General features: G+C 31.1%; 73 protein-coding genes, 1 other RNA gene, 1 pseudogene, 1 riboswitch and 3 other annotated features. Of the genes and pseudogenes, 69 read left to right on the top strand and 6 right to left on the bottom strand.

Annotation, left to right across the window (positions count from 1 at the left end; all coding sequences use genetic code 11):
• The 3 genes from tpx to HMPREF2647_RS02155 all read left to right on the top strand — a co-directional run.
• Positions 1-414: thiol peroxidase (tpx, locus tag HMPREF2647_RS02165; RefSeq protein WP_070859457.1), on the top strand; the 414-nt coding region annotated here is incomplete at its 5' end.
• A gap of 123 nt (positions 415-537) precedes the next feature.
• On the top strand, positions 538-1,485 hold the full coding sequence (locus tag HMPREF2647_RS02160; RefSeq protein WP_019835454.1) for a class I SAM-dependent methyltransferase: 948 nt from the start codon (positions 538-540) through the stop codon (positions 1,483-1,485).
• 82 nt (positions 1,486-1,567) lie between these two features.
• Positions 1,568-2,764 (top strand): acetate kinase, encoded by a 1,197-nt coding sequence (locus tag HMPREF2647_RS02155; protein ID WP_019835453.1) that lies wholly within the window; start codon positions 1,568-1,570, stop codon positions 2,762-2,764.
• Between the two features lie 181 nt (positions 2,765-2,945).
• On the opposite strand, the gene HMPREF2647_RS02150 is transcribed toward HMPREF2647_RS02155, so the two are convergent.
• Positions 2,946-3,443 carry a universal stress protein gene (locus tag HMPREF2647_RS02150; RefSeq protein WP_048761525.1) on the bottom strand — a complete coding sequence of 166 codons (498 nt, stop codon included), beginning with the start codon at positions 3,441-3,443 and terminating at the stop codon, positions 2,946-2,948.
• 152 nt (positions 3,444-3,595) lie between these two features.
• Between HMPREF2647_RS02150 and ald the strand changes: the two genes are divergently transcribed.
• Positions 3,596-4,714, top strand: coding sequence for an alanine dehydrogenase (gene ald, locus HMPREF2647_RS02145; protein ID WP_049379582.1), 1,119 nt, complete (start codon positions 3,596-3,598; stop codon positions 4,712-4,714).
• Between the two features lie 88 nt (positions 4,715-4,802).
• Here ald and HMPREF2647_RS02140 read toward each other — a convergent pair whose 3' ends face one another.
• Complete coding sequence (locus tag HMPREF2647_RS02140; protein WP_048679560.1) at positions 4,803-5,858, bottom strand: M24 family metallopeptidase; 1,056 nt, start codon at positions 5,856-5,858, stop codon at positions 4,803-4,805.
• Positions 5,859-5,987: 129 nt separating this feature from the next.
• Between HMPREF2647_RS02140 and HMPREF2647_RS02135 the strand changes: the two genes are divergently transcribed.
• Entirely contained in the window at positions 5,988-6,677 is a 690-nt protein-coding gene (locus HMPREF2647_RS02135; protein ID WP_048679563.1) for a metal-dependent hydrolase, read from the top strand.
• 58 nt (positions 6,678-6,735) lie between these two features.
• Here HMPREF2647_RS02135 and HMPREF2647_RS02130 read toward each other — a convergent pair whose 3' ends face one another.
• Positions 6,736-7,149 (bottom strand): universal stress protein, encoded by a 414-nt coding sequence (locus tag HMPREF2647_RS02130; protein ID WP_048679566.1) that lies wholly within the window; start codon positions 7,147-7,149, stop codon positions 6,736-6,738.
• 216 nt (positions 7,150-7,365) lie between these two features.
• Here HMPREF2647_RS02130 and HMPREF2647_RS02125 point away from each other — a divergent pair, with 216 nt between their 5' ends.
• The 8 genes and pseudogenes from HMPREF2647_RS02125 (at position 7,366) to pyk (ending at position 18,169) form a co-directional block, all read left to right on the top strand.
• Entirely contained in the window at positions 7,366-8,664 is a 1,299-nt protein-coding gene (locus tag HMPREF2647_RS02125; protein ID WP_048761531.1) for a DRTGG domain-containing protein, read from the top strand.
• A 30-nt stretch (positions 8,665-8,694) separates the two neighbouring features.
• Positions 8,695-9,633: a DHH family phosphoesterase gene (locus HMPREF2647_RS02120; protein ID WP_048761533.1), complete on the top strand. Its 939-nt coding sequence runs from the start codon at positions 8,695-8,697 to the stop codon at positions 9,631-9,633.
• A 20-nt stretch (positions 9,634-9,653) separates the two neighbouring features.
• Positions 9,654-12,857 carry a DNA polymerase III subunit alpha gene (locus HMPREF2647_RS02115; protein WP_070859455.1) on the top strand — a complete coding sequence of 1,068 codons (3,204 nt, stop codon included), beginning with the start codon at positions 9,654-9,656 and terminating at the stop codon, positions 12,855-12,857.
• A 251-nt stretch (positions 12,858-13,108) separates the two neighbouring features.
• A pseudogene (locus HMPREF2647_RS11420) lies at positions 13,109-13,338 on the top strand (NAD-dependent malic enzyme); the annotation flags it as partial.
• Between the two features lie 108 nt (positions 13,339-13,446).
• Complete coding sequence (accD, locus tag HMPREF2647_RS02110; RefSeq protein WP_070859453.1) at positions 13,447-14,313, top strand: acetyl-CoA carboxylase, carboxyltransferase subunit beta; 867 nt, start codon at positions 13,447-13,449, stop codon at positions 14,311-14,313.
• A complete protein-coding gene (locus tag HMPREF2647_RS02105) occupies positions 14,306-15,250 on the top strand; it encodes an acetyl-CoA carboxylase carboxyltransferase subunit alpha (protein ID WP_070859451.1) in 945 nt (314 codons plus the stop codon). Before accD ends, HMPREF2647_RS02105 begins: the two co-directional genes overlap by 8 nt.
• Before the next feature lie 172 nt (positions 15,251-15,422).
• The gene (gene pfkA, locus HMPREF2647_RS02100) at positions 15,423-16,391 is read left to right on the top strand and encodes a 6-phosphofructokinase (RefSeq protein WP_002448931.1); all 969 of its coding nucleotides are present in this window, start codon (positions 15,423-15,425) and stop codon (positions 16,389-16,391) included.
• A gap of 17 nt (positions 16,392-16,408) precedes the next feature.
• Positions 16,409-18,169, top strand: coding sequence for a pyruvate kinase (gene pyk / locus HMPREF2647_RS02095; protein WP_017176127.1), 1,761 nt, complete (start codon positions 16,409-16,411; stop codon positions 18,167-18,169).
• A gap of 306 nt (positions 18,170-18,475) precedes the next feature.
• On the opposite strand, the gene HMPREF2647_RS02090 is transcribed toward pyk, so the two are convergent.
• Positions 18,476-19,828 carry an amino acid permease gene (locus HMPREF2647_RS02090; RefSeq protein WP_017176128.1) on the bottom strand — a complete coding sequence of 451 codons (1,353 nt, stop codon included), beginning with the start codon at positions 19,826-19,828 and terminating at the stop codon, positions 18,476-18,478.
• A 349-nt stretch (positions 19,829-20,177) separates the two neighbouring features.
• Between HMPREF2647_RS02090 and HMPREF2647_RS02085 the strand changes: the two genes are divergently transcribed.
• The 28 genes from HMPREF2647_RS02085 to HMPREF2647_RS01950 all read left to right on the top strand — a co-directional run bounded on the left by HMPREF2647_RS02085 (position 20,178) and on the right by HMPREF2647_RS01950 (position 52,110).
• On the top strand, positions 20,178-21,296 hold the full coding sequence (locus tag HMPREF2647_RS02085; protein ID WP_070859449.1) for a citrate synthase: 1,119 nt from the start codon (positions 20,178-20,180) through the stop codon (positions 21,294-21,296).
• Positions 21,297-21,331: 35 nt separating this feature from the next.
• Positions 21,332-22,603, top strand: a complete 1,272-nt coding sequence (gene icd / locus HMPREF2647_RS02080; RefSeq protein ID WP_017176130.1) for an NADP-dependent isocitrate dehydrogenase — start codon at positions 21,332-21,334, stop codon at positions 22,601-22,603.
• 224 nt (positions 22,604-22,827) lie between these two features.
• Entirely contained in the window at positions 22,828-23,538 is a 711-nt protein-coding gene (locus HMPREF2647_RS02075) for a response regulator transcription factor (RefSeq protein WP_017176131.1), read from the top strand.
• Positions 23,538-25,235 (top strand): two-component system histidine kinase PnpS, encoded by a 1,698-nt coding sequence (gene pnpS, locus HMPREF2647_RS02070; protein ID WP_070859447.1) that lies wholly within the window; start codon positions 23,538-23,540, stop codon positions 25,233-25,235. The genes HMPREF2647_RS02075 and pnpS overlap by 1 nt, the downstream gene beginning before the upstream one ends.
• A gap of 180 nt (positions 25,236-25,415) precedes the next feature.
• Positions 25,416-28,052: a DNA polymerase I gene (gene polA / locus HMPREF2647_RS02065; protein WP_070443226.1), complete on the top strand. Its 2,637-nt coding sequence runs from the start codon at positions 25,416-25,418 to the stop codon at positions 28,050-28,052.
• Between the two features lie 15 nt (positions 28,053-28,067).
• Positions 28,068-28,940, top strand: a complete 873-nt coding sequence (gene mutM, locus HMPREF2647_RS02060) for a bifunctional DNA-formamidopyrimidine glycosylase/DNA-(apurinic or apyrimidinic site) lyase (RefSeq protein WP_017176134.1) — start codon at positions 28,068-28,070, stop codon at positions 28,938-28,940.
• Positions 28,941-28,961: 21 nt separating this feature from the next.
• Positions 28,962-29,564, top strand: coding sequence for a dephospho-CoA kinase (coaE, locus tag HMPREF2647_RS02055; protein WP_017176135.1), 603 nt, complete (start codon positions 28,962-28,964; stop codon positions 29,562-29,564).
• 193 nt (positions 29,565-29,757) lie between these two features.
• Positions 29,758-30,783: a type I glyceraldehyde-3-phosphate dehydrogenase gene (gene gap / locus HMPREF2647_RS02050; protein WP_017176136.1), complete on the top strand. Its 1,026-nt coding sequence runs from the start codon at positions 29,758-29,760 to the stop codon at positions 30,781-30,783.
• Positions 30,784-31,070: 287 nt separating this feature from the next.
• Positions 31,071-31,541 (top strand): transcriptional regulator NrdR, encoded by a 471-nt coding sequence (gene nrdR, locus HMPREF2647_RS02045; protein WP_017176137.1) that lies wholly within the window; start codon positions 31,071-31,073, stop codon positions 31,539-31,541.
• Positions 31,542-32,912: a replication initiation and membrane attachment family protein gene (locus HMPREF2647_RS02040; RefSeq protein ID WP_017176138.1), complete on the top strand. Its 1,371-nt coding sequence runs from the start codon at positions 31,542-31,544 to the stop codon at positions 32,910-32,912. It abuts the gene before it with no gap.
• Positions 32,913-33,833 (top strand): primosomal protein DnaI, encoded by a 921-nt coding sequence (gene dnaI / locus HMPREF2647_RS02035; RefSeq protein ID WP_049434657.1) that lies wholly within the window; start codon positions 32,913-32,915, stop codon positions 33,831-33,833.
• A 310-nt stretch (positions 33,834-34,143) separates the two neighbouring features.
• On the top strand, positions 34,144-36,081 hold the full coding sequence (gene thrS / locus HMPREF2647_RS02030) for a threonine--tRNA ligase (RefSeq protein ID WP_049419698.1): 1,938 nt from the start codon (positions 34,144-34,146) through the stop codon (positions 36,079-36,081).
• A 48-nt stretch (positions 36,082-36,129) separates the two neighbouring features.
• Positions 36,130-36,305, top strand: a riboswitch (Lysine riboswitch).
• A gap of 152 nt (positions 36,306-36,457) precedes the next feature.
• Positions 36,458-37,951, top strand: coding sequence for an amino acid permease (locus HMPREF2647_RS02025; protein WP_002448996.1), 1,494 nt, complete (start codon positions 36,458-36,460; stop codon positions 37,949-37,951).
• Between the two features lie 62 nt (positions 37,952-38,013).
• Positions 38,014-38,141: a sequence feature (ribosomal protein L20 leader region), on the top strand.
• 23 nt (positions 38,142-38,164) lie between these two features.
• Positions 38,165-38,692, top strand: coding sequence for a translation initiation factor IF-3 (gene infC, locus HMPREF2647_RS02020; RefSeq protein WP_029376817.1), 528 nt, complete (start codon positions 38,165-38,167; stop codon positions 38,690-38,692).
• Between the two features lie 27 nt (positions 38,693-38,719).
• The gene (gene rpmI / locus HMPREF2647_RS02015) at positions 38,720-38,920 is read left to right on the top strand and encodes a 50S ribosomal protein L35 (RefSeq protein WP_002448990.1); all 201 of its coding nucleotides are present in this window, start codon (positions 38,720-38,722) and stop codon (positions 38,918-38,920) included.
• 53 nt (positions 38,921-38,973) lie between these two features.
• Complete coding sequence (gene rplT / locus HMPREF2647_RS02010; protein WP_002448983.1) at positions 38,974-39,330, top strand: 50S ribosomal protein L20; 357 nt, start codon at positions 38,974-38,976, stop codon at positions 39,328-39,330.
• 181 nt (positions 39,331-39,511) lie between these two features.
• Positions 39,512-40,123: an NUDIX domain-containing protein gene (locus tag HMPREF2647_RS02005; RefSeq protein ID WP_017176142.1), complete on the top strand. Its 612-nt coding sequence runs from the start codon at positions 39,512-39,514 to the stop codon at positions 40,121-40,123.
• 12 nt (positions 40,124-40,135) lie between these two features.
• Positions 40,136-41,053 carry a hypothetical protein gene (locus tag HMPREF2647_RS02000; protein ID WP_049434659.1) on the top strand — a complete coding sequence of 306 codons (918 nt, stop codon included), beginning with the start codon at positions 40,136-40,138 and terminating at the stop codon, positions 41,051-41,053.
• 154 nt (positions 41,054-41,207) lie between these two features.
• A complete protein-coding gene (gene tig, locus HMPREF2647_RS01995) occupies positions 41,208-42,524 on the top strand; it encodes a trigger factor (protein WP_049434660.1) in 1,317 nt (438 codons plus the stop codon).
• 156 nt (positions 42,525-42,680) lie between these two features.
• Complete coding sequence (gene clpX, locus HMPREF2647_RS01990; RefSeq protein WP_002448985.1) at positions 42,681-43,943, top strand: ATP-dependent Clp protease ATP-binding subunit ClpX; 1,263 nt, start codon at positions 42,681-42,683, stop codon at positions 43,941-43,943.
• Between the two features lie 151 nt (positions 43,944-44,094).
• Positions 44,095-44,685, top strand: a complete 591-nt coding sequence (yihA, locus tag HMPREF2647_RS01985; RefSeq protein ID WP_002448982.1) for a ribosome biogenesis GTP-binding protein YihA/YsxC — start codon at positions 44,095-44,097, stop codon at positions 44,683-44,685.
• A gap of 136 nt (positions 44,686-44,821) precedes the next feature.
• Entirely contained in the window at positions 44,822-46,159 is a 1,338-nt protein-coding gene (gene hemA, locus HMPREF2647_RS01980; RefSeq protein ID WP_070859445.1) for a glutamyl-tRNA reductase, read from the top strand.
• Between the two features lie 21 nt (positions 46,160-46,180).
• Complete coding sequence (gene ccsA, locus HMPREF2647_RS01975; RefSeq protein ID WP_002448932.1) at positions 46,181-46,993, top strand: cytochrome c biogenesis protein CcsA; 813 nt, start codon at positions 46,181-46,183, stop codon at positions 46,991-46,993.
• A 28-nt stretch (positions 46,994-47,021) separates the two neighbouring features.
• Positions 47,022-47,954 carry a hydroxymethylbilane synthase gene (gene hemC, locus HMPREF2647_RS01970; RefSeq protein ID WP_070859443.1) on the top strand — a complete coding sequence of 311 codons (933 nt, stop codon included), beginning with the start codon at positions 47,022-47,024 and terminating at the stop codon, positions 47,952-47,954.
• A gap of 31 nt (positions 47,955-47,985) precedes the next feature.
• Positions 47,986-48,657 carry a uroporphyrinogen-III synthase gene (locus tag HMPREF2647_RS01965; protein WP_002448958.1) on the top strand — a complete coding sequence of 224 codons (672 nt, stop codon included), beginning with the start codon at positions 47,986-47,988 and terminating at the stop codon, positions 48,655-48,657.
• Positions 48,657-49,631, top strand: coding sequence for a porphobilinogen synthase (gene hemB, locus HMPREF2647_RS01960; RefSeq protein WP_002448944.1), 975 nt, complete (start codon positions 48,657-48,659; stop codon positions 49,629-49,631). The genes HMPREF2647_RS01965 and hemB overlap by 1 nt, the downstream gene beginning before the upstream one ends.
• A 21-nt stretch (positions 49,632-49,652) precedes the next feature.
• Positions 49,653-50,936, top strand: coding sequence for a glutamate-1-semialdehyde 2,1-aminomutase (gene hemL / locus HMPREF2647_RS01955; protein ID WP_049414967.1), 1,284 nt, complete (start codon positions 49,653-49,655; stop codon positions 50,934-50,936).
• A 103-nt stretch (positions 50,937-51,039) separates the two neighbouring features.
• On the top strand, positions 51,040-52,110 hold the full coding sequence (locus HMPREF2647_RS01950) for an AbrB family transcriptional regulator (RefSeq protein ID WP_002449008.1): 1,071 nt from the start codon (positions 51,040-51,042) through the stop codon (positions 52,108-52,110).
• Between the two features lie 48 nt (positions 52,111-52,158).
• Here HMPREF2647_RS01950 and HMPREF2647_RS01945 read toward each other — a convergent pair whose 3' ends face one another.
• Positions 52,159-52,716, bottom strand: coding sequence for a DNA-3-methyladenine glycosylase I (locus HMPREF2647_RS01945; RefSeq protein WP_002448956.1), 558 nt, complete (start codon positions 52,714-52,716; stop codon positions 52,159-52,161).
• A gap of 58 nt (positions 52,717-52,774) precedes the next feature.
• Positions 52,775-53,001 (top strand) — a binding site (T-box leader).
• Positions 53,002-53,040: 39 nt separating this feature from the next.
• Here HMPREF2647_RS01945 and HMPREF2647_RS01940 point away from each other — a divergent pair.
• The 5 genes from HMPREF2647_RS01940 (at position 53,041) to HMPREF2647_RS01925 (ending at position 58,950) form a co-directional block, all read left to right on the top strand.
• On the top strand, positions 53,041-55,671 hold the full coding sequence (locus tag HMPREF2647_RS01940) for a valine--tRNA ligase (protein ID WP_002449015.1): 2,631 nt from the start codon (positions 53,041-53,043) through the stop codon (positions 55,669-55,671).
• A gap of 11 nt (positions 55,672-55,682) precedes the next feature.
• Positions 55,683-56,951, top strand: coding sequence for a bifunctional folylpolyglutamate synthase/dihydrofolate synthase (locus HMPREF2647_RS01935; RefSeq protein ID WP_017176149.1), 1,269 nt, complete (start codon positions 55,683-55,685; stop codon positions 56,949-56,951).
• A 249-nt stretch (positions 56,952-57,200) separates the two neighbouring features.
• Positions 57,201-57,890: a prepilin peptidase gene (locus HMPREF2647_RS10950; protein ID WP_049381996.1), complete on the top strand. Its 690-nt coding sequence runs from the start codon at positions 57,201-57,203 to the stop codon at positions 57,888-57,890.
• A gap of 23 nt (positions 57,891-57,913) precedes the next feature.
• Positions 57,914-58,591 carry a RadC family protein gene (gene radC, locus HMPREF2647_RS01930; RefSeq protein ID WP_017176150.1) on the top strand — a complete coding sequence of 226 codons (678 nt, stop codon included), beginning with the start codon at positions 57,914-57,916 and terminating at the stop codon, positions 58,589-58,591.
• Positions 58,592-58,668: 77 nt separating this feature from the next.
• On the top strand, positions 58,669-58,950 hold the full coding sequence (locus tag HMPREF2647_RS01925; RefSeq protein WP_017176151.1) for a hypothetical protein: 282 nt from the start codon (positions 58,669-58,671) through the stop codon (positions 58,948-58,950).
• 90 nt (positions 58,951-59,040) lie between these two features.
• Here the strand turns inward: HMPREF2647_RS01925 and HMPREF2647_RS01920 are convergent, their stop codons facing one another.
• Entirely contained in the window at positions 59,041-59,220 is a 180-nt protein-coding gene (locus tag HMPREF2647_RS01920) for a hypothetical protein (protein WP_002455241.1), read from the bottom strand.
• A 167-nt stretch (positions 59,221-59,387) separates the two neighbouring features.
• On the opposite strand from HMPREF2647_RS01920, the gene HMPREF2647_RS01915 reads away from it, so the two are divergent.
• The 23 genes from HMPREF2647_RS01915 to ssrS all read left to right on the top strand — a co-directional run bounded on the left by HMPREF2647_RS01915 (position 59,388) and on the right by ssrS (position 81,746).
• The gene (locus tag HMPREF2647_RS01915) at positions 59,388-59,858 is read left to right on the top strand and encodes a DUF4930 family protein (protein WP_017176152.1); all 471 of its coding nucleotides are present in this window, start codon (positions 59,388-59,390) and stop codon (positions 59,856-59,858) included.
• A gap of 80 nt (positions 59,859-59,938) precedes the next feature.
• Positions 59,939-60,067 carry a hypothetical protein gene (locus HMPREF2647_RS11415; protein ID WP_017176153.1) on the top strand — a complete coding sequence of 43 codons (129 nt, stop codon included), beginning with the start codon at positions 59,939-59,941 and terminating at the stop codon, positions 60,065-60,067.
• A 168-nt stretch (positions 60,068-60,235) separates the two neighbouring features.
• A complete protein-coding gene (gene mreC / locus HMPREF2647_RS01910; protein ID WP_017176154.1) occupies positions 60,236-61,069 on the top strand; it encodes a rod shape-determining protein MreC in 834 nt (277 codons plus the stop codon).
• Positions 61,069-61,569 carry a rod shape-determining protein MreD gene (gene mreD, locus HMPREF2647_RS01905; protein ID WP_017176155.1) on the top strand — a complete coding sequence of 167 codons (501 nt, stop codon included), beginning with the start codon at positions 61,069-61,071 and terminating at the stop codon, positions 61,567-61,569. Before mreC ends, mreD begins: the two co-directional genes overlap by 1 nt.
• 54 nt (positions 61,570-61,623) lie before the next feature.
• Positions 61,624-61,707 (top strand) — a sequence feature (ribosomal protein L21 leader region).
• Positions 61,708-61,720: 13 nt separating this feature from the next.
• On the top strand, positions 61,721-62,029 hold the full coding sequence (gene rplU / locus HMPREF2647_RS01900) for a 50S ribosomal protein L21 (RefSeq protein ID WP_002448968.1): 309 nt from the start codon (positions 61,721-61,723) through the stop codon (positions 62,027-62,029).
• 2 nt (positions 62,030-62,031) lie between these two features.
• Positions 62,032-62,352, top strand: coding sequence for a ribosomal-processing cysteine protease Prp (locus tag HMPREF2647_RS01895; RefSeq protein ID WP_017176156.1), 321 nt, complete (start codon positions 62,032-62,034; stop codon positions 62,350-62,352).
• Between the two features lie 11 nt (positions 62,353-62,363).
• Positions 62,364-62,648 carry a 50S ribosomal protein L27 gene (gene rpmA / locus HMPREF2647_RS01890; RefSeq protein ID WP_002449010.1) on the top strand — a complete coding sequence of 95 codons (285 nt, stop codon included), beginning with the start codon at positions 62,364-62,366 and terminating at the stop codon, positions 62,646-62,648.
• A gap of 143 nt (positions 62,649-62,791) precedes the next feature.
• On the top strand, positions 62,792-64,084 hold the full coding sequence (gene obgE / locus HMPREF2647_RS01885) for a GTPase ObgE (RefSeq protein WP_019835431.1): 1,293 nt from the start codon (positions 62,792-62,794) through the stop codon (positions 64,082-64,084).
• Between the two features lie 12 nt (positions 64,085-64,096).
• Complete coding sequence (locus HMPREF2647_RS01880; protein WP_017176158.1) at positions 64,097-64,552, top strand: ACT domain-containing protein; 456 nt, start codon at positions 64,097-64,099, stop codon at positions 64,550-64,552.
• Between the two features lie 11 nt (positions 64,553-64,563).
• Entirely contained in the window at positions 64,564-65,169 is a 606-nt protein-coding gene (ruvA, locus tag HMPREF2647_RS01875; protein WP_019835430.1) for a Holliday junction branch migration protein RuvA, read from the top strand.
• Between the two features lie 29 nt (positions 65,170-65,198).
• The gene (gene ruvB / locus HMPREF2647_RS01870) at positions 65,199-66,194 is read left to right on the top strand and encodes a Holliday junction branch migration DNA helicase RuvB (protein ID WP_017176160.1); all 996 of its coding nucleotides are present in this window, start codon (positions 65,199-65,201) and stop codon (positions 66,192-66,194) included.
• Positions 66,195-66,203: 9 nt separating this feature from the next.
• Positions 66,204-67,229 carry a tRNA preQ1(34) S-adenosylmethionine ribosyltransferase-isomerase QueA gene (gene queA, locus HMPREF2647_RS01865; protein ID WP_049413805.1) on the top strand — a complete coding sequence of 342 codons (1,026 nt, stop codon included), beginning with the start codon at positions 66,204-66,206 and terminating at the stop codon, positions 67,227-67,229.
• Between the two features lie 19 nt (positions 67,230-67,248).
• The gene (gene tgt, locus HMPREF2647_RS01860; RefSeq protein WP_017176162.1) at positions 67,249-68,388 is read left to right on the top strand and encodes a tRNA guanosine(34) transglycosylase Tgt; all 1,140 of its coding nucleotides are present in this window, start codon (positions 67,249-67,251) and stop codon (positions 68,386-68,388) included.
• 16 nt (positions 68,389-68,404) lie between these two features.
• Positions 68,405-68,665 (top strand): preprotein translocase subunit YajC, encoded by a 261-nt coding sequence (gene yajC, locus HMPREF2647_RS01855; protein ID WP_002448938.1) that lies wholly within the window; start codon positions 68,405-68,407, stop codon positions 68,663-68,665.
• 195 nt (positions 68,666-68,860) lie between these two features.
• A complete protein-coding gene (gene secDF / locus HMPREF2647_RS01850) occupies positions 68,861-71,146 on the top strand; it encodes a protein translocase subunit SecDF (protein WP_017176163.1) in 2,286 nt (761 codons plus the stop codon).
• Between the two features lie 125 nt (positions 71,147-71,271).
• Positions 71,272-73,545 (top strand): single-stranded-DNA-specific exonuclease RecJ, encoded by a 2,274-nt coding sequence (gene recJ, locus HMPREF2647_RS01845; RefSeq protein WP_070859441.1) that lies wholly within the window; start codon positions 71,272-71,274, stop codon positions 73,543-73,545.
• Between the two features lie 21 nt (positions 73,546-73,566).
• The gene (locus HMPREF2647_RS01840) at positions 73,567-74,085 is read left to right on the top strand and encodes an adenine phosphoribosyltransferase (protein WP_019835427.1); all 519 of its coding nucleotides are present in this window, start codon (positions 73,567-73,569) and stop codon (positions 74,083-74,085) included.
• 333 nt (positions 74,086-74,418) lie between these two features.
• Positions 74,419-76,608, top strand: coding sequence for a RelA/SpoT family protein (locus HMPREF2647_RS01835; RefSeq protein ID WP_049379568.1), 2,190 nt, complete (start codon positions 74,419-74,421; stop codon positions 76,606-76,608).
• Positions 76,609-76,623: 15 nt separating this feature from the next.
• The gene (gene dtd, locus HMPREF2647_RS01830) at positions 76,624-77,076 is read left to right on the top strand and encodes a D-aminoacyl-tRNA deacylase (protein ID WP_019835426.1); all 453 of its coding nucleotides are present in this window, start codon (positions 76,624-76,626) and stop codon (positions 77,074-77,076) included.
• Positions 77,073-77,948, top strand: coding sequence for an N-acetylmuramoyl-L-alanine amidase family protein (locus HMPREF2647_RS01825; protein ID WP_017176168.1), 876 nt, complete (start codon positions 77,073-77,075; stop codon positions 77,946-77,948). The genes dtd and HMPREF2647_RS01825 overlap by 4 nt, the downstream gene beginning before the upstream one ends.
• A gap of 351 nt (positions 77,949-78,299) precedes the next feature.
• Positions 78,300-79,577 (top strand): histidine--tRNA ligase, encoded by a 1,278-nt coding sequence (gene hisS, locus HMPREF2647_RS01820; RefSeq protein WP_019835425.1) that lies wholly within the window; start codon positions 78,300-78,302, stop codon positions 79,575-79,577.
• Entirely contained in the window at positions 79,577-81,343 is a 1,767-nt protein-coding gene (gene aspS / locus HMPREF2647_RS01815; protein WP_070436596.1) for an aspartate--tRNA ligase, read from the top strand. The genes hisS and aspS overlap by 1 nt, the downstream gene beginning before the upstream one ends.
• 212 nt (positions 81,344-81,555) lie before the next feature.
• A non-coding RNA gene (gene ssrS, locus HMPREF2647_RS01810) (6S RNA) lies at positions 81,556-81,746 on the top strand.
• Positions 81,747-81,781 lie beyond the last annotated feature (35 nt).

Below are 81,781 nucleotides of genomic sequence, written 5' to 3'. Positions count from 1 at the left end.
AAAGTTTTGGATAATAGTTTAAATGAAGTTACTTTAGATAATTTTAAAGGGCAAAAGAAATTGATTAGTGTTGTTCCTTCTATTGATACTGGCGTATGTGATCAACAAACTCGCAAATTTAATGAAGAAGCTTCTCAAGAAAATGGTGTAGTACTTACAATTTCAGCGGATTTACCTTTCGCTCAAAAAAGATGGTGTGCATCAAATGGTCTAGAAAATGTAATTACGTTAAGTGACCATAAAGATTTATCATTTGGTGAGCATTATGGTGTTGTTATGAAAGAAATGAGATTATTAGCGCGTTCTGTTTTCGTATTAGATGAAAACAATCATGTAGTTTATAAAGAGTTAGTTCAAGAAGGTACTGATTTTCCAAATTTCGAGGCTGCTTTAGAAGCTTATCGTAATATTTAAGTCACTATTAAATGATTAAATTAAAGATATAATACTAATATTGTCCATATGTATTTTAAAATGAATGATTTCGTTTTAAGACATTTGCATTATGGACATTTTTTTATTGGAAAGGAATTGAATATGGCAGAAGAACAAACTATTATGGAAAGATTATTCCGAACTTTAGATGATAAAGCTAAGTCGTTAAATGAAGAAAATGGTCAAAGCTTTATAGAAAATTTAGGTTTAGCAATGGAAGATGTATATCGTAATCAACGTACTCTATTAGAACAAGCAACGCTTCAAGATCGTCGAAAAGCATTTCAATTTGCTTACTTAAGCTTATTACAAGAAGAAAATATTCAGGCAAATCATCAAATTACACCAGATTCTATTGGCTTAATTTTAGGTTTTTTAGTACAAAAATTTATAGAAAATAATAAAGAATTACAGATTGTTGATATTGCAAGTGGAGCTGGTCATTTAAGCGCTACAGTGAATGAAGTATTAAAAGATAGCGAAGTTATGCATCACTTAATTGAAGTAGATCCTGTTTTATCGAGAGTTAGTGTGCATCTAGCGAATTTTTTAGAAATACCGTTTGATGTGTATCCTCAAGATGCGATTATGCCATTACCATTGGAGGAAGCTGATGTGGTTGTTGGAGATTTTCCTATTGGATATTATCCTTTAGATGAACGTAGTAAAGAAATGAAACTTGGATTTGAAGAAGGCCATAGTTATTCACACTTTTTACTCATCGAACAAGCCGTCTATGCTTTAAAACAAAGTGGCTATGCTTTTTTAGTAGTACCTAGTAATATTTTTGAAGATGAACATGTGAAACAGTTACAAAATTTTATTACTACAGAAACTGAAATGCAAGCATTTTTAAACCTTCCTAAAACATTGTTTAAAAATGAAAATGCACGTAAATCAATTTTAATACTACAAAAGAAAAAAGCAAATGAAACTAAGCCTGTAGAAGTGTTATTAGCTAATATTCCGGATTTTAAAAATCCTAATCAATTCCATGGTTTTATTAACGAATTAAATGAGTGGATGGACGCAAATCATTCACAAAAATAAACTGTGATATTCTTGAATTACTTCTGTATTAGTGGTTAAATAGATATGGATATTTAATATATAAATTGGAGGACAATGAATCATGTCTAAATTAGTTTTAGCGATTAATGCGGGAAGTTCTTCTTTAAAGTTCCAACTTATCAGAATGCCTGAAGAAGAATTAGTTACAAAGGGCTTAATTGAGCGTATTGGTATTAAAGATTCAATATTTACTATTGAAGTAAATGGTGAAAAAGTAAAAAGAGTTAAAGATATTAAAGATCATGAAGAGGCAATTAATATCATGTTAGATAGCTTCAAAAAACATGGTATTATTAATGATATTAATGATATTGCTGGTACAGGGCATCGTGTTGTTCATGGTGGAGAATTATTCCCTAAATCTGCTTTAGTCACTGATGAAGTAGAAGAAAAAATTGAGTCATTAAGTGAATTAGCGCCATTACATAATCCTGCAAACTTAATGGGAGTTCGTGCCTTTAGAAAGTTATTACCTAATATTCCACATGTTGTAGTTTTTGATACTTCATTCCATCAAACTATGCCAGAAAGTTCTTATTTGTATAGTTTACCATATAACTATTACGAAGATTTTGGTATTCGTAAATACGGTTTCCATGGTACAAGCCATAAATATGTATCACGTCGTGCGGCTGATATTTTAGAAAAACCTATTGAAGAATTACGTATTATTTCTTGTCATATTGGTAATGGTGCGTCAATTGCTGCAATTGATGGTGGGAAATCTATCGATACATCAATGGGCTTCACTCCATTAGCAGGTGTAACAATGGGTACACGTTCAGGAGATATTGATCCAGCTTTAATTCCATTTATTATGGAAAAAACAGGTAAAACTGCTGATGAAGTTTTAACAGTTTTAAACAAAGAATCTGGATTATTAGGTATCTCTGGTACTTCAAGTGATTTACGTGATTTATTAGGTGAAGCTGCCAATGGCGATGAACGAGCTGAACTTGCTTTAGATATTTTTGCTTCTAGAATTCACAAATACATTGGTTCTTATGCTGCTAGAATGCATGGCGTTGATGTTATTGTCTTCACAGCAGGTGTCGGTGAAAATTCATCACCAATACGTGCTAAAATTTTAGAAGGCTTAGAGTTTATGGGTGTTTATTGGGATCCTAAGAAAAATGAATCTACTCACGGTGAAGAAGCTTTCATAAATTACCCACACTCTCCAGTTAAAGTAATTGTTGTTCCAACTAATGAAGAAGTCATGATTGCAAGAGACACAGTAAAATTCGGTGAATTATAAGATATATTAAAAAAACGATGAGATTAAACTTATCTCATCGTTTTTTAGAATATAACAGGGGAATAGAACAAAAGTCATGTTGAATTTGTTGTCCCACTCTAATGTTGTATCTCTAACATATTAAAGAGGTCTGAGACATAAGGAATTGTCTCAGACCTCTTTATTTACATACATTACTTTATTAAGAAAATTGTTTTCTAAATTCAGGAGTTGCAACTTCAGGTTGGAAATCTTCTGGAATTTCTTCAGTACGCACGACAAGTACATCACATGGTGCATGACGAACGATTGCTTCTGAAACAGAACCAACGATAAATCGTTCTACTGCATTTAATCCTGAAGTACCACACATTATTAAATCGACACCTAATTCATTTGCTAACTTTTTAGGTATAATCGCTTTAGGTGATCCAAATTCTAAACGAGTTTCTACATTTGTAACACCTGCACGTGAAGCAACTTCCTTATAGCCTTTTAAAAGTTCATCAGAAAAACCTTTAGATTTTTCCGTGAATTGAGCATCGTACACTTCATAAGAAGAGTAAGTTCTTGAATCGATAATATTAACAATAGTTAATTGAGCATCATTACGTTTAGCAACGTCTACAGCTTTGTTGAAAGCCCATTCTGCTTCATGTGAACCATCAACTGCGATTAAAATGTTTTTATAAGTTAACATCTTAAGTCCCCCTTAACTTTTCTTAATTCAATTTTAACATAAATTTCTGAATATTTAATATTTATAATTCAACAATTATGTGGACATTGTGTATCTTTGGTGATTGCGCTTTCATTACTTTAGCGTTACCATAAGAAGTGGAGGTGGATGGAATGAAAATCGGTATTCCAAAAGAAATAAAAAATAATGAGAATAGAGTAGGTTTATCACCAAGTGGTATACATGCATTAGTTGAACAAGGACATACAGTACTTGTTGAAACAAACGCAGGTTCTGGTTCATATTTTGAAGACGAAGATTATAAACAGGCTGGTGCAGAAATAGTTAATGATGCAAAAACAACTTGGGATGTAGACATGGTGATTAAAGTAAAAGAACCATTAGAAGAAGAATATAAATATTTCAGAGAAGGTCTTATCTTATTCACATACTTACATCTTGCTAATGAAGAAAAACTTACTCAAGCATTAGTTGATAATAAAGTAGTAAGTATTGCCTACGAAACAGTTCAATTACCAGATCGTTCTTTACCTTTATTAACACCAATGAGTGAAGTTGCAGGACGTATGTCAGCTCAAATTGGTGCAGAATTCTTACAAAAAATTAACGGTGGAATGGGTATTTTACTTGGTGGCGTGCCAGGTGTACCAAAAGGCAAAGTTACTATTATTGGTGGCGGTCAAGCAGGTACAAATGCTGCTAAAATTGCTTTAGGATTAGGTGCAGATGTAACTATTTTAGATGTAAATCCTAAACGTTTAGCGGAATTAGAAGATTTGTTTGACGGTCGTGTTAATACAATAATGTCTAATCCACTTAATATTGAAAATGCAGTTAAAGAAAGTGACTTAGTTATTGGTGCAGTATTAATTCCTGGAGCGAAAGCGCCAAGTTTAGTTACTGAAGATATGATTAAACAAATGAAAGACGGTTCAGTAGTAGTCGACATTGCTATTGACCAAGGTGGGATCTTTGAAACTACTGATAAAATCACGACACATGATGATCCAACTTATGTTAAACATGGTGTTGTACATTATGCAGTAGCGAATATGCCTGGTGCAGTTCCACGTACGTCTACTATTGCTCTTAATAATGCGACTTTACCTTATGCACAGTTACTTGCTAATAAAGGTTATAAAGAGGCATTTAAAGCAAATCAACCTCTGTCATTAGGTTTAAATACGTATAAAGGTTATGTAACTAATAAAGGTGTTGCAGAAGCTTTTGATTTAACTTATACATCTATTGAAGATGCATTAAAAGAATAATCTAAATTAATTCAATAAAAAGCGGAATAGCATTCGTTATGAGTGCCTATTCCGCTTTTTTGATATAAAAGAGAGATTTAATTTTAAATTATTTATTATAATGTGTAAGTACTTCAAACCCAGTATCAGTGACTAAAATATCATCTTCAATTCTGACGCCAGCGACATCAGGCACATAAATGCCAGGTTCAATTGTAATCACCATACCTGCTTCAAGTAAATTTGTATTTGTACTTGATACATCTTGATATTCATGTTCTTCTAAACCGAGTCCATGTCCTAATCGATGAGGGAAGAAATCACCGTAACCCGCTTCTGAAATAATGTCTCTAGCAATTTTATCAATATTTTGTAAAGGGACACCTGGTTTAATTGCTTCAATAGCACTTTGTTCAGCTTTTAATACAATATCATAAATCGTTCTTGCTTCTTTACTTGGTTCACCAAATTTTACAGTTCTTGTCATATCACTACAATAATGATTATAGACTACACCTAAATCAAATAATACATATTCATTCTTAACTAATGTTCGATCTCCAGGTGTACCATGTGGAGATGCAGCATGGTCACCAAATAGTACCATTGTATCGAAACTCATTTCACTGACGCCATATTTTTTAATTTCATTTTCAATATGATTTACAACTTCTCTTTCAGTTACGCCTTCAGATAAAAATGAAACACCAATATCTATACATTTATCTGCAAGTTCAGCAGCTTTTTTTATATTTTTAACTTCATTTTCATCTTTAATATTTCTTAGCTTTTTAATAGTTAAATCGATATCTTCATACACTTTAATGTTAAAGTTATTCGTAAGTTCTCGTTGACGTTTAACAGTGAGATGTTCACTTTCAATTAGTAATTTATCAAATGTATGGGGTGCTAAATCGAAAGGACTCTCAGTATCTAAATAGCCAACAATATTTCCATTAAAAGGTGAATGCTTAACTTCTTCAACTTCCATTTTAGGACAATATAATGTGCATTCACCATTTGAAGTTATAAGTAACGCAAACAATCTTTCATGAGGTTCACTTCTATAACCTGTGAAGTAGAATATATTAAGTGGAGTAGTAATCCATGCTGCATCAGCATTTTTATCTTTTAATGTTGCAATAATTTCGTCTGTTTTAATCATAATACGTATCCTCCTATAGTTTAATCAATTTAATTTTACGTCTAAATAGAAATGAATTCAAAGTGTTTCAAGTTATAAATATAATTATCAGGGTATAATAATAATATTAAAATATAGGAGGTTCTATATATGAAACTTTCATTTCATGGACAGTCAACGATTTATTTTGAAAGTAATGACAAAAAAGTAATTGTTGATCCATTTATTTCTGGTAATGATAAAAGTGATTTAGATGAGCAGACATTAGATGTGGATTATATTATTTTAACGCATGGACATGGTGATCATTTTGGTGATGTAGTTGAATTAGCTAATCGCAATCATGCTACAGTGATTGGTTCTGCAGAAGTACAAGGCTATTTAACAACGTATCATGGAATTGAACACGCACATGGTATGAATATTGGCGGTAAATATCAATTTGATTTCGGTACAGTAAAATTTGTTCAAGCCTTCCACAGTTCAAGTTATACTAATGAAGATGGAATACCTGTTTATTTGGGTATGCCAATGGGCGTTATCATTGAAGCAGAAGGTAAAACAATTTACCATGCAGGAGATACTGGTTTATTTAGCGATATGAAATTAATTGCTGAACGTCATCCAGTAGATGTATGTTTTATTCCTATTGGTGATAATTTTACTATGGGTATTGAAGATGCAAGTTATGCAATAAATGAATTCATTAAACCTAAAATTTCAGTGCCTATTCATTACAATACATTCCCATTAATTGAACAAGATCCACAGAAATTTAAAGAAGCAGTATCTCAAGGAGAAGTACAAATTTTACAACCTGGTGATGAAGTGACATTTTAATGATATATAGAAAAGACGGTAAATATAGCATTTACCGTCTTTTTTTATAAGATTAAAATTATTTAACTATTAAAACAGGGATAGTAGCACGTTTAGCAACTTTATGACTAACACTACCTAAAACAAATTTCTTTTGTTGTTCAGCTTTACGGTTACTTAATACGACAATGTCATATTTACCACTATTTGCATGTTTCACCAATTCATCTTTTGGATTTCCACGAACGATAATTTGATCATAATTGATACCATAATCATCTAAAGTATGACGTGTGTGTTCAAGTCCTTGATCACGACGATGTGTCAATTTTTCGATGTGAGTCCCTCCTTTAATAGAGGCTTGGATGTCTTGTTCACCAATCGCATTCATGATTGTAACAACGGTACCTGGGCCAGCTAATTTTGAAATTTCTTTCAATGCTTTGTCATTTTTTAATTGAGTATCTACACCTAGTAATATGTTTTTATACATAGGTCATCCCTCCTTATATTTAATTATATAATTAGTGATTTAATATTTCCATCAAATTTATATTTTTATTATTTAAATTAACTTCATTTTTATACATTAAAAACAAAATGATACCGATATGTTAGTTTTTGATACTTTTGTCACATTCAAATCGATTTTTATAAATAAAAAAGTTATAATATATTAGACATTGTCTAAAAATGAAGAGGGTTGAAAATGACTAAACATGAACAAATTGTATCTTATATAGAATCATTAAATATAGGACAAAAAATTTCAGTTAGAAAAATAGCCAAAGTAATGAATGTTTCTGAAGGGACTGCTTATAGAGCAATTAAAGATGCTAGTCAACTTGGCTTTGTAACCACCATCGATAGAGTGGGTACAGTTCGGATAGATAAAAAGAGTCGCGAACAAATTGAACATCTTACTTTTCAAGAAATTGTGAATATTATTGAAGGTGACATCATAAGTGGGAAAAATGGTTTAAATAAAACTGTTAGTAAATTTGCAATTGGAGCTATGGAACTAAAAGATGTAGTAAAGTATATTGGAAATCAAACGTTATTGATTGTAGGTAACCGTCCTGAAGTTCAGATGGAAGCATTAAAAAGAGGAAGCGGTATACTTATTACCGGTGGATTTAGTACAGCTCAAAATATTATTGATTATGCAAATAAACAAGAGTTACCTATTATTTCTTCAAATTATGATACATTTTTAGTAGCTAATATCATTAATAGAGCCATGTATAATCAAATGATAAGAAAAGAGATACTTATTGTTGAAGATATCGTAAAACCTATCAATGATATGACGGTAGTGTTTGATGAAATGGGTTTAGAAGACTATATTTCTCGTGCAAAAGTCACAGGACATTCTCGTTTTCCAGTAGTAAATAAAGATTGGAAACTTGTGGGAATTGTAACGAGTAAAGAAATTATTCATATGAACGAAGATGATAAGATTAATAAAGTCATGACAAGACGACCTATCAATGTTGAATTAACAACTACAGTAGCGAGTTGTGCTCATATAATGATTTGGGATGGAATTGAAATTTTACCTGTCACAACAAGAAATAAAAAAGCAATAGGTGTTATTACACGAAATGATGTGTTAAAAGCAATGCAATTAATTGGAAGACAACCTCAAATTGGAGAAACCATTATCGATCAAATTGCCAAACATATCTCAATAAATCATAATGAGACTTCAGTTAAAATTTCACCAGTTTTAACCAACCAATATGGTACGTTGAGTAAAGCAATATGTGTCGCAATTATTGAAGAAACAATTAAACATGAATTGCGTAAGTATAAAAAAGTAGATGTTATGATTGAAAGCTTGAATATCATTTATATTAAAAATGTCGCAATTGAAAGTACGCTTGATGTAAAGTATAACATGTTAGATGTAGGAAGAAATTTTGCTAAATTAGAGGTCACTATGACTTGTAAAAATGAGAAAGTTGCAAATGCAATGATTATATGTCAAATGTTTGAAGGTGTTTAAAATAGTTTTTGAAATTAAAGGAGAAAAGAAATGGTAGAAATTTTTAATAAAATAATGAATGAAATTGATAAATATGAAACTGTTATTATTCATAGACACGTTCGTCCTGATCCAGATGCATATGGTTCACAGTTAGGCTTAAAATATTATTTGCAACGTAAATTTCCAGAAAAGTCTATTTATGCAGTTGGGCAACCAGAATCTTCTTTAGCATTTATAGGGGATTTAGACAGAGTTAGAGATGATATGTATCAAAACGCTCTAGTGATTGTTTGTGACACAGCAAATGCACCTCGTATCGATGATCAAAGATTTAATCAAGGCAAAGATTTAATTAAAATTGATCACCATCCTGCTACTGATCAATATGGCAGAATAAATTATGTAGATACTAATGCAAGTTCAACAAGCGAAATCATTTTTGATTTTATTACACATTTTAATGATATTAATATTATCGATGAATCTGTCGCACGTGTTCTATATTTAGGAATTGTCGGAGACACAGGTCGTTTTTTATTTAGTAATACCACACCACATACTATGAAGGTTGCTAGTCGTTTGCTAGAATTTCCATTTAATCATAATGAGATATTAAATCAATTGGGTGAGAAAGATCCAAAACTTATGCCATTCCAAGGATATATTTTACAAAATTTCCAATTAAGTGAAGATCATCAATATTGCCAAATAAAGATTACTAAAGACGTCCTAAACCAATTTCAAATTGCACCTAACGAAGCATCTCAGTTTGTTAATACCGTAGCGGATATCAAAGGTCTAAAAATATGGATGTTTGGTGTTGATGAAGGTGATCAAATTAGATGTCGATTACGTTCTAAAGGAATTACTATTAATGATATAGCTAATCAATTTGGCGGTGGAGGACATCCAAATGCATCTGGAGTCTCTGTTGAAAATTGGGAACAATTTGAGACTTTAGGTGAAGCCTTACGCCAAAAACTATAAATTACGAAAGGAAGTCATATATGTTTGTACATTTGAATATTCATTCAACATATGATTTATTATATTCAAGTTTAAAAATTAACGATGTTGTATCAAAGGCAAAAGAAAATAGATATCAAGCACTTGCAATTACTGATACGAACGTATTATATGGCTTCCCTAAGTTTTATGACGCATGTGTTAAAGAGGGAATTAAGCCAATATTTGGAATGACTGTAATGGTTTCTGATGAAATTAGCACAATTGAAACAGTATTATTCGCAAAGAATAATGAAGGTCTCCATGCTCTGTATCAACTTTCTTCTGCAATAAATATGAAACAAAAGACTACGATACCCCTAAAATGGCTACAAAAATATAGTTATCATCTTGCTATTGTTTTTAAAGATGCTCATGCGTCTCATCAATCGTTAATTCAAACACTAAAGAATAATGAGTCAGTATTCATAAATCACACAAGTCAATTAGATTTTTCAGACGATAAAATTGTCTTTCTTAATAATGCAAGATATTTAAATCCTGAAGATGCAGATACAATACCTGCATTAAAAGCAATAAAAAACAATACAAAATTGGATTTAGTAAATGATATTAAGGATGCTCATGAATATTTTCCAACTAGTGAAAATATTAAAGCATTTCAATTGTCTGAAAAAATAATAGCTAATACAAAGGCTTTAGCTGATGAGTGTAACGCAGAAATTCAATATCATCAAAATCTATTGCCTAACTTTAAAACCCCTAATCAACAAAGTACTAAATCCTATCTTTTAGAAAAGTTAAAATATAGTCTTAAAGAATTTAAATTAGATAAAGATCAGCGATATATTGACCGATTACATCATGAATATTCAATAATAACGAATATGGGATTCGAAGATTATTTTTTGATAGTGAGCGATTTAATACATTTTGCTAAAACGCATGACGTGATGGTTGGACCTGGACGTGGTTCATCTGCAGGATCTTTAGTCAGTTACTTATTAGGTATCACAACTATTGATCCAATTAAATTTGATTTATTATTCGAGCGCTTTTTAAACCCAGAACGTGTCACTATGCCAGACATTGATATCGATTTTGAGGATACAAGAAGAGAAAAAGTGATTCAGTACGTACAAGAAAAGTATGGTCAATATCACGTATCAGGTATCGTCACTTTTGGTCACCTATTAGCAAGAGCTGTAGCGAGAGATGTAGGCCGTATTATTGGTTTTGACGAAAAAACGTTAAATGAAATATCGAATTTAATTCCACATCAATTAGGTATTACACTAGAAGAAGCCTATCAAAATGAAAAATTTAAAGCATTTGTTCATAAAAGTTATCGTCATGAAAAATGGTTTGAAATTAGTAAAAAACTAGAGGGCTTACCACGTCATACATCTACCCATGCTGCTGGAATAATTATTAATGATAAACCATTGTATGATTTTGCTCCTTTAACAATGGGAGATACAGGTATATTGACTCAATGGACAATGACTGAAGCAGAACGATTAGGTTTATTAAAAATTGACTTTCTTGGTCTTAGAAATTTATCAATTATTCATCAAATTATCACTCAAGTAAAAAAAGATTTAAATCTTGATATCGATATAGAACAAATCCCTTTTAATGATCAAAAAGTATTTAAATTATTATCTCTAGGAAACACTACAGGTATATTTCAATTAGAATCAGAAGGTGTTAGAAGAGTATTGATGGAATTACAGCCTGAACACTTTGAAGACATCGTTGCTGTAACATCATTGTATAGACCTGGTCCAATGCAAGAAATTCCTACATACATATCAAGAAGACATCGTCAAAGTGACATTAAATACTTACATCCTGATTTAGAGCCTATTTTAAAGAAGACGTATGGCGTCATTATTTATCAAGAACAAATCATGCAAATTGCTAGTCAATTCGCTAATTTTAGTTATGGTCAAGCAGATATATTGAGACGTGCAATGAGTAAAAAAAATAGAGCTATTCTAGAAAGTGAACGTCAACACTTTATTGAAGGGGCTGTAAGTAATAATTATGATGCATCAATTAGTGAACGTATTTTCGAACTAATATTAAAGTTTGCGGATTATGGTTTTCCTAGAGCTCATGCAGTGAGTTATTCTAAAATTGCATATATCATGGCTTATTTAAAAGTGCATTATCCTAATTATTTCTACGCGAATATTCTCAGTAATGTTATAGGTAATGAAACCAAAACGGCAATAATAATAGAAGAAGCTAAAACTCAAAGTTTAAATATTTTACCTCCAGATATTAATAAAAGTCATTGGTTTTACAAAGCGACAGAAAAAAATATTTATTTATCGTTGGGCGCAATAAAAGGTGTCGGATATCAAAGCGTCAAATCTATAGTAGACGAACGAATTGAAAATGGATTGTATAAAGACTTTTTTGATTTCACCAGAAGAATTCCTAAAAGAATTAAAACTAGAAAATTATTAGAAGCATTAATATGTGTGGGCGCATTTGATTCATTTGGTAAAACTAGATCAACACTATTATCTACAATTGACGAAGTTATTGATCAAGTTTCGAATGTTGAACAAGATGAATTTTTATTTAATATGTTAACACCAAAGCAATCCTATGAAGATAAAGAGGAATTCAGTGATCAAATCATTAGTGATTATGAAAAAGAATACTTAGGATTTTATATTTCTAACCATCCAGTTGAAAAATTATTTTATATCAAACAATATTTAGGTATTTTTACGATTAAGAATAGTTTAGATTATCAACCTATACTTGTTCAGGTTAATCAATTTAAGCAAATAAGAACAAAAACTGGACAACATATGGCGTTCTTAGTTCTAGATGATGGTAGAACCACTATTGATGGTGTTTTGTTTCCAGATAAGTACAAACAATATGAGACAATGATTCAACAACAAAATGATATTCTAGTCGTTCATGGCAAATTTGAAGAACGAAATCAAAAGAGACAAATTATCATTCAAAATATGGATACAATTAACGACTTTGAAAATAACAAATTATCTCAAGCCAAACAAATAGTGATTAGAAACGTCAATCAATTAGAAGATATTAAATCATTTTTAATAGATCAGACTACACATAACGATTTAGAAGTAGTTTTATTTAATGAAATGCAACAACAAACTCAATCTTTAGGATTTTTACAAAAAGAAATGGAACAAGTCGAAAGGTTTATAAAGATGTTCAAGCCAAGTGACATCAGAATTATATAACTTTTATATGCAAAAAAATTATGATATAGTTAGTTGATGGTTATAAATAAAGAAGAATTAATAATTTTATTGATTTTTTTATCTCTTGATTTAATAACATGTAGCATATAAAAAGATTTTTAAAATTGAACTTAATTGTTACAAAAATCCCTCTTTTCAAAAGTAATTTAATTATAAATCAATTAGAAGTTGATTGAATGTCTTTAAGAGACGATGCATTACAAATGCATAAAGAGAATCAAGGTAAATTAGAAATCAAACCTGATGATGCGAAAGAAGTAGTGCTAAAGTAGTAGGAACGAGACGACCTTATTTTCCAAATCAAGTTAATAAGGTATTAGCTTTTCTAGGTATTTTTAAAGATATCTTAGATATTGAAACTACTCCTTTCGATTAAAGAGTGGCACCATCAGTGACACGAGATTTAACACGATCTGTTATAGAATTAGGTGTTGCATGTATTGAAGTAGATTTCCAATAAGTATATGATAAAACAATGAAGTTAATAGATTTAAAATAAAGTAAGCGAATTTAAAAGTAACTATTTAAAATAACGAAATTATTGAGTGAGTTATGCGGAGGTTTACGCATGTTTAAAGATTTTTTTAATAGAAGTAGTAAAAAAAAGAAATATTTAACGGTACCGGATTCTAAACAAAATGACGTACCAACAGGCATCATGACTAAATGTCCTAATTGTAAAAAAATAATGTATACAAAAGAACTAACTGAAAATTTAAATGTATGCTTTAATTGTGATCATCATATTGCACTTCCTGCGTACAAAAGAATAGAAGCTATTTCAGATGAAAATTCGTTCAAAGAATTCGATAAAGAAATGGTTTCTTCTAATCCTTTGGATTTTCCTGGCTATCAAGAAAAAGTCGAAAAAGATCAAAAGAAAACGGGTTTAAATGAAGCCATCGTAACTGGTACAGCAGAATTAGATGGCGTGAAATATGGTATTGCAGTCATGGACTCACGATTTAGAATGGGAAGTATGGGTTCAGTCGTAGGGGAAAAAATCTGTAGAATCGTTGATTATTGTACTGAACATCGGTTACCATTTGTATTATTTTCTGCAAGTGGTGGTGCCAGAATGCAAGAAGGTATTATTTCATTAATGCAAATGGGAAAAACAAGTGTATCATTAAAACGACATTCTGATGCTGGATTATTATATGTTTCATATTTAACACATCCTACTACTGGTGGTGTATCAGCTAGTTTTGCTTCTGTGGGTGATATTAACCTAAGCGAACCTAAAGCTTTAATCGGTTTTGCTGGACGTAGAGTGATAGAACAAACAATTAACGAAAAATTGCCGGAAGATTTTCAAACTGCTGAGTTTTTATTAGAACATGGTCAATTAGATAAAGTTGTGCATAGAAAAGACATGAAAGCAACACTTTCTGAAATTTTAAAACTACATCAAGAGGTGAAGACGAATGCTTGATTTCGAGAAATCTTTATATGAGATTAAAGAAAAGATTAATTCATTGAAGGAATCTCAAGAAAAAAATGACGTCGACTTACAAGATGAAATTGACTTGTTAGAAGCCTCTTTGGAAAGAGAAAGAAAAAAAATATATACCAATTTAAAACCTTGGGATCGAGTACAAATTGCAAGACTTCAAGAAAGACCTACAACACTTGATTATATTCCATATATCTTCGACTCATTCATTGAATTACATGGAGATCGTAATTTTAGAGATGACCCTGCGATGATTGGTGGAATAGGATATCTCAACAATCAACCGGTAACTATCATAGGTCAGCAACGAGGGAAAGATACTAAAGATAATATTTATCGTAATTTTGGAATGGCTCATCCTGAAGGTTACCGTAAAGCTTTACGCTTAATGAAACAAGCTGAAAAATTTAAGCGTCCTATTTTTACGTTTATTGATACGAAAGGTGCATATCCGGGGAAAGCCGCTGAAGAACGAGGGCAAAGTGAATCAATTGCGAAAAATTTAATTGAGATGGCTTCGCTTAAAGTACCTGTGATTGGTGTTGTAATCGGTGAAGGTGGAAGTGGTGGTGCGCTTGGTATTGGTATAACTAATAAATTATTAATGCTTGAAAATAGTACTTATTCTGTTATTTCTCCAGAAGGGGCGGCAGCATTACTTTGGAAAGATAGCTCTTTAGCAAAAATGGCTGCTGAAACGATGAAAATTACTGCAAAAGATTTACTGGAATTAAACGTTATAGATGAAGTTATTACTGAACCACAAGGTGGCGCTCATAAAGACATCGTTTTTCAAGCAAAACAAATTAAACAATCTTTTATTCATCAGCTTAATGAATTAAATAAATTAGATGGACAAGCTTTAGCGAATCATCGATTTAATAAGTTTAGAAATATTGATACTTTTATTAATTAACACAGAATGATTAGAAATTTTAATTAAATTTCTAGTCATTTTTTTTATATAAATTAAATTAAAAATTTAAAACGTTTACATATATATAATCTATTAATATTAATGGAATAGATAATAAAATTATGGTAATTTATACATGAAGATTATTATAGTTAGGAAAGGGTATGTCGCTATGAAGAGAATTGCGGTATTAACAAGTGGTGGAGATTCACCAGGCATGAATGCTGCTGTTAGAGCAGTCGTACGAAAAGCAATTTATAATAATATCGAAGTTTTTGGTGTTTATCAGGGTTATCAAGGTTTACTTGATGATAATATCCACAAACTTGAATTAGGAAGTGTTGGAGATACGATTCAACGAGGAGGAACTTTTCTATATTCTGCTAGATGTCCTCAGTTTAAAGATGAGAGTGTAAGACAAAAAGGGATTGAGAACTTACACAAGCATGGTATTGAAGGACTTGTAGTAGTCGGTGGAGATGGCAGTTATAGAGGTGCTCAACGTATTAGCGAAGAAACAACCGATATAAAAACAATTGGTATCCCTGGAACAATTGATAATGATATTAATGGTACTGATTTCACGATTGGTTTCGATACAGCATTAAATACGATTATTGACTGTGTCGATAAAATCAGAGATACTGCTTCAAGTCATGCGAGAACTTTTGTTGTAGAAGTAATGGGACGTGATTGTGGTGATTTAGCACTGTGGGCTGGATTGTCAGTAGGTGCTGAAACCATCTTAGTTCCAGAAGTGCACACAGATATTAAAGATGTTGCTGAAAAAATTGAAAGTGGTATTAAACGTGGAAAAAAACATTCTATCGTTATGGTAGCAGAAGGTTGTATGAGTGGCCATGAATGTGCAGAACAATTAACTAAATATATCAATGTTGATGCACGTGTATCTGTTCTTGGTCACATCCAACGTGGTGGTAGTCCATCTGGTGTAGATCGAGTGCTTGCTTCAAGATTAGGCGGTTATGCTGTTGAATTGTTAATGCAAGGTCAAACAGGATTCGGTGTAGGTATACAAAATAACCAACTTACAGCAACACCATTTGATGAAATTTTCAATAATGAAAGCCATAAATTCAACACTCGTATTTATGACTTAGCAAAAGAATTATCTATTTAATTTAGGAGGCTTTTATAATGAGAAAGACTAAAATTGTATGTACTATAGGACCTGCTTCAGAGTCTGAGGAAATGTTAGAAAAATTAATGAATGCTGGAATGAACGTTGCACGTTTAAATTTCTCTCATGGTAGTCATGAAGAACATAAAGCACGTATTGATTCAATTCGTAAAGTATCTAAAAAATTAGGTAAAACTATTGGTATTTTATTAGATACTAAAGGACCTGAAATTCGTACACATGATATGAAAGACGGCTTGATTGTACTTGAAAAAGGTAAAGAAGTTATTGTGAGTATGTCTCAAGTTGAAGGTACACCTGAAAAATTCTCAGTCACATATGAAGATTTAATTAATGATGTTCAAATTGGATCATACATTTTATTAGATGATGGTTTAGTAGAATTACAAGTTAAAGATATTGATAAAGATAAAGGCGAAGTTAAATGTGATATCTTAAATACTGGTGAATTAAAAAATAAAAAAGGTGTAAACTTACCTGGTGTTAAAGTAAACTTACCTGGTATCACTGATAAAGATGCTGCAGATATTAAATTTGGTATTAAAGAAGATATTGATTACATTGCAGCAAGCTTTGTACGTCGTCCTAGTGATGTATTAGATATTCGCGAAATTTTAGAACAAGAAAATAATGATAATATTACGATCTTCCCTAAAATTGAAAACCAAGAAGGTATTGACAATATCGAAGAGATTTTAGAAGTATCTGATGGTTTAATGGTTGCGCGTGGTGACATGGGTGTTGAAATTCCACCTGAATCTGTGCCAATCGTTCAAAAAGATTTAATTAGAAAATGTAATAAATTAGGAAAACCTGTCATTACTGCAACTCAAATGCTTGATTCAATGCAACGTAATCCACGTGCAACAAGAGCTGAAGCAAGTGACGTTGCTAATGCAATCTATGATGGTACAGATGCAGTTATGTTATCTGGTGAAACAGCTGCAGGACAATATCCTGAAGAAGCAGTTAAAACAATGAGAAATATCGCAATTTCAGCTGAAGCTGCTCAAGATTACAAAAAATTATTATCTGATCGTACTAAATTAGTAGAAACATCATTAGTAAATGCGATTGGTGTATCTGTAGCACATACTGCTCTAAACTTAAATGTTAAAGCAATTGTAGCTGCAACTGAAAGTGGTTCAACAGCGATTACAATTTCTAAATATCGTCCACATTCAGATATTATTGCAGTAACACCTAGTGAACATACTGCAAGACAATTAGCACTAGTATGGGGTGCATATCCAGTTGTTAAAAAAGGACGTAAAACAACAGATGATTTATTAAATAATGCAGTAGCAACAGCTGTTGCTACTGAAAAAGTTGGTAATGGTGATTTAATTATCATTACTGCTGGCGTTCCAACTGGTGAAAAAGGTACGACTAATATGATGAAATTACATTTAGTAGGTGATGAAATTGCTAAAGGTCAAGGTGTTGGTCGTGGATCAACAACTGGTAAAACAGTGATTTCTAAAACTGCTAGTGATTTAGAAGGAAAAGACCTAAGTGAATCAATTATTGTGACTAATTCAGTAGACGAAAGCTATGTTCCATATGTTGAAAAAGCTGCAGGTTTAATTACTGAAGAAAACGGTATAACATCACCAAGTGCAATCGTTGGACTTGAACAAGGTATCCCAACTATTATTGGTGTTGAAAATGCAACTAAAGAATTGAAAAATGACTTATTAATTACTGTTGATGCAAATCAAGGTAGAATTTTTGAAGGGTATGCGAATGTCCTTTAATTAAACAACTGTATAAGTATGTTTAATTAAAATGCTAGAAGAGCGAGAATAACCACATTAGTGGATAAAATTCTCGCTCTTTTTTATATTATTTAAACATATTAAAAAAGTGGAATAGAGCCGTATTCGTCGTCCCACCTTGCGTTGAACGTAGATTTTCATTAAGAAAATCTCTATGTTGGGGATAGTAGTGTTTAAAAATGCTTATTACAAGAGTATTTCAATTCAGACATCGACTGCATTAACATAAAAATGACTGGAACATTATCAATTGTTCCAGTCATTTTTTATATTGATATTTTAATGTTAATTTGCTACTTTTTTATATCTTAAATACATAATACCTAAAATAATAAACCAAATGGGTGTTAAGAAAATAGCGTTTCTTGTTGTTGCATTTACAAATAGTAAACAAAACACAAATATGAAGAATGCTAAAATAATATAGGCCATATATTTTCCACCAGGAAGTTTGAATTTTGCTTTTTTATGTAATTCAGGATTTTTTCTATGATAATTAATATAAGCCCAAATAATTAAAGCCCACACGATAATAAATAATACTGTTGAAATTGTTGTAACATATGTAAATACTAGCGTTGCATTTGGAAAAATATAGTTTAATAATGCTGTCACCAATAATAACGCAGATGATACTATAATTGCGATATGTGGTACACCTTGTTTGTTAGTACTTTTAAATATAGAAGGCGCTTGTTTTTGTTCAGATAATCCAAATAACATACGACTATTTGAGAAGATACCACTATTACAAGATGAAGCAGCAGCAGTTAAAACTACAAAGTTAATTAATCCAGCTGCAAACGGAATACCAATTAATGAGAACAATCTAACAAATGGGCTCTCATTTGGATCCACTTTGTCCCAAGGAATAATAGACATAATGACTGCTAAAGCACCTACATAGAAAATTAAAATTCTAATTGGTACTGCATCTATAGCTTTAGGTATTGTTTTTTCTGGATCTTTAGTTTCACCAGCGGTTACCCCAATCATTTCAATACCAACAAATGAGAATAAAGCCATTTGGAATGACATAAAGAAACCAGAGGTTCCATTGGTAAAAATACCATGTTTATAAAGATTAGTTAAACTTGCATGTCCAAATTGAGTTTTATAAGCAAATAAAATCATTATTGCACCAATGACGATTAAAGCTATAATAGTTATAATTTTAATAATAGCAAACCAGAATTCTAATTCTCCAAATAATTTTGCACTTAATAAGTTAAAAACCATTAATATTAATACGCAAAACAGAGCAGTAATCCAGTTTGGTATAGTTGGAAACCAGAAACTAACATATTTAGCAACTGCAGTTACTTCTGCCATTCCCGTTATAATCCAGCATAACCAATATGTCCATCCAGTAACGAATCCTGCAAACGGTCCAATATACTCGTTTGTTACATCAGCAAATGATTTAAAACGAGTATTTTGAATGATGATTTCTCCAAGACCTCTCATAAACATAAATAGCATGAATCCAATAATGATATAGGTTAATAGAATAGAAGGTCCAGTCATAGCTATAGTTTGACCTGCACCTAAGAATAATCCAGTTCCGATAGCGCCACCAAGAGCAATCAATTGTACATGACGATTACTTAATCCTCTTTGTAATTTTTCTTCTGCCATAAGACAACTCCCTTACATTTAATTAATATTAATTATGCACTTATATATTAAATTCGACAATTATTTTTCTAAATTTTTTCTAAAAATTTTATTAACATTGAGTTAATAAAAAATAATCATTGTTGATAAATAATTAAAATATTCATTATTTTCACATAAGTCAACCTTGTCTTACTATTCATAAATAGCTTTATAACAATTTTTACTATCATTATAATTAAAATTAATATATAAATAATTTACCAATGAAAATTTAAACCACATATATAATTATTCACAAAACTTATAATTTTAGATATACTATTTTATGAAAGCCATTACATTATGTAAAAGAAAAGGGGAATTACTTATGGCAGAATTACAAAAAGGTTTAGAAGGGGTTATCGCAGCAGAAACTAAAATTAGTTCAATTATTGACAGTCAATTAACTTATTCAGGATATGATATTGATGATTTAGCTGAAAATGCTCAATTTGAAGAAATCATGTTCTTATTATGGAATTATAGATTACCAACACAAGAAGAACTTGAAGAATTAAAAGAGAAACTTAAACAATATATGACATTAAATCCAAGGGTATATAAGCATTTTGAAGAATATGCTACGGATGATGTACATCCAATGACTGCATTACGTTCCTCTGTTTCTTATATTGCACACTTTGATCCAGATGCTGAAGAGGAAACAGATGAAAGTCGAAAAAATCGAGCTATTCGTATCCAAGCAAAGATTGCATCATTAGTTACAGCGTTTTCACGCGTGCGAGAAGGAAAGGAACCTGTTAAGCCCAATTCTGATTTAAGCTATGCAGCAAACTTCTTGTATATGTTAAAAGGGGAATTGCCATCTGATACTGAAGTTGAAGCTTTTAATAAAGCTTTAATATTACATGCTGATCATGAACTTAATGCTTCAGCATTTACAGCAAGATGCGCAGTATCATCTTTATCTGATATGTATTCAGGTATTGTAGCAGCAATTGGTTCATTAAAAGGCCCTTTACATGGTGGAGCAAATGAACAAGTTATGAAAATGCTATCAGAAGTTAAATCACTTGATGAAGTAGATAATTATTTAGATAAGAAACTTGCTAACAAAGAAAAAATCATGGGATTCGGTCATCGTGTATATAAAGAGGGAGATCCACGTGCCAAGTACTTAAAAGAAATGAGTCGAAAAATAACTTCTGAAACTGGACATAACGAATTATATGAAATTTCTCTTGCAATTGAAAAGCGTATGCATGATGAAAAAGGTTTAATTCCAAATGTAGACTTCTTTAGTGCAACTGTTTATCATAGCATGGAAATTCCACACGATATTTTTACACCTATCTTTGCTGTAAGTCGTACTGCAGGATGGACCGCGCATATTTTAGAACAATATCGTGATAATCGAATTATTCGTCCGCGTGCAAAATATGTTGGAGAAACAAATCGTAAATATGTACCAGTAGAAGAAAGATAAAATATTTCAAAATTTAATTTATGGAGGGTTTTATAATGGCAGCTGAAAAAATTACTAGAGCAAATGATGAATTATTAAATGTACCTAATGAACCAATTATTCCATTTATTATTGGGGATGGTATCGGTCCTGATATTTGGAAAGCAGCTAGTCGTGTTGTTGATGCGGCGGTTGAAAAAGCATATAACGGTGAAAAGCGTATTGAGTGGAAAGAGGTATTAGCTGGTCAAAAAGCGTACGATGAAACTGGTGAATGGTTACCACAAGAAACTTTAGATACCATCAAAGAATACTTAATCGCAATTAAAGGGCCATTAACTACACCAATTGGCGGAGGCATTCGTTCTTTAAATGTAGCATTAAGACAAGAATTGGATTTGTTTACTTGTCTTCGTCCAGTACGTTGGTTTAAAGGTGTACCTTCACCAGTAAAACGTCCTCAAGATGTTGATATGGTTATCTTCCGTGAAAATACTGAGGATATTTATGCTGGAATTGAATTTAAAGAAGGAACAGAAGAAGTTAAAAAAGTTATTGACTTCTTACAAAATGAAATGGGTGCTACAAATATTCGTTTTCCCGAAACTTCTGGTATTGGTATTAAACCAGTTTCTAAAGAAGGAACCGAACGTTTAGTAAGATCAGCTATTCAATATGCAATTGATAATAACCGTAAATCAGTAACATTAGTTCACAAAGGTAATATTATGAAGTTTACAGAAGGATCATTTAAACAATGGGGTTATGATTTAGCTCATAACGAATTTTCTGATAAAGTATTTACTTGGCAACAATATGATGACATTGCTGAAAAAGATGGTAAAGATGCTGCAAATGACGCACAACAACAAGCTGAAAAAGACGGTAAAATTATTATTAAAGATTCAATAGCAGATATTTTCTTACAACAAATTTTAACACGTCCAGCAGAACATGATGTAGTAGCTACAATGAACTTAAATGGCGACTATATCTCAGATGCACTTGCTGCACAAGTAGGAGGAATCGGTATTGCTCCTGGTGCTAATATTAACTATGAGACAGGGCATGCTATTTTTGAAGCAACACATGGTACAGCACCAAAGTATGCTAACTTAAATAAAGTGAATCCATCATCTGAATTATTAAGTTCTGTATTAATGTTAGAACATTTAGGATGGCAAGAAGCGGCTGATAAAATTACTGATGCTATTGAAGCTACAATTGCTTCTAAAATTGTGACATATGATTTTGCTCGCTTAATGGACAGAGCTACTGAAGTATCAACTTCAGAATTTGCCGATGAATTGATTAAAAACTTAAAATAATATTTATTTTGATAAAACAGTCTAAGATGGATTTTGATGTCTTAGACTGTTTTTGTTCATTATTAATAAATATCAAAACAAGATTAACGAAAAATATTCTTAACAAATTGAAAATAATAAGTAAATGTTAAGTTTATGTAAATTCAATATGTTGTATGTTATTTTTATTTAAATTTCAGTTATAATAAAATTGAAATTGTTAATTCTATTTAGGGAGGCAAATCATGTCACAAAAAGTATTAGTGGTTGATGACGAGCAATCAATAGTAACGTTACTAAAATATAACTTAGAAACAGCAGGTTATATTGTAGATGTAGCGTATGATGGTGAAGAAGCACTCAAAAAAGTTAAAGAGGTTAAACCTGAACTGATTGTATTAGATGTCATGTTACCTAAAAAAGATGGAATAGAAGTATGTAAAACGATTCGATCTGATAAAAATCTTGTACCTATTTTAATGTTAACGGCTAAAGATGATGAGTTTGATCGTGTTTTAGGCTTAGAATTAGGTGCTGATGATTACATGACTAAACCTTTCTCTCCAAGAGAAGTTGTAGCAAGAGTAAAAGCTATTTTAAGACGCTCTCAAATTGCTAATGAAGTCGTAAAAGATGACGTGGAGGATGAAGATATTGTAATTGATAATATTAGAATTCGTCCTGAATTCTTTGAAGTCTATAGAGATGATACCTTGCTTGAACTTACTCCTAAAGAATTTGAGTTATTACTTTATCTTATTGAACGTCAAGGACGCGTAATTACTAGAGAACATATGTTAAATTCAGTGTGGAATTACGAGTTTGCAGGAGATTCAAGAATTGTAGATGTTCATATTAGTCATTTAAGAGATAAATTAGAAGAAAATCCTAAACAACCTAAGTTGATAAAAACAGTTCGTGGATTGGGTTATAAATTAGAAAGACCTAAAGCTTAATGATTAAATTTCATCATAGATTATTACTTCTACTATGTACAATCACAATTATTAGTTTTATAGGCTTAGGTGCAATTCTTCATCATACGATTTATCAGATATTATCAGATACTCAAACTAGAGAATTAAATCATTTATCAGAAAATATCGTAAATTTAAATAAGCGAAATAAACAAGCAGACATTCAGCGTATAGCACAAAATCAAAATTTGGTTGTTAAAATTTCTGAAAATGGACATGTGTTATATCAAACTGGCAATCAACATCAAATTAATCATACTATTGATAATGCAGCTAATCCTTCGAATATTATATATCATAAAAATAAGGATAAGGTGGATTACACATTTAAAAATATTGTAAGTAATCAAACAATATACATAAGTGGTATTAATACTGAAATTTTAGATTTACAAAAAAATATGTGGAAGTACTTATCATTAATTGGAATCATTGTGTTATTTGCTATTTATTTAGCTGTAAGAAGCATTAATCGCACCTATATACGACCAATCAACGAAGTTACTTATGCGACATCTTTAATTGCAGATGGATATTATCATGTTAGAGTACCTGAAAGTAATGTGAAAGAAACAAAAGCATTATTTGTTACTACCAATGATTTAGCAAGACGATTGCAAAAATTAAATAATAAACAAAAAATGCAATCTAATCGCCTTAAAACAACATTAGAAAATATTCCTAGTTCGGTATTAATGATAGATAAACAAGGTGAAATTGTTATTGCAAACCATGCTTATTACGAGGTGTTCAAACCAGATAGTAAAGTCGAAAATAAAGATTATACTGTACATTTAGATAAAGAAATTCAACATCTTATTATTGAAAGCTTTAAAACTGAAAAACCGTTGCATGAACAAATTGAGTTATACATTAATGATGTTCATCAAAAATATTTTGATGTTTCTTGTATTCCCATTTTAAGTAAATCAAAAAAGAAACTTCAAGGTATGGTTGTAGTATTACATGATATCACTAATCTAAAAAAATTAGAGAATTTGAGACGTGAGTTTGTTGCAAATGTTTCACATGAACTTAAAACTCCAATCACTTCAATTAAAGGATTTGCAGAAACCTTAATTGAAGGTGCAAAGAATGATGAACAATCCCTTGATATGTTTTTAAATATTATTTTAAAAGAATCAAATCGTATAGAATCACTTGTCATGGATTTATTGGATTTATCTCATATTGAACAACAAACTGAGATTGAGACTACTTATGTTAATCTTTCAGATTTAGCACATAATACAATCCATAATCTACAAACTCAAGCTAAGTATAAAAATATCGCTATTAAATCTGAAATAGAAAATGATGTTATTATTAAAGCGCATGAAGGAAAATTGTCTCAAGTTATCACGAATTTACTTTCAAATGCCATTAACTATTCATATGAAAATAATAAAGTTATTGTTAGAGTTTACAGAGAAGATATAAAAGTTAATCTAGAAATCCAAGATTATGGCATTGGGATAGACAAAAAAGATCAAAAGCATATTTTTGAGAGATTTTATAGAGTAGATAAAGCAAGAAGTCGTGACTCTGGTGGAACAGGTTTAGGATTATCGATTACAAAACATATTGTAGAAGCACTTCACGGTACCATTATGGTCGAAAGTGAACTGAATAAAGGATCGCTATTTAGAGTCTCATTTATAGATAAAATCGAATAACTATTTTGTCCTACAAGTTTAGGTCATCCACACTTTAAAATACTTTTTTATGTTTTTAGGATTTTAAAGGGACCTAAACTTGTAGGATTTTATTTTTTGACATTCGTAAAATATCGTTCAGTCGTTATGACCAAAGGTTTATGCTAAAATATAATTAAACTCATTCTGGAGGTTTAAAATTTGAATAAATTAGTATTGATAGATGGCAATAGTTTAAGTTTTAGAGCTTTTTACGCATTGCCACTTTTATCTAATAAAGCAGGTATTCATACAAATGCGATTCTTGGGTTTGCCAAATTACTCGAAAAAATTATCAGAGAAGAACAACCTACACATTTCTTAGTAGCCTTTGACGCAGGTAAGACTACTTTTAGACATTCTAAATATAGTGAATACAAAGGTGGACGTCAAAAAACACCACCCGAATTAAGCGAACAATTCCCCTATATTCGACAATTGTTAGATGCTTATCATATTAAACATTATGAATTAGAAAACTACGAAGCAGATGACATTATTGGTACATTAAGTAAAGAAGCAGATCAAAATGATTTTGAAACTATTATTGTAACTGGAGATAGAGACTTAACACAGTTAGCAACTCAAAATGTGACTATTTATTATACTAAAAAAGGGGTCACAGACGTTGATCACTATACTCCAGAATTTATAGCAGAAAAATATAATGGTTTAAAACCAATACAAATTATTGATATGAAAGGTTTAATGGGAGATAGTTCAGACAATATACCCGGTGTAGCTGGAGTAGGAGAAAAAACAGCAATTAAACTTTTAAATCAATTTGATTCTGTAGAAGGTGTCTATGAGAATATTGATAAAGTATCTGGTAAAAAATTAAAAGAAAAGCTCGAACTTAGTCATGAAGATGCATTAATGAGTAAAGAGCTTGCTACAATTAATCGACATAGTCCAATAGAAGTCACTTTAAGTGATACGAAATTAAGTGATATCAAGGATAATCATGAAAAAATTGAACTTTTTAAGAAATTAGAATTTAAACAATTATTAGCAGATATAGATAATGAAGTATCTGAATTTGAGCAAGAACAAAAACAAGTTTCTTTTGATATTTTGCCTACATTTGAATATGTTGATTTTAATCATCTTGATGAAGCAGTGATTCATTTCGAAATAGATGGTTCTAATTATTTAAAAGATGATATTTTAAAGTTTGGATTTTATGATAAAGAACGTTATATCGTAGTTGATGCAGATAATATTAAAGATTATCCAGAACTTATTAAATGGTTGGAAAATGAAAATTCTAAAAAGGTAGTTTATGATGCAAAGAAAACATTTGTTATAGCACACAGATTAAATATTACCATTCAAAATATCGTTTTTGATGCGATGTTAGCAAGCTACATTATTGATCCATCACGAACGATTGATGATGTCTATTCGGTTGTAACAAATTATCATCAAACGTATGTTAAAGAAGATGTCTCTATTTATGGGAAAGGTAAAAAGCGACAAGTTCCTAATGCTGAAATTTTAAATACGCATATTGCATCTATTACTAAATCTATTGATGCTGTTAAACCGTTAATGGAAAAAGAACTAGAATCACATCAACAAATGAATTTACTAAAAGATTTAGAACTTCCGCTAGCACGTATTTTAAGTAAAATGGAAGAAATTGGTATTTATACAGATATAAATGATTTACAACGCATGCAACAAGAATTACAAGAGAAGTTAGAATTGTTAGTTCAGCGTATTCATGATGCAGCAGGTGAAGAATTTAACATTAATTCGCCTAAACAACTCGGTGTTGTTTTATTTGAAACATTAAAACTACCTGTCATTAAAAAAACAAAAACAGGTTATTCTACAGCGGTCGATGTCCTAGAACAGTTACAGAATGAACATCCTATCATTAATGATATTTTAGAATATCGTCAATTAGCTAAATTACAATCTACTTATGTGGAAGGTTTACAAAAAGTCATTAGTAATGATAAGCGTATACACACTCGTTTTAATCAAACATTAGCACAAACTGGACGATTATCTTCAGTTGATCCTAATTTACAAAATATACCGATTCGACTTGAAGAAGGGCGTAAAATACGTAAAGCATTTAAACCTTCATCTGAAGACAGTGTTATTTTATCTGCTGATTATTCTCAAATTGAATTACGTGTCTTAGCACATATTACACAAGATGACAGTTTAAAAGAAGCATTTATTCATGGACAGGATATTCATACTGCTACAGCACGAAAAGTATTCGGTGTTGAAGCGGAGGAAGTCACTGATTTAATGCGTAGACAAGCCAAAGCTGTAAATTTTGGAATCGTTTATGGTATTAGTGATTATGGCTTAAGTCAAAGCTTAAATATAACTCGTAAAGAGGCAAAAATATTTATTGATGATTATTTAGCAAGTTTCCCTGGAGTTAAGCAATATATGAGTGACATTGTAAAGGATGCTAAAGCAAATGGCTACGTTGAAACATTATTGCATCGTAGACGTTATATTCCTGACATTACTAGTCGTAATTTTAATTTAAGAGGTTTTGCGGAGCGAACAGCAATGAACACTCCAATTCAAGGAAGTGCAGCAGATATTATTAAACTTGCTATGGTGGAATTTGATAAGCAAGTTCAACATACGTCTTACAAAGCTAAATTACTTTTACAAGTACACGATGAATTAATATTTGAAGTGCCTAAGTCTGAAGTTGAAGAATTTAGTTTATTTGTTGAAGATATCATGGAGCATGCATTAGACCTAGATGTTCCATTAAAAGTAGACTCTAATTATGGTCCTACTTGGTATGATGCGAAATAGAAAGAGGAATGAATAATGCCAGAATTACCAGAAGTTGAACATGTTAAAAGGGGAATAGAACCTTTTATTGTAAATACTACAATTAAAAGTATTTCATTTTCTAAAAAAGTAATTGAAGGTAAAAGTCAGAATAAAGAAACGATTATCAAAGGAATGAATTTAGATGGTTTTCGTTTGAATTGCGAAGGCTATAAGATAATTAAAGTCGAACGAAGAAGTAAATATATTGTTTTTCATATTGAAAAGCATAATCGTAAACGTGTGTTACTTAGTCATTTAGGTATGGCTGGGGGGTTTTTCATTGTCAATCACCTATCTGAGATAGCAATTCCCAACTATCGTAAACATTGGCACGTGATTTTTCATTTAAATAATGGAAAAAAATTAGTGTTTTCAGATATACGTCGATTTGGTGAGATTAGAAATTTAAATTCATTTGAAGATTATCCTTCATTTTTAGAAATAGCGCCTGAGCCTTTTGACGAAGAAGCGTTACAACATTTTAATCACTATTTATCTCAAAAAAAAGTAGCCAATAAACCTATTAAACAGATGTTATTGGATCATAAAATCGTAGCAGGATGTGGAAATATCTATGCTTGTGAAGCGTTATTTAGAGCAGGTATCCATCCTGCTAGAAAAGTAAAAGATACGTCTCATCAAGAAAGACAAATGCTCTTTTATTATGTACAAGAAGTTTTAAAAGAGGGTATTGATAATGGTGGAACCAGTATTTCAGATTATCGTCATGCAGACGGAAAAACTGGACAAATGCAATTACATTTAAATGTATACAAACAAAAGACATGTAAAGTATGTGGCCATGATATTGAACAAAAGGTTATAGCATCTAGAAACAGTCATTTTTGCCCATATTGTCAGAAATAAATAAAGTGAGCGGTGATATAAATGCCTAAAGTAATTGGATTAACAGGTGGAATAGCTACCGGAAAGTCAACAGTTTCTAAATTATTATCAGAATATGGATTTAAAATTGTCGATGCAGATATAGCTTCAAGAAAAGCAGTAGAGAAAGGATCAACTGCTTTGGAACGAATAAAAGAAACGTTTGGCGATGAAGCAATCACAAGTGACGGAGAAATGAATCGAGAATACATTGGAGAATTAGTATTTAATCATCCAGAAAAACGATTAGAACTTAATGAAATTATTCATCCTATTGTAAGAACGATTATGGAACAAGAAAAGCAACACTATGTACAACAGGGATATGATGTGATTATGGATATTCCGCTTCTGTTTGAGAATGATTTACAAGATACTGTGGATGAAGTTTGGCTCGTCTACACATCAGAAAGTGTACAAATTGAACGTTTAATGAAACGTAACAATTTAGACTTGGATCAAGCAAAAGCGAGAGTTCATAGTCAAATATCAATTGATAAAAAAAGCAGAATGGCTGATCATGTTATAGATAACTTAGGAAGTAAATCTGAATTAGAAACCATTCTTAAACAACTATTGATTGAAAAAGGATACATTCATGAATAATATAAAAAAGAGTTTAGGGCTTTATTTTAAGTCTTAAACTCTTTTTATTTATACAATAAAATATATTAGTTATATAAACTTAAAATGTAAAAGTAAAAAATATTACATTATTTTCGGTAAACGCTTTCAATCGAAATCTATTATGTTATACTAATTTTATAAAGTATAACATATAAAACAAGGGGTGCTTTAAATGTCAACAAATATTGCAATTAATGGAATGGGTAGAATAGGAAGAATGGTTTTAAGAATTGCATTACATAATGAAAATTTTAATGTGGTTGCGATTAATGCAAGCTATCCACCTGAAACAATTGCACATCTAATTAACTATGATACAACGCATGGACGTTATGATAAAAAAGTAGAACCAATTGATGATGGTATACGTGTTGACAACCATGACATTAAGTTAGTGTCAGATAGAAATCCTGAAAATTTACCATGGAAAGATTTAAATATAGATATCGTAATTGAAGCAACTGGAAAATTTAATCATGGTGATAAAGCAGTTGGACATATTCGTGCTGGAGCTAAAAAAGTATTACTAACTGGTCCATCTAAAGGTGGAGAAGTTCAAATGATTGTTAAAGGGGTAAATGATGACAAATTAGATGTTGAAAAGTATGACATTTTCAGTAATGCTTCATGTACGACAAATTGTATAGGACCAGTTGCTAAAGTTTTAAATGATCAATTTGGTATTGTCAATGGATTAATGACTACTGTTCATGCAATTACTAATGATCAAAAAAATATTGATAATCCTCATAAAGATTTACGTAGAGCACGTTCATGTAATGAAAGTATTATTCCAACTTCTACTGGAGCAGCAAAAGCATTGAAAGAAGTTTTACCAGAATTAGAAGGTAAACTTCATGGGTTAGCTTTACGTGTGCCTACAAAAAATGTTTCTTTAGTTGATTTGGTTGTAGATTTAGAAAAACCGGTAACTGTTGACGAAATTAATAATGCATTTCGTCATTCAGATTTAGATGGTGTTTTAGAAGTAGAACATGCACCTTTAGTGTCTGTCGATTTTAATACAAATCCACATTCAGCTATTATCGATGCTGAGAATACAATTGTAATGGATGATCATAAGGTGAAAGTGATTGCTTGGTATGATAATGAATGGGGTTATTCTAATAGAGTAGTAGAAGTAGCTGAAATGATTGGTGAACAACTAGTAGAAAAGTCTACTGTGACTGCAGTTTAAGCTTTTAATAAATAAAAGATTGTTAATTTTAGAGTTGATAGCCTAATCTAATGTCCTTGATTTTATAGATTAAAACATTATAAAAACATTAAATAATTTTTTAATGAGTCATATATAGGAAAGTGAAAAAAGAATTTATATTGAATTCTATTTCACTTTCTTTTTATATTCTATATAGGTTTAGACAGCTAAGTTGTATCAATTTATTATTAATACATATGAGTTCTTTTGTCATAAATCGTTTTTATAGTATAATGGAGCATAATCTATTCAAGAGGGTGACAGATATGAAATGCCCAAAATGTAGTGCCACACATTCACGTGTGGTAGATTCAAGACATGCTGATGAAGCTAACGCAATACGTAGAAGACGTGAATGTGAGAATTGTGGGACAAGATTTACAACATTTGAACATATTGAAGTGAGTCCACTTATTGTGGTCAAAAAAGATGGAACACGTGAACAATTTTTAAGAGAAAAAATATTAAATGGCCTTGTAAGATCTTGTGAAAAAAGACCAGTTAGATATCAACAATTGGAAGACATTACTAATAAAGTAGAGTGGCAATTACGCGATAAAGGTCATACAGAAATTTCATCTAGAGATATAGGTGAACATGTAATGAATTTGCTCATGCATGTAGATCAAGTCTCTTATGTACGATTTGCGTCAGTATATAAAGAGTTTAAAGATGTGGATCAATTACTAGCATCGATGCAAGGTATTTTGGATGATAACAAACGGAGTGATTCATAAATGAGTTTTAAATCTTATGAGTATGGTTTAAGTCCACACGATGGATTTAAAGTATATCGACATTTTTTCTTTAATCATCAACAATTAGAGATATTAAATCGATTGTACATACCGTTAATTGGCTTTAAAGCTATTGGTGTATATCATTTCATGAACCAATTTATCGATGAAGTTGAAGATACTATTCTCACACATTACACTATTATGAATGAGCTTAAAATAAATTTATTAGAATTCCGTGAATATATGGATTTACTTGAAGGCATTGGGTTAATTAAAACATTTGTAAAACATGATAGTAATCAGTCTATGTTTATATATGAATTGATTCAACCTCCAACTGCATACCAATTTTTTAATGATCCAATGTTATCTATATACCTATACAATGAAGTTGATAATCGAAGATATAAAGATTTAAAAGCGTATTTTGAAAAAAATGAACCAGATTTAAACGCATTTCAACAAGTAACGCGCAAATTTACTGATGTATTCAAAGTTCCACATAAAAATATATCTATTGATGCTTCAACAATTCAAAAGGAAAATCATTCAGCTACTATAGATTTAGATAATGAATCATTTGACTTTGATATGTTGAGAGATATGTTACAACATCATTTTATAAGTGGAGAAATTATCACTAAAGAGGCAAAACAATTAATTTTACAATTGGCTACTTTATATGGGTTAACGCCTACTTCTATGAAACGAATCATTCTTAACTCTATCACACAAAATCAAACGTTATCATTTGAAGAGATGAGAAAACAAGCAAGGTCTCATTACTTAATTGAGCATCAACAACAGCTTCCTAAGTTACAAACTAAAGCTAATCCTTCTAATCATTTAGAACAATCACAGAGTCCAAATGAGACTACTGATGATATAAAGGAAAGTGATAGTTGGTTTAAGTTATTAGAAGACACAAGTCCTATCGATATGTTAGCGTCTTGGTCAGAATCAGAACCAACTTTACAACAAAAAAGAATGGTAGAAGAGTTAATAGAGCGTGAAAAATTGTCATTTGGTGTAATTAATATTTTATTACAATTTGTAATGCTTAAGAATGAAATGAAACTTCCTAAATCCTATATATTTGAAATCGCTTCAAATTGGAAAAAGTTAGGTATTAAAACTGCACAACAAGCATACGATTATGCGCTGAAAACAAATCAACAAATCAATGATAGTATAACTAAAAAAACAAAACGTCAGTATAAACAACGTGACGTTGCATCGATAGAAAAAACACCAAAGTGGTTAAAAAATAAAAATCAACAAGATGAAAAACCAAACAATAATGATGCGCAATTTGAAAAAGATAGAGAAGCGTTTCGTGCTCAATTAGAACAAGATTGGGAGGATTAGATGAAATCATTTAGTAAACTTATAAAAAATCAAGATAATTTAAACAAAAGAATTGCTAAAATAAAAAATCAAGTCATTAATGATTCTGATGTTAAGCAATTTTTAAATCAACACCAGTCAGAACTTACTAATGAAATGATTGATAAAGATTTAAATGTACTTCAAGAATATAAAGATCAACAAAAACACTACGATGGTCACGATTATGCACATTGTCCAAACTTTGTTAAAGGTCATATTCCAGAATTATATATAGAAAATGAGCGTATTAAAGTTCGTTATCGATTATGTCCTTGCAAAATTAAATACGATGAAGAACGTTTAAGTTCACAACTCATTACTGCCCATCACATGCAACGAGATACGTTGAATGCAAAAGTTAAAGATATCTATACCAACGATAGAAGTCGACTTGAAATAGCGATGGAAGTTAACGATATTTGTAAAAAGTTAGTTAACGGTGAACGCGTTAAGGGTCTTTATATACATGGCCCATTTGGAACAGGTAAATCTTTTATTTTAGGAGCGATCGCAAACCAGCTTAAGTCAAAACATGTGCCATCTACAATAGTATATTTACCTGAATACATTCGTATACTCAAAGGTGGTTTTAAAGATGGAAGTTATAATGAAAAGTTAGAGCGTATACGAGAAGCAAATATATTAATGTTAGATGATATCGGAGCTGAGGATGTCACAACTTGGGTAAGGGATGAGGTGATAGGTCCCTTATTACATTATCGTATGGTTCATGAATTACCAACATTCTTTAGTTCAAATCTAAATTTGGAAGAATTAGAACATCATTTATCTATTTCAAATAAAGGAGCAGAAATAACGAAAGCTGCTCGAATTATCGAACGTATCAAAAGTTTAGCAAATGAATTTTATTTAGATGGGAAAAATTTACGAAATAATTGAAATTTACAATGTGTGATGTATAATAAAGATAAATCTAAATCGTTGAAATAAATGAAGATATGGTAATTTAATCTCTATCATACAGCAAACCAATAATTGATGAGAATTTGGTTGATATATTAAATTATTACTCCTTCATATTTAGATGCTGGTAATCAGTATCCGGCTCAAGACCGTTATCTTATGAAGAGATATCTAGAATACATCTAGGTAACTAGGGTGGTACCGCGACGAACTCGTCCCTTTTATAGGGAGGAGTTTTTTTATTTTCTTCAGCGATCATAGAATAAAATTTATGGAGGGTTTCGATATGGAACAAATTAATATTAAGTTTCCAGATGGCAATTCAAAATCATTTGACAAAGGAACTACTACAGAAGACATTGCACAATCAATTAGTCCTGGACTTCGAAAAAAAGCAGTAGCAGGAAAATTTAATAATCAACTCGTTGATTTAACTCGTCCACTTGAAGAAGATGGGGCAATTGAAATTGTTACACCTGGTAGTGATGAAGCTCTAGAGGTATTACGTCATTCAACTGCTCATTTAATGGCTCAAGCATTAAAACGAATTTATGGAGATGTTAAATTCGGCGTTGGTCCAGTGATTGAAGGTGGTTTTTACTACGACTTTGATATGGATGAAAAAGTATCATCAGATGACTTTGAAAAGATCGAAAAAACAATGAAACAAATTGTTAACGAAAATTATAAAATTGAACGTAAAGTGGTTACTCGTGAAGAAGCAAAAGATTTCTTTAAAGATGATCCATATAAATTAGAATTAATTGATGCAATTCCTGAAGATGAGAATGTAACATTATACAGCCAAGGTGAATTTACAGATTTATGCCGTGGTGTTCATGTACCATCAACTTCAAAAATTAAAGAATTTAAACTGCTTTCTACTGCAGGTGCATATTGGCGTGGAGATAGTGACAATAAAATGTTACAACGTATATATGGTACTGCTTTCTTTGATAAAAAAGATTTAAAAGCACATTTAGAAATGTTAGAGGAACGTCGTGAACGTGATCATCGTCGTATTGGTAAAGACTTAGAATTATTTACAAATAATCAACTTGTTGGTGCTGGTCTTCCACTATGGTTACCAAATGGTGCAACAATTCGCCGTGAAATTGAACGTTATATTGTAGATAAGGAAGTAAGCATGGGATATGATCATGTATATACTCCAGTTTTAGCTAATGTTGAACTTTATAAAACTTCAGGTCATTGGGATCACTATAGAGATGATATGTTCCCACCAATGAAATTAGATGAAACTGAAGAAATGGTATTACGTCCAATGAACTGTCCACATCATATGATGGTTTATAATAATAAACCACATTCTTATCGTGAATTACCAATTCGTATTGCTGAATTAGGTACTATGCATAGATATGAAGCAAGTGGTGCAGTATCAGGCTTACAACGTGTAAGAGGTATGACTTTAAATGATTCTCATATCTTTGTGCGTCCTGACCAAATTAAAGATGAATTCAAACGCGTTGTTCATATGATACAAGATGTCTATGAAGACTTTGGTTTTGAAGATTACACTTTCAGATTAAGTTACAGAGATCCTGAAGATAAAGAAAAATATATGGACGATGATGACATGTGGAATAAAGCTGAGTCTATGCTTAAAGAAGCAGTAGATGAAATGGGCTTACCATATGTTGAAGCCATTGGAGAAGCAGCATTCTATGGCCCTAAATTAGATGTTCAAGTTAAAACTGCAATGGGTAAAGAAGAAACCCTTTCAACTGCACAACTTGATTTCTTACTACCTGAACGATTTGATCTTTCTTATATTGGTAGTGATGGTGAAAATCACCGCCCTGTTGTTATTCATCGTGGCGTAGTTTCAACTATGGAACGTTTTGTAGCTTTCTTAACTGAAGAAACTAAAGGTGCTTTCCCAACATGGTTAGCTCCAAAACAAGTTGAGATTATTCCAGTAAATGTAGATTTACATTATGACTATGCGAGAAATTTACAAGATGAATTAAAATCTCAAGGTGTTCGTGTAGAAATTGATGATCGTAACGAAAAAATGGGCTATAAAATTCGAGAGGCACAAATGCAAAAAATTCCTTATCAAATTGTAGTAGGAGATAAAGAAGTTGAAAACAACGAAGTAAATGTTCGTAAGTATGGCTCACAAGATCAAGAAACAATAGAAAGAGATGAATTTATCTGGAACTTAGTAGATGAAATTCGTCTAAAAAAACGTAGATAGTCTTGATAAAATAATATTCTTAATGTATATTACAAAGTAGTTAAATAAAAATGAGTTAGAGGTTGCATCTTTAAAAAGTAATACTTCAGAAGTTGATATGGAACGTATGTTGAAAGTATGAAAGGTAAAGATGCCGAAACAAATGATAACCATACTTATGATTTGTTGGGACAGTTATCGAATAGAAACTGTACTGTCACAGTTTGTGATGTGCTACCGATATAGATTAAGTAATGGGTGCATATCTTAACGGTATGTACCTATTTTTTAATTTGTAATTTGATTTACATATCATTTATAAAAATTAAATATGTTAATTATCTTCACATAACAAATAAATACTTAGCTAACCTCTACATTAAGAAAGGGAGCTTATATGAGTAAAGTTGAAAATCAAGATAGTGGTATGAAGAGAGGGTTAAAAGATCGTCACATCTCCATGATTGCAATGGGAGGCTGTATTGGTACAGGCCTGTTTATGACCTCAGGTGGTGCTATTCACGATGCCGGTGCATTAGGTGCGCTTATTGCATATGCAATTATTGGAGCTATGGTATTCTTTTTAATGACTTCTTTAGGAGAAATGGCTACGTATTTACCTGTTTCGGGTTCATTTAGTACCTATGCAACACGATTTGTAGATCCATCATTAGGATTCGCATTAGGCTGGAACTATTGGTTTAACTGGGTAATTACTGTAGCGGCAGATGTAACTATTGCAGCGCAAGTCATTCAGTATTGGACACCTATGGCAGGGATACCAGCATGGGTATGGAGTTGTATCTTTATAGTTATTATTTTCGCATTAAACTCTTTATCTGTCAGAGTATATGGTGAAAGTGAATATTGGTTTGCACTTATAAAAGTGATTACAGTAATTATTTTTATAATTATTGGTATTTTAACTATATTAGGAATTATGGGTGGACATTTTGTAGGATTTGAGACATTTACTAAAGGTGATGGGCCAATCCTAGGTGGAAATCTTGGCGGTAGTTTACTTTCAATTCTAGGTGTATTCTTAGTTGCTGGTTTCTCCTTCCAAGGTACTGAATTAATAGGCATTACTGCTGGAGAATCTGAGAATCCAGAACGTGCTGTTCCAAAAGCAATTAAACAAGTTTTCTGGAGAATATTATTATTTTACATTTTAGCCATCTTTGTTATTGGTATGTTAATTCCTTACAATAGTAATGCATTAATGGGTGGAGATAACGATGTTGCAACATCTCCATTTACGCTTGTCTTTAAAAATGCAGGGTTAGCATTCGCTGCTTCATTTATGAATGCAGTTATTTTAACCTCAGTATTATCAGCTGGTAATTCAGGGATGTATGCATCAACACGTATGTTATATTCAATGAGTAAAGATAAATTAGCTTTCGCTTCATTTGGTAAAACGAATAAACATGGCGTGCCATATTTATCATTGATTGCTACTGGTGTACTTGTAGTCGTTATTTTCTTAGTACAAAAATTAAGCGGAAATGCTTATGAATATATTGTAGCTGCCAGTGGTATGACAGGGTTTATTGCTTGGGTAGGTATTGCAGTAAGTCATTATCGCTTTAGACGAGCATTTAATGTTCAGCATCATCGTAAATCAGAATTGAAATATAAAGCGAAATGGTTCCCATTCGGTCCAATATTTGCAGGTATATTGTGTGTGATTGTGATTGTTGGACAAGATGTAGATTTCATTAAAACAGGGCACTTTGATCTTAATCGATTTATTATTACGTATATGGGTATTCCAGTATTTTTAGTATTCTTTATTTATCATAAATTAAGATATAAAACTAAAAAAATACCTCTTGAAGAAGTTGATTTAAGCCAAGATGTCTCAATGAATGAAGTAAAACATCACTAATTTTAAAAAACAATTGACATGCTTAATAAAACTTGATATGATTAGTATCGTTGATTACGAAACGAACCAAGTAGAAACACCCGTTTCTCACCTGTAGCGACGCAAAAAGCTGTTGGCAGGTTAATCATGTCACACAATTATCGTGTATGAGTGAAGAGCGGGCAAATATTGTCCGCTCTTTTTGCTTGGGAAAATTTCGTAAAATTTTGGGAGGTGTCAACCATAGCAAAAGATCAAACGCAAGTTAACGAAAAAATTCGCGCAAAAGAATTACGTTTAATTGGCCAAAATGGTGACCAAATTGGTGTTAAATCTAAAAGAGAAGCTCTTGAGATGGCTGAAAGAGTTGAATTAGATTTAGTAGTTGTTGCACCAAATGCTAAACCACCTGTTGCAAGAATTATGGATTATGGTAAATATAAATTCGAACAACAGAAAAAAGAAAAAGAAATGAAGAAAAAACAAAAAGTTATCAATGTTAAAGAAATTCGTTTAAGTCCAACTATTGAGGAACACGATTTCCAAACTAAGTTGAAAAATGGACGTAAATTCTTAACTAAAGGTGACAAATGTAAAGTTTCTATTCGTTTCAGAGGTCGTGCAATTACACACAAAGAAATTGGTCAACGTGTTTTAGAAAAATTTGCAGACGAATGTAAAGATATTGCCACTGTTGAACAAAAACCTAAAATGGAAGGGCGCCAAATGTTTATTATGTTAGCGCCTATAAACGAAAAATAATTTACTTTTATTAGGAGGAAATGAATCATGCCAAAAATGAAAACTCACCGTGGAGCAGCTAAACGTGTTAAAAGAACTGGTTCAGGTCAATTAAAACGTTCTAGAGCTTTCACATCTCACTTATTTGCAAATAAAAATACTAAACAAAAACGTAAATTACGTAAAGCTAAACTAGTATCTAAAAGCGATATGAAACGCGTAAAACAATTATTAGCTTACAAAAAATAATTAATATTACTTTCGAACGATGATAAAGCGATATATTTAAGGAGGAATTTAACATGCCACGAGTTAAAGGTGGAACAGTAACAAGAGCACGTCGTAAAAAAACGATTAAATTAGCTAAAGGTTACTTCGGTTCAAAACATACATTATATAAAGTAGCAAAACAACAAGTGATGAAATCAGGTCAATACGCATTCCGTGACCGTCGTCAACGTAAACGTGATTTCCGTAAATTATGGATTACACGTATTAATGCAGCTGCACGTCAACATGACATCAGCTATTCTCGTTTAATGAACGGTTTGAAAAAGGCTGACATTAACATTAACCGTAAAATGCTTTCTGAAATTGCTATTTCAGACGATAAAGCTTTCGGTGAATTAGTATCAAAAGCTAAAGATGCTTTAAAATAATTCATATTTAAAAGCCAATAAGGTAACTATAAAACCTTATTGGCTTTTTTATTTACTTTTATTCATCAAATATTCTTTAATAGAATTATGATAAGTAAACGAACCAGTTAAATATCATTGTGATTTAAATCATTGGTTTGTTAAACTATTAAAAAATAATATTAATTTCAAGGAGTTAACTATGTCTAAATTTGATGAACAAATCATCGTCGTATCAAGAGAATTATTATTTGATAATGAAAAAAATGCATTTAATGGATTCTTATCGAAAAACGATGTTCAAGGTGAAGAAATATTTAATACGTTTAAAAACTATGAAGTAAAAAGACGTGGAGATATGGAAGAAGATCCATCTTATAAACAACTTATTTCATATTGTCTTTTAGAAAATGAAAATGATGAAATCTTAGTATATCAACGTTTAAGTGGTGGCGGAGAAGAACGCTTACACGGACAGTCTTCAGTGGGTGTTGGTGGACATATGAATAATGTTGTTGGTGCCGATTCAATTAATGAAGTTTTAAGAGTGAATGCACAAAGAGAACTTAATGAAGAAGTAGGATTATCTGAAGATAGATCTCAAAATATGGAATATATTGGTTTTATTAATGATGATACTAATGCAGTAGGTAAAGTTCATATAGGTGTTGTTTTCAAAATTAAGGTGAAATCTAGTGATGTAGAAGTTAGAGAAACTGACACTTTAAAAATTAATTGGGTATCACAAGATGAAATAAATGATTTAAATCATTTTGAATCATGGAGTGCGTTAATTTTAAAAGATTTAAAATAAAGGGGGCTCAATATGTCTGATATTATCCCTTTTCCTCAATCAAAGCAAAAATTATATCATAATATTTTAAATGCACAACAACAAAATAAATATAAAGAAATGTATCAATTGTTTGATATATATGAAGCCTCATTCGAGTTAGATAATCAATTATCTTTGATTAAATGTGACATGTTAAATGAATTAGGGTTATATTTAGAATTAAGAGAAGAAGCAATTATTTTCTTAAAAAAAGGTATACCTCATTACGACGAACTAATTATTTTCTATATTAAAGCATTAATAGGTTTAAATCAGAATTATGAAGCAGTTGAAGTCATTAATCAAATCATTAACGAAGTGAAAGAACATAAAACTAGAATGGCACTCTTTCCATTAAAAGAATATGCCCAATCTAAATTAGATGAAGACAAGAAACTTTCTAGTCAATTATTATCAGAATTTACTAGTTTAGATTTAAATCGTCAAACTAAATTAATGATTAAACTCATTGATAACGGACATTATGAATTCAGAAAGACGGTTGCTTTTTTATTGTCTAATCAAGTAGAATCTTATAATTTAAAAAGTCTCATGCTTGAGTATTTACGTTTTTCAAATTATGATAGTGAAATAAAAATTGAGAAGTATGGTTATGAAGTCAACATCCTCCCTACAACATTAAAAGGTTTAGAACACACAGATATGAAAACTACTGTTATTCCCCAAGTTCTCGATAGATTAGAAAATGGAGCTTTGAATATACAAAATGAAGCTCAGTATGTGATGAATAATCATTCAATAAAACTATATCCACTTGATATATTTTCACTTTTTAATGAAGAAGATTGGATAATAGCTTATGATGTTTATTTTAAGTCAATGATTGGTATAGAAGTAAGTGAAGCAAATCAAGAATTATTAACATTAATTTATCAGTTAGATAATTAAATGTGAGCAAATCATTTTAGTTTACTTAAATGATTCTGTAAAGTTGAATTACTATTTAAAATCCCCTATAAAACATTGTTTGTGTCCATATTAGACCTATGATATAATAGGGAAGTTGAAAAAATTAAAAATGTAAGCATGGAGGTATTTATACATGACAGCAACTTGGGAAAAAAAAGAAGGTAACGAAGGTTTATTAAAAGTTACTGTTCCAGCAGAAAAAGTAAATAAAGCATTAGATCAAGCATTTAAAAAAGTGGTTAAACAAATTAACGTGCCTGGTTTCCGTAAAGGTAAAGTGCCTCGTCCAATTTTCGAACAACGTTTTGGCGTTGAAGCATTATATCAAGATGCAGTAGATATTCTTTTACCTGAAGCTTATGGTGAAGCCATTGAAGAAACTAAAATCAATCCAGTCGCTCAACCTGAAATTAATGTAACTCAAATTGAAAAAGGTAGAGATTTCGAATTTGAAGCAACAGTGACTGTTGAACCTGAAGTTAAATTAGGAGATTATAAAGGTCTTGAAATTGAAAAACAAGATTCTGAATTAACTGATCAAGATTTACAAGATGAAATTGATCATAGTTTAGGTCATTTAGCTGATATGGTTGTTAAAGAAGATGGTGCAGTTGAAGAAGGAGACACTGTAAATATTGACTTTGATGGTTATGTAGATGGCGAACAATTTGAAGGTGGTCAAGCTGATGGTTATGATTTAGAAATCGGTTCAGGTTCATTTATTCCAGGATTTGAAGATCAATTAGTAGGCGTTAAAACTGGAGAAGAAAAAGATGTTGTTGTAACATTCCCAGAAGAATATCACGCTGAAGAATTAGCTGGTAAAGAAGCTACATTCAAAACTAAAGTAAATGAAATTAAATACAAAGAAGTACCCGAATTAACTGATGAAATTGCAAATGAATTAGATTCAGATGCTAATTCAGTAGATGAGTATAAAGAAAACTTACGCAAACGTTTATCAGAACAAAAAGCACAAGATGCTGAAAATGTGGAAAAAGAAGAAGCAATTAATAAAGTAACTGAAAATACAACAATTGATATTCCACAAGCTATGATTGACACTGAATTAGATCGTATGGTTCAAGAATTTGGTCAAAGAATCCAACAACAAGGTTTAGACTTACAAACTTACTTCCAAATTTCTGGTCAAGATGAATCTCAATTAAGAGAACAAATGAAAGATGATGCAGAGCAACGTGTTAAAACAAACTTAACATTATCAGCAATTGCAGATGAAGAAAATATCGAAGTCACAGATGAAGATATTGATAAAGAATTAGAAAAAATGAGCAGTCAATTTAATATCTCAGTAGAAGATATTAAACAAACTCTTGGTAATACTGATATCATTAAAAATGATGTACGTATTCAAAAAGTAATTAACTTATTAAGAGACAATGCTAAATATGTTGATTCAGCTAAAGAAGATAAAAAAGAAGACAAATAATAAACTTTTAAATTGATATAAAGTTTAAAAATAAGTAGCAGGTGCATCATTATATGTATCTGCTACTATATGTTTTAAGCATTTTAGTTGTTAACTATCAATTTGCATTGTAGAATGCTATCTAGTATAGTCGTTTAAGGATAGAGGTGTAAATGAATGTTTAAATTTAATGAAGATGAAGAAAATTTAAAATGTTCTTTCTGTGGTAAGGACCAAGATCAAGTTAAAAAATTAGTAGCAGGTAGTGGTGTATACATTTGTAATGAATGTATCGAACTATGTTCTGAAATTGTTGAAGAAGAATTAGCTCAAGCTACTTCAGAAGAATTTACTGAATTACCGACGCCTAAAGAAATTATGGACCATTTAAATGAATATGTTATTGGCCAAGAAAAAGCTAAAAAATCTTTAGCAGTGGCAGTTTACAATCATTACAAACGTATTCAACAATTGGGTCCAAATGAAGATGATGTTGAGTTACAAAAAAGTAATATCGCCTTAATTGGACCAACGGGTAGCGGTAAAACATTACTTGCACAAACACTTGCTAAAACATTGAATGTACCATTTGCTATTGCAGATGCAACAAGTTTAACTGAAGCAGGTTATGTTGGTGATGATGTTGAAAATATTTTATTACGTTTGATTCAAGCTGCTGATTTTGACATTGATAAAGCAGAAAAAGGAATTATTTATGTAGACGAAATTGATAAAATTGCTAGAAAATCTGAAAATACATCAATTACGCGTGATGTTTCTGGTGAAGGTGTACAACAAGCATTACTTAAAATCTTAGAAGGTACAACAGCAAGTGTACCACCTCAAGGTGGCCGTAAACATCCTAACCAAGAATTGATTCAAATTGACACAACTAATATTCTATTTATATTAGGTGGTGCGTTTGATGGTATTGATGAAGTCATTAAACGCCGTTTAGGTGAAAAAGTTATCGGTTTTGCTAGCAATGAAGCAGATAAGTATGATGAAGAAGCTTTATTAGCACAAATTCGTCCTGAAGATTTACAAGCATATGGTTTAATTCCAGAATTTATTGGACGTGTACCAATAGTTGCTAATTTAGAAACATTAGATGTTGAAGCGCTTAAAAATATTTTAACGCAACCTAAAAACGCGTTAGTTAAGCAATATACAAAAATGTTAGCTCTTGATAACGTTGAATTAGAATTTACTGAAGAAGCTTTGGCAGCAGTCAGTGAAAAAGCAATTGAACGAAAAACTGGAGCACGTGGATTACGATCAATTATAGAAGAATCTTTAATTGATATTATGTATGATGTACCTTCAACAAGTGATGTTGCTAAAGTTGTAGTAACTGCTCAAACAATTAATGAGGAAATCGAGCCTGAAATGTATGATTCAGAAGGTAATTTATTGAACGGTACTAAAACTTCAGCTTAATTATCAACCATATAATAAGGAAGTGGTGATAGAATTCATTTGAGTTCGAAACTGCTTCCTTATTTTTATACATATCATTTTTTTAAAATTTTAGATTTTTAAACATTTATATTATAATAAAGCAGCTATAATAATGAAGAGGTGTTTGAATATGAATATTAACCCAAATAATATAGAATTAATGATTAGTGCAGTGAAAGAAGAACAATATCCTGAAACCAATTTAACTGAAATCGCTTTAAGTGGACGTTCTAATGTGGGTAAGTCCTCTTTTATTAATAGTATGATTGGTAGAAAAAATATGGCTCGTACTTCACAACAGCCTGGAAAAACGCAAACTCTAAACTTCTATAATATTGATGAACAACTTATTTTTGTTGATGTTCCTGGATATGGATATGCAAAAGTAAGTAAATCACAGCGTGAAAAATTTGGGAAAATGATAGAAGAGTATTTAACTAAACGAGAAAATCTAGGTTTAGTCATTCAACTTGTAGATTTACGACATAATCCTACCGAAGATGATGTATTAATGTATAATTATTTAAAACATTTCGATCTGCCAACACTAGTCATTTGTACTAAGGAAGATAAAATTGCGAAAGGTAAAGTTCAAAAACATATAAAAAATATAAAACAAAAATTAGATTTAGATCCAAACGATACAATTATAAGTTACTCTTCTATTCAAAATTCTAAACAGCAATACATTTGGGATATTATTGCTAATTATATAAATTAAAAGAAATATCTTGTAATTAAGTGACGAAATTTTGACTTCACATTAGAATGTTTCTAATTTATTTGAGCATCAAACTTAAATTCATTCTAAAATGTGTTATACTAACGATATTGTTAGTATATGGAGGGCGTTATAAATGCATTTTATTGCTATTAGCATAAATCATCGTACTGCTGATGTAGCTTTAAGAGAGCAAGTTGCTTTTAGAGATGATGCCTTACGATTAGCCAATGAAGATTTATTCGAAACTAAAGCAATTTTAGAAAATGTAATATTATCGACATGTAATCGTACAGAAGTATATGCTGTAGTGGATCAAATTCATACAGGACGATATTATATTCAACGATTTTTAGCTCGTTCATTTGGATTTGAAGTAGATGATATTAAAGCAATGTCTGAAGTTAAAGTGGGGGACGAAGCAGTAGAACATCTATTGCGTGTAACTTCAGGTTTAGATTCAATTGTGTTAGGAGAAACACAAATTTTAGGCCAAATGCGTGATGCATTTTTCTTAGCGCAAGATTTAAAAACAACTGGAACTATCTTTAATCATCTATTTAAACAAGCAATTACTTTTGCTAAAAAAGCACATAATGAAACAGATATCGCAGATAATGCTGTAAGTGTTTCATATGCTGCTGTGGAATTATCAAAAAAAGTATTAGGTAAATTAAAAAATAAACATGCTGTTATTATTGGTGCAGGTGAAATGAGTGAATTGTCGTTATTAAATTTACTCGGCTCAGGCATTAATCATATTACAATTGTAAATCGAACAGAAAGTAAAGCTAGAATTTTAGCTGAAAAACATCAAGTTAGTTATGATAAGCTAGAATCTTTACCTAGTTTATTAACTTCAACTGATATTGTTATTAGTTCTACTAGTTCACCAGATTATATTATTACTAAAAGTATGATTAATCAGGCACTATCATATAGAAAATCTAAATTATTATTATTAGACATTGCAGTACCACGAGATATTGAACCATGTCATAATTTAAGTGATGACGTATTTAATTATGATGTAGATGATTTAAAAGGTTTAGTTGATGCTAATTTAAAAGAACGACAAATGGCGGCTGAAGCTATTTCTAATGAAATTCCTGCTGAAATTAAAGCACATAATGATTGGGTAAATATGTTGGGTGTAGTTCCTGTAATAAGAGCTTTACGTGAAAAAGCAATGACTATTCAAACTGAAACAATGGATAGTATCGATAGAAAATTACCGAATCTATCTGAACGAGAACGAACAGTCATTTCTAAACATACTAAAAGTATTATTAATCAAATGTTGAAAGATCCAATTAAACAGGCTAAGGAATTGAGTAACGATAAAAAAAGTAATGAAAAATTAGAGCTATTTCAAAATATATTTGATATTGAAGCCGAAGATCCTTATAAAGCAGTGAAAGAACGTAAAAAAGAAAAGGAACTTTCAGTACGACATATCTTTAGTTTTGAATAAGCATATTAAAATGGTGATAATATGCAAGAAACGCTATTTATTAGATTTCATGAAATTATATTAATTGTATATTTAATTAGCATTCTTTGTTATTTTATAGACTTTGTTCGGAAGAGTCATAAGATTAGAGTACTTGGAATTTATGCCTTAGGGATTGTTTGGTTTTTACAAACAATCTCTTTGTCTATGTATATTACTTCGCATAGTGATGTATTGTTTAATTCCATATTTGATGTTTTTTTCTTCTTGTCATGGATGATTATTTCTATTTCTTTAGTTTTAAATATTATTAAAGTTCTAAGTTTTTCTGTGTTTTTTTTGAATGTAATTGGATTTATCTTATTAACGATGAATACATTTAGACCTGAACACTATACAAACAGTATACAAAAAGTACAAGTTATAAATGAATTATTACTTGTACATGTAGGGCTTGCAGTATTGAGTTATGCTTTTTTTGCACTTGCATTTGTAAATGCATTGCTATATATCATTCAATATAAAAACCTTAAAGAAAAAAACTTTAATCAGAAATATTTTAGAATTGGCAGTGTAGCAACTCTTGAAAAAATTATATTTTTTTCAACTTTGGGCGGTTTAGTAATATTAATATTGAGTGTAATTTTAATTGCTCAATGGGGAATCTATGCGGTTGGTATAGCAATATTTAAAGATCCGAAGGTTATGTTGTCTGTCATTATTACGCTTCTTTATACAGTATATATCGTTATGTATTTAAAAAAGAAAATCATCTCAATTAATTTAATTTATTTTAATATTATGATATTTTGCCTATGTATGGTGAATTTATTCTTCACTACTCATTTTAATTAAAAGAAAACTTATGTAGGAGGCCTTGTTTATGCGTAAATTAGTTGTGGGTTCACGTAGAAGTAAACTTGCTTTAACACAAAGTAAACAATTCATTGATAAATTAAAAGCCATTGATCCATCTTTAGAAATCGAAATTAAAGAGATTGTCACAAAGGGAGATCGAATTGTGAATCAACAACTATCTAAGGTTGGAGGAAAAGGCCTATTTGTTAAAGAGATTCAAAATGAACTATTTAACAACGATATCGATATGGCAATACACTCATTAAAAGATGTTCCTAGTATTATTCCAGAAGGTTTAACATTAGGTTGTATTCCTGATAGAGAAATACCATTTGATGCCTATATTGCCAAAAATCACGTACCATTAGAAGAACTTCCTAAGAATAGTATAGTTGGTACAAGTTCATTAAGAAGAGGTGCACAAATATTATCTAAATATCCTCATCTAAAAATTAAATGGATTCGTGGTAATATTGATACACGTTTAAATAAATTAGAAACAGAAGATTATGATGCGATTATTTTAGCAGCAGCAGGACTCAAACGTATGGGTTGGTCTGATGACGTAGTAACAACTTATTTAGATAAAGACACATTACTACCTGCAATCGGTCAAGGTGCTCTTGGCATTGAGTGCCGTAGTAACGATATTGAACTTCTCGAGTTACTTCAAAAAGTTCACAATAATGAAGTTGCAAATTGTGTAACGGCCGAACGAACATTTTTAGCTTCAATGGATGGAAGTTGTCAAGTTCCAATTGGTGGATATGCGAATTATAACAATAACAATAAAATTGAGTTTACAGGCTTAATCATGACACCAGATGGTAAGGAACGTTATGAACATACTGAAGTAGGAACTGACCCTGTAAAATTAGGGAACAGAGTAAGTGAGATACTTAAAGAACAAGGTGCGTATGAAATTATAAGAAAATTAAACGAAGAAGCATCACATTAATACTAAATCTTAGTAGAGGTGTTACAGTTAGATGAAACCAGTGATAGTTATGACGCAAACGAGTAAAGTCCAGAGTGATATGGTAGAAGTCATTCATAAGCCATTTATTAAAATTCAATCACTTGAATTTGATACTCAACTCTTGCATGATAATTATGACTGGCTTATTTTTTCTTCAAAAAATGCCGTACATTTATTTTATAAATATTTAGAGTACGTGAATGTAAAACATATTGCAGTAGTAGGCGCTAAAACTGCGCAGTTATGTAAACAATTAGGTATAAATATAGATTTTATACCTAACGATTATTCTCAAGAAGGTTTATTAGAAGGATTAAATCTAGAAAAATCTTCTATTTTAATTCCGAGCAGTGCACAGGCAAGACCAAAATTACAACAAACTCTCGCTGAACATAATAATGTTGTGAAAATTGACTTGTATACACCTATAGCGGATAGAGAGAATATTATTGAAGTTATCAATCTAATTCAACATAATCAAGTTGAAGCATTAACATTTTCAAGTTCATCTGCAGTGCGTTATTATTTTAGTGAGGCATTTCCTAAGCATTTTAAAAATTACTATGCTATAGGTCAACAAACTGCAAATAGCATTAGAGCCTATGGTTATGAACCTTATATTGCAGATAAACAAACTTCTGAAGCATTAATAAACACATTTTTAGAAAGTAGGAATAAATAATGAAATTCGATAGACATAGAAGATTACGCTCTTCAGCTACAATGAGAAGTTTAGTAAGAGAAAATCATGTTAGAAAAGAAGATTTAATTTATCCAATTTTTGTAGTAGAAAAAGATAATGTTAGAAGCGAAATTAAATCGTTACCTGGTGTATATCAAATAAGTTTAAATCTATTAGATGATGAAATTAATGAAGCATATGATTTAGGTATTAGAGCGATTATGTTCTTTGGCGTACCTAATGAAAAAGATGATGTGGGTTCTGGTGCATACGATCATAATGGCATTGTTCAAGAGGCAACACGTAGAGCAAAAAAACTTCATAAAGATTTATTAATCGTTGCTGATACTTGTTTATGTGAATATACGGATCATGGTCATTGCGGTATCATTGATGATCATACGCATGATGTTGATAATGACAAATCTTTACCATTATTAGTTAAAACAGCAATTTCTCAAGTCGAAGCTGGCGCTGACATTATTGCTCCAAGTAATATGATGGATGGTTTTGTTACCGAAATTCGACAAGGTTTAGATGAAGCTGGTTATTATAATATTCCAATTATGAGCTATGGCATTAAATATGCTTCTAGTTTCTTTGGACCATTTAGAGATGCTGCAGATTCAGCTCCTTCATTTGGAGATAGAAAAACGTATCAAATGGATCCAGCTAATCGTTTAGAAGCACTAAGAGAATTAGAAAGTGACTTAAAAGAAGGCGCAGACATGATGATTGTCAAACCAGCTTTAAGTTATTTAGATATTGTTAGAGATGTAAAAAATAACACTAATATTCCTGTTATTGCTTATAATGTTAGTGGTGAATATGCTATGACTAAAGCAGCATCTCAAAATGGTTGGATAGATGAAGAACGTGTGGTTATGGAACAAATGGTATCAATGAAACGTGCGGGCGCAGATATGATTATTACTTATTTCGCGAAAGATATTTGTCGTTACTTAGATAAATAATGGTTAAGGAGGAACAAGTTAATGACTTATGAAAAATCACAAGAAGCAATGCGCATTGCTGAAACACTTATGCCTGGTGGTGTCAATAGCCCTGTAAGAGCATTTAAATCAGTAGATACACCAGCAATTTTTATGGATCATGGTGAAGGTTCGAAGATTTATGATATAGATGGCAATGAATACATTGATTATGTATTAAGTTGGGGACCATTAATTTTAGGTCATAAAAATAAACAAGTCATTAGTAAATTACATGATGCTGTAGATAAAGGCACTAGTTTTGGTGCTTCAACACTAGAAGAAAATAAATTAGCTGAACTTGTTATTGAAAGAGTGCCTTCAATTGAAAAAGTAAGAATGGTTTCTTCAGGTACTGAAGCTACTTTAGCGGCATTAAGACTGGCTAGAGGTTACACTGGTAGAAATAAAATTGTTAAGTTTGAAGGATGCTATCACGGACATAGCGATTCATTGCTTATCAAAGCAGGTTCAGGTGTAGCAACTTTAGGTCTTCCAGATTCACCAGGAGTACCTGAAGGCACAGCTAAAAACACAATTACAGTACCTTATAATGATTTAGATGCGATTAAAGTAGCATTTGAAAATTATGGAGATGATATTGCTGGTGTGATAGTAGAACCAGTTGCAGGAAATATGGGTGTTGTACCCCCTAAAAAAGGTTTCTTAGAAGGATTAAGGGAAGTCACTAAAGAATATGGTTCTTTACTTATCTTTGATGAAGTCATGACAGGTTTCCGTGTAGGGTATAACTGTGCTCAAGGTTATTTTGGTGTGACACCAGATATCACATGCCTAGGAAAAGTGATTGGCGGTGGCTTACCTGTAGGTGCTTTTGGAGGCAAAAAAGAAATTATGGATAAAATTGCTCCAGTAGGTAATATTTATCAAGCGGGAACTCTATCTGGTAATCCTTTAGCAATGACAAGTGGTTATGAAACACTAAGTCAATTAACGCCTGAATCATATGAGCATTTCCAAAAATTAGGTGATATATTAGAAAAAGGACTTAAAGAAGTATTTGCTAAACACAATGTTCCTATTACAGTAAATAGAGCTGGTTCTATGATTGGTTATTTCTTAAATAAAGGACCTGTAACCAACTTTGAAGAAGCGAATCAAAGTGATTTAGAGCTATTTAGTAATATGTATAGAGAAATGGCTAAAGAAGGTATATTTTTACCACCTTCCCAGTTTGAAGGAACATTCTTATCTACCGCACATACCAAAGAAGATATTGAAAAAACGATTCATGCTTTTGATAATGCATTAAGTAGAATTGTTTAATATTTAAAAGTTAATATAATAAAAGTGGAACAAAGATGAGATAATATCATCGTTCCACTTTTTTTAATTTAAATGCTTTTAATCTAGAAAGAAGTGATGATTTTTGAGGCGAATTTGGCTAAATAATATTATATTATTAATAATAGCGATAATCATGAGTTTAATATTAAAATTATCTCATATGCTTTTACCCTTTATGTTTGGGCCCATTATAGCCTCAATTATTGTGGTTAAAGTACTAAAACTAAATATTAAATGGCCTTTTTGGATTAGTCAGATTGGCTTAATATTACTTGGAGTACAAATAGGATCTACGTTTACGTCACAAGTCATTAACGATATCAAAAATGAGTGGTTAACCATTGTGACGGTGACTGTTTTACTCATCACGTTATCATTATTGATTGCTTATTTTTTCAAAAAAATTGCAAGAGTTAATACTGAAACTGCTATCTTGAGTGTAATACCTGGCGCTTTAAGTCAAATGTTAATTATGGCTGAAGAAGATAAAAAAGCGAATATCTTAGTAGTAAGTTTAACCCAAACTTCTAGGGTTATTTTTGTAGTCGTACTTGTACCACTTATTTCTTTTTTATTTAGCAATTCATCATCAAGTGAAGAGATGATTCATAAAGCTACACCATTAACAAGAGCTTTAAATGTGCCCCAAATTGCTTTAATTATGATTGCTATAGCTTTTGTTTATTTCTTAATGTCAAAAATAAATTTTCCAACAAAACAATTACTCGCTCCAATTGTCGTTTTAATTGTTTGGAATTTATCAACTCATCTGACTTTTACTTTAGATAATTATATTCTTGCTTTTGCACAAGTGATTTATATGATTAGAATTGGTTTACAAATTGCACATTTATTAGGTGATTTAAAAGGTCGCATTGCTATAGCAATTATGTATCAAAATATAAGTTTAATTTTAGGATCATTTTTGATGGTCTTTATTGTTCATTTGTTTACTCATAATTCATTAAACGAATTATTTTTAGGTGGAGCTCCTGGAGGTATGAGTCAAATTGTACTAGTTGCCATAGCTACTGGTGCAGATGTTGCTAAGATATCAAGTTTTCATATCTTTAGGATATTTTTTATATTATTTTTAGTAGCACCAATAATTAATTACTTTTTAAAACGAAAAAAAAGTGATAATCAATCATAAGGAGTAGAACTACGAATTCAAAATAATCTGTTCTACTCCTTTTAATATTTAATGATTAGGTTTTGAAGGACATCCTTCTAAGTGAGCATCATATAGACCAGCCGCTTCCATAAACGAGAATACAGTCACAGGTCCTAAAAATTTAAAACCATAAGCTTTTAAATCTTTTGAAAGTTGTTTTGCTCTTTCATCAACTGTAATACGTTCTGAGGGAGTTTTATAGTGCAAGTCAATAGGATGTCCATCAACATATGACCATAAAAACTTACTGAAGCTACCATATTCTTTTTCAATTTGTAAATAACCCTTAGCTTGAGATACTATGGCTTCTAATTTCTTTCTATTATGTACGATATTTGGAAAGGTCATTAAAGCATTAATATCTTTCTCTGTCATTTTAGAAATTTTTATAGGATCAAATTGATGAAATGCTTTTTCATAAGCCTCTTTCTTTTTTAATATAGTTAACCAAGATAAACCAGCATGTTGAGATTCAAGTGCAAGTAATTTGAAAAGTGAAAGACTATTAAAATCTGGTTGTCCCCATACTTTATTATGATAATCTAAATAAATAGGGTCTGTAGTTCCAAAGGCACATGCGTTCATAAATATTCCTCCAAAAGATTGACTTATCATTGTTTTCTATTATACTATTAATTAGTAATTAAATATATTTTTTGGGAAGAGTACGTTTGATACTTATCAAAGAGAGCATATGGACGGTGTAAATATGTATAATGATCAAACTGAAGGTAGCCCACAAGTTCTTTTATTGAATACACATATAATAGTAGATAGAAGCGTGTATGAGCGTTAATCATAAATAAGTGCAAGAAGATATGGAGGTATCGTCTTGAATTTAGGTGGTACCACGGAGCATCCGTCCTATATATTAGGAAGGATGCTTTTTTATTTTAGGAGGTTATTTCAATGAAAATGGAATCAAAGTATAATCCTCGTGAAGTTGAAGCGGGGCGTTATGAAGAATGGGTAAAAAATGAATACTTTAAACCTCTAGAAGATGAATCTAGAGAAGCATATACAATTGTTATTCCGCCGCCGAATGTGACTGGTAAATTACATTTAGGACATGCTTGGGATACAACATTACAAGATATTATTACTCGAATGAAACGTATGCAAGGATACGATACGCTTTATTTACCTGGTATGGATCATGCGGGTATTGCAACACAAGCTAAAGTAGATGCTAAATTAAAAGAACAAGGTATTTCTCGTCATGATATAGGACGTGAAAAATTTTTAGAACATGCTTGGTCTTGGAAAGAAGAATATGCATCTTTTATTCGTAAACAATGGGCTAAATTAGGCTTAGGTCTTGATTATAGTAGAGAACGTTTTACTCTTGATGACGGCTTAAGTAAAGCGGTTAGAAAAGTATTTGTTGATTTATATAATAAAGGAATTATTTATCGTGGAGAGCGAATTATAAATTGGGATCCAGTCGCACGTACAGCATTGTCAGATATAGAAGTGATTCATGAAGATGTGCAAGGTCATTTTTATCATTTTAAATATCCTTATGCTGATGGTAATGGATATATTGAAATTGCCACAACTCGTCCTGAAACAATGCTAGGGGATACTGCTATAGTCGTTAATCCAAATGATGAACGTTATAAAGATGTTATAGGAAAAAAAGTGATTTTACCAATTATAGGTAGAGAATTACCAATTTTAGCAGATGAGTATGTTGATATTGAATTTGGTAGTGGGGCTATGAAAGTTACACCTGCACATGATCCTAATGACTTTGAAATTGGTCAGAGACATCATTTAGAAAACATTATCGTAATGGATGAAAATGGAAAAATGAATGACAATGCATCTCAGTATGCTGGTTTAGACCGTTTCGAATGTCGTAAAAAATTAGTAGAAGATTTAAAAGCTCAAGATTTAGTGATTAAAATTGAAGAACATATGCATTCTGTAGGTCATTCAGAACGTTCTGGTGCAGTAGTAGAACCTTATTTATCTACACAATGGTTTGTAAAAATGAAACCACTTGCGCAACAAGCACTAGATAATCAAAAAACAGATAATCGAATTGATTTTTATCCACCACGTTTTGAAAATACATTTAATCGTTGGATGGAAGAAATTAGAGATTGGACTATTTCTAGACAATTATGGTGGGGTCACCAAATTCCAGCTTGGTATCATAATGAAACAGGTGAAGTATATGTTGGAGAAGAAGCACCTGCTGATATCGAAAATTGGACTCAAGATGAAGATGTGTTAGATACATGGTTCTCAAGTGCGTTATGGCCATTCTCAACTTTAGGTTGGCCTAATGAAGAAGCAAAAGATTATCAACGTTACTATCCAACGAATGTTCTTGTAACCGGTTATGATATTATCTTCTTCTGGGTAGCAAGAATGATTTTCCAAGGATTAGAATTTACTGGTAAACGACCATTTAATGATGTACTTCTTCATGGTTTAGTAAGAGCTGAAGATGGTCGTAAAATGAGTAAATCACTTGGTAATGGTGTAGATCCAATGGATGTCATCGAAAAATACGGAGCAGATAGTTTACGCTACTTCTTAGCAACTGGTTCTTCTCCAGGTAATGACTTACGTTATTCTACCGAAAAAGTTGAATCTGTATGGAACTTTATTAATAAAATTTGGAATGGTGCTCGCTTTAGCTTGATGAATATTGGAGAAGACTTTAAAGTGGAAGACATTGATTTATCTGGTAATTTATCTTTAGCGGATAAATGGATTTTAACACGACTAAATGAAACAATAGAGACCGTTACTAATCTGAGTGAAAAATATGAATTTGGTGAAGTTGGACGTGCTTTATATAACTTTATTTGGGATGAATTCTGTGATTGGTATATTGAAATGAGTAAAATACCAATGAATGGTGAAGATGAAGCTCAAAAACAAACAACACGTTCTGTTCTAAGTTATACACTTGATCAAATAATGAGAATGCTACATCCATTTATGCCATTTGTAACTGAAAAAATTTGGCAAAGTTTACCGCATGAAGGAGAAACAATTGTAAAAGCAGCATGGCCGACAGTTAAAGAAGAGTTTGTGTTTGATGAAAGTAAACAGACAATGGAACAATTAGTTGAAATTATTAAATCTGTGAGACAATCACGCGTAGAAGTAAACACACCACTTTCTAAATCAATCCCTATTCTCATTCAAGCTAAAAATGAAGAAATTAAAACAATCTTAGAAAAAAATGCGGATTATATTCATAGATTTTGTAATCCAAGTGAATTAACCATCGATACAAATGTAGATATTCCTGAAAAAGCGATGACAGCGGTAGTAGTTGCTGGTAAAGTCATTTTACCGTTAGAAGGACTTATTGATATGGATAAAGAAATTGAACGTTTAGAGAAAGAGTTAGACAAACTTCAAAAAGAATTAGACCGTGTTGATAAAAAATTATCAAATGAGAATTTTGTTAATAAAGCACCTGAAAAAATTATAAATGAAGAGCGCGAAAAACAACAAAAATATCAAGAAAAATATAATGGTGTTAAAAACAGAATTGAACAATTAAAAGCATAGGAGAATTGTCAATGAATTACCTAGATAGCTTATATTGGATACATGAGCGCACTAAGTTTGGTATTAAACCTGGTGTTAAAAGAATGGAATGGATGCTTAACCACTTAAATAATCCTCAATTAAATATTCGCGGTATTCATGTGGGTGGAACAAATGGTAAAGGTTCTACAGTAGCTTATTTAAGAGCTGCATTAGTTGAGAATGGATATGAAGTTGGAACATTTACTTCTCCTTTTATTGAAACGTTTAATGAACGAATTAGTTTAAATGGTTATCCGATCTCAAATGACGAAATAGTTGAATTAGTAAAACGAGTTAAACCAGTAAGTGAAGCGTTAGAACAAGAAACCGAACTCGGTTCTGCAACAGAATTTGAAATTATAACAACAATGATGTTTTTATATTTTGGAGAGATACATCCTGTAGATTTTGTTATTGTAGAAGCGGGACTAGGAATTAAAAATGATTCAACTAATGTGTTTACTCCTATTCTTTCAATTTTGACAAGTATAGGATTAGATCATACTGATATTTTAGGAAGTACGTATTTAGATATCGCAAAAGATAAAGGTGCTATCATAAAACCTAATGTACCCGTCATCTATGCAGTCAAAAATGAGGAAGCTTTAAAATACATTAGAGATTTAGCGGAAAATCAGAATGCAAAGCCAATTGAACTAGATAGAGAAATCATTATTGTATCTGAAGATGATGAATTTACTTATAGATATAAAGATTATGAGTTAGAAACAATCATCTTAGATATGATAGGTGATCATCAAAAAGAAAATGCTTCATTAGCTATTACAGCTTTAATAGAGTTGAACGAAGAAAATATTATTGAATTAGATTTTAATAAAATGATTGATGCTATTGAAAGTGTTTGTTGGACAGGACGTATTGAGCAAGTTAAAGAAAAACCTCTTATTATTATTGACGGAGCACATAATAATGAAAGTGTTGAAGCATTAGTTTCAACAATCAAAAATTATTATGATCTTGAGAAAATGGATGTTTTATTTTCAGCCATTAAAGGTAAACCTGTAAACGAAATGTTAAGTAAATTACAAAATTTAGCTGGTACATTTTATTTTACTGAATTTGATTTTCATAAAGCCTTATCTAAACAAGAATTACTTGAGAGTATAGATGCTGATAACATCGAATATATTGATGATTATGTAGATTTTATAAATCATTATGATGGTGAGGGCTTATTGATTACAGGCAGTTTATATTTTATAAGTGAAGTAAAATCGAAAGTTGAATTTAATTCATAATATATAGTATGTTAAATATCTAAATATAGCTATGAAGAAAGTTACAAATTAAACTTCTTCATAGCTTTTTTATTAGTTATATAATTGATAGATTAAGAGTGGACTGATTATTTTTAATAAAGGTTTTATTCATTTTATTGAATTTAAAATGCTTTAAAGAAGATATATTTATTTATTGAAATGAATTTAATCTAATCCTCGTTATTCCATTTACTTAGACCATATTTTAGTTATAATGAATGATATGAGGTGATCAGTATAATAGTATTATTAGCATTTACGTGTAGTGTAATATTTAGTTTTTTATATCAATTTTCAAGTATAGAGAAAGTGAATCTTCAATATTTCAAGCGACGATCACAATGTGATTATTGTCATACATCATTAAAGTGGTTTGATACTATACCATTATTAAGTTTCATATTCTTAAAAGGACGCTCGAGATGCTGTTCAAATCCTTTAAAACGCTCCTATATTATAGGTGAAATATTATCGTTTCTTATTGTCCCATATTTAATATTTATCGATATACATATAAATTATTCTCTCTTTATATTAACTTGTTTAATGTTGATAACGATGTCTCTAACCGATATTCAAACATTAACAATCAACAGTAACTTAATCCTCGTTTTTTTCTTTGTCGGTATCTATATTTCTTCATTACATTTGATTTCATTTATATTTATTTTCTTTCTATTACATACATTTTTTCTGTTAAATTCTAAAAGTATAGGGTACGGTGATATTTTATTACTTAGTATACTTTCTATATTTTATACTTATGAATTTATGCTTCATCTAATATTATTAACTTGTGCAATTGGTCTTATGTTTTATATCATCTTGTTTCGTTTTAAGATACGTAAAATCCCACTTATTCCTTTTATTTCAATCTCATATATTTTATTAATTAATTTTTCCAACAATATTATGTAACTAATAAAGAAAAGGTGATGTTTTTGAAAATTAAAGATATGGCCAAAAGTGAGCTTCCTAAAGAGAGACTCATTCAATATGGTGAAAAAAGTTTGTCTAACAGTGAATTATTAGCAATTTTAATTAACACTGGACGACAAGGGGTTTCAAGTATTGATATTGCAAATGAAATGATTAATAAAGTAAATAATTTAAAAGAATTAAAATTACTTTCAATACATGATTTGTTAAAAATAAAAGGTATAGGATTGCATAAAGCAGTGACACTAAAAGCCGCTTTCGAATTGGGAGAAAGAATAAATAAACGTAATTCAATTGAAAAAGTAAAGATTAAATCTCCTAAAGATGTCGCAGATATGATGATGTCTAAAATGAAAGATTTAACTCAAGAGCATTTAGTTGCTTTATTTTTAAATACTAAAAATATAGTGATAAAAGAAGAAACTATATTTATAGGAACATTAAACTCTTCAGTGATACACCCAAGAGAAGTCTTTAATGCTGCCATTAGAGCTTCATGTAATGCAGTAATTGTGATTCATAATCATCCATCTGGAGATGTGACGCCTTCAAAAGAAGATATTGCTACTACCATTAGACTTAAAGAATGTGGACAAATTCTTGGCATTGAATTACTTGACCACATTATTATCGGTGATCAAAAATTTACTAGTTTAGTAGAGGAGGGGTATTTCGTATAAAAGATTAAAAATTATTTATAGTCTCATTGTTAAAATTTTAGTATAATAAGCCTTAATTATATATTTAGAGGTGTATGATGACTTTAATTTTAATCATAGGGGTGTTAATACCTATTATTTACATAATGAGATTGAATATTAAACAAAAAACAATTCGTTTAAAAGAAACGCTTAATACCGTGTTATTATCGATTGTTGGTATTACCATTTTTTCTTTTATTGGAGTATTCGTCAACCATACGCATACTCAATTATATATTTTACTCATTAGTGATATAGTAACTGGAACGATATTTGGGTTACTATTAGCAACAATATATAAAATTTATGAATACTTGTCTCAAAGCAATCGTAAATAAAGCTAGTTAACTTTTCATACAATACAATCATAAACGAATTAATAAAGGGTAGATTGTATTAATTACATTGAAAAGTAACTAGCTTTTTCATTATCTTATATAAGCTGAAAGCACATTAAAATTTTCTAAAATCCAAAGAACACCTTGATAGGCTAAATACAGTCCGAGAATAATAAAAGCAGCAGAGATTAAAAATCTTAAAAGTGCAAATCCTACTTTAAAAAGTATAACTGCAAGCAAGATAAGTAAAATAATTGTAAGAATGTTCATTTCTCACACTCCTCTAAATTTATTTTACGAGTGATATTAATTATTATAATATATTTTAAGAAAATGTTAATCAGTCTTAAGAATTTACTTAATTTACTTCTTTAGACCGATGGATAAAATCTATTTTATATTTATAATAATTTAGATTTAAAATTGGAGGGATTTTATTGCGAATGGTTTTTAGTATTTTTAAAAATATAGTAGCAGTTATTGCAATCCTTAGTATTGTTTATTTTGCATTAAAATATGCCCCGTTTTTAAGAGAACAGGACTGGAATCCTATGAATCAACCTCCCAATAACCAATTCGAGCTCTTGCCAAGTAATCAAACATCAACACCAGTGCCTACTAATGGAAAAAGTTATACTATAGAAGAAAATCATTTACTTCAGAATATTCCTGCTAGTCAAACAAAAAATGTGTTTAAATTTATAGATAAAAAAGAATTTATGGAAGTTTCAGGTATAGTTAGAATGGGATATAATGATAATTACATTGTAGGGCAAAGAGATAATGAATTTATCATCTATAAATTCGGAAGTGATACGATTAAAGTCTTTAGTACGGAAATTGAAATGGAACAGGAATTAAATCGCCTAGGACAATCAATCACTTTAAAACCTCAGAATGAGTATTAAAAAATATAATTTGAAAAAAATAAATAAATGCGTTAATGTCTAAAATAGATACAATAATCTTTTGAAGGTTGGTGTAATGTATGTCTGAACAATCTAAAGAAAAACAGGCAAATGAACAAGCAAAAGCACAAAATTTATTTTCTAAATGGAGAAAAGACGAAACGCTCTATGAAGAAGATAAAAAAGATAAGCCGAATAAAGAATCGTAAAATTAAATAAGATGACATTTGATAGGAGCAAGTACTAGAATTCAATGAAGATTCTAACTTGTTCCTTTTTTTCTTTGAAGATAATATTTAATATTATTCTTTATTTCAATCCTAGAGTAATATAAAATAGAATATAATAATTTAAAATAAATAGTAGAGGTGTTATGAGTGTTAAATTTTTTTAAAAATAACAAGTTAATTGTTGTTTTTTGTGCAATAATTATTTTTATTGCATTGATTGGTTTGTCCATTCGTTCACAAACTCAATCACCTCCTGAGCAATATGTGGGGGACTCAGTGTCATTTGGTCAGAGAGTAATTAGTTACCCGGTCAATTTTGTGACTGGAGCTATAGGTAACTTCTTTCAATCTAACAAATCAAATCATAATGAAGTTAATCAATTAAAAGCAAAAAACGAAGCATTAGAAGCGGAAAATAAAAACTTAAAAAAAGAACTTGATATGACTGATGCTTCAAAATACGATGCAATTTCAGGTGCCATCATAGCACGTAATCCAGATCAATGGATGAATACTGTGATTATTGATAAAGGTAAAAAAGCTGGTGTAAGCAATAATATGGCAGTGTTTACTAGTGATGGTTTAATTGGAAGAGTAACTAGAGTGAATCAATTTTCTTCTCAAGTTGATTTACTTTCAACGAATACAAGAGCTGGAAAACTATCAGTCAATATTCAACATCATTCTAAAAATGTTTTTGGATTAATTGATCACTATGATAATAAAACTCAGGAATTAATTATTAGTAATATCAATAATAAGGATAAAATTTCAAAAGGTGACAAAGTAGTAACAAGTGGATTAGCCGATCAATTGCCAAGTGATTTATACATAGGAGAAGTGACGAAGGTAGAAAATGATGAATATGGTTTAGCAAAAGAAGTGAGGGTGAAAACTGGAGCAAATTTATCAGATATTCAACATGTATACATAGCGAAAAAAAGTAATAACACGGATTTCAATGAAAGAGAGACTCGATAATGAAAGCGTTCGTTTATATAATGATCGGTATCATCGTTTTTTATCTTGATACACTTATTGGTTTGGTTATTCCTTTTCATATAGGCAACCTAACATTTATCTTAGTTCCTCATTTAACTCTAATGTATTTATTACTTTTATCAATTTATAGACCATTTATGGTCACATTATTACTAAGCATTTTTTTAGGTATGATAACTGATATCTACTTTGGCAGTGTATATGGTTTATATTTGTTTGGTTATATATTCTTAATAACAATATTTAATAAGTTCTTGAAGATTTTTTACCGAGACTATATTATGGTATATTGGTTCAGTATCATTGGTGTAATGATTCTTGAAATATTTGTAGCAATTATATATTCTGTTATTAGCTATGTAGAATTTGATTTACTAAACTTTATATTACTACGTATTATCCCAACACTTATATTAAATATTATTTTATTAATTATTTTGATGCCTATATTCTTTAAATTCTTTAAAAAGCCAATATAATAGATTGACATTGAATATAAGTAATGGTAAGATGCAATAGTTGAGTAGTTTTATAGCTACATACAACCGCTCAAATACAGGTTTAAGCGTTAAAATGTTATATTTTATCACCTGTATATGGCGTGACTTATAATTATAGGAGGTGCAAGGTATGTTTGCTATTATCGAAACAGGCGGTAAACAAATTAAAGTAGAAGAAGGTCAAGAGATCTTCGTTGAAAAATTAGATGTTAATGAAGGTGATTCATTCACATTTGATAAAGTATTATTTGTAGGTGGAGATTCAGTTAAAGTTGGTGCTCCAACTGTTGAAGGAGCTACAGTAACTGCTACTGTGAACAAACAAGGTCGCGGTAAAAAAATTACTGTTTTCACTTACAAACGTCGTAAAGATTCAAAACGTAAAAAAGGTCATCGTCAGCCTTATACTAAATTAACAATTGATAAAATCAACGCTTAATTATGATTACTGTTGATATTTCAATTAATGATGAAGGTAAAGTAACAGACGTCATCATGGATGGCCATGCTAATCATGGTGATTATGGCTATGATATTGTTTGTGCAGGGGCTTCAGCTGTTCTTTTTGGAAGTGTGAATGCTATTTTAAGTTTAACTTCTGAAAATCCGGATATTGATTATGATGATGACGGTGGTCATTTTCACATTAGATCAGTAGACACTAACAATGAGCAAGCACAATTAATTCTTCAAGCAATGCTTGTGTCTTTACAAACGATTGAAGATGAATATAATGAAAATATAAGATTAAATTATAAGTGAGGTGTATCCCGATGTTAAAATTAAACTTACAATTCTTCGCATCTAAAAAAGGGGTAAGTTCTACAAAAAACGGTCGTGACTCAGAATCAAAACGTTTAGGTGCTAAACGTGCAGACGGTCAATTCGTAACAGGTGGCTCAATTTTATATCGTCAACGCGGTACTAAAATTTATGCTGGTGAAAATGTAGGTCGTGGTGGCGATGATACATTATTCGCTAAAATCGACGGCGTTGTTCGTTTCGAACGTAAAGGTCGCGACAAAAAACAAGTTTCTGTATATGCAGTAGCTGAATAATTTTTGTCTAATTAACACCAGAAGTGAAGACTTCTGGTGTTTTATTTTTGTTTAAAAATGATTATAATAGAATCTAACGTTTTAGAGTTAATGATATAATATTAGCGATGAATTAATAAAATATATAAAAAGAGGTGAGATATATGTTTGTCGATCAAGTAAAAATATCTCTAAAAGCAGGCGATGGAGGTAATGGTATTACTGCTTATCGTAGGGAAAAATATGTACCATTTGGTGGCCCTGCTGGTGGCGATGGAGGTAAAGGTGCTTCAGTCATTTTTGAAGTAGATGAAGGTTTAAGAACACTTTTAGACTTTAGATTTCAACGTCATTTTAAGGCTAAAAAAGGTGAAAATGGTCAAAGTAGTAATATGCATGGTAAAAATGCGGAAGACTTAGTTTTAAAAGTGCCTCCTGGTACCATTATTAAAAGTGTAGAAACTGAAGAAGTTTTAGCAGATTTAGTTGAAGAAGGTCAACGTGCAGTTATTGCTCGTGGAGGTCGTGGAGGTCGTGGAAATTCACGTTTTGCAACCCCTCGAAATCCAGCTCCAGACTTTAGTGAAAATGGAGAACCTGGAGAAGAACTAGATGTTACCTTAGAATTAAAGCTACTTGCTGATGTGGGACTCGTTGGATTCCCAAGTGTAGGGAAATCAACATTGTTATCTATTGTATCTAAGGCAAAACCTAAAATTGGAGCTTATCATTTTACAACAATTAAACCAAATTTAGGTGTGGTTTCAACACCTGATCATAGAAGTTTTGTGATGGCGGATTTACCAGGTTTAATTGAAGGAGCTTCAGAAGGAGTCGGTTTAGGTCATCAATTTTTACGTCATGTTGAAAGAACAAAAGTTATTGTTCATATGATAGATATGAGTGGTTCTGAAGGAAGAAATCCACTTGAAGATTATCAAATCATCAATAATGAACTGATAAATTATAAACAAAGATTAGAAGATAGACCTCAAATTATAGTGGCAAATAAAATGGATATACCGGAATCAAACGATAACCTAGAATTATTTAAAAAAGAAATTGATGAAGATGTAACTATTGTTCCAGTTTCTACAATTACAAGAGATAATATTGATCAATTACTATATACAATTGCTGATAAATTAGAAGAAGTAAAAGATATTGATTTTAGTGTAGAAGAAGACGAAGATGCAGGTGTTAATCGCGTATTATATAAACATACACCATCTCAAGATAAATTTACGATTACAAGAGATGATGATGGTGCCTATGTAGTAAGCGGTAATGCAATCGAACGCATGTTTAAAATGACAGACTTTAATAGTGATCCAGCAGTAAGACGTTTTGCACGTCAAATGCGCTCTATGGGTATTGATGATGCATTAAGAGAACGTGGATGTAGTAATGGTGATATTGTTAGAATACTTGGGGGAGAATTTGAATTCGTCGAATAGGAGGGCTTTTTAGTGGACAGCAAAGATTATAAAAAGTTTTATTTAATACGTGAAGACGTTTTACCAGAATCAGTGGTTAAAACGCTTAAAATTAAAGACGCTTTAAAAAATGATGCCACACTGTCCATTTATGAAGCAGTTAAGCAGTTTAATCTATCAAGAAGTGCTTTTTATAAATATAGAGATACTATTTTTCCTGTAGATGAAAAGATTTTTGAACACCGTGAATTCACCTTAATTCTCTATGTTAATGATATAGTAGGAATGCTTGCTCAAGTATTACAAACTATTTCAAAATTAGCGTTATCCGTTTTAACTATTCATCAAAGTGTTCCAATGGAAGAAAAAGCAACGATTACACTCTCTTTGAGTGCAAAAGATCAATCATTATCAATAGAAAAGGTCATGGGCACTTTGAGAAATATTCAACATGTTTATAAAGTTGAATTAATTAGTATGAGTATGTAAGGAAGGTATCTATGTACGCTTATATAAAAGGACATTTATCTCAATTGTTTCCAACACATATTGTTGTAGAAACGTCTAATGGTATCGGTTATGAAATTCAAACTCCAAATTCATATCGATTTCAAAAATATTTAAATCAAGAATGTAAAGTCTTTACTTCACTGATTGTAAGAGAAGACGCACAATTATTATATGGTTTTATTAGCGAAGAAGAAAAAGAGATGTTCTTAAGCTTAATAAAAGTTACAGGTATAGGCCCTAAATCAGCTTTAGCTATTCTAGCAACAAGTACACCTAACGAAGTTAAACGTGCAATTGAAAATGAAAATGATACTTATCTAACTAAATTTCCTGGTATAGGTAAAAAGACTGCACGACAAATTGTATTAGATTTAAAAGGTAAAGTTAAGATTACAGAAGAGACTAGTGAGACCTTATTACAGGTTGAGGGACAAGTTGAAGAAAATGACAATATAATTAAGGAAGCGTTATTAGCGCTTGCAGCTTTAGGATACTCTAAGAGAGAGCTTTCTAAAGTTGAGAAAGTGCTTAATAAAACATCCATCCACTCTGTTGATGAAGCAGTTAAGATTGGTTTAAAAACGCTTGTATCTTAATATTATGAACGATAACTGGGGGGATAAATATGGATGATAGAATGGTAGATCAATCATTACACAATGAAGAATCTTCTTTTGAATTCTCACTCAGACCAACTAAATTAAAACAATATATTGGGCAATCATCAATAAAGAATAATTTAGAAGTTTTTATAAAAGCGGCTAAACTAAGGGATGAGCCATTAGATCATGTATTACTTTTTGGTCCTCCAGGATTAGGTAAAACAACACTTTCAAATATTATTGCTAATGAAATGGAAGTCAATATAAGAACTGTATCTGGTCCATCATTAGAGCGACCCGGAGATTTAGCGGCAATTTTATCAGGTTTACAGCCTGGAGATGTTTTATTTATTGATGAAATCCATCGCTTAAGTAGTGTAGTAGAAGAAGTTTTATACTCTGCTATGGAAGATTTTTTCTTAGATATTATTATCGGTAAAGGTGATGAAGCACGTAGTATACGTATTGATTTACCACCTTTTACTCTAGTAGGCGCGACAACACGTGCTGGAAGTCTAACAGGCCCTTTAAGAGATCGATTTGGTGTTCATTTAAGATTAGAGTACTATTCGGAATCAGATTTAAAAGAAATCATTATTCGAACTGCTGAAGTATTAGGTACAAAAATTGATGATGAAAGTGCAGTTGAGCTTGCTAAGCGTTCAAGAGGAACACCTCGTGTTGCAAATCGACTACTAAAAAGAGTAAGAGATTTTCAACAAGTAAATGAAGATGAACAAATTTATATCGAAACAACAAAGCAAGCTCTAAACTTATTACAAGTGGATGATGAAGGCTTAGATTACATTGATCATAAAATGATGAATTGTATTATTAATCAATATAATGGAGGTCCTGTGGGACTGGATACGATAGCAGTGTCAATTGGAGAAGAACGTATTACAATCGAAGATGTCTATGAACCCTTTTTAATACAAAAAGGATTTATAGAACGAACACCAAGAGGTAGAAAAGCGACACCATTTGCCTATGAACATTTCAAAAAAATTAAAGAATGAGGGAATAATATGAACGTTGAGGAGTTTGATTATCATTTACCTGAATCATTGATTGCTCAGACACCTTTAAAAAATAGAGATCAAAGTAGATTACTTGTGCTAGGTAGAAAGACCGGAAATATTGCACATAAACACTTTACAGATATTATGGATTATTTTGAACCTGGAGATACATTAGTATTAAATGATACACGTGTTATGCCAGCACGTTTATTCGGTTTAAAAGAAGAAACAGGTGCAAAGGTAGAAATGTTAATGCTTACTAGAATAGAGGACAATGACTGGGAAGTATTATTAAAACCAGCAAAACGTATTAAAGTAGGTAATACTTTATCATTTGGTAACGGCAAAATCATTGCTGAATGTATAAAAGAATTAGAACAAGGTGGGCGCATTATGCGTTTACATTATGAAGGTATTTTAGAAGAACGCTTAGATGAGTTAGGTGAAATGCCTTTACCACCTTATATTAAAGAACGTTTAGATGATCCGGATAGATATCAAACTGTGTATGCTAAAGAAAATGGTTCCGCTGCAGCGCCTACTGCAGGGTTACATTTTACAGATGAGCTTTTACAGAAAATAAAAGACAAAGGTGTCAATATTGCATTTATTACACTACATGTTGGCCTAGGTACCTTTAGACCAGTAAGTGTGGAGGATATTGATGATCATGAAATGCATAGTGAATACTATCAAATGACTAAAGAAACGGCAGATATGCTGAATAAAACTAAAGAAAATGGGTATAGAATTATTTCTGTAGGTACGACGTCTACTAGAACGTTAGAAACAATTCGTCGTGATCATGAACAATTTGTCGCTACAAGTGGTTGGACAGATATATTTATTTATCCAGGGTTTGAATATAAAGCAATTGATGGGTTAATTACTAATTTTCATTTACCCAAATCAACATTAGTGATGTTAGTCTCTGCTTTTAGTAGTCGTGAATACATTTTGAATGCTTATAAAGAAGCGGTAAAACTTAAATATAGATTCTTTAGTTTTGGAGATGCAATGTTAATAATTTAATGAATGAGAGGTACAGATTATGCCAGCAGTAACTTATGAGCACATTAAAACATGTAAGCAATCAGGTGCACGTTTAGGGATTGTTCATACACCCCATGGCTCATTTGAAACACCCATGTTTATGCCAGTAGGTACGAAAGCAACAGTTAAAACAATGAGTCCAGAAGAGTTAAGACAAATTGAAGCTAGAATTATATTAGGAAATACGTATCATTTGTGGTTACAACCTGGAAATGATATTATCAAACAAGCTGGGGGCTTACATAAGTTCATGAATTGGGATGGCCCTATTCTTACAGATTCTGGTGGTTTCCAAGTGTTTAGTTTGAGTAATCTTAGAAAAATATCAGAAGAGGGTGTCGAATTTAGACATCATACAAATGGCTCTAAGTTGTTTTTAAGTCCAGAAAAATCAATGCAAATTCAAAATGACTTAGGTTCAGATATTATGATGGCATTTGATGAGTGTCCGCCTATGCCTGCCGAATATAAATACGTAAAAGATTCAATTGAACGTACAACAAGATGGGCTAAACGATGTCTTGAAGCACATCAACGTCCAGAGGACCAAGCATTATTTGGTATTATACAAGGTGGAGAGTACAAAGACTTAAGAGAACAAAGTGCTAAAGAACTTGTATCATTGGATTTTCCTGGATATGCTATTGGTGGTTTATCTGTAGGTGAACCAAAACCAGTGATGTACGATATGGTTGAACATACGGTTCAATTTATGCCAGAAGACAAACCAAGATACTTAATGGGAGTAGGATCACCTGATGCATTAATAGAATGTAGCATTCGCGGTATGGATATGTTTGATTGTGTGTTGCCAACACGCATAGCTAGAAATGGAACATGCATGACATCTCAAGGACGATTGGTTATAAAAAATGCTAAATATGCAGATGATTTTAGTCCTATAGATGCGAATTGTGATTGCTATACTTGTAAGAATTATACACGTGCATATATTAGACATCTAATTAAAGCAGAGGAAACGTTTGGTATCCGTCTTACTACTATTCATAATTTACATTTTCTGCTAAAATTAATGGAAGATATTAGACAGGCCATTCGAGAAGATCGTTTATTAGATTTTAAAGAAGAATTTTTCGAACAATATGGGCTAAATGTAGAGAACCCTAAAAACTTTTAATAAGGAGAACAATATAATGAATGTTTCAGCATTAATCTTGCCTATAATTTTAATTATAGTATTTTATTTCTTTTTAATTAGACCGCAACAAAAACGTGCGAAAGAACATCGTGAAATGATTAGTCGTATCGAAGCAGGTCAAAAAATTACAACTATTGGTGGAATCAAAGGAACTGTTAAAGCTGTGGATGAAACAGCAGTTGTAATCACAGTAAATGGTCATGGTACTGAAATGACATTTGAAAAACCTGCGATTAAACAAGTTGACCCATCATAAATTATAATAACAAGACATTCCAGACAACAAATTGTCGTGGAATGTTTTTTTATTAACTAGCTATCGTGATTACACTAATAAAAAGGTTATGTTAAGATAGATAAGTCTTGTCACATAGATGTAATCTTTAATTCACTTGCACATGGTTTATTAAAAGATTATTCTAATTACATAATTAAATAATGAGGTGTTCATGTGAAAAAAACAAGTAGAATAATTGCATTCATACTCATTGTAGCGCTACTATTTGTAGGTATGGGCTTTACATATAAGAATGTAGTTAAGAATGTAAATCTAGGTTTGGATTTACAAGGTGGTTTTGAAGTATTATATCAAGTTAAACCACTTGGCGGTGATGGTAAAATCGATGATAAGGCTTTACAATCTACTGCTCAAACTTTAGAAAATCGTGTTAATGTATTAGGCGTATCTGAGCCTCATATTCAAGTTGAAGACCCTGATAGAATTAGGGTACAGCTCGCAGGGGTAAAAAATCCTGATGAAGCTCGGAAAATTTTGTCTTCACAAGCAAATCTGACTATACGTGATGCTAATGATCATGTTAAATTAACAGGTAAAGATATTGTACAAGGTTCTGCAAAACAAGAATTTAAACAAGGTACAAACGAACCTGCAGTCACTTTTAAATTAAAAGACCGCGCGAAATTTAAAAAAGTTACAGAAGAAATTTCTAAAAAACAAGAAAACATGATGGTAGTGTGGTTAGATTATAAAAAAGGTGATAGCTATCATAAAGAGTTGGATAAACCTGAAGATAAACGGAAATACGTTTCAGCCGCTTCGGTGGATCAACCTATTAATTCAGACAGTGTAGAAATTTCAGGTGGCTTCCAGGGTCAACAAGGCGTAGAACGTGCTAAGCAAATTGCAGAATTGTTAAATGCAGGTTCATTACCAGTTGATTTAAAAGAAGTTTATTCTAATTCTGTAGGTGCACAATTTGGTCAAGATGCATTAGATAAAACAATCTTTGCATCAATGATTGGTGTTGCAATTATCTATTTATTTATGGTAGGTTTTTACAGATTACCAGGTATTGTGGCAGTGATTGCTTTAACAGTATATGTTTATTTAACATTAGTAGCATTTAACTTTATTTCAGGTGTACTTACATTACCAGGTTTAGCTGCCTTAGTATTAGGTGTAGGTATGGCTGTAGATGCAAATATCATCATGTATGAACGGATTAAAGATGAACTTAGAGTAGGACGAACGCTTAAACAGGCTTATTCTAAAGCAAATAAAAGTTCTTTCTTAACGATTTTTGATTCAAACTTAACAACTGTTATAGCAGCAGCAGTGTTATTCTTCTTTGGTCAAAGTTCAGTTAAAGGATTTGCTACGATGTTATTATTAGGTATTTTAATGATATTCATCACAGCTGTCTTTTTATCAAGAGGACTATTATCACTTTTAGTTTCTTCTAATTACTTTAAGAAGAAATATTGGATGTTTGGTGTAAATAAAAATAATCGCCATGATATCAATGAAGGTGTAGATGTTCATGACTTAAAAACAGCTTTTGAAAAATGGAATTTTGTTAAATTAGCAAAACCATTAATTGGAGTAAGTATTTTAATTTTAGTAATTGGTATAATTATTCTAAGTATATTTAAACTTAACTTAGGTATTGATTTCTCAGCTGGTACAAGAGTAGATCTTGATTCTGATACGAAGTTATCTCAAACTAAAGTTGAACGTACGATAAAAGATGTTGGTTTGACACCTGATCAAATTCAAATTAATGGTAATGATAATAAACAAGCAACAGTTCAATTTAAAAATGATTTATCTAAAGATGAAACTTTGAAACTTAATAAAGTTATTAATGATCAATATGGTCATAAACCGACAGTGAACACAGTTTCTCCAATGATTGGTCAAGAGTTAGCTAAAAATGCAATGAAAGCATTAATTTATGCAGCTATTGGGATTATTATCTATGTTTCATTAAGATTCGAATGGAGAATGGGGCTTTCTGCTGTCTTAGCATTACTTCATGATGTATTTATTATCGTTGCTTTATTCAGTTTATTAAGACTTGAAGTAGATATTACGTTTATCGCTGCAATCTTAACGATTGTAGGTTATTCAATAAATGATACAATTGTTACTTTCGACCGTGTAAGAGAAAATCTTCATAAAATCAAAGTAATAACAGATCCTCATCAAATTGATGATATTGTTAACCGATCTATTAGACAAACAATGACTCGTTCTATTAATACAGTTCTTACAGTCGTTGTAGTAGTTATCGCCATACTTATCTTTGGTGCATCAAGTCTGTTTAACTTCTCATTAGCATTACTTATTGGATTATTATCTGGTGTATTCTCTTCTATCTTTATTGCAGTTCCACTATGGAGCATCATGAAGAAACATCAGTTGAAAAAATCTGAGAACGGTAAGCTTGTAGTTTATAAAGAGAAAAAATCAAATGATGAAAAAATCTTAGTATAATTAAATACATGATATAAAATTAGTGGAAGAAACAAAAGAATTCTAATTGAATTCAGTGTTTCTTCCTCTTTTTATTTATTCTTTTTTTAGGTATAATTGCTTGTGGAAAAAGGAAGGATAACTTTATGATTCAATCTAAATATAAATGGCTTTATGAAGCACCTAAACAAGATATATCGTCTGAGATTATTAAGGAATTTAATTTATCTCCTATTGTAAGAAAGATTTTAGAAAGTAAATCGATTACACAGTATGATGAGATAAATACATTAATTAATGGTACAAATAAAAAGCATGATTCATGGCTAATGAGTGATATGCGAAAAGCTGTTGATCGAATTAATTTAGCGATTGATAAACATGAAAGAATATTAGTGTATGGAGATTATGATGCTGATGGCGTAACATCTACAACGATATTAGTTCAAACACTGCAAAAATTGGGCGCTGAAGTCGGTTGGTATATTCCTAATCGATTTAGCGAAGGTTATGGTCCAAATAAATATGCCTTTCAAAATGCTTACGATGAATGCGTATCACTTATTATTACAGTTGATAATGGAATACAAGGTCATGAAGAAATTGAAATGGTACAAGCATTGGGAGTCGATGTAATTGTTACAGACCATCATGAAATAGGCCGTACATTACCAAAAGCATATGCCATTATTCATCCTATGCATCCAGAATTTGAATATCCATTTAAATATTTATGTGGAGCTGGTGTCGCATACAAATTATCGCAATGTTTAATAGATCATCCTCCAGAATATTTCATAGCGCTTGCAACTATTGGGACGATTGCAGATTTAGTGTCACTGACTGATGAAAACAGAACGATTGTTCAAGAAGGTCTTAAATATTTAAATCAATCCTGTCCATTTCAAATTCAATCATTATTAAATCAAGCAGGATTTAATGATGAAATAGATGAAGAAACAATTGGTTTCATTATTGGACCTCGTTTAAATGCGGTAGGTAGATTAGAAGATGCGTCATTAGCAGCGGAATTACTGATGGCAGAAGATTCTGAAGAGGCGAATTTTTTAGCTGAACAAGTAGAAGCTTTTAACATTGAACGTAAAGATATTGTCGCTCAAATAACAGAAGAAGCACTATTGATGGCTAATGAAAAAGTTGAAAATGGCGACAAATTTTTACTTTTAGCTAAAGAAGGATGGCATGAGGGAGTATTAGGTATTGTGGCTTCAAAAATTGTAGAAACTTATGCTTTACCCACTCTTATTTTAAATATAGATTTAGAACAACATCATGCAAAAGGTTCAGCTAGAAGTATTGAACAAGTGTCTATGTTCGAAATTTTAAGTGCACATCAAGACTTGATATCTAAATTTGGTGGTCATCATATGGCAGCTGGAATGACGATGGAGATTGATAATATTGATGCATTATCAAAAGGATTAAATGAATGGATGGTTCAGCTTTCTAAACATACTTCTTTAGAACCAACAAAATATATTACGACTAAACTTTCAGAAGATGAAATTACTGTATCAAATATTCATGATATTAAAATACTGAAACCGTTTGGTACTGATTTTGAAAAACCTTTATTTGAATTGGATGATACAGAAGTTAATGACGTTAAAGCGATTGGAAAAGATAAAAATCATTTAAAATTAGTAACTGGTCAAGCTAAATTACAACATTTATTTTGGAAAAATGGTGATTTAATGACACAAATAGAATTAGGCCAACCTGTCAATATCATAGGACATTTACAAATAAATGAGTGGAATAACAATCAGACACCTCAAATGATTATACAAGATTTAGCGACTCAAAATGAGCAAATATTAGATTATAGAAGTAAACGTAAACAACTTAATATTGATACGTCATCTAATAATGTTGCTTTTGTCATTCATTCTAAAAAAGAGAAGTTAGGTGAGAATTATTTCCACTACGGTGAAACAATTGATTCATCATATAATACGATTGTGTTTCGTGATTTACCAACTGATTTAGATAGTGTTACACAATCTCTAAAACATTTAGAATACTCACAACTCTATTTAGTATTACACCATCAACATTCAATTTATTTTGAGGGGTTACCGAGTGCTCATCTATTTAAACAAAGTTATAGGGCACTATTTACTAAGAAAGAAATGAACTTAGAAAAAGAAGGGTTACAATTATGTCAATACTTAAATATTAAGCCAAATACTTTAAAGTTTATTTTAAAAGTATTTCTTGACCTAAGTTTTATTTACGAAGAAAATGGTATAATTAAAATAAATGATAATCCAAGTAAACAATCTATTGAGTCGAGTCAAGTTTATAAATCGAGACAGTCAAGAATTGAAGTTGAAAAATTAATGCTTTATGATGACTTTTCACATCTTAAGAATTGGATTAAAGCTCAAAAAGCGTAACGCATAGGAGGAAATTTTTAAATGGATTTAAAGCAATACGTATCTGAAGTACAAGACTGGCCTAAACCAGGTGTTAGTTTCAAAGATATTACAACTATTATGGACAATGGTGAAGCATACGGTTATGCAACTGATCAAATTGTAAAGTATGCAAAAGATCGTAACGTTGATATTGTAGTAGGCCCTGAAGCAAGAGGATTTATTATTGGCTGTCCAGTTGCGTACTCAATGGGAATTGGATTTGCACCTGTAAGAAAAGAAGGAAAATTACCACGTGAAGTTATTCGCTATGAATACGACTTGGAATATGGGACAAATGTTTTAACAATGCATAAAGATGCAATTAAACCAGGACAACGTGTTTTAATCACTGATGATTTATTAGCGACAGGTGGAACAATCGAAGCGGCTATTAAATTAGTAGAAGAATTAGGTGGTATTGTTGTTGGAATAGCTTTTATTATTGAATTAAAATATTTAAATGGTATGGAAAAAATTAAAGACTATGATGTCATGAGTTTAATTTCTTACGATGAATAGTCATTAATTTAGTAACTAGATTAATATATATTAAAGCGAGTGTAGGAATTCAGATTGAATACTATCTCGCTTTTTTTATTATCGTTGCATCATCATTAATCTAATCACATTTATTTATTTAAAAACTTGTAGTATTATATAACTATTATTTAAACCAAAGTTAATCTTTTAGAGATTTTAATACTTTTGTTAAAATTACATTAATACTCACGCATCTTTAATTAATAGGAGTGGTACTCGGATTAATTAAGTAATGAAAAGAAATTTCTTGATTTTCAATGATTCGGTTATCGGTAGAGTATTTGAAATATTAAAAAGTCGGGGTGTCATATATTGAATAACGAGTATCCATATAGTGCTGATGAAGTACTAAATAAAGCTAAATCCTATTTATCAGCAGATGATTATCAATATGTTTTAAAAAGTTATCATATTGCTTATGAAGCACATCAAGGACAGTTTCGAAAAAATGGGCTACCTTATATCATGCATCCAATTCAAGTAGCAGGTATATTAACAGAAATGCGCTTAGATGGACCAACAATTGTAGCTGGCTTTTTACATGATGTGATAGAGGATACACCATATACATTTGAAGACGTAAAGCATATGTTTAATGAAGAAATTGCACGAATTGTAGATGGTGTAACTAAGTTAAAAAAAGTTAAATACCGTTCTAAAGAGGAACAACAAGCTGAAAATCATAGAAAGTTATTTATTGCGATAGCTAAGGATGTTCGTGTCATATTAGTTAAATTAGCTGACCGCTTACATAATATGAGAACGTTAAAAGCAATGGCTAGAGAAAAACAAATTCGTATTTCAAAAGAAACATTAGAAATCTATGCACCTTTAGCGCATCGTCTAGGTATTAATACCATTAAATGGGAATTGGAAGATATTGCGTTACGTTATATTGATAGTGTACAGTATTTTAGAATTGTTAATTTAATGAAGAAAAAACGTAGTGAACGTGAAGCATATATTCAAAATGCTATGGATAAAATTCAAACTGAAATGAATAAAATGAATATCCAAGGTGAAATAAGCGGTCGCCCTAAACATATTTACAGTATTTATCGTAAGATGGTAAAACAAAAAAAACAATTTGATCAAATATTTGATTTATTAGCTATACGAGTGATTGTGAATTCAATTAATGATTGTTATGCTATTTTAGGCTTGGTTCATACATTATGGAAACCGATGCCAGGTCGTTTTAAAGATTATATCGCTATGCCAAAGCAAAATATGTATCAATCATTACACACTACTGTTGTTGGACCTAATGGTGATCCTTTAGAGATTCAAATTCGAACATTTGAAATGCACGAAATTGCTGAGCATGGGGTGGCAGCGCATTGGGCATATAAAGAAGGGAAAACAATAAATTCTAAAACACAAGATTTCCAAAATAAACTTAACTGGTTAAAAGAACTTGCAGAAACTGACCATACATCTTCAGATGCACAAGAATTTATGGAATCACTTAAATATGATTTACAAAGTGATAAAGTATATGCGTTTACGCCTGCAAGTGATGTGATTGAATTACCTTATGGCGCAGTCCCTATTGATTTTGCTTATGCCATCCATAGCGAAGTGGGTAATAAAATGATTGGCGCAAAAGTCAATGGTAAAATTGTGCCTATTGATTATATGCTTAAGACAGGCGATATTATTGAAATTCGCACAAGTAAACATTCATATGGTCCAAGTAGAGATTGGTTGAAAATTGTTAAATCATCTGGAGCAAAAAGTAAGATAAAAAGTTTCTTTAAAAAGCAAGATCGTTCTTCTAATATAGAAAAAGGTAAATTTATGGTAGAAGCGGAAATTAAAGAACAAGGTTATCGAGTTGATGAGATTCTAACAGAAAAAAATATTGAAGTCGTTAACGAAAAATATCATTTTGCCAATGATGACGATTTATATGCTGCAGTAGGTTTTGGTGGTGTTACTGCTTTACAAGTAGTGAATAAATTAACGGAAAGACAGCGTATACAAGATAAACAAAAAGCATTAAATGAAGCACAAGAAGTCATTAAAACGTCACCAATTAAAGAAGATATCATTACTGATAGTGGGGTTTATGTCGAAGGATTAGAGAATGTTTTAATCAAATTATCTAAATGTTGTAATCCAATTCCTGGTGATGATATTGTTGGATACATCACTAAAGGACATGGTATTAAAGTTCATAGATCAGATTGCCCAAATATTAAAAATGAAAACGAGAGATTAATTAATGTCGAATGGGTTAAATCAAAAGATTCAACACAACGTTATCAAGTAGATTTAGAAGTCAATGCATATGATCGAAATGGGTTACTCAATGAAGTGATTCAAGCCGTAAATTCAACCGTAGGAAGTATTATTAAAATGAATGCACGATCTGATATTGACAAGAATGCAATCATTACAATTAGCGTTATGGTTAAAAATGTAAATGATGTATTTCGTGTAGTTGAAAAACTTAAACAATTGAGTGATATTTATACAGTTTCTAGAGTATGGAATTAAAAGAGGTGCTAAGATATGAAAATAGTTGTACAAAGAGTAAAACGAGCATCTGTCACTAATAAATCTATTCATAACCAAATTGAAAAAGGTTATTGTTTATTAGTAGGTGTTGGGAAAAATTCGACGGAAGCTGATATAGAAGTATTAGCGAAGAAAATTGTTAACGCACGTTTGTTTGAAGATGAAAACGGGAAGTTAAATTTAAATATTCAACAAATTAATGGTGCAATTTTATCTATTTCTCAATTTACACTTTATGCAGAAGTTAAAAAAGGTAATAGACCAGGTTTCTCACAATCCATGCGACCTGAAGATGCCAAAATATTATACGATAAGTTTAACTCTGAACTTCAAAAGTATGATATTGATATTCAAACTGGTGAATTTGGGACAGATATGGACGTAGAAATTATTAATGATGGTCCCGTAACGATTATATATGAAAGTCAGGATGGCAAAGTAATATGAATAAATTAGATACATGGTTAACCAAACATGATCTAAAAAATATGTTGACGTTAGTAGTAGTGTTATTATTTATTCTTTTTATAATATTATTATTTTTGTTTATGAATCATAATGATCAAGATAGTAATAGACTAACAATAACAGAAGATGCTGAAATAAGAACAGGACCTAATGCAGGATATCCGGTGATATATAAAGTTGAAAAAGGAGATAGTTTTAAAAAATTAAAGACGTCAGGAAAATGGATTGAAGTCCAAAATGCTAAAGGAGATGAAAAAGGATGGGTTGCTGGTTGGCATACGAGTTTGAATATTAAAGCTGATGTCAGTAAACAGGAAAATCCTTTTAAGAATAAAACTGTGGTGCTTGATCCTGGTCATGGAGGGAGTGATCAGGGAGCCTCAAGTTCCACGGCTCTTAAATCTCTCGAAAAAAACTATACTTTGAAAACAGCACTTGAATTAAAACGTGCATTAGAAAAAGCAGGAGCGCATGTTAAATTGACGAGAACAGATGATAGTTATGTAAGCTTAGATAATAGAAAAGCGACAGGTGATGTATTTATAAGTATTCATAATGATTCATTAGATAGTCATAATGCTAATGGCGCTACTGTATATTGGTATCAAAATAGTCAAGAAACATTAGCAGAAGTATTAAATGCGAATATTCAAAAAAAGTCATTACTTTCTAATCGTGGTGTTCGTCAACAAAATTATCAAGTTTTAAGACAAACGAATAAACCAGCTGTGTTACTTGAATTGGGCTATATAAGTAATCCTACTGATGAAAAAATGATTAGAAATCAATTACATAGACAGGTTGTAGAAGAAGCGGTTGTAGATGGATTAAAACAATATTTTGCTTCATAATACTTGCAAACTTTTCCTAAAATCGGTATCATAATCAGTGAACTTTATAAATAATACCGTTTGTATTCTTGAAAAGACTAATGAAATAGTGAACAATCATATTGATTGTGAAGAGAAGTAATCCTAGGCTGAAAGATTACACTAGTACATTGGTATCTTTGAACACAAGAAAAGGTGCTTTGATAAAATAAAGCCGGTTTGCGTACGTTACACGTGATGAGTGGAGAATATTTTTATTCTCAATTAGGGTGGCAACACGGCATATCGTCCCTTATATAGCATGAAGCTATATAAGGGACTTTTTTATTAAAGAAATTTAATAGTTAACAACAATTTAGAAGGAGTGATTGTATGATTAAGATTCCTAGAGGAACGCAAGATATTTTACCTCAAGAGTCTGCAAAATGGCGATATATTGAAAATAAATTAGATGAATTAATGAAATTATACAATTATAAAGAGATACGTACACCAATATTTGAAAGTACTGACTTATTTGCAAGAGGTGTAGGAGATTCTACTGATGTCGTTCAAAAAGAGATGTATACGTTTAAAGACAAAGGCGATAGAAGTATTACATTAAGACCTGAAGGAACTGCAGCAGTCGTGCGATCATATATTGAAAATAAAATGCAAGGTGAACCTAATCAACCTATTAAGCTCTACTATAACGGACCAATGTTTAGATACGAACGAAAACAAAAAGGACGTTATCGACAATTTAATCAATTTGGTGTAGAAGCAATAGGAGCAGAAAATCCAAGTATTGATGCAGAAGTATTAGCAATGGTAATGCATATATATGAATCATTTGGTTTAAAACATTTAAAGCTAGTGATTAATAGTATAGGAGATCAAGCATCTCGTAAAGAATATAACGAAGCATTAATTAAGCATTTTGAACCTGTCATTGATACATTTTGTAATGATTGTCAATCACGTTTGCATACAAATCCAATGAGAATCTTAGATTGTAAGGTTGATAGAGACAAAGAAGCAGTTAAACATGCTCCAAGAATTACAGATTACTTAAATGATGAATCAAAGGCATATTATGAAGCAGTTAAACATCATTTAGATCAACTAGGTATCAATTATGTTGAAGATCCTAATTTAGTGCGTGGGCTTGATTATTATACTCATACGGCATTTGAACTCATGATGGATAATCCGAATTATGACGGTGCTATTACTACACTATGTGGTGGAGGTCGTTATAATGGACTTCTTGAGTTATTAGATGGTCCTAAGCAAACAGGAATAGGTTTTGCCCTTAGTATTGAACGATTACTTCTTGCACTTGAAGAAGAAGACATAGAATTGAATGTGGATGAAGATTTCGATTTATTTGTCGTAACGATGGGTGAAAAAGCAGAACAATATAGCGTGAAACTTTTAAATGATTTAAGAAAACATGGCGTGAAAGCTGATAAAGATTACTTAAATCGAAAAATTAAGGGACAAATGAAACAAGCTGATCGTTTAAATGCTAAATATACGATTGTAATAGGTGACCAAGAGCTAGACAATAATAAAATTGATGTTAAAGAAATGTCTACTGGTGAAACAAAAACAATTCAATTAGATGAAGTAGTTAGTTTCTTTAATAAAGAAAAGGAGAATAAATAATGGGTAAAAGAACAACATATTGTGGTTTAGTAACTGAAGAATTATTAGGTCAGAAAGTAACACTAAAAGGTTGGGTTCATAACCGACGCGATTTAGGTGGCCTTATTTTTGTTGATTTACGTGATAGAGAGGGAATTGTACAAATTGTATTTAATCCAGATTTTTCAAAAGAAGCTCTATCTATTGCTGAAACTGTAAGATCAGAATATGTAGTCGAAGTTGAAGGTTCAGTAACTAAAAGAGACCCAGAAACAGTTAATCCAAAAATTAAAACAGGTCAAGTAGAAGTTCAAGTATCTAATATTCGTATAATTAATAAATCAGCGACGCCTCCATTTTCAATTAATGAAGAAAATCAAAGTGTTGATGAAAATATTCGTCTTAAATATCGCTATTTAGATTTAAGACGACCAGAATTAGCTCAAACATTTAAAATGAGACATCAAACGACTCGATCAATTCGTCAATACCTTGATAATAATGGTTTCTTTGATATTGAAACACCCGTATTAACAAAATCTACACCAGAAGGTGCGAGGGACTATTTAGTGCCATCTCGTGTACATGAAGGCGAATTTTACGCTTTACCACAATCACCACAGTTATTTAAACAATTATTGATGATTAGTGGTTTTGATAAATACTATCAAATTGTAAAATGTTTCCGTGATGAGGATTTACGTGCTGATCGTCAACCTGAATTCACACAAGTAGATATCGAAATGAGTTTTGTTGATCAAGAAGATATTATTCAAATGGGCGAGGAAATGCTTTCTAAAGTTGTAAAAGATGTAAAAGGTATTGATATCCAAACACCATTCCCTCGTATGACATATGATGAAGCAATGAAACGATATGGTTCTGATAAACCAGATACACGTTTTGGTATGGAATTGCAAGATGTGTCTCAATTAGGAAAAGAAATGGATTTCAAAGTGTTTAAAGATACTGTAGAACACGACGGAGAAGTTAAAGCAATCGTTGCTGAAGGTGCTGCAGATAACTATACACGTAAAGATATGGACGGATTAACAGAATTTGTAAATATCTATGGTGCTAAGGGTCTAGCTTGGGTGAAAGTTGTAGATGAAGGCTTAAGTGGTCCGATAGCAAGATTCTTTGAAGAAGAGAATGTTAACACATTAAAAGAATTAACAGGTGCTAAACCTGGAGATTTAGTAATGTTTGTTGCAGATAAGCCAAATGTTGTTGCACAAAGTTTAGGTGCACTTCGAATTAAAATTGCAAAAGAATTAAAATTAATTGATGAATCAAAATTAAACTTCTTATGGGTAACAGATTGGCCTTTATTAGAATATGATGAAGATGCTAAACGTTATGTTGCTGCGCATCATCCGTTTACATCACCTAAAGAAGAAGATATTGCTAAACTAGATTCTGAACCTGAAAAAGTTCAAGCAAATGCTTATGACGTTGTATTAAATGGATACGAATTAGGCGGTGGATCAATCAGAATATCTGATGGAGAATTACAAGAAAAAATGTTTGAAGTTTTAGGATTTACTAAAGAACAAGCTAGAGAGCAATTTGGTTTCTTATTAGATGCCTTTAAATACGGCGCACCACCACATGGAGGCATCGCTTTAGGTCTAGACAGACTAGTTATGTTACTCACAAATAGAACTAATTTACGTGATACTATCGCTTTCCCTAAAACTGCTTCTGCAACTTGCTTATTAACGGATGCACCAAGTGAAGTATCAGATAAACAATTAGAAGAATTATCATTAAGAATTCGTCATTAATCTTCATTTTTAAAATAGAATAATTTAGTGCTAAATTGGGACGGGAATTGAGTTTCTGTTCCAATTTTTATATACACTAACTTAAATTTTAAATAACAATAATTATATTATGTAAACTTATATATTTAAAAATATTTTAAAAATAAACATCCTCATACAATATTTAAGGATTTATTTAATAAGCTCTTTATGATAAAATATATCTATAAGATAGTCATCTGTGTTGTTCGTATGTTTGCTTTTTATTTGGGCCTAACACTTTTTGATCAGGGAGCCCAATAGGTTTTCTTGCAGCGCACACGCCTCATTTGGAGGACTTGCAAAACAAGAAACAGGGCACCCACCTGTATATAGCAGGCCGAATGATCAAGCTTTTTATAACTACGGCAACTACGGACTCTATCGGTACGTAAGGCTTTAGCCTTACGTATTTTTTTT

It is taken from the genome of Staphylococcus sp. HMSC035D11 (assembly GCF_001836075.1).
In the GTDB taxonomy this organism is placed as follows: Bacteria; Bacillota; Bacilli; order Staphylococcales; family Staphylococcaceae; genus Staphylococcus; species Staphylococcus hominis.
This window is presented reverse-complemented; position numbering and strand designations above follow the sequence as displayed.

Coding starts and splice junctions, on each gene's coding strand:
- HMPREF2647_RS02160 (WP_019835454.1), top strand. CDS start 538: ATGGCAGAAGAACAAACTATTATGGAAAGATTATTCCGAACTTTAGAT.
- HMPREF2647_RS02155 (WP_019835453.1), top strand. CDS start 1,568: ATGTCTAAATTAGTTTTAGCGATTAATGCGGGAAGTTCTTCTTTAAAG.
- HMPREF2647_RS02150 (WP_048761525.1), bottom strand. CDS start 3,443: ATGTTAACTTATAAAAACATTTTAATCGCAGTTGATGGTTCACATGAA.
- ald (WP_049379582.1), top strand. CDS start 3,596: ATGAAAATCGGTATTCCAAAAGAAATAAAAAATAATGAGAATAGAGTA.
- HMPREF2647_RS02140 (WP_048679560.1), bottom strand. CDS start 5,858: ATGATTAAAACAGACGAAATTATTGCAACATTAAAAGATAAAAATGCT.
- HMPREF2647_RS02135 (WP_048679563.1), top strand. CDS start 5,988: ATGAAACTTTCATTTCATGGACAGTCAACGATTTATTTTGAAAGTAAT.
- HMPREF2647_RS02130 (WP_048679566.1), bottom strand. CDS start 7,149: ATGTATAAAAACATATTACTAGGTGTAGATACTCAATTAAAAAATGAC.
- HMPREF2647_RS02125 (WP_048761531.1), top strand. CDS start 7,366: ATGACTAAACATGAACAAATTGTATCTTATATAGAATCATTAAATATA.
- HMPREF2647_RS02120 (WP_048761533.1), top strand. CDS start 8,695: ATGGTAGAAATTTTTAATAAAATAATGAATGAAATTGATAAATATGAA.
- HMPREF2647_RS02115 (WP_070859455.1), top strand. CDS start 9,654: ATGTTTGTACATTTGAATATTCATTCAACATATGATTTATTATATTCA.
- accD (WP_070859453.1), top strand. CDS start 13,447: ATGTTTAAAGATTTTTTTAATAGAAGTAGTAAAAAAAAGAAATATTTA.
- HMPREF2647_RS02105 (WP_070859451.1), top strand. CDS start 14,306: ATGCTTGATTTCGAGAAATCTTTATATGAGATTAAAGAAAAGATTAAT.
- pfkA (WP_002448931.1), top strand. CDS start 15,423: ATGAAGAGAATTGCGGTATTAACAAGTGGTGGAGATTCACCAGGCATG.
- pyk (WP_017176127.1), top strand. CDS start 16,409: ATGAGAAAGACTAAAATTGTATGTACTATAGGACCTGCTTCAGAGTCT.
- HMPREF2647_RS02090 (WP_017176128.1), bottom strand. CDS start 19,828: ATGGCAGAAGAAAAATTACAAAGAGGATTAAGTAATCGTCATGTACAA.
- HMPREF2647_RS02085 (WP_070859449.1), top strand. CDS start 20,178: ATGGCAGAATTACAAAAAGGTTTAGAAGGGGTTATCGCAGCAGAAACT.
- icd (WP_017176130.1), top strand. CDS start 21,332: ATGGCAGCTGAAAAAATTACTAGAGCAAATGATGAATTATTAAATGTA.
- HMPREF2647_RS02075 (WP_017176131.1), top strand. CDS start 22,828: ATGTCACAAAAAGTATTAGTGGTTGATGACGAGCAATCAATAGTAACG.
- pnpS (WP_070859447.1), top strand. CDS start 23,538: ATGATTAAATTTCATCATAGATTATTACTTCTACTATGTACAATCACA.
- mutM (WP_017176134.1), top strand. CDS start 28,068: ATGCCAGAATTACCAGAAGTTGAACATGTTAAAAGGGGAATAGAACCT.
- coaE (WP_017176135.1), top strand. CDS start 28,962: ATGCCTAAAGTAATTGGATTAACAGGTGGAATAGCTACCGGAAAGTCA.
- gap (WP_017176136.1), top strand. CDS start 29,758: ATGTCAACAAATATTGCAATTAATGGAATGGGTAGAATAGGAAGAATG.
- nrdR (WP_017176137.1), top strand. CDS start 31,071: ATGAAATGCCCAAAATGTAGTGCCACACATTCACGTGTGGTAGATTCA.
- HMPREF2647_RS02040 (WP_017176138.1), top strand. CDS start 31,542: ATGAGTTTTAAATCTTATGAGTATGGTTTAAGTCCACACGATGGATTT.
- dnaI (WP_049434657.1), top strand. CDS start 32,913: ATGAAATCATTTAGTAAACTTATAAAAAATCAAGATAATTTAAACAAA.
- thrS (WP_049419698.1), top strand. CDS start 34,144: ATGGAACAAATTAATATTAAGTTTCCAGATGGCAATTCAAAATCATTT.
- HMPREF2647_RS02025 (WP_002448996.1), top strand. CDS start 36,458: ATGAGTAAAGTTGAAAATCAAGATAGTGGTATGAAGAGAGGGTTAAAA.
- rpmI (WP_002448990.1), top strand. CDS start 38,720: ATGCCAAAAATGAAAACTCACCGTGGAGCAGCTAAACGTGTTAAAAGA.
- rplT (WP_002448983.1), top strand. CDS start 38,974: ATGCCACGAGTTAAAGGTGGAACAGTAACAAGAGCACGTCGTAAAAAA.
- HMPREF2647_RS02005 (WP_017176142.1), top strand. CDS start 39,512: ATGTCTAAATTTGATGAACAAATCATCGTCGTATCAAGAGAATTATTA.
- HMPREF2647_RS02000 (WP_049434659.1), top strand. CDS start 40,136: ATGTCTGATATTATCCCTTTTCCTCAATCAAAGCAAAAATTATATCAT.
- tig (WP_049434660.1), top strand. CDS start 41,208: ATGACAGCAACTTGGGAAAAAAAAGAAGGTAACGAAGGTTTATTAAAA.
- clpX (WP_002448985.1), top strand. CDS start 42,681: ATGTTTAAATTTAATGAAGATGAAGAAAATTTAAAATGTTCTTTCTGT.
- yihA (WP_002448982.1), top strand. CDS start 44,095: ATGAATATTAACCCAAATAATATAGAATTAATGATTAGTGCAGTGAAA.
- hemA (WP_070859445.1), top strand. CDS start 44,822: ATGCATTTTATTGCTATTAGCATAAATCATCGTACTGCTGATGTAGCT.
- ccsA (WP_002448932.1), top strand. CDS start 46,181: ATGCAAGAAACGCTATTTATTAGATTTCATGAAATTATATTAATTGTA.
- hemC (WP_070859443.1), top strand. CDS start 47,022: ATGCGTAAATTAGTTGTGGGTTCACGTAGAAGTAAACTTGCTTTAACA.
- HMPREF2647_RS01965 (WP_002448958.1), top strand. CDS start 47,986: ATGAAACCAGTGATAGTTATGACGCAAACGAGTAAAGTCCAGAGTGAT.
- hemB (WP_002448944.1), top strand. CDS start 48,657: ATGAAATTCGATAGACATAGAAGATTACGCTCTTCAGCTACAATGAGA.
- hemL (WP_049414967.1), top strand. CDS start 49,653: ATGACTTATGAAAAATCACAAGAAGCAATGCGCATTGCTGAAACACTT.
- HMPREF2647_RS01945 (WP_002448956.1), bottom strand. CDS start 52,716: ATGAACGCATGTGCCTTTGGAACTACAGACCCTATTTATTTAGATTAT.
- HMPREF2647_RS01940 (WP_002449015.1), top strand. CDS start 53,041: ATGAAAATGGAATCAAAGTATAATCCTCGTGAAGTTGAAGCGGGGCGT.
- HMPREF2647_RS01935 (WP_017176149.1), top strand. CDS start 55,683: ATGAATTACCTAGATAGCTTATATTGGATACATGAGCGCACTAAGTTT.
- HMPREF2647_RS01925 (WP_017176151.1), top strand. CDS start 58,669: ATGACTTTAATTTTAATCATAGGGGTGTTAATACCTATTATTTACATA.
- HMPREF2647_RS01920 (WP_002455241.1), bottom strand. CDS start 59,220: ATGAACATTCTTACAATTATTTTACTTATCTTGCTTGCAGTTATACTT.
- HMPREF2647_RS11415 (WP_017176153.1), top strand. CDS start 59,939: ATGTCTGAACAATCTAAAGAAAAACAGGCAAATGAACAAGCAAAAGCA.
- mreD (WP_017176155.1), top strand. CDS start 61,069: ATGAAAGCGTTCGTTTATATAATGATCGGTATCATCGTTTTTTATCTT.
- rplU (WP_002448968.1), top strand. CDS start 61,721: ATGTTTGCTATTATCGAAACAGGCGGTAAACAAATTAAAGTAGAAGAA.
- HMPREF2647_RS01895 (WP_017176156.1), top strand. CDS start 62,032: ATGATTACTGTTGATATTTCAATTAATGATGAAGGTAAAGTAACAGAC.
- rpmA (WP_002449010.1), top strand. CDS start 62,364: ATGTTAAAATTAAACTTACAATTCTTCGCATCTAAAAAAGGGGTAAGT.
- obgE (WP_019835431.1), top strand. CDS start 62,792: ATGTTTGTCGATCAAGTAAAAATATCTCTAAAAGCAGGCGATGGAGGT.
- ruvA (WP_019835430.1), top strand. CDS start 64,564: ATGTACGCTTATATAAAAGGACATTTATCTCAATTGTTTCCAACACAT.
- ruvB (WP_017176160.1), top strand. CDS start 65,199: ATGGATGATAGAATGGTAGATCAATCATTACACAATGAAGAATCTTCT.
- queA (WP_049413805.1), top strand. CDS start 66,204: ATGAACGTTGAGGAGTTTGATTATCATTTACCTGAATCATTGATTGCT.
- tgt (WP_017176162.1), top strand. CDS start 67,249: ATGCCAGCAGTAACTTATGAGCACATTAAAACATGTAAGCAATCAGGT.
- yajC (WP_002448938.1), top strand. CDS start 68,405: ATGAATGTTTCAGCATTAATCTTGCCTATAATTTTAATTATAGTATTT.
- recJ (WP_070859441.1), top strand. CDS start 71,272: ATGATTCAATCTAAATATAAATGGCTTTATGAAGCACCTAAACAAGAT.
- HMPREF2647_RS01840 (WP_019835427.1), top strand. CDS start 73,567: ATGGATTTAAAGCAATACGTATCTGAAGTACAAGACTGGCCTAAACCA.
- dtd (WP_019835426.1), top strand. CDS start 76,624: ATGAAAATAGTTGTACAAAGAGTAAAACGAGCATCTGTCACTAATAAA.
- HMPREF2647_RS01825 (WP_017176168.1), top strand. CDS start 77,073: ATGAATAAATTAGATACATGGTTAACCAAACATGATCTAAAAAATATG.
- hisS (WP_019835425.1), top strand. CDS start 78,300: ATGATTAAGATTCCTAGAGGAACGCAAGATATTTTACCTCAAGAGTCT.
- aspS (WP_070436596.1), top strand. CDS start 79,577: ATGGGTAAAAGAACAACATATTGTGGTTTAGTAACTGAAGAATTATTA.